Here is a 115,343-nt window from a genome sequence, read left to right on the forward strand (position 1 = left end):
CAAACACCGGCACCACCCGCACGCTGGACACCGCCACGCACACGAACACCCGGTCGGCCTGCGCGGAGTCATTCGGGAGATCTTCGTTCCGCACAGCCACGATGCCGCCGACAGCGTGGATGATGCGCTGGAGAGCAGCGCGATCGGTATCCGCACGGTCAAGATCAGCCTGGTCGTCCTCGGTATTACCGCGTTGCTCCAAGTGCTGGTCGTCGCCGCGTCCGGCTCGGTGGCGCTCGCGGCCGACACTATCCACAACTTCTCCGACGCGCTGACCGCGGTCCCGCTGTGGATCGCGTTCGCGCTCGGTCGCCGGGACGCGACCCGCCGCTACACCTACGGATTCGGCAGGGCCGAGGATCTGGCGGGGTTGTTCGTCGTCGCCACGATCGCCCTTTCCGCGCTGATCGCGGGGTATCAGGCGGTGCGCCGGCTGATCGATCCGGTACCCATCGACCATCTCGGCTGGGTAGCCGTCGCGGGTGCGATCGGGTTCCTCGGCAACGAGACCGTTGCGTTGTATCGGATTCGGGTCGGGCGGCGAATCGGCTCGGCCGCGCTGGTCGCCGACGGCTTGCATGCGCGGACCGACGGGTTCGCGTCGCTGGCCGTGCTGCTCGGCGCGGGGGGTGTGGCTCTCGGGTTCCCGCTGGCCGACCCGATCGTCGGCCTGCTGATCACTGTCGCGATTCTCGCAGTGCTGCGCACCGCGGCGCGAGATGTGCTGCGCAGACTGATGGACGCGGTCGAACCGGGGCTGGTCGCCACGGCCGAACGGGCACTGGCCGCCGAGCCTGGCGTGCAGGGCGTGCGCAGCCTGCGGATGCGCTGGATCGGACACCGTCTGCACGCCGATGTCGAACTCGATGTCGCGCCGACGATCACGCTCGCGGACGCGCACCGGGTCGCGCATGACGCCGAGCACACGCTCACCCATGTCGTGCCCAAATTGAACACCGCGGTAGTCCACGCCTATCCGGCGCACACCGGGTGAGCGCGGGGACCGAGTCGATCCCGAGGACTTCCGCCGTGGTGTGCGTGGTGTCCGCGCCCTGTCCCCGGCCGCCGACGTGTACGTCAGACCAGTGGATGTGCTGGAGCGATGAGATCGCCGAACGCGGCTCCGAAGCCCGGCCGATCGCGCTGAACTCGGCGCAACGGCTGTCGCGCCGATGCCCGATAGTGCCCCAGAGCAGAAACCGACTGTATGTGGGTGGCTACTGATTCGAATCGCTGGGCGGGCAGCTCGACTGGAATCGGTCATGATGGCCGGGCGGGCGATGATCGCCGATTGTGACGAGCCGATGGCTCAGTTGGTCACCGGTGTTCCGACATCGGCGACGTGTCGACCAGCGGAAAGTGAGGGCAACTGCCGTCTGATTCGATGTGCGAGGCGATTTCCGGTCAGCCCTGCCGTCGCGCCTACTGTTGGGTAGCATCGCCGCTGTGATGTGGCTCATGGTCGGTGCGTACTGAACCATGCTGGCGCGCGTCCCGAACTTCCCGAAGCTTTCCCCTCTGGTGCGACGAAGCCACATTCGCGAGGATCTGCACTCGGTCGCGGCCGTCGGCGCCGAGGTCGAACCGGCCGAGGCCGGCCTGCCGGGCATCGCCGCCGCCCGAGCTGTCGAAACGAATGACGCCTCGGCCCCTCTCGGTACCTCGATAGCGCTACCCCGGGGACTGTCGCGCTTGTACGCGCACACCGTCGCCGGGGTCGATCCTGTGCGGTCGCGGTCACACGCCCTGCTCACCGGCGGTGGACCGATTAGGTATGCCGGGGTGACCGCTGCGGCGGGGTGCGCTCCGGGACATGTCGGAGGCCTCGAAGCTGACCGATCCAGACTTGGCTTTCCGAGGGGAAGTCATTGAAGAAAAAGGAGTTCCGATGTTGAGCACAATGCAGGACGAGCCGTTGTCGTTGGCCACGTTGCTGCGCTACGCATCGACGTTCGTCGGTGATTCCACCGTCTCGACCTGGACCGGTTCCGGCGTGCGCACCATGACCTACCGTGAAGTCGGCGCCGAGTCGGCGCGGCTGGCGCACGCGTTGCGCGGGCTGGGGATCGGCGTCGGCGATCGGGTCGGCACATTCATGTGGAACAACAACGAGCACGTGGTCGCCTACATCGCGGTGCCCGCCATGGGTGCGGTACTGCATGCGCTGAATATCCGGCTGTTCCCGGACCAGGTCGTGTACGTAGCCAACCATGCCGAGGACCAGGTCGTGCTGGTGGACGGCACGCTGGTGCCGCTGTTCGCTCAGCTGCTGCCGAACATGAAGACGGTCCGCCACGTCATCGTGGTCAACGGCGACGCGTCGACACTGACCGCGCCGCAGGGCGTGCAGGTGCACTCCTACACCGAACTGCTTGCCGCGCAGCCGGATACCTACGACTTCCCGGTGATCGACGAGCGATCCGCCGCGGCGATGTGTTACACCTCGGGCACCACCGGCGACCCGAAAGGTGTGGTGTACTCGCACCGCTCCAACTGGCTGCACGCGATGCAGGTCGGGTCGCCCAGCGGCATGTGTCTGTTCGGTACCGACTCCATCCTGACCATCGTGCCGCTGTTCCACGCGAACGCGTGGGGCTTGCCGTACGCGGCGCTGATGTCGGGGGCGAACCTGCTCATGCCGGACCGCTTCTTGCAGCCGGGTCCGTTGCTCGAGTTCATGGCCGCGCAGAAGCCGTCCTTCGCCGCCGCTGTGCCCACCATCTGGGGCGGCGTGCTGGCGGGACTGGACGCCAATCCGCAGGACATCTCGCATCTGCGGTCGGTCGTCGTCGGTGGCTCGGCCGTTCCGCCGTCGATGATGCGCGCCTTCGACGACAAGCACAATGTACGGGTGCTGCACGCGTGGGGCATGACCGAGACCTCGCCGCTGGGCAGCGTCGCGCATCCACCAACGACCGCGCTCACCGAGGAAGACGTGTGGGCCTATCGAATGACCCAGGGCCGATTCCCGGCCGGGGTGCAGGCCCGCCTGGTCGCCGACGACGGCAGTGTGGTCCCCAACGACGGTGCGTCGCTCGGTGAGGTGGAAGTACGCGGTCCGTGGATCACCGGCTCCTACTACTCGCCCGATGGCGCTGCGGTCGACGCGGAGAAGTTCGACAACGGTTGGCTGCGCACCGGCGATGTCGGCAGGATCAGCCAGGACGGCTACCTCACCTTGGTGGACCGCTCCAAGGACGTGATCAAGTCCGGCGGTGAGTGGATTTCGTCGGTCGATCTGGAGAATGCCGTCATGGGGCACCCCGCAGTCGCCGAGGCGGTGGTGATCGGCGTGCCGGACGAGAAGTGGGACGAGCGGCCGCTCGCGGCGATCGTGCTCGTCGAGGGCGCCGAGGCGAAACCCGAAGAGCTGCGGGAGTTCCTGGCCGGCAAGTTCGCGAAATGGCAGCTACCGGAACGCTGGACGTTCATCGCGGAGGCCCCGAAGACCAGCGTCGGAAAGTTCGACAAGAAGCGACTGCGCACCCAGTACGCCGAAGGCGCCCTCGACGTCACCACGCTCGCCTGAGCGCCCTACCCCCACGTCACCACTTCAGCATCGGAAGCGGTGACGTGGGGTTGGTGCGCAGTCGCCGAGCGGTCAGTCGCACCAGGGTGCGGTGGAAGCCGTTGTCCGGATACCGTTTCGCCACGTGACGGTAGGTCGAGCGGGATACGCCGAACCGGCCGAGTAGGCCGAACTCGACGTCGATCGCATCGGCGCGGCGGAAGATCTCGACCGCGTCGTCCGGAGCACCCGCGGCGCGGATCTTGTGGTGCTCGTTGATCATCGGCACCACCATGTCGGTCAGGTCGCCGCGGTCGATGCTCGCCAGCCAGGCGCGTGCGTGGTCGCACGATGGCGCGAGGTAGTCGAAAGTGCCCGCCGACCAGATACCGATGTCGTGCAGGGTGGCCGCGGTCAGATACTCCTCCCGGTGGCTCGGCGGGGGTTGCTGGTCAGGTGCCAGAAGATCGCACAGGGTCAGCACGCGCAGTATGTGATTGGTGTAGGCGGCGCTGTCCCTGCCGAGTTTCTGCTGCCACGGACCAAGTCTGCTTTCGATCTCACTCCGAAGATCGTTGCTGGTCATGCCGGTGCACATTACGCGCTGAGTCGGGGAACGCGTGGTGGCGACGCGCGAAGCCGACGGCTGAAAGCCGAACACCCGGCCGTGGCCGAAAATCTCTGCCGCGCCGGGTGTCCGGTGTTATCGATCAGCAGTTGCGCAGTTCGGGATTCTGGTTGAGCAGTTGAGCACGGGTGCCGATGAACGTCGTGTAGGTTTCGCCGCCGACCGCGGAGAGGGGGAACGCGGCTACCCGATGGCAGTTCTGGAAAGCGAGTTTTACTCCGAAATGCCGTTCCAGCCCGCCCCGAATCGCATCCGAGGCCATGGCGCGCAGCAGCTGACCGCGGGCTACTTCGTCCGGCGGCGGAACCATGTTGTCGGCGAATTCGGCAGTGCCGGACTGGAGTTCGGTGGCGACCCGGCTGACGACTTCCCAGGCGTACGGCAGCGAATGACGGACGACCTCGACGAAATCGGCGTCGTCGACCTCGCCGCGCTCGGCGCGCTCGAGTAGTGCGGTGGGGACATCAAGGGACATAACGCTCTCCTCCAGGAATGGATGGTCGCTGCGATGCCACTCGAGTCTAAACGAAAGTCGTTGTCAACAATGCTGTATTCGGCGCGAAAGGGCCGACTCCAGTGCGGTTTTCGTGTCGACTGCCAGCGTGCGCACCAGGTCGCGCGCGGGTAGTTCGGGCGCCAGGGTATGGGTTTGTCCTGCCCACATGTTCACCTCGTCGGGGTTGCCCGCGGCGCGGGCAGCGGCGCGCAGCGGGGCCGTGGCGTAGTGGATCTCTGGGTACCCGGCGGGCGCGGTCGCGGTGTGTTCGTCGATGAACCGGTTGCGCAGCCCGCGTGCCCGGCGTCCGGTGAAGGCGCGGGTGAGCATCGTGGGGGTGTCCTCGGTGAGTGCCGCCCGGTGCACCTGGTTGGTGCCCGCTTCGGGGCAGCGCAGGAAGACGGTGCCCAGCTGCACGGCCGCGGCGCCCGCCGCGAGTGCCGCGGCGATCCCCGCGCCGGTGGCGATGCCACCAGCGGCGACCAGCGGCCGGTTGGTGGCGGCGGTCAGGATCTGCGTCAGAGCTAGCAACGTCAGCGGATCGGTCGCGTCGTCGGCCGGACGATCGGCGAAACTGCCGCGGTGTCCGCCGGCTTCCGCGCCCTGCGCTATCAGGACGTCGGCGCCCGCGTCGACCGCGATGGCGGCCTCGACTGCCGAGGTGACGGTCACCCATGCCTCGGAGCCGACCGCGTGCAACCGGGCGATCTCCTCGGCGGTCGGGCAGCCGAAGGTGAACGACACGACCGCGACCGGGTCGGCGACGAGCAGGTCGATTTTGGCGGCCCAGTCGTCGGTGTCGAATTTCGCATCGCCGAGTTCGTGATCGGCGCCGAGTTCGGCGAGATAGTCCGTGAGCTCGGCAGTGGGGGTCCTGGGGCCAGGCACGAAGAGGTTGACACCGAACGGTTTGTCGGTCAGGGCGCGGGTCGCCGCGATGCGCGCGGCGGTGTCGGTGGCGCTCAGGTAGCCGGCGGCGAGTTGGCCGAGACCGCCCGCTTCGGCGACCGCGACGGTCAGTTCGGCAGTGGAGGGTCCGCCCGCCATCGGAGCCAGCACGATCGGGACGTCCAGTTGGTCGAGGATCATGAGCCAAGTCTTGCTCATTCGGCGGGGCGACCAGCAGCTCAACAGCTAATTTTCCGCATAAGGTTGCGGAATGGTCACGACGAGGTAGAGTTCCCGTCACAACGGATGCCAAAACGTTATTTTGTTCGGCTTTATCGGATCGTTATCGGTCGGTGGTCGGGCGTCCGGGACCCTGTTCTCCGACCAAGGACGCAGCTTTGTCGCAGCACCGTGTAGGCCCCAGTTCCATTACCGTCACGAGCCTAGTAGGCGAGGGTGGTGCGGGCCGCCCGACGCGGCACCGCGCCGAACCGTCCACAACGCGTGTGCGGGTCGCCGCGAGCGTCGCGGTCGCCACCGGTGCGCTGATCGGCACGGCCGCCCAGATCGGCCCCTCTGTCGCCTCCCCGCAGTTGTTGGGTGCGCATGAAGAAGACCAGCTGGACACCCAGATCGCCGTCAAGGGGACGGGCGCTGCGCCGGTCGCCGAGGCGCGTTCCGCCCACGCGCAGGTCGCCGCGGCCGCGCCGCAGCCCGAGCCCGCGCCGGCCGCCACGCAGGTCGCCGAGCAGATCGCCGCGCCGGGCACCACTCCCTTCGGTATCCCCAACCTCCCGCCGGAAGTCGTCGGGCCGCTCTCCCGGGCCGAGGACGCCCTCAATGGCGTGCAGCAGCAGGTCGTTCCGGCGCCGTCCGCGGTGCGCCCGGTAGCCGGCGAGCTCAGCTCCGGCTTCGGCAGCCGCTGGGGTGCCATGCATTACGGCCTCGACTTCGCCGACGCGCTCGGCACACCGATTCACTCGGTCAGCAACGGCACTGTTATCGAGGCGGGCCCGGCCTCCGGGTTCGGCCTGTGGGTCCGGGTGTTGCAGGACGACGGCACCACCGCCGTGTACGGCCACGTCAACGAGATGTATGTCAGCGATGGGCAGCGGGTGAACGCGGGCGACGTGATCGCCACGGTCGGCAACCGTGGCAACTCCACCGGTCCGCATCTGCACCTGGAGATCTGGGACCAGGGCGGTGGCAAGATCGATCCCCTCCCGTATCTGGCCGCCAAGGGCGTGCCCATGCAGTGGGGCCCGACTGAGCACTGAGTATTGTTGCCGGGCTTGATATTCCGACGAGCGCGATGTGGTGCCGCCATGAGGTGTCCGTACCCCGGTGGCGCGATGAGTACTGTGCGCATCGGTCTGCCGGGGCTGCCCCAGCGGTATCGGTCGGTCGTTAGGCTCGCGCCGTGACAGAGCTGGGCGACATCTTCGAGCCCGGATCACCGCACGGGCGAGCCTACGCCGTGCTGGTGCACCATCCGCGATCGAGTCTCGCCGATATCGCGCAGTACCTGGGTGTTTCGGAAGATTTCGCCGCGGAATCGTTGGACCGGTTGTGCGAGGTGCGCGCCGCGGTTCGGCTCGAGTCGGCCGACGGTAGCGCGGTATGGGACGCACACGCACCAGAATCGTTGTCGGAAGCCGAAGCGCGGCGCAGGCAGCAGGAGATCAACCACATGCACGCCGCCGCCGCGCGGCTGAGCGAGACGTTCCGTTCGGTGCGCCGCTCGCCGCGAGGCAACGGCGCCGTGGTGCCGGTGTTCGAGCGACTGGAGATGCTCGCCGATTTCGAGGAGCTGCAAACCGGTGCGCGCACCGGCGTCAAACTCGTCGAGCGTGGGCCGTATCTCAGCGATGTGGACCGGGAACGTCGGTTGTTCCACCTCAAGCGGGCCAGGATCGGTGATGGCATCCGCTACCAGACCCTGTATCAGGACACCGTCTATCAGGACCCCGAGCGCCTACGGCACGCACTGTCCACCAATGCCAGTGGGGCGCAGGCCAGAACGCTGCCCGAGCCGCCGTTCAAGCTGATCATCAGCGATGACGAACGAGCGAGCCTGGTGCTGCACGGTGACGAACGCAGGCCCGACCCCATGGGCCTGCGGATCACCGGGTCGTCCACGCTGGAGTTGCTGATCAAAACCTTCGACGTGCTGTGGGCGATGGCCGCGCCGATCTCGGTCAATCCGAACGCGGAGGCGCTGGACGAGCGCGATCGGGCCATTCTGACCCTGATGGGTTTGGGCGCAACCGACGACACCATCGCGCGCAGGCTCGGGATGTCCCGGCGCACAGTCGTGCGCCGCACCGCCCGGCTATTGGAGCGACTCGGTGCGAGCACCCGGTTCCAGGCAGGCGTGCAGGCGACCCGGCGCGGGTGGTTGTGAACTAGTTCACCGATCCGGATTCATCTGCAACACGGCGGAGCCTGTGCCGATATAACGGCTGGCAGCAGGAAAGACACCGATTCCAGTGGGTCTAGCGGTATTCGACGAGACAATGACACAACCCCAAGGCAGGCGCGGACCGCAGGAGCGGCAATCCAATACGGCACGCGTGGCTACCGACCAGTCCCTTATATGATTGCCCGGTCCGCGCCGGCCCCAGAGCACGCCCTGATCTGGGTAGGCCCGGGTCCTGGCTCGATGCGAGAGGTGAATGCACTCGAATGGAAACCGCCCGTCGATCCGCTCGCGGTAACCGTCGCCGCAGGTCGGGCAGCCCGCTGTTCGGGCAGCTGCTCACCGCCGCGGTCGAGTCCGCTGCCACTGAGGTAGCGATCCGATTCAACCCGACGGGAGACCCCGCCGACGATCGCGAACTCACCTACGCGGAACTGGACGCGGCGTCCTCCCGGCTGGCCAGAGAGCTGATCGAGCGCGGTGTCGGGCCGGGCGACGTGGTCGCGATCGGTATCGCGCGCAGCGTCGAGTCGGTACTCGCCGTCTGGGCGATCGCGAAGACCGGCGCGGCTTACGTGCCGGTGGATCCGACGTATCCGACCGACCGCATCAACCACATCGTGTCCGACTCCGGTGCGACGTTCGGTCTCACCACTTCGGCACATCGTGCGGTGCTCGGCACCGGGGCCTATTGGATCGAACTGGACGACCCGGTGCAGTCCGCGCGGATCGCCGCGCGCCCCAATCACCCCATTTCCTACACCGACCGGGTCCGATCGCTGGACGAGCGGCACCCGGCCTACATCATCTACACCTCCGGCTCGACCGGAAAGCCCAAAGGTGTGGTGGTCACGCACAGCGGCCTGGCCGGCCTGGTCGCCGCGGAGCGCGAGCACTACGGGGTGACCGAGGAATCGCGGGTTCTGCACGTCTGCTCGCCGAACTTCGACGTCTCGGTACTCGAGTTGCTGTTGGCCTTCTCCTCCGGCGCTACCCTCGTGATCGCGCCGCCCTCGGTGTTCGGTGGCTTCGAGCTGTCGGACTTGCTCCGGCGCGAGCACGTCACGCACATGCTGATCACCCCGGGCGCACTGGAATCGGTGGACCCGGCGGGCTTGGACGACCTGCAGGCTGTCGTGGTGGCCGGTGACAAGTTCGGGCCGGAGTTGGTCGGCCGCTGGGCGGGCGAGCGCGAGTTCTACAACGGTTACGGGCCCACTGAAGCGACCATTCTCGCCACCAGCACCCTCCCGATGCGGCCCGGCGGTTCCCTCACGATCGGCTCGGCTGTTCCGGGAGTCGGCGTGTTCGTGCTGGATTCGCGGCTGCGCCCGGTGCCGACCGGGGTGGTCGGCGAGCTGTACCTATCGGGACTTGCGCTGGCACAGGGCTACCTCGGGCGACCGGGCCTGACTGCGGAGCGGTTCGTGGCCAGCCCCTTCGGCGCCGATACCGGCAATCCCGGCGCACGGCTCTACCGCACCGGAGACCTGGTGCGTCGCACCGAATCCGACGAGGTGGACGGCGGTGTCCTCGAGTATCTGGGACGCTCGGACTTCCAGGTGAAGATCCGCGGCTTCCGCATCGAACTCGGCGAGATAGATAATGCCCTGACCAGCCACCCGGACATCGTCTTCGCGGCAACCCTCGGCAAGACACTGCCTTCCGGCGCGACAGCCCTGGTCTCCTATGTGCTGCCGCGCGCGGGGGCCGACGTCGATACCGGCGTGCTCACCGAATTCCTCGCAGCGTTGTTGCCCGCATACATGATCCCAGCCGCCATCATGGTGCTGGACGAGATACCGCTGACCCCGGTCGGCAAGCTCGACCGTGCGGTGCTGCCCGAACCCATCTTCGCCGCACGTGCGTTCCGAGCGCCCTCGACGCCGGTCGAGGAGATCGTTGCCGAGGTGTTCGCCGCGTTGCTGGTGCCCGAAGAGGACGGCCGCGTCGGCGCGGACGACGACTTCTTCGAGCTCGGCGGCAACTCGCTGCTCGCCGCGCAGGCCGCCGCGCGAATCGGCTCCGCGCTGGATCTGCGGGTCCCGGTGCAACTGCTGTTCGAGGCGACCACCGTCGCCGCGCTCGCCCAACGGGTGGAACAGCACGCGGGTTCGGCCGCGGGTCAGGCGCTGCGCGCACGCCCGCGCCCGGAACGAGTGCCGCTGTCCTACGCCCAGCAGCGAATGTGGTTCCTGAACCGTTTCGATCCGGCCGGCGCGGTGCACAACATTCCCGCTGCCGTCCGCCTCTCGGGTCTGCTCGACGTCGACGCGCTGCGCGCTGCGGTGCGCGATCTCGCCGAGCGGCACGAGGTGCTGCGCACCGTCTATCCGGAGGTCGACGGCGAGGGTTACCAGTTGGTGCTGCCGACGGATGATCCGCGCGCCGAGCCGGAATTCGTGGTCGAGCAGGCGGATGAGAGTCAGGTGGCCGCGCTGGTCGCCGCCGTGGTGACCCAGGGCTTCGACGTGACCACCGCACCGCCGGTGCGGGTGCGGCTGCTCGCGCTGAGCGAGACCGAGCACGTGCTGATCTGCGTGGTGCACCACATCGCGGGCGACGGCTTCTCCATGGGACCGCTGACTCGCGACCTGATGGGCGCGTACGTGGACCGGATGCGCGATGATGCACCGGAATGGCCCGCGCTCGAGGTCCAGTACGCCGACTACGCGATCTGGCAGCGGGAGATCCTCGGCGCCGAGGACGACCCGGATTCGGTGCTGGCACAGCAGATCGCCTTCTGGCGTACCGAACTGGCCGCGCTACCCGACCAGGTGGAGCTGCCCGCGGACCGTGCGCGTCCGGCCATCGCCTCCCATCACGGTGCCACACTCGGCTTCGAGATCGACGCCGACGTGCACGCCGCGCTGAATCGCCTTGCGCACCGGCACAATTCGACGTTGTTCATGGTGATGCACGCCGCGCTGGCGGTGCTGCTCGCCCGCCTGTCCGGCACCAGGGACATCGCCGTGGGCACCCCGGTCGCCGGTCGCGGTGAGGCCGCACTGGACGACCTGATCGGTATGTTCGTCAACACGCTGGTGCTGCGCACCGAGGTCGACCCCGGTGTGCCATTCGACCAGCTGTTGTCCACGGTGCGCGGGGTCGACGTCGAGGCGTTCGGCCACGCCGACGTGCCGTTCGAACGGTTGGTGGAGCTGCTGGACCCGGCGCGCTCGGCGGGACGGCATCCGCTGTTTCAGGTGATGCTGACGTTCCAGAATCTGGCTCGCACCGAGCTGGAGCTGCCCGGACTTTCGGTGTCGGCGGTGGACCTGGCGGTGCCGCTGTCGAAGTTCGATCTACAGCTGGCGCTGGTGGAGAACATCGGCCGGCGCGGCGGCGCGCACGGCATCTCGGCGGCCTTCACCTACGCCACCGACCTGTTCGAAGAGACGACCGTGCAGGACTTCGCAGATCGCTTCGGCCGCATCTTGGCCGCGGTGGCGTCGGATTCCGCGGTGACCGTCGGCGACATCGACGTGCTCGCCCCCGGCGAACGCGACCTGGTGCTGCACGAGTGGAACAGTCCGGGCGCGACGGTGCCCGCGGTCACCCTGGTGGATCTGCTCGCCACGCAGGTGCGCCGGCGGCCGAACGCGGACGCGGTCCGTTTCGGCGACACCACACTGACTTTCGATACGTTGCAGCGGCGCGCGAATCAGGTGGCTCGCTCCTTGATCACCCAGGGCGTGGGTCCGGAAACGCTGGTGGCGGTGGCGGTCCCGCGGTCGCACGAGCTTCCGGTCGCGTTGCTGGCGGTGCTGTTGACCGGTGCCGCGTATCTGCCGATCGACACCAGCTATCCGGCGCAGCGGTTGCAGTTCATGCTCGCCGATGCCGCGCCGATCTGCGTCCTGACCACGGCGGACGAGCGTGACGCGGTCCCCGCGGGTGATATTCCGGTGGTTCTGCTGGAGGCGGCTACGGGCTTCGCCGACACCCGGATCCACGACGCCGACCGCCTCGCGCCGCTACGGCCGGACAACTTGGCGTATGTCATCTACACGTCGGGGTCGACGGGTGTGCCCAAGGGCGTCGGTGTCGCACACCGGAACGTGGTCGAGCTGTTCGCGAATACTCAGCTGCTGTTCGATTTCGACGAAACCGACGTGTGGACGCTGTTCCATTCGTTCGCGTTCGACTTCTCGGTGTGGGAGCTGTGGTGTGCGCTGGCCAACGGCGGCACCGTGGTGATCGTCGACTACGTGACGTCGCGATCACCGGAACAGTTCCGCGAGTTGCTGATTCGCGAACAGGTCACCGTGCTCAACCAGACCCCGTCGGCGTTCTACCAGCTCGCCGAGGCCGACCGAGCTGTGCACCCGACCGAACAGGGCAAGTTCGCGCTGCGCTATGTGGTCTTCGGTGGCGAGGCGCTGGATCTACGCCAACTGCAGCGCTGGTACGAGCGGCATGCCGTGGACGCGCCATGGCTGGTGAACATGTACGGCATCACCGAGACCACGGTGCACGTCTCGTTCCTCTCGCTCGACGAGCAGATGGTGGACAACGCGGCCAGCGTGATCGGTCGTGCGCTGCCCGGCCTGGACGCGTATGTGCTCGACGATCGGCTACACCCGGCACCGGTCGGCGTCGCGGGGGAGATCTACGTCACCGGTGGCCAACTCTCCCGCGGCTACCTCGGCCGACCTGGTCTGGCCGCCGCGCGATTCGTGGCGAATCCGTTCGGCGAGCCGGGTTCCCGGATTTATCGCACCGGCGACATCGGCCGCTGGGTCGGTCTCGGTGGGCAGGCCACGCTGGAGTACGCGGGCCGCGGTGACCAACAGGTGCAGCTGCGCGGGTTCCGAATCGAACTCGGCGAGATCGAGGCGGCGCTGCTGCGCTGCCCGGGTGTGAGCCAGGCCGTGGTGCTGGTTCGTGACGACGAGCACCTGGGTGACCGGCTCATCGGATACGTGGTGGCCGACACCGGTGCTGCGCTCGATTCGGTGGTGCTGCGCGCGCAGGTGGCCGAGTTCCTCACCGGCTATATGGTTCCCGACGCCATCGTCGTGCTGGGCCAGTTGCCGCTCACGCCGAACGGCAAACTCGACCGCAGGGCGCTGCCCGCGCCGGAATTCGTCGGCTCGGCGACCTTCCGCGCCCCGAGTTCGCCGGTCGAGCAGGCCGTCGCCGACGTGTTCGCCGGATTGCTCGGCGCGGGTGAGGTCGGTATGGACGACGATTTCTTCGCGCTCGGTGGTAATTCGCTACTGGCCACCAGGGTGGTCGCGCGGATCAACGAGGCGCTGGACGCCAGCCTCGCGGTGCGCGAGCTGTTCGAGGCGCCCACCGTCGCCGCGTTGGCCGCCCGGGTGACGCCCGGCACGGGCAGTGGCGCGGGAGCACGGCCGCAGCTGGTTCGCAGCGAGCGGGTCGAGCGGGTGCCGCTGTCGCTCGCTCAGCAGCGGATGTGGGTGCTCAACCAGTTCGACCCGGCCTCGCCCGCGTACAACATCCCGTTGGCGATCCGGCTGACCGGTGCGCTCGACGTCTCCGCGCTGCGTTACGCCATGGCGGATGTGCTGGAGCGGCACGAGTCGCTGCGTACGCGCTACCCGGCGAGTCGGGCGGGCGGGCTGCCGTACCAGCAGATCCTGTCGGTTGCCGAGGCACTGCCCGGTGGGCTGGAGGAGGTCGACGCCGCCGACGATCCGATCGGCCGAATCACGGAGCTGATGCACACCGGATTCGATGTGACCGAACAGGTCCCGGTGCGTGCCCTGCTGCTCGAGTCCGGACCGGACGAGCACCTGGTCGCCCTGGTCGCGCACCACATCGCCGCCGACGGCGCCTCGATGGCACCGCTGGCCCGTGACCTGATGACCGCCTATCTGGCCAGGATCGGCGGCTACTCGCCGCGTTGGTCGCCGTTGGAGGTGCAGTACGCCGACTTCGCGATCTGGCAGCGCAGCGTCATCGGCACCGACGACGACGAGAACTCGGTGGCCGCGCGCCAGCTGGCGTATTGGCGCGGCGCTCTCGACAACCTGACCGGAGAGCGCGATCTGCCCTTGGACCGGCCGCACCCGGCCGTGCCGAGCATGCGCGGAGCCTCGACCGGGTTCACGGTGTCCGCCGAGGTGCACGAGGAACTGGTTGGGATCGCGCGGGAACACAATTCGACGTTGTTCATGGTGATGCACGCCGCGCTGGCGGTACTGCTGGCCAGGTTGTCGGGTGGTTCCGATATCACCATCGGCACGCCGATCGCCGGGCGCGGTGAACGAGCGCTCGACGATCTGGTCGGCATGTTCGTCAATACCCTGGCGTTGCGCACCGGCGTCGATTCCACGATGACCTTCGCCGAACTGGTGGATGCGGCCCGCGAGACGGACCTGGCGGCCTTCGCCAACGCCGATATCCCGTTCGAACGGGTGGTGGAGGAGGTCGTCCCGGGACGGGCCACCACCTACAGCCCGTTGTTCCAGGTGATGCTCTCGTTCCAGAACACCGAGCAGCCGACCTTGACACTGCCCGGGCTGACGGCGACGGCGCTGGAGACAGGTACGGTCGCGGCGAAGTTCGATCTCCAAGTCACCGTCGAGCCGCGGCACCGCGCGGACGGGACGCCTGATGACCTGATCACCGTGTTCACCTATGCGACGGACGTTCTGGATGAGTCGACCGCGCAAGCGTTCGGACGCAGGCTCGAGCGCATCCTCGTCTCCGTGATCGCCGACCCCCAGGTATGCGTGGGCGATATCGACATCCTCGATGCCGACGAACGGAATCGAGTGCTCGCCACACCGGACCTGACGGCGGCGGCGCAGACCGACACCGCGGCATCGGCCACCGGAACCGCGCTGACTCGGCTGCTCGCCGTCGCGGTCGAGGACGATCCGGATGGACCGGCGGTGGTAGCGGGTGAGGACGCGGTGTCCTACCAGGACCTCCATGCCCGGTCGTCGCGGCTGGCGCGGGCACTGATCGGGCGCGGCTGTGGGCCCGGCACGGGGGTCGCGATCTGTATGGATCGCGGCGTCGATGCGGTGGTTGCTGTCTGGGCGGTGCTCGAAGCCGGCGCGGCCCTGGTTCCGGTGCCCTCGATCGACTCGGTTTCGACCAGCGAACTGGAGGTCAAGGTAGGCCTCACCGCCTCCTCCGAGGCCGTACGCCAGGCAGCGAGCGGCGCGTCGGCCTTCGTCGGTATCGATTGGCTGGCGTTCGATGATCCTGACGTGGTCGCCGAGATCGACGCGCAATCGCCGAGGCCGGTGACCTACGCGAATCGGACCCGAACGCTTCGTGGCGACGATGCTGCCGCCGTGCTGACCGCGGCGGATTCCGCGCAGCGCCCCGCCAGTGCCGACTACGACGGGACACTGTCCTATGACGCCCTGGCGGATGTGGCGTATCGATTGTCTGCTCGCACCGGGCTGACCTTCGAATCCCGCACCTTCCGACACGGGCGCCCGGCGTCGGTGGCCGCTGTGCTCGAGGTGGTGGCCGCGGGCAGCGCGGGTGCCACGATCGTGGTCCCGGCCGAGGCCGAAGCAGCGGAGACAGAGCTGTCGGTGCTGCTCGCGGAGGAGTGGGTGTCCCATCTGTTCACCGACGCCGCTGGTCTTGCCGCGATCGACCCGGCCGAGTTGGAAGATCTACAGGCCGTGCTGGTGGACGAGGATTCGGCGCCGGTGTCGACACCGGTCGCCGGGACCGCGGTGCAGGTTGTCGGACTCGCGGATCTCCTCGGGATCGAGGCGTCGAGCGATGTCGAGTGAATGCGCGCTGACCGAGGCGCGATCGAGCCCCCCGTCACGGTCGGTATGGTGTTCGACGAGATGATGCCGCGCGTGGTGGTGCGACGATGGCAGCGGGGTATGCCGAATTTTGCGAGGCCGATCGTGTGCGGCGGCGAATAGTGGTGCTGACGCCTGGGCAGAGAAACAGCTAAAGCAGATAGTTAGGGAATTTCATTGGTTCGGGTGGCCGACAAACTGTACATCGTGACCGGCGTCGGGGAACGTGCATGACACGCCCGGCACGTGTGCGGCCCACCCGGACTCGGCGGCCGCGGGTAACCACCTTGCCGCAGTTGCTGGCGATGGTGGTGGAGACGAATCCGGACGGCGTCGCGGTCGTGGAGCCTGCGCGGCGACCCGACAGCGCCGTCGAGGGTGGGTCGGCGGTGCGACTGAGCTATGCCGAACTGGATGCCCGCTCGACGAGGCTGGCCCGGGTGCTGATCGACCGCGGCATCGGCCCCGACGACTTGGTCGCGGTCGGTATGCCGCACTCGCTCGCGTCTGTGGTGGCGATGTGGGCGGTCGCCAAGACCGGTGCGGGGTTCGTGCCGGTTGATCCCGGTGATTCGCCGGACTTGGTCGCGCGGATCGTGTCCGATCCCGGCGTGGTGTCCGGGTTGACCGTCGCCGCGGTGCGCGATCAGGTGCCTGGACCGGTGGAGTGGCTGGTTGTCGACACGCCGGAGTTCGAGCGGGTGCTCGCGGAGCAACCGGCCGATGCGGTGACCCATATCGATCGGGTGCGCGCGTTGCAGCCCGAGCATCCGGCATATGTGATTTATCCGCGGAGTTCGATCGGACAGCGGCAGCGGACGGTGGTCGCGCAGGCCGGATTGGCCGGTTTCGGTGCGGAGCAACGGGAGCGTTATCAGCTGACCGCGCAAGCGCGCACCTTGCACTTCGTCGCACCGTCCTCCGATCAGTCGGTGCTCGAGTTGATGCTGGCCATCAGCAGCGCGGCGACGATTGTGTCGGCGACCGGGTTCGACGACGTGCGGTTGGCGCAATTGCTGCGCCAGGAGCATGTGACGCATGTATTCGCGGCCCCCGCGGCACTGGCTGCGCTGGATCCGGCCGGATTGAATGCGCTGCGCGTTGTTGTCGCGCTCGGTGAGACGAACCCGCCGGATTTGGCCCGGCGTTGGGTGCAACCGATCGCGGATGGTCTGACCCGTCAATTCTTCGGCGGGCCGGAGCCGGTCGAGACCGCTGCGGCTACGGTGGTCGACCTGTTCGACACCCAGGTGGCGGCGACCCCGGAGGCGATCGCGGTGGTCGACCGGTCGGTCGCCGGTGGGGAGTCTCTGAACTACGCCGAACTCGGCACCCGGGTGCATCGGCTCGCGCGGCGGCTGATCGCCGCGGGCGTCGGTCCGGAAACCCTTGTCGCGCTGGGTATCCGACGTTCGGTGGATTTGGTGGTCGCCGCATACGCGGTGCAGGCGGCGGGTGCCGGATATGTTCCGCTCGACCTCGATCAGCCGGTAGAGCGTATCCGGTATGTGCTCGAATCGGCGTCCCCGGTGTGTGTGCTGACCAGGTCTGGCGATGATTTCGATGGTGCGGGCGCGACCACGCTATCGCTGGACGAGCTGGAGTTGTCCGCGTATTCCGCCGAGCCGGTGGTCGATCGGGAGCGGATCGCTCCCCTGCGGCCGGCACATCCCGCGTATGTGATTTTCACTTCGGGTTCGACCGGTCGCCCGAAGGGCGTCGCGGTTACGCATGCCGCGGTGGTCAACCAGATTCGCTGGATCACCGCTGAGTACCGCATCGGTGCCGATGATGTGGTGTTGTTCAAGACGCCGGCGACCTTCGATGTGTCGGTGTGGGAGTTGTTCGCTCCGCTGACCGCCGGTGGTCGGATCGTGGTGGCCAGCCAGGACGGGCATCGCGATCCGCAGTATCTGGCCGAAGTGATCGCGTCCGAGCGCGTCACCATGACCTCGTTTGTGCCGTCGATGCTGACCGTTTTCGCGAACAGTGCCGATGCGGCGGAGGCCGAGGGGCTCGGCTCACTGCGGGTGCTGCTCGTCGCGGGCGAGGCGTTCACTTCCGATGCCGTCCAGGCGATCCGTCGGGTGAGTTCGGCCGCGCTGCACAACCTGTACGGGCCGACCGAATTCACCGTCCACGCCACACACGCACCGGTCGCCGCCGACGTCGCGGGTGCGGTTCCGATCGGCCTTCCGGTGCGTAATGCGCAGGCATATGTGCTCGATTCGCGCCTGCATCCGGTGCCTTCGGGTGTTGCGGGAGAGTTGTACCTGGCGGGGATGCAGTTGGCGCGCGGCTATCTCGGTCGCGCCGACTTGACCGCGGATCGGTTCGTCGCCAACCCGTTCGGTGCGCCGGGCAGCCGGATGTACCGCACCGGTGACCTGGTCTCCGGTGACGCTACCGGTTCGCTCACCTTTCTCGGCCGCACCGACTTCCAAGTCAAACTGCGCGGTCTGCGCATCGAGTTGGGTGAGATCGAATCGGCGTTGTCGGCGCACGATTCGGTAGCGCAGTCCGTGGCGATGATCAGGTCGGGCGGACACCTGGGTGATCAGCTGGTCGCTTACGTCGTCGCCGCGCGGCGACCGGAGGACGCCAGCGCCGAACAGTTGTCGGTAGCACAGTTGCGGGAGCACCTTGCGGCGCGATTGCCGGCGTATATGGTGCCCGCGGCGATCGTGGTGTTGTCGGCTTTGCCGTTGAACGCGAACGGCAAACTGGATCGCCGCGCGTTGCCCGAACCAGTTGTCCAGGAACGGGAATTCCGCGCACCGTCCACTTCGCTCGAGCAGCTCGTGGCGTCTACCTTCGCCGAAGTGCTCGGTCTGGGTGCGGACCGCTTGGTGGGCGCGGACGACGATTTCTTCGACCTGGGCGGCAATTCACTGGTCGCCACCCAGGTGATCGCTCGGCTCGGCTCGGCACTCGACACGCGAATGCCGGCTCGGGTGATCTTCGACGCGTCGACGGTCGCTGTGCTCGCGGCGCGGCTGGAATCGCTCCAGGGCCGGGGCGGGCGCCGCGCGCTGGTGCCGCGTTCGGAGCCAGGGAGTATGCCAGGCGGCGAGACGCCACCGCCGATTCCGTTGTCGTTGGCCCAGCAGCGGATGTGGTTTCTCAATCAGTTCGACCCGGTGTCGGCGGCGAACAATATCCCGTTCGCCGTCCGGCTGTCCGGGGCATTGGACGTAGCGGCCTTGCAGGCGGCGGTCGCCGATCTGATCGGTCGGCACGAGACGTTGCGCACGGTGTATCCCGCCTCGGACGGCGTCGGATATCAGGAAATCCTGTCTGCCGAGCAGGCGGTTCCCACACTGACGCCCCAGTCGGTGGTCGAGGCGGATCTCGCGGACTGGCTGCTCGACGCCGCGTCCGCCGGGTTCGACGTGGCCGCACAGGTCCCGCTACGGATTGTCCTCGGCGAAATCAGGCGGAGCGTGGAGTCCACGGATCATCCTGACCACACCGAGCATGTCCTTGTCGTCGTGATCCACCACATCGCCGCCGACGGCGCGTCCGTCGCGCCGATGATCCGGGATCTGATGACCGCGTATCTGGCCAGGGTCGACGGCGCCGCACCGAGTTGGGCGCCCTTGCCGGTGCAATACGCGGATTACACCGTGTGGCAGCGCGCGGTCCTCGGTGACGAGGCCGATCCCGAATCGCTTGCTGCCACCCAGATCGACTACTGGCGTACGGCGTTGGATGGTATCCCGGACCGGCTCGAGTTGCCCGCGGATCGGCCCCGACCGCCGGTCGCTTCCGGTCGGGGTGCGGCGTTCTCCTTCGAGATTCCGGCGCAGACGCATGCGGAACTGACCGAGCTGGCCCACCGCACAGGTGTTTCCTTGTTCATGGTGGTGCACGCCGCGTTCGCGGTACTGCTCGGCCGGTTGTCGAGTACCGACGACGTCGTCATCGGCACGCCGATCGCCGGCCGCGGCGAGCGTGAACTCGACGAGCTGATCGGTATGTTCGTCAACACGCTGGCCCTGCGGACTCGGATCGATCTCGGCGCCTCGTTCACCGAGTTGCTGGCGGCGACCAAGGAAACGGATCTGGCGGCGTTCTCGCACAACGAGTTGCCGTTCGAGCGACTGGTCGAGGTGCTCGACCCGATTCGGTCGCAAGCCCATCACCCGTTGTTCCAGGTCGCCCTGTTCTTCCAGAACCTGGACTCCCCGCAGTTGGAATTGCCCGGCCTTTCCCTGTCCACTCTCGAATTCGGTGGCGTGGTCGCCACATTCGATCTACAGCTGACCGTGGTTCCGCCCCGGGCCGACGATGTCGCCGCCGGATTGTCGGCGATGTTCACCTACGCCACCGACCTGTTCGATGAATCGTCGATCGCGCAGTTCGCCTGGCGGTTGGAACGGTTGCTCGCCGCGGTGGCGACAGATCCGGGACAGGTCGTCGGCGAGATAGACCTGTTGGCGACGGCTGAGCGCGATCGAATTCTGGCCGACTGGAACAACACCCGTCAACCGGTGGCGGCCGAGCTTTTGCTCGATGGTTATCGCCGGGCGGCGCTTGCGCATCCGGACGCGGTCGCGGTCGTTTACGAGGGTGTCGAACTTACTTATCGGGAGTTCGACGAGCGCGTCAATCGACTCGCGCGGCTGCTGATTTCGCAGGGTGTCGGGGCCGAGTCGTTGGTGGGGTTGGCGATTCGGCGTTCGGTCGATCTGGTTGTCGGCATGTACGCGATCGTGACGGCCGGTGGCGCGTATGTGCCGCTGGATCCGGATCATCCGGATGACCGGATCGCCCATATTCTCGATACGGCACAGCCTGCCTGTGTGGTGACCACGATCGCGGACACCGTGCCGGTCCCGTCCGGCACAACGCTGCTTCATCTCGACCTGCTGGCGCTGGATTCCTTCGATAGCGCACCGGTGCGCGCCGAGGAACTGGTACGCCCGGTCCTGCCGCAGCACCCGGCGTATGTCATCTTCACCTCGGGGTCGACCGGCCGGCCCAAGGGCGTGGCGGTTTCGCATGCGGCGATTCACAACCAGATCGAGTGGATGCTGGCCGAATATCCGTTGAGTCCGGACGACGTGTATTTGCAGAAGACCGCGACGACCTTCGATGTGTCGCTGTGGGGTTTCTTCATGCCGTTGCGAGTCGGGGCGACATTGGTGGTGGCGACACCGGATGGTCATCGCGATCCCGCCTATGTCGCGGACGTCATCGCCGCACAGCGGGTGACGGTGACCGATTTCGTGCCATCGATGGTGACGGTATTCGCCGCACATACCGCGGTGGGCGCGGTGGCGAGTCTGGCGCATATCTTCGTGATCGGTGAGGCGTTGCCGCCGGAGACGGTGGCTGCCATTCACGCGGTGTCGGATGCTCGAGTACATAACTTGTACGGACCGACCGAAGCCGCGGTATCGGTGACCTACTGGCCCGCTCGGGGTGCGGATCAGCGGTCGGTGCCAATCGGGCAGCCGCAGTGGAATACCCAGGTCTTCGTCCTGGACGCACGGCTGCGTCCGGTGCCCGCCGGGGTGGCGGGGGAGCTGTATCTGGCGGGCGATCAACTCGCCCGCGGGTACGTGCGGCGCCCGGATCTGACCGCGGATCGGTTTGTCGCCAACCCGTTCGAGCCCGGTCGGCGGATGTATCGGACCGGTGATCTGGTGATGTGGCGTGCGGCGACGGGAGACCTGCCACACCGGCTCGAATATCTCGGTCGCACCGATTTCCAGGTGAAATTTCGCGGACAGCGGATCGAACTGGGGGAGATCGAAACAGCGTTGCTGGCTCAGCCTTCGGTGAGTCAGGCGGTGGCGCTGGTCGCGCCGTCGACGCTGGGCGATCAGCTGGTCGCCTACGCGGTTGCTGCTCCGGGGCAGTCGATCGAGCCGGCGGAATTGCTGGCGAAGATCGGTGCGACTCTTCCGGCGTACATGGTTCCGGCCACGGTCGTCGCGCTGGAAGCTCTCCCGTTGAACTCGAGCGGAAAACTCGATCGTCGAGCACTGCCGGATCCGGCCTTCGTCAGCCGCGACTTCCGTGCCCCTGCGACGCCGGTGGAAGAGGTCGTAGCCGGAGTCTTCGGTGACGTGCTGGGACTGGTCCGCGTCGGCGCCGATGATGATTTCTTCGCCCTCGGCGGCAATTCCCTCGTCGCCACGCAGGTGGTCGCGCGCTTGGGCGCCGCGGTGGGCGCCCGGGTTCCGGTGCGGGCGTTGTTCGAGACGCCGACCGTGACGGATTTGGCGACGGCGATCGAGTCGCAGACGCATGGCCGTCGCGGTGTCGAACTGGGCAGTCTCGTTCGGCCGGAGCGGTTGCCGTTGTCCTTGGCACAACGGCGGATGTGGTTCCTCAACCGGTTCGACCAGGTCGAGGATGATGCTGCGGCGGCGTTGGGGTCGGCGGCGTATAACCTGCCGTTCGCGCTTCGGCTCACCGGCTCGCTCGATGTCGCGGCACTGGGTGCGGCGCTCGGCGATGTGGTGGCACGGCACGAGGTGCTGCGCACCGTGTACCCGGAAGGCACGGATGGCCCCATGCAGGTCGTCCTGTCGGCCGGACAGGTGGAACTGCATGTCACGCCGCAACGGGTGACCGAGTCCAAGATCGCCGCGGTGGTGTACGCGCTGGCGTCGACGCCGTTCGATGTGACCTCCGAGGTGCCGGTACGGGTCCGGGTGTGGCAGATCGCTGGCCCCGTCGACGCACCACCCGAGTACGTGCTCGCTGTCGTGGTCCATCACATCGCGGCCGACGCCTCGTCGATGGGGCCGCTGGTACGCGATGTGACCGTGGCCTATGCCGCGCGGACCGCGGGTCATGTCCCGGCGTGGACGCCACTGCCGGTGCAGTACGCCGACTATGCGCTCTGGCAGCGAGCCGTACTCGGCGCCGAATCCGATCCCGACTCCATTGCCGCGCAACAGATCGCGTACTGGCGCGAACACCTCGCCGAGTTGCCCGACCTGCTCGAACTGCCCGCCGACCGGCCCAGACCGGCGGTGGCATCGATGGCCGGTGCTCGGGTCGAAGTGTCGGTGGATGCCACCACGCATGCCGGCCTCGTGCGACTGGCACGCGCCAATGGGGCCACCCTGTTCATGGTCGTGCACACCGCGCTCGCGGTGCTGCTCGCGCGATTGTCCGGTACCGACGATATCGCTGTCGGTACACCGGTCGCGGGTCGAGGGGAGCGTGAACTCGATGACCTGATCGGGATGTTCGTCAATACCGTGGTGTTCCGCACGCGGTTGTCGGGTGGTGAGTCGTTCACCGATGTGTTGACGCGGCAACGGGAAACCGATTTGCAGGCGTTCGCGCATGCGGATATCCCGTTCGAGCGGCTGGTGGAGGTGCTCAATCCGCGGCGCTCCACCGCCCACCACCCGCTGTTCCAGGTGGGTCTGTCGTTCCAGAATGTGGCGCGGACCACGCTGGAGTTGCCCGACTTGGCGATTGCCGGGGTTGAGGCGGATCTGAATGTGTCGCAGTTCGATCTCCATCTGATCGTGACCGACACCTACGACGAGGCCGGTGCCGCGGCGGGGATCGGTGGCTACTTCACCTACGCCACGGACCTTTTCGACGCGGGCACGGTGCAGGGTTTCGCCGAGCAGCTCTCGCGCATTCTGGCCGCGGTGGTGGCGGATGCGGCAATACCGGTTGGGGACATCGAGATCCTCGATGCCGTGCAGCGGTTCGAAGTGGTGTCGCAATGGAACGCGACCGACCGCGTGATCGAGCCTGCCGCGCTGCTCGGCAGCGCCACGCTGGTGACATTGTTGGATGCCGCCGTCGCTGCGACACCGGACGCGATCGCGCTGGTGGCCGACCAGCCGAACACGGTCGACGGTCGTCGAGAACTGACCTACGCGCAGCTGGACGATCGGGTCAACCGGCTGGCCCGCTACCTGATCGCGGAAGGCGTCGGCCCGGAATCACGGGTGGCGCTGGCGTTGCGCCGGTCGGTAGACCTGGTCGTGGCCATGTACGCGGTGGCGCGGGCCGGTGGCGCCTATGTGCCGGTGGACCCGGATCAGCCCGCCGAGCGGACGGCCTACATCCTCGAGACAGCGGCACCGGTCTGTCTGCTGACCGACGCCCGGACGGACTTCGCATCCGTCGCGGCGCCGGTGCTGCGAGTGGACGGGTCCGAGGCCACCGAACATTCCGGTTCCGCGATCACCGATGCCGAGCGGTTGGCGCCGCTGCGGCCGGCGAACACGGCGTATGTGATCTTCACGTCGGGATCGACCGGTCGTCCCAAGGGCGTGTCGGTGTCCCATGGCGCGATTGTGAACCAGTTGCTGTGGAAGTCGTTCGAGTTCGGTCTCGAGGACGACGACGCGGTGCTGTTGAAGACGGCGGCGACGTTCGACCTGTCGGTGTGGGAATTCTGGTCGGCGGTGGTATGCCGGGGACGGCTGGTGATCGCGGCGCCCGACGGGCATCGTGATCCGGCGTACCTGAATGAGCTGATGGCCCGCGAATCGGTGACCACACTGCATGCGGTGCCGTCCATGCTCGAGGCGTTGATCGCCGGCGTGGACAATGACACCCCGCCCTCCGCGCTGCGGCGGGTGCTGGCGATCGGCGAGGCATTGCCCGCCGAGACGGCGAAGCGCTTCCAGATCGCGAATCCGAAGGCCGCGCTGTTCAATCTGTATGGGCCGACCGAGGCGGCGGTGTCCGTCACCAGTCATCCGGTGAGCGAGGCCGATCGGGCGTCGGTGCCGATCGGCGCTCCAGCATGGAACAGCCGGGTATACGTGCTGGACGCCCGGTTGCATCCGGTGCCCGTCGGCGTAGCCGGTGAACTGTATTTGGCCGGTACCCAGTTGGCGCGCGGCTATCTGAACCGTGCCGACTTGACGGCGGATCGGTTTGTTGCCGATCCGTTCGAGCCGGGTAGGCGCCTGTATCGGACTGGTGACCTCGTGGCATGGAATCGTCACGGTGAGTTGGAGTATCGGGGCCGTACCGACTTCCAGGTGAAGATTCGCGGCTTCCGGATCGAACTCGGCGAGGTCGAGGCGGCGCTGCGGACCCTGTCGGAGGTGGCTCAGACCGCGGTGCTCGTCAAGTCGAGTCCGCACACCGGTGATCGGTTGGTCGCCTACCTGGTGCCTGCCGACACAACGGTCGACGTCGCGCGAGTCAAATCGGCGCTCAGTACCGGTTTGCCGTCCTACATGGTGCCGGACGCCTTTGTGGTTCTGGATGCGTTGCCGCTCAATGCCAATGGCAAACTGGATCGAAAGGCGTTGCCGGATCCGGAGTTCGAGGCGAAGGTGTTCCGTGCGCCGTCGACGCCGATCGAGGAGATCGTCGCCGACGTCTTCGCGGAGGTGCTCGGCGCCGACCGCGTCGGCGCCGACGACGACTTCTTCGCGCTCGGTGGCAATTCGTTGCTGGCGACCCAGGTCGCGGCGCGCGTCGGTAGAGCGTTGGACGCGAAGGTGCCGGTGCGGACACTGTTCGAGGTGTCCACGGTCGCGGGGCTGGCGCAACGGGTGGAGCAGCACGCGGGAACGGGCGGACGCCGGGAGCTGGTGGCGGGTCCGCGCCCGGAGCGCATTCCGTTGTCTCTCGCGCAGCAGCGGATGTGGTTCCTCAACCGATTCGACACCCAGTCGGCGGCCTACAACGTGCCGATCGCGGTACGGCTGACCGGGGCACTCGACATCGCCGCGCTGCGGCAGGCCGTGTCGGATGTCGTGGTCCGGCACGAGATTCTGCGGACCGTCTACCCGCACACCGACGGTGGTCCGGTGCAGGTCGTCCTGCCGCCGGGGCAGGCGGCGCCGCGCTTGGACGTGCAGGTCGTGACGCCGGCGGATATCGAATCCGCCGTGGTGGCGTTGACGTCGACGATCTTCGATGTGACCAGCGAGGTGCCGGTACGGGCAGCCTTGTTCCGGATCGCCGACGGTACCGCGGCTTCCGGCGCGCCGGCGCGATCCGTGGAATCCGGGACCGAGCCGTCGACGCTGGTCGCGGACTCCGTCGGCGCCGCTGCGGCGGCCGAATACGTACTGGCGATGGTGGTGCATCACATTTCCTGTGATGCCTCGTCGGTCGGCCCTTTGACCCGGGATCTGATGGCGGCATATGCGGCTCGTTCGGCGGGCGATGCGCCGAATTGGGCGCCGTTGCCGGTGCAGTACGCGGATTACAGCATGTGGCAGCGTGAACTGCTGGGCAGCGAGGACGACCCGGAGTCGTTGGCCGCCAAGCAGATCGGATATTGGCGAACCGCATTGGCGGAGTTGCCGGATCAATTGGATCTGCCGTCGGATCGGGCGCGTCCCGCGGTGCAATCCTTCGCCGGCGGGAAGGTGGAGATGCGGATCGACGCGACCACCCATCGGGCGTTGCTCGAGGTGGCGCGCTCGGAGGGTGCGACGCTGTTCATGGTCGTGCACACCGCGCTCGCCGTGCTGTTGTCTCGGTTGTCCGGCGCCGACGACATCGCGATCGGGACACCGATGGCGGGTCGTGGTGAGGCGGTGTTGGACGACCTGATCGGCATGTTCGTCAACACGCTGGTGTTCCGGACGCGGGTGGACGGACACGTGGCGTTCACCGAGCTGCTTGCCCGGCAGCGCGAACGGGACGTGGCGGCCTTCGCGAATGCCGATGTGCCGTTCGAGCGGCTCGTGGAGGTACTCAACCCGGTGCGGTCTACGGCACGGCACCCCTTGTTCCAGGTCGGACTGTCCTTCCAGAACTTGGCACGGACGAGTTTGGCGTTGCCGGGCATCACGGTCGCCGGGTTCGATATCGATACCGCGCTGTCACAGTTCGACCTGCATCTGATCGCGACCGACCACTATGGTGATGCGGGCGAACCCCGCGGCATCAGTGGGATTTTCACCTACGCGACCGACCTGTTCGACCGGGGCACGGTAGCGAACTTCGTCGATCGGTTCGTTCGTTTGCTCGGGGCGATCGTTGCGACGCCGGATATCGCGGTGGGCGATATCGAATTGCTCGACGCCGTCGAGCGGGCGGAGTTGCTCGTCGGGCGTAATGCGACCGATGCCGCTGTGGAGTCGTCGGCGACATTGGTTTCGCTGCTGGATGCCACCGTCGCCGCGGACCCGAAGGCCGTCGCGCTGGTCTGGAACGATCCGACGGATGCCGGGCGGGTAGAGCTGACCTACGGCGCACTCGATGAGCGAGTGAATCGTCTCGCACGACATTTGATTTCGTTGGGCGTCGGTCCGGAGTCGCGGGTGGCGCTCGCGCTTCGCCGGTCGGTGGATCTGGTGGTCGCCATGTACGCGGTGGCGAAGTCCGGTGGTGCGTATGTTCCGATCGATCCGGATCAGGCTGCCGAGCGGACCGCTTACATTCTCGAGACCGCGGCGCCGGTGTGCGTGCTGACCAACACCGATGCCGGGTTCGGTACGGATGTCGCGCCGGTGGTGCGGATCGACGAGCTCGACTTGGCGGCGGTGGCTGCCACCGTGGTCACCGATGTCGATCGTGTGGCGCCGTTGCGGTCACAGAACACGGCGTACGTGATTTTCACGTCGGGTTCGACGGGTCGCCCGAAGGGTGTCGCGGTGTCGCATGGTGCGATCGCCAACCAATTGCGGTGGAAGCATGTCGAGTTCGGTCTCGATGCCGCGGATGCGGTGTTGTTGAAGACGGCCGCGACGTTCGATCTGTCGGTATGGGAGTTCTGGTCGGCGGCGGTGTGTGGTGGTCGCCTGGTGATTGCCGCACCGGACGGTCACCGGGATCCCGCCTACCTGAACGAATTGATGGCCCGTGAGTGGGTCACCACACTGCATGCGGTGCCGTCCATGGTGGACGCGCTATTGACCGCCGGAATGCCGGACTCGCTGTGGCGGGTGCTCGCGATCGGCGAGGCTTTGCCGGGCGGGCTGGCGCAACGGTTGCTGCGTGCGCACTCGCGCACCGAACTGTTCAACCTCTACGGCCCGACCGAGGCGGCGGTGTCGATTACCAGCCACCGTGTCACGCCGCGTGATGCGGCGTCGGTGTCGATCGGCGCGCCCGAATGGAACAGCCAGGTCTACGTCCTCGATGGACGGTTGCGGCCGGTGCCGGAGGGCGTTTCCGGTGAGCTGTACCTCGCGGGTGCGCAGTTGGCGCGCGGCTATGTCGGTCGTTCGGATCTGACCGCGGATCGTTTCGTGGCCAATCCATTCCAGTTCGGCACCCGGATGTATCGCACGGGTGACCTGGTGGCCTGGAATGGCGTTGGTGAACTCGAGTATCGAGGCCGCACGGACTTCCAGGTGAAGATTCGGGGTTTCCGTATCGAGTTGGGTGAGATCGAGGCCGCGTTGCTGGCGCTACCCGGGATCGCGCAGTCGGTGGTGGTGGCACAGTCGGATCCGAGGACCGGTGACCGGCTGGTCGCGTACCTGGTTGCTGCCGATGTCGACGCGGGTGTGGATGTGGGGGAGGTCAAGTCCGAGCTGGGCGCCGGGCTGCCGTCCTATATGGTGCCGTCGGCTTTCGTGGTTCTGGATGCGTTGCCGCTCAATGTCAACGGCAAGGTGGATCGGAAGGCGCTGCCGGAGCCGGAATTCGAGGTTCGGGCGTTCCGTGCCCTGTCGACACCGGTCGAGGAGATCGTCGCTGGTGTATTCGCCGAGGTACTCGGTGTCGAGCGGGTGGGCGCGGATGATGATTTCTTCGCGCTCGGCGGTAATTCGCTGTTGGCGACGCAGGTCGCGGCGCGGATCGGTGCTGCCTTGGACGCGCGTGTTCCGGTGCGGGTGTTGTTCGAGGCGTCGACGGTCGCGGGGCTTGCGGTCAAGGTGGAGCAGCATGCGGGGGCCGGTGGGCGTCGCGCCTTGGTGGCGGGTCCGCGTCCGGAGCGAATTCCGTTGTCGTTGGCGCAGCAGCGCATGTGGTTCCTCAACCAATTCGACACCGCCTCCGCCGTCAACAACATTCCCGTTGCGATTCGATTGACCGGTGAACTGGACGTCGCCGCGTTGCAGTCGGCTGTCACGGATATGGTCGCGCGGCACGAGATCCTGCGCACCATCTACCCGCAGACGCCCGATGGACCGGTGCAACGGATTCTGCAACCACGCGAGGTGCCGGTCGATCTGACACCTGTGTCGCTGGAGTTGGACCGCGTCGGCACGGAAGTGCAGCGGGCCGTCGCCGCCGGTTTCGACGTCACGGTGGAAGTTCCGTTCCGCACCGATCTGTTCCAACTCGGCGGATCGGAATACGTCTTGGTTTTCGTGGCTCACCACATCAGCGCGGACGGCTGGTCGATGCGGCCGCTCGTTCGTGATCTGATGCTGGCCTACGTCGCACGCAGCGGCGGTGCGGCGCCGGCGTGGGCGCCGTTGCCGGTGCAATACGCCGATTTCAGCGTCTGGCAGCGCGAGGTACTCGGCTCGGAGGCCGATCCGCGGAGCCTGATCACCGAGCAGGCGGACTACTGGCATGCCACGTTGGCCGGCCTCCCGGACGAACTCAACCTGCCCGCCGACCGGCCGCGCCCGGTGGCGCAGTCGTTCGCCGGCGGCAAGATCGATTTCGTGATCGACTCGCCGGTGCACGCGGGCTTGGTTCGACTGGCTCGCGAGCAGAACGCGACCATGTTCATGGTCGTGCACGCCGCGCTGGCGCTGTTTCTGGCCCGGATGTCCGGTACCGGCGATATTGCCATCGGGACGCCAGTCGCCGGTCGAGGTGAGGCCGAACTCGACGATGTCATCGGCATGTTCGTCAACACCCTGGTGTTGCGCACGCAGGTGCGGGGTGCGGATGACTTCAGTGCGTTGCTCGCGCGGACCAAGGACGCCGACCTGCGGGCTTTCGGGCACGCCGATATCCCGTTCGAGCGGCTGGTGGAAATCCTCAACCCGGAGCGATCGACCGCGCGGCATCCACTGTTCCAGGTGGCGCTGTCGTTCGAGAACCTCCCGCAGGCCGGCTTCGAGCTGCCCGGATTACGGGTCGAAGCGGTCGATTTCGATGTCGAGACCGCGAAGTTCGATCTGTTCTTGACCGTCCGGGAGGCGGGCGACAATGCCGGCGGTGCGGGCATGTTCGCCGAATTCTCTTTTGCCCGTGATCTTTTCGACGAAGCCACGGTGCGATTGCTGGCCGAGCGGTTCACCCGGCTCCTGGCTGCGATCGCCGCCGCACCGCACCGTCCGGTCGGTGATCTGCCGCTGTTGGCCGACGCCGAACATGCATCGTTGACCCGCGTACACAGTGACGAGGTGTTGTCGGCCGGACTGCTTCCGGATCTGCTGACCCGCGGTGCGCAGTCGAGTCCGGGGCACATCGCGGTGCGCGATCGAGGCCGATCGATCACCTACCGCAAGCTCGACGAGTACTCGTCGAGGTTGGCGCGGGTGCTGATCGACCGTGGCGTCGGCCCGGAAAAGCTGGTCGCGCTGTCCTTCTCGAGGTCGTATGAGATGGTTGCCGCGGTATGGGCGGTGGCCAAGGCCGGTGGTGCGTACGTCCCGATCGACCCGGCATATCCGGCGGATCGGTTGCGGCACATGGTGACCGACTCGAAGACGGTCATCGGGATCACCGGCGCCGAGTACGTCGACCAGTTGCCCGACGAGGTCGCGTGGCTGGTGCTCGACGATCCCGCCACCGAAGATTTGTTGGCCGACCAGGCCACCACGCCGGTCACCGACGCGGACCGGCGCAGGCCGCTGACGATGCGGCATCCGGCGTATGTGATCTATACGTCGGGATCGACGGGTATGCCGAAGGGCGTCACCGTCACCCACGCCGGGCTGGCCAGCTTGGTCGAGTACGCGACCGAGCTGTACGGCATCCAGGCACAACACCGGTTCCTGCATGTCTGCTCGCCGAGCTTCGACGTGTCGGTACTGGAATGGTTGTGCGCGTTCTATAACGGCGCGACGTTGGTGGTCGTGCCGCCGGCTGTGCTGGGCGGCTCGGATCTTGGCGAGCTGCTACAGGCCGAAGCGGTGACGCATGCGGTCATCACGCCGGCGATGCTCGGGACGGTCGCGCCGGACGGTCTGGACGATTTCGAAGTCGTGTCGGTCGCGGGCGATGCGACGACTCCCGAACTGCTGGCCAAATGGCAGCCAGGACGGCGATACGTCAACGGGTACGGACCGACCGAGGCGACGATCATCGCGTCGTACGCCTCCTTGACCGCGGGGCGGCACATCACCATCGGCAAGCCGGTGCACGGCATGTCGGCGCTGGTGCTGGATACCCGACTCAATCCGGTTCCGCCCGGCGTCGCGGGCGAACTGTATCTGGCCGGTGGCGCGCTTGCCCGCGGTTACCAGCATCGCATGGGTCTGACCGCCGAACGTTTCGTCGCGAACCCGTGGGGTGCGCCGGGAACTCGGATGTACCGGACCGGTGACGTGGTGCGGTGGCACGCCGAACCTGGCGACACGGTAAGCGATTCCGGCTCGGTGCTGGGGGATTGGGAACTGGACTACGTCGGCCGCTCCGACTTCCAAGTGAAGATCCGCGGATTCCGCATCGAACTGGGCGAGATCGACGCTGTGCTCGGCAGGCACGAGAACGTCGAGTTCGCGGTCACCCTCGGCCGCGACACGGCCGGTGGAAAAACGCTGGTGGCGTATGTGCTCGCCGCACAGGGCCGGTCCATCGATGCCGCAGAACTCACCGACCATGCCGCGCGGATCCTGCCGCCGCACATGGTGCCGGCCGCGATCGTGGTACTGGACGAGATTCCGCTGACCCCGGTCGGCAAGCTCGATCGAAAAGCCCTGCCCGAGCCGGTTTTCGAGAAAGCGGTCTTCCGGGCGCCCACCACGCCGATCGAACAGATCGTCGCCGACATCTTCGCCGAGGTGCTCGGGCTCGAGGATCGCAACGGCGCCCGCTACCTCGGCCGCGACGACGATTTCTTCGCGCTCGGCGGCAACTCGCTGCTGGCGACGCAGGTGGCGGCACGGTTGGGTGCGGCGCTGGACGCGCGGGTGCCGGTGCGGTTGTTGTTCGAGGCCGCCACGGTGGCCGGGCTGGCGGTGAAGGTCGAACAACAGGCAGGTGCCGGTGAGCAGCGCCGTGCGCTGGTGGCACGGCCCCGACCATCGGCGGCGCACCCCGATGCGGTGGTAGAACAGATCCCGCTGTCGCTCGCGCAGCAGCGCATGTGGTTCCTCAACCAATTCGACACCGAATCGGCGGCCTACAACGTGCCGGTCGCGGTCCGCCTGGCCGGTGACCTCGATGTGTCCGCACTGCGCGCCGCCATCGGTGACGTCGTCGGCAGGCACGAGATCCTGCGCACCGTCTATCCGCAGACCGACCATGGCCCGGCGCAGGTCATTCTGCCGCCGGCGCAGGCGATTCCGGACCTGGTTGTGCGGACGGTCGGCGCGGCCGAGATCGAGTCCGCCGTGGTCGAATTGGTCTCGACCATCTTCGACGTCACCACCGAGGTGCCGTTGCGCGTCGCGCTCTTCGAGATCGATGCCGCCGGAGCCGAACGCGCCTATGTGTTGGCCATGGCCGTACACCACATCAGTGCCGACGGATGGTCGGTCGGTCCGCTGACGCGTGATCTGATGACGGCCTACGCGGCGCGCTCGACCGGCGCCGCGCCGAACTGGGCGCCGTTGCCGGTGCAGTACGCCGATTTCAGTGTCTGGCAACGTGAACTGCTCGGCAGTGAGGATGACACGGGTTCGCTCGCGGCCGAGCAGGTCGCTTACTGGCGGGCGGCGTTGGCGGGGTTGCCGGATCAGCTGGAACTGCCGTCGGATCGACCGCGCCCGCCGGTCCAGTCGTTCGCCGGTGGCAAGGTCGACGTGCACATCGACGCGGACACCCACCGAGCGTTGATCGAGCTGGCGCGGGCCGAGGGCGCCACCTTGTTCATGGTGGTGCACACCGCGTTCGCTGTGCTGTTGTCCCGGCTGTCGGGCACCGAGGACATCGCGATCGGCACCCCGATCGCAGGGCGCGGCGAGGCCGTCCTGGACGAGCTGATCGGCATGTTCGTCAACACGCTGGTCTTGCGGAGTCGGGTCGATTCCATGCTGTCGTTCGCGGATCTGCTTGCCCGCCAGCGCGAGACGGACGTCCGGGCCTTCGCGAATGCCGACGTTCCGTTCGAACGACTCGTGGAGGTGCTGAACCCGGTTCGCTCGACCGCACGGCACCCGCTGTTCCAGGTGGGCCTGTCGTTCCAGAACTTGGCCAGAGCCACCCTGGAACTGTCGGGTCTTTCGGTCGAGTCGTTCGGCATCGACACGCAACTCTCGCAGTTCGACCTGCATCTGATTGTGGCCGACGGCTACGACGAGGATGGAAACCCTGCGGGCATAGGTGGTTTCATGACCTACGCCACGGACATGTTCGATCGGGAAACGGCACAGGACTTCATCGATCGACTGTCGCGGATCATCCGCGCCGTCGTGGCGGATTCCCTGGTGCCGGTCGGCGACCTGCCGTGGCTGGCCGAGACCGAACTGACCGCGTTGGTGTCGGCTCCCAACGCCACCGATCACCCCGTGCCGGAGTCGGCGACCTTGGTGACGCTACTCGAGGCATCGGTGGCGGCCACGCCGGATGCCATCGCGGTCGCCGCCGATGAGTCGGGGGGTGGCGTGGCCACGCTGACCCTGACCTACGCCGAACTCGACCGGCGGGTCAACCGTCTTGCCAGGTACCTGATTTCGCGAGGTATCGGCCCGGAATCGCGGGTCGCGCTGGCTATCGGCCGCTCGGTCGATCTTGTTGTCGCCATGTACGCGGTCGTCAAGGCCGGTGGCGCGTATGTGCCGATCGATCCGAATCATCCGATGGACCGCACCGAGTACATCCTCGCCGGTAGCGCCCCGGCTTGCGTGCTGACCACGAGCCGCGACGGATTCGACACCGCCGACGCCGACGCCGTGGTCGAGGGCGCGCACGCCGATGTCGTGGACGCGGCGCCTGTCATCCGGGATCGACGGGGTTCGGCGCCCGAGGTGGTATGTATCGACGACCTCGATCTGTCCGAGTACGGCGACGAGCCGATCGGCGCCACCGAACGTCGTGGCGAACTCACAGCGGCCAACACGGCGTACGTGATTTTCACCTCGGGCTCGACCGGCCGCCCGAAGGGTGTCGCCCTCTCGCACGGTGCGATCGTCAACCAGTTGCTGTGGAAGCGGGCCGAGTTCGGGTTGGGATCCGACGACGCGGTGTTGTTGAAGACGGCGGCGACGTTCGACCTGTCGGTGTGGGAGTTCTGGTCCGCCGCGGTATCCGGCGGACGACTGGTGATCGCGACGCCGGAGGGGCATCGTGATCCGTCGTACCTGAACAGCCTCCTCCGCAACACCGAGGTGACCACCCTGCACACAGTGCCCGCGATGCTCGACGCATTACTCATCGACTCGGACTCGCGCTTGCCAGCGTCCTTGCGGCAAGTGCTTGCCATCGGTGAGGCGTTGCCCGCCGCGACGGCACAGCGTTTCCGGTCCGCGAATCCGGAGGTGGCACTGTACAACCTGTACGGTCCCACCGAGGCCGCGGTGTCCATCACGAGTCATCGAGTGACCGGGACCGATGTGGTTTCGGTACCGATCGGTGCGCCGGAGTGGAACAGCCAGGTGTTCGTCTTGGACGCACGATTGCGGCCGGTGCCGGCCGGCGTCTCCGGCGAGTTGTATCTGGCCGGGGCCCAGTTGGCGCGCGGGTATTTCGGTCGGCCGGATCTGTCGGCGGATCGTTTCGTGGCCAACCCGTTCGGGCACGGCACCCGGATGTATCGAACCGGTGACCTGGTGGCGTGGCAGGTCGTTCGCGGCGCGCACACCCGTGTCACCGAACAACCCGAACACGGTGTTCTGGAATACCGAGGCCGCACGGACTTCCAGGTGAAGATTCGTGGATTCCGAATCGAACTCGGTGAGATCGAGGCCGCGCTACTGCGCCAAGACGAAGTCACAGCCGCCGTGGTTGTCGCCCATACGGATCCGAGCGCGGGGGATCGCCTCGTCGCCTACGTCGTCACGCACGGCGAAACCGATACCCAGCAGCTCGGCGCGGTGCTCGCGGCGCAGTTGCCGTCGTACATGGTGCCCGCCACGATCATCGAACTGAGTGCGCTTCCCTTGACGGCGAACGGCAAACTCGACCGCGCGTCGCTACCGAAGCCCGTGCTCGAGCAGGCACGGTTCCGGGCACCGGCCACCGCGCTGGAACAGCGTGTGGCCGGGGTATTCGGCGAGGTACTCGGCGTCGCGGAGGTAGGTCTTGACGACGACTTCTTCGGTCTCGGCGGTAATTCCCTCATCGCGACGCAGGCGGTCAGCCGATTGCGCCGCGTGACCGGCGCCGAGGTCCGAGTGCAGTGGTTCTTCACCGATTCCACCGTGGCGGGCCTGAGCCGACGGATCGAGACGGCGCTGGCGCAGGGCTACGATTTCGGCCCCGGTTCCGACGACGGGCTCGGGGTGCTGCTGCCGATCCGGGCCGAAGGGACAGCGGATCCGCTGTTCTGCTTGCATCCGATGTACGGATTGTCGTGGAGCTATGTGGGTCTGGCCCAGTTCCTGCCGCCCGAGCAGCCCATTCTCGGCATCCAGTCACCTGCCTTGTCGGAGGAAGGCTATTTGCCCGAATCGCTCACCGAGATGGCCCGTCGCTACGTCGCCGAGATTCGGGCGGTGCAGCCTGCCGGACCATACCGGTTGCTCGGCTGGTCGTTGGGCGGGGTCGTGGCCCATGCGGTGGCGACCGAGCTGCAAGCGGTCGGCGAACAGGTAGCGTTGCTGGCCATGTTGGACAGCTACCCGGATGTGGATGTCTCCGATTTCCGCGGGGCGATCCGCCAGGGTTTGGCCGAGATCGGGATCGGCGCGGACGCGATCTCCGAAGACGGTGACCTCCATGAACTCGGTGACGAGGCGCTGAACTCGTTGCACGCGTCGATTCCGCCCGAGTTGGCCGTGCTGACCAAGGAGCGACTGCGCGGGATCTATCGCAGTGCGGTGCGATCGGTCGAACTGATCGCCGAATACCGCCCCGAGGTGTACCACGGCACACTCGAGTACTTCAGCGCAGGCATCGGCGGCCCCGGGCAGACCGCAGCGGATCTCCGGGCGGCAGCGACCCGCTGGCGGCCTTACGTAGCGGGCGATATCGTCGATCGGCCGATCGAGGCGAACCATCAACAGATGGCTTCCCCCGAGGCTCTCGCCGAGATCGGTCCACAACTCGCGGGTCTGCTCGAACCGCCGCGGGAGGCGCCACCGGCGGTCTGAATGGTTCGGGCGACTTCCCGAGTCGATCGAGATGCCGCGCTCGCCGCGCGCCGCGCGCGGTAACTCACTGCGATCGGTCGGGGCGGACAACGGTGGTCCATCGATGCGCTCGGTTCGACGACTGCTGACGTCGCGACCCGAATCAGGCGTCGACAGGTCATAATCGTCCCCGGCACTCGTCACACACAGCCGTACTCGCCCGAAATCCGCGGGTCGGTCGTCTTCGGCGTGCGCGGCCGATTCGGTAACGATCGGCTGGTGCGCGTTCGATGATCATGGGCGGGGCGCAGTGTGATGTGCAGGTGACGACAACAGACAGGGCGAGGCATCTCGATGGTTCGGGCGGTCGGGCAGCGATGTGACGAGACTGCGAAAGCGGTGCGCACATGACCCGGTCGGCCCGCGTGCGCCCGACCCGGACCCGGCGCCCGCGTGTCACCACACTTCCGCAGTTGATGTCCACCGCCGTCGAGATCAACCCGAGTGGCACCGCCCTGGTATTCGCCGACGCGACCACCACATCCGCCAGGGTGAGCTATGCCGAGTTGGACGAGTGGTCCTCGCGCTTGGCCAGGCTGATGATCGGACGCGGAATCGGACCCGAGGACTTGGTCGCGGTCGCGATTCCGCGTTCGATCGACTCCGTGGTCGCGGTCTGGGCGGTGGCCAAGACCGGGGCCGCGTTCGTCCCGGTCGACCCGAACTACCCGGCCGATCGGGTCGAGCACATGATCGCCGACTCCGGCGCGGTCTTCGGGCTCGTCATCGACGAGGTCAGCGCGGATCTGCCGGATCGGGTCGAATGGCTCTCGATCGATACTGTCGAGTGTGCGCGGCTGCTGGAGGAATTCCCGGCCGACCCGGTCACCTACACCGACCGAGTGCGTCCGATCCGAGCCGAACATCCCGCGTACGTGCTCTACACCTCGGGCTCCACGGGCACGCCGAAGGGCGTGGTGGTGACCCAGTCCGGGTTGGCGAGCTTCTGCGCGGAACAGCACAACCGATACCGGGTGACCACGGCGTCACGCACACTGCACTTCGCGTCGCCGTCGTTCGACGCGTCGGTGCTGGAACTGCTGCTCGCGCTCGGCGGCGCGGCCACGATGGTGATCGCCTCCCCGACGGTGTTCGGCGGCGAGGAACTCGCTTCCCTGGTGCGACGGGAGGGTGTGACGCACGCGTTCGTCACGCCCGCCGCGCTGGCATCGGTGGATCCGGGGGGCCTCGACGATCTGCTTGTGGTTGTCGTCGGTGGTGAGGCGTGCCCGTCGGAGTTGGTGCGGCGCTGGGCAGTACCGGTCGCGGACGGGCGGACCCGCGAGTTCTTCAATGGTTATGGGCCGACCGAGACCACGATCATGACGAACATCAGCGCGCCGCTGTTGCCCGGCACCCCGGTGACCATCGGCGCCCCGATCCGCGCCATCACCGAGTACGTGCTGGACGAACGACTGGTGCCCGTGCCGATCGGCGTGGTCGGCGAGCTGTACCTTACCGGGGCGCAGCTGGCCCGTGGTTACCACGAACGGCGCGGGCTGACCGCCGCCCGCTTCGTGGCCAACCTGTTCGACGCGAACGGTTCGCGCCTCTACCGCACCGGCGACTTGGTGCGCTGGACCGCCGACGGCGAGTTGGAGTATGTGGGCCGTAACGACTTCCAAGTGAAGATCCGTGGCTTCCGAATCGAGCTGGGTGAGATCGACGCGGTACTCGCCGCGCACGAGAGTGTCGACTTCGCGGTCACCGTGGGACACCGCTTGGACAACGGCGCGACAATTTTGGTGACCTACGTACACGCCGCGCCCGGAATGGTCGCGGACGCAGCCGAACTGGCCGCGGTCGCCGAGCATGGCCTGCCCGCGCATATGGTGCCGACTGTCGTCATGGTGCTCGACACCATCCCGCTGACCGCGGTGGGCAAGCTGGACCGCGCGGCATTGCCCACACCGCGCTTGCAGACCAAAGCATTTCGGGCACCGGTCGGACCGTTGGAAGAGCTGGTCGGCGAGGTGTTCGCCGCGGTGTTGGGGCCGGGCGCGCCGGTCGGCGCGGACGACGACTTCTTCGAGCTCGGCGGCAACTCGCTGATCGCCACCCAGGTCGCGGCTCGGCTCGGCGCCGCCATCTCGGCGCGGGTGCCCGCTCGCCTGATTTTCGAGGACCCCACCGTCGCCCGGCTCGCCGAGCGGCTGGAACCGCTGCGGGGGGCGGGGGACCGCCGCGCGTTGGTGGCGGTGGAGCGGCCGGAGCAGGTGCCGTTGTCGTTGGCGCAGCAGCGGATGTGGTTCCTGAATCAGTTCGATCCCGGTTCCGCCGCCGGCAATATTCCCTTTGCCATTCGGTTGTCGGGTGCCTTGGATGTGGGGGCGCTGCAGGCGGCGGTCGGGGATGTGGTCGAGCGCCATGAGACGTTGCGCACGGTCTATCCGGCGGTGGACGGCACCGGGTACCAGGTGATTCTGCCGGCTGCCCAGGTGGTCCCGGATCTTGCGCCGAAGCCGATCGCCGAGCACGAATTCCTGGACTGGCTGCACGGATTCGCGCTGACCGGGTTCGATGTCGCGGCCGAGGTGCCGGTGCGTCTCGTGCTGGCCGAACTCGGCCCCGACGAACACGCGATCGTGCTGGTGGTGCACCATATCGCCGCTGATGGCGCCTCCGTCGCGCCGTTGCTTCGGGACCTGCTCACCGCGTTTCTGTCCCGGCGCAACGGGGCGCGGCCGTCATGGGCTGCGCTGCCGGTGCAGTACGCGGACTACACGCTGTGGCAGCGCGCGGTACTCGGCGACGAGAACGACCCGGACTCGGTGGCGGCGGCCCAGATCGCGTATTGGCGCCGTGCCCTGGCGGGCATCCCGGATCGGATCGACCTACCCGCGGACCGGCCGCGTCCCGCCGTCGCCTCCGGGCGCGGCGCGCACTACACCTTCGAAGTGGATGCCTCGGTGCATCGCGCACTTGCCGAACTCGCGCAGCACACCGGCGCGTCGGAGTTCATGGCGATGCACAGCGCGTTCGCGGCCCTGCTCGCCCGGCTCACCGGGACCGACGACATCATCATCGGCACCCCCGTCGCGGGTCGCGGCGAGCGGGAACTCGACGGGCTGATCGGCATGTTCGTCAACACGTTGGTGCTGCGCACTCGGATCGACCGAGGCGCGTCGTTCCGCGCGCTGCTCGCCGTGACGAAAGAAACCGATCTGGCTGCGTTTTCGCATGCCGAACTGCCGTTCGAACGATTGGTCGAAGCACTGGACCCGGTGCGTACCCAGGCGCACCATCCGCTGTTCCAAGTGGCGCTGTTCTTCCAGAACATGGCCACGCCGCAGGTGCGGCTGCCGGGGCTGTCGGCACAGGCGGTGGCGATGGACGGTGCACTCGCCGAGTTCGATCTGCAACTGACCGTGCTGCCCAACAGTGGTGACGTCGCCGCCGGCTTCTCGGCGATGTTCACCTATGCCACCGACCTGTTCGACGAGGCCACGATCGCCGAGTTCGCCTGGCGGCTACAGCGGTTGCTCGTCGGCGTCGTCGGGCAGCCGGATCGGGCCATCGGTGGGATCGATCTGTTGGATCCGGTCGAGCGAGAGCATCTTCTGCTCGGATGGAACAACACCCGGCAGGCGGTCGCCGCCGAGTTGTTGCTCGACGGCTATCGGGGTGCGGTGGAGGCGTTCCCGGACACGGTCGCGGTGGTGTTCGAGGGTGTCGAGCTGACCTACCGTGAGTTCGACGCGCGAGTGAATCAGCTTGCGCGACTGTTGATTTCGCAGGGAATCGGCGCCGAGTCGTTGGTGGGGCTCGCGGTTCGGCGTTCGCTGGACCTGGTGGTCGGCATGTACGCGATCGTGGCGGCGGGTGCGGCGTATGTGCCCTTGGATCCGGATCATCCCGCCGAGCACATCGCGCACATCCTGCGAACGGCTCAGCCCGCGTGTGTGCTCACCACGGCGGCCGACGCGGTCGAGGTGCCTCCGGACACCGCGGTGTTGCTGCTGGACGCGATCGACCTCGACACGGTCGACGACACTCCGGTACGAGCCGAGGAACTGTTGCGTCCGGTCCGGCCGCAGCATCCGGCGTACGTCCTGTTCACGTCGGGGTCGACCGGCCGGCCCAAGGGCGTGGCGATGTCGCATGCGGCGATTCACAACCAGATCACTTGGATGCTCGCGGCGTACCCGCTCGGTCCCGGCGATGTGTACCTGCAGAAGACCGCGACGACGTTCGACGTATCGTTGTGGGGCTATTTCCTGCCGCTTCGTACCGGTGCGCGGCTGGTCGTCGCGACCAACGACGGACATCGGGATCCGGCCTATCTCGCGGAAACCATCGCCACGCAGCAGGTGACGGTGACGGACTTCGTGCCGTCGATGCTGTCGATGTTCGCCGCGCACACCGCGCCCGGCTCGTGCCCGAGTCTGCAGGACATCTTCGTGATCGGTGAGGCGCTCGCGCCGGAAACCGTCGCGGCGCTGCGCGCGGTGTCGAACGCGAACGTGCACAACCTCTACGGTCCGACCGAGGCCGCGGTGTCGGTGACGTACTGGCCCGCGTCGGCCGCCGTCACGGAACGGTCTGTGCCGATCGGCCTGCCGCAGTGGAACACTCGGGTATATGTGCTGGACGCACGTCTGCTTCCGGTGCCGGTGGGTGTTGCTGGCGAGCTCTATCTCGCCGGTGATCAGCTGGCGCGGGGATATGTGCGACGACCGGATCTGACCGCGGATCGGTTCGTGGCGAATCCGTTCGGCTCGGGGGAGCGGATGTACCGCACCGGTGATGTGGTGGTGTGGCGCAGGTATGCCGACGAGGCGGTACTCGATTACCTGGGTCGGACCGATTTTCAGGTCAAGTTCCGTGGCCAGCGCATCGAGTTGGGGGAGATCGAGGCCGCGCTGGCGGCGCAGTCGGCGGTGAGTCAGGCGGTGGCGAGGGTGGCGCACTCGGCGCTGGGCGACCAGTTGGTCGCCTACGTCGTCCCCGCGCCCGGACAGCGGATCGAGCAGGGCGATGTGCTCGCGGCGCTCAGCGACAAGCTGCCCGCCTACATGGTTCCGGCCGCGATCGTGCTGCTGGACGCCTTCCCGTTGAATTCCAGCGGCAAACTGGACCGCAAGGCGCTGCCCGAGCCGACGTTCGCCACGCGGGAATTCCGTGCGCCCGCGACCTCGGTCGAACAGATCGTGGCCGACGTGTTCGGCGAGGCGCTCGGGTCGAGCCTGGTCGGCGCCGACGACGACTTCTTCGCACTCGGCGGTAACTCGCTGATCGCCACCCAGGTGGCGGCTCGGCTCGGCTCGGCCGTCGGCGCCTCGGTCCCGGTTCGCGCGCTGTTCGAGACGTCGACCGTGTGCGGACTCGCCGCCACGATCGAATCGCGGGCGCGGGGTCCGCGTGGTGTGGAACTGGGCAGTGTTGCTCGTCCGGAGCGGGTGCCGTTGTCGCTGGCGCAGCGGCGGATGTGGTTCCTGAACCGCTTCGATCATGCCGATGGTGCCGTCGCGGCGACCGGCTCGGCGGCCTACAACCTGCCCTTCGCGTTGCGGTTGACCGGTGCGCTCGATGTGTCCGCGCTCGCCGCGGCGCTGCATGACGTCGTGGCGCGGCACGAGGTGTTGCGCACCGTGTATCCGGAGTTCTGGGCGGGTTTGGGGGACTCGGACGCGAACGGTCCGGTACAGGTCGTGCTGCCTGCCGGGCAGGCAGCCTTGGATGTGGCCGTGCACCAGGTGGCTGCGGCCGAGATAGCGGACGAGGTGCGGACGCTCGCCTCGACACCGTTCGATGTCACGGTCGAGGTGCCCGTACGGGTGCGTCTGCTGCGGATCGCCGATGCCGCTACGGGATCGCCGCACGACTACGTGCTGGCGGTCGTGGTGCATCACATCGCCGCGGATGCGTCGTCGATGGGTCCGCTGGTGCGCGACGTGATGGTCGCCTACGCCGCGCGGACGGCGGGCGCGGCTCCGGCCTGGACACCGTTGCGCGTGCAGTACGCGGACTACGCGCAGTGGCAGCGCGTGCGGCTTGGCGCCGAGACCGATCCCGAATCTGTCGCGGCACAGCAGATCGACTTCTGGCGCAGGCAGTTGGCCGATCTCCCCGATGTGCTGACGTTGCCGACGGATCGGCCACGTCCGGTCGTGGCGTCGATGGCGGGCGCTCGAGTGAACGTGCGCGTCGACGCCTCGACCCATGCCGGTCTCGTCGACCTCGCGCGTGCGCACGGTGCGACGTTGTTCATGGTCGTGCACACCGCGTTCGCGGTATTGCTGGCTCGGCTGTCGGGTTCGGACGATATCGCGATCGGTACGCCCGTGTCGGGACGTGGCGAACCTGAGCTGGACGATCTGATCGGCATGTTCGTCAATACCGTGGTCTTCCGCGCCCGGTTCGCCGGCGGCGAATCGTTCTCCGATGTCCTTGCCCGGCAGCGCGAAACCGATCTGCGAGCCTTCGCGCACGCGGATATCCCGTTCGAGCGGTTGGTGGAAGTGCTCAACCCGCCGCGTTCGACAGCGCATCATCCCTTGTTCCAGGTGGGGTTGTCATTCCAGAACATGGCGCGCACCGCGCTAGAACTTCCCGGGCTCGCGGTGTCGGATGTCGAGGTCGATCTCGATGTTTCGCAATTCGATCTGCATTTGATCATCGGTGACGGCTATGACGAGTCCGGTGCTCCCGCCGGTATCGGCGGCTTCTTCACCTATGCCACCGACCTTTTCGACGCGGCGACAGTGCGGGGTCTCGCCGACCGGCTGGCGCGGATCTTGTCCGCCGTGGTCGTCGACGCCGCCGTCCCCGTCGGGGATATCGATGTGCTGACCGACTCCGAGCGCGCCGAGGTTCTCACGGTGTGGAACGACACCGCCCATCCGGTTGCCACCGCGGCGAAGTTGGGATCGTTGCTGCGGCGCTCGGTGATGACTGCGCCGGGATCGGTCGCGCTGGTCGCGGACCTGCCCGAGGGCGGGCGCAGCGAGCTGAGTTACTTCGAGCTGGCGATCCGGGTGAATCGGCTCGCCCGCTATCTGATTTCCCTTGGCGTCGGTCCGGAGTCGCGGGTCGGGCTGGCATTGCGCCGGTCGGTGAACCTGGTCGTGGCGATGTACGCGGTGGCAGAGGCCGGTGGCGCATACGTACCGGTGGATCCGGACCAGCCCGTCGAACGCACTGCCTACATCCTGGCCGCATCCGCACCGGTGTGTGTGCTGACCGACGCCGACACCAGGTTCGACACCGATGTCGCGCCAGTGGCGCGGCTCGACGAGATCGACCTCACTGCCATGGCGAGCGGGCTGATCACCGACGCCGAGCGGACCGCACCGCTGCGGTCGGGCAATACCGCGTACGTGATCTTCACGTCGGGCTCGACCGGCCGCCCGAAAGGCGTGGCCGTGCCGCACGCCGCCATCGTGAACCAATTGCTCTGGGAGGCCGCGGCCTTCGAGCTGATGGCGGATGACGCGGTGCTGCTCGACACCGCGGCGACGTTCGATTTGTCGGTGTGGCAGTTCTGGACGGCCGCCGTGTGTGGCGGCAGGGTAGTGATCGCGGCGCCGGATGGGCATCGGGATCCGGCGTACCTGACCGAACTGATGGCACGAGAGTCGGTCACGACGCTGCATGCGGTGCCGTCCAAGTTGGACGCGCTGCTGGCGCACCGGGGTTCCGCCGACGACGCTGCCGCCTGGGCGCCGCGGCGGGTGCTCGCCATCGGTGAGGCACTGCCCGCCGCGCTGGCCGAGCGCTTGCGGGCGACGTGTCCGCGGACCGACTTGTTCAATCTCTATGGTCCGACGGAGGCGGCGGTGTCGGTTACCTGTCATCGGGTGACCGCGGCGGATCAGTCCTCGGTGCCGATCGGTGTGCCGGAATGGAACAGCCGGGTCTATGTCCTCGATGGACGGTTGCGGCCGGTGCCGGTGGGTGTTTCGGGTGAGCTGTATTTGGCTGGCGCGCAGTTGGCGCGTGGTTATTTCGGTCAGGCAGATTTGACGGCGGATCGATTTGTGGCCGATCCGTTCCAGCCTGGTATGCGGATGTATCGCACGGGTGACTTGGTCGCTTGGAATCGTCTCGGGGAGTTGGAGTATCGGGGTCGTACGGATTTCCAGGTGAAGGTTCGCGGTTTCCGTATCGAGTTGGGGGAGATCGAGGCAGCGTTGCTCGCGTTGCCGCAGGTCGCGCAGGCGGCGGTGATCGCGACGTCGGATCCGAAGACCGGTGACCGGTTGGTCGGGTACTTGGTTGCCGCCGATGTCGCCGCAGGTGTCGATGTGGCGGGGGTGAAGTCGGAACTGGCTGCTGGGCTGCCGTCATACATGGTGCCGTCGGCGTTTGTGGTGCTGGATCGGTTGCCGTTGAGCGTGCACGGCAAACTCGACCGAAAGGCGTTGCCGCACCCGGAGTTCGAGGTTCAGGCGTTCCGGGCGGCGTCGACGCCGATCGAGAAGATCGTGGCGTCGGTGTTCGCCGAGGTATTGGGCGCCGATCGGGTCGGCGCGGATGACGATTTCTTCGCGCTCGGTGGAAATTCGTTGCTGGCGACGCAGGTCGTGGCGCGGATCGGTGCGGCGTGGGATGGGCGTGTTCCGGTGCGAGTGTTGTTCGAGGCGTCGACGGTCGCGGGGCTGGCGGTCAAGGTCGAGCAGAGCGCGGGCGAGCGCGAGCGCACCGCGCCGGTGGCCCGCACGCGCCCGGACCGTATCCCGCTGTCGTTCGCACAACAGCGCATGTGGTTGCTCAACCAGTTCGACACGTCGGCCTCGGTCTACCACATTCCGGCCGCGATCCGCCTCACGGGTGACCTCGATGTCGACGCCCTGCAGCAGGCCGTGGTCGACCTCCTCGCGCGCCACGAGATCCTGCGCACCGTCTACCCGCACACGCCCGACGGTCCGGTGCAGCAGGTACTTCCGCCGAACGCGGTGCCGGCGGATCTCACGCCCACGCTGATCGATGACGAGCATGTCGTGCACGAGGTGCGGCGCGTCATCGGCGCCGGATTCGACGTGACCAGCGAGGTACCGTTGCGCACCAGACTGTTCCAGCTTGCGGGCACGGAGCATGTCCTGGTCTTCGTGGCACACCACATCAGTGCCGACGGCTGGTCGATGGGTCCATTGACCAGGGACCTGATGCTGGCTTACGCGGCGCGTTGCAGCGGCGAAGCGCCGTCCTGGGCGCCACTACCCGTCCAGTACGCCGACTACGCGCTGTGGCAGCGCGAAGCACTCGGCGACGCCGACGACCCGGAATCACCGGCCGGTACGCAGCTGGCCTATTGGACCACCGAACTCGCCGATCTGCCCGACGCGCTCGACCTGCCGACGGACCGCCCGCGTCCGTCCACCCAGTCCTTCGCGGGTGGCACGGCGGGGTTCGTCGTCGACGCCGACGTGCACGCCGCCCTGGCCGGGCTCGCCCGGCAGCACAACGCGACATTGTTCATGGTCGTGCACACCGCGCTCGCGGTATTTCTCGCTCGTGTGTCCGGCGCTGAGGACATCGCTGTGGGCACCCCGATCGCGGGACGGGGTGACGCCGAATTCGATGATCTGATCGGCATGTTCGTGAACACCTTGGTGCTGCGCACCCGGGTCGCGCCCGGCGCGGGTTTCACCGAGTTGCTCGCCGCCAACCGAGAATCAGATCTGCGCGCCTTCGCCAATGCGGATATTCCGTTCGAGCGGCTGGTCGAAGCGCTCGACCCGGAGCGCTCGGCGGGTCGTCACCCGTTGTTCCAGGTGGCGTTGTCGTTCGAGAACCTCGCCGCGGCCAGCGTCGAACTGCCCGGCCTGCGCGTCGCCGCGATCGACCCGGCCGTCCACAACGCCAAGTTCGACTTGCTGCTGACCGTTCGTGAGCAGCGCACCGAGACCGACGACGAGGCCGGCCTGGCAGCCGAATTCACCTATGCCCGTGACTTGTTCGACGAGCAGACGGTGGTCGAGTTCGGCCGCGGGTTCCGCCGCCTGCTCGGCGCCATCGCGCAGAATCCGGCAACTGCCGTCGGGGATCTGACGATCCTGGACGACTCGGAGCACGCGGATCTGATCGCGCGCCGGGGTGGCGACGCGGTGCCGGCGCGCACGCTGCCGGAGCTGATGGCCGCCGCCGTCGCCGCGAATCCGACCGGGGTGGCCGTGGTCGCGGACGGTCGCACGTTCGGCTACACCGAACTCGACGCGGCCTCGGCTCAGCTGGCGCGCGCGCTGATCGACCGCGGCGCGGGTCCGGACGTGCTGGTGGCCATCGCGATCCGGCGTTCGGTCGAATCCGTGCTGGCACTGTGGGCGGTGGCCAAGACCGGTGCGGCGTTCGTTCCGATCGATCCGACCTATCCGGCCGACCGCATCGCGCACATGGTCGTCGATTCGGGGGTGACGCTGGGCGTGACGCTCACCGCCGAACTGGTCGGCTTGCCGGAACTGCCCGGCGCTGGCTGGGTCGCGTTGGACGATCACGATGTCACCGTCGACGTCGCGTCGCGGTCGGATCGCCCGTTGTCTCCCGGCGCGCTGCGCGGACCGCTACGCAGCGACAATGCCGCATATGTGATCTACACCTCGGGTTCGACCGGTCTGCCCAAGGGCGTCGTGGTCACCCAGGCCGGCCTGGCCAACTTCAGTGCCGAGCAGGTCGAGCGTTACCGGCTCGACCGGTCGACGCGCGCCCTCGCGTTCGCGTCGCCGTCCTTCGATGCGTCGATGCTGGAACTGTTGCTCGCGCTCGGCGCGGCCGGCGGGCTCGTGGTCGCGCCGCCGCTGACCTTCGGTGGCGAAGCGCTGGCCGACCTGATTCGCGTCGAGCGCGTCACACACGCCTTCCTCACCCCGTCCGTGCTCGCTTCGCTGGAGCCGGACGCGCTGTCGGGTATGCGGGTCATCGTGGCGGGTGGCGAAGCCGTGCCCGTCGACTTGGTCGCCAAGTGGGCGGGCGCACCCGGACGTGCCTTCCACAACGGGTACGGGCCCACCGAGACGACGATCATGACGAATATCAGCGACCCGCTCCGGTCCGGTGCACCGGTCACCATCGGCGGTCCGATCCGCGGCATGCGGTCGCTGGTGCTCGACAGCAGGCTGCGCCCGGTGCCCGAGGGTGTCGCCGGTGAACTGTATCTAGGCGGTATCCAGCTGGCGCGCGGCTACCACGCGCGGTCGGGACTCACGGCGGCGCGATTCGTCGCCGACCCGTACGGCACGCCCGGTGAACGTCTCTACCGTACCGGGGACGTGGTGCGCTGGAGCAGAGGCGCAGCTGTCCCGGTGCTGGAGTATCTGGGCCGCAACGACTTTCAGGTGAAGGTGCGTGGTTTCCGCATCGAACTCGGTGAGATCGACGCCGTGCTCGCGGCCCAATCGGGTGTCGAGTTCGCGGTCACGATCGGTCGCGAATCTGTCTCCGGCGCAACGATTCTGGTTTCCTATGTGTTGCCGGCCAAGGGAGTGACGCTGGAGTCCGCCGTACTGACCGAACGGATCGGGCAGACACTGCCGGATCACATGGTTCCGACGGCGATCGTCGTGCTCGACGAGATTCCGCTCACGCCGGTGGGCAAGTTGGACCGCAAGGCACTGCCGGAACCGGATGTGGCGGCCCACGCCTACCGTCCCCCGCGGACACGAGCCGAATCGGTGATCGCCGCGGTGATCGGCGAGGTGCTCGGCATCGACCGAGTCGGCCTCGATGACAATTTCTTCGCGCTCGGCGGCGACAGCATCGTCTCTCTTCAGGTGGTGTCGCGCTCGCGCGCCCACGGCGTCACCTTCGCCCCGCGTGAGGTCTTCGAGTCGCCTACCGTTGCCGCACTGGCCCACGTCGCGGTGGTCGAGGACGTGCCCGGCGAGAAAGCGGACGAGCTGCCGTTGACGCCGCACGCGGCACGGCTGCTCGACACAGGTGTCGAGGTGCGGGCTATCGCCATGGATGTCCCCGAGACCTGCTCGGTCGAGATGGTGCGGGCTGCGGTGGCCGCCGTGCTCGAACAGCACCCGATGCTGTGGGTTCGGTTGGAGTACGCCGTCGACGGCAGGCCGATGCTGCGCATCCCCGCTGTCGCCGAGCGCACCGGCGAGGCGTTTCGCCGACTCGATCCGCAGCGGGGCGAGACCTCGCTGCCGATCGATGACGTGGTGCAGGCGGCCGCGGCGGCACTCGATCCGGAGCAGGGGCGCAATATCCACTTCGTGCTCACCGGCGACCCGGGGTCCCGCTCGACCCTCATCGTGGTGGCGAGCAGTCTCGTGGTCGACGACATCTCCTGGCACGCCATAGTCGACCAGCTGACCGTTCGAGGGAATCGGGCCCGCCACGCCGCGCCCGCACAGCCCGCGTCCGGTCTCGGCACGCTCATCCGTGCGCTGTCGGCTCGGGCGCACGATCCGGCGACCGTCGATGAAATGAACTGGTGGCGGCGGACACTCGGTGCTGTGTCGGCGCCGGTGCTGGCCGAAGTACGGGATCTGGGTGCCCGCAGCCGGGTGTCGCTCACGATTACGGGCGAAGGCGCGGCTGCCGTCACCGCGGCGGCCGAGGCGTACCACGCCGGTATAGAAGACGTCCTGCTCACCGCGGTCGCTCTGGCTTTACGGACTTCGGCGCGCGAGACCGTCACACGCGCTGTCGGTTCGGTGATTCGGCTGGCCGCCGACGGCCGGATGGTGACGCACGCCGACGCCGACAATGTGGTGGGCGGTTTCCTCACCGAGTACCCGCTTCCGTTGCGGCTCACCAGGATCGACGTCGACGACGCGTTGGTCGGCGGGCCAGCGGCGGGTGCGGCGATCGCGCAGATCAAAGAGCTGCGCCGGTCGGTGCCGTCGCACGGCATCGGCTACGGCCTGTTGCGTTACCTCAACGCCGACACCGCGGCGGAACTGCGCGGGCTCGGGCACGGTCGGTTCGCCTTGCGCTATCGGGATGTGCGGCCGGCCCGGGTGCACACCGACTCCCCGTCCGACGACTTGCTGCTCGTGCTCACCGTCGACGCTACCGACGACGGCCTGCTCGCCCGGTTCGACTACGCCGCGGCCACGTTCACCGGCGACGACGCGAAGACGTTCGCCGAGCACTGGATCCGCGCGCTCGGCGGTCTCGCCGAGCACGGTTTGCGACCGGGCGCGGGCGGATTCACCCCGTCGGACTTCCCGCTGGTGCGGCTGAAGCAGCCCGACATCGACCGGTTCGCCCTCGCCTACCCCACCCTGTCGGACGCCTGGCCGGTCACGCCGCTGCAATCGGGCATGCTGTTCCACGCACTGCTCGCGGAGTCCTCGGTGGACGTCTACACCACGCAGTTCGTGCTCGACCTCGGCGGCGCCGTGGACGCCGACCGGCTGCACGCGGCCGCGCGGGCGCTGGTGGACCGGCACGACAACCTCCGGGTCGCTTTCGTCGCCGATGCCGACGGTAATCCCGTTCAGGTCGTGCAGGATTCGGTCGACGTGCCCTGGCAGGTGATCGATCTCCGTCGACTGGAGCCGGACGCCGCGGTCGCCGAACTGGCTGGGATCTCCGCCGCCGACCTGGCCGCCCGGTTCGACATGGGGACCGCGCCACTGCTGCGGTGCACGCTGGTCCGTGCCTCGTCCGACGCCTATCACCTGCTGGTGACCAGCCACCACATCCTGATCGACGGCTGGTCCATGCCGCTGCTGATGAAGGATCTGCTGACGCTCTACGCACTCGGCGGCGCCTCGCGGCACCTGCCGAAGGTGCCGCCCTATCGTGACTATCTGGCCTGGCTGGTGGCGCAGGACGCGGAGGCGGCCCGCGCAGCATGGCGCACCGCGCTAGCCGGAATCACCGAACCGACGCCGCTGCTGGCGGTCGATCGCGGCCGCGAAGTCACCGCGGGTATCGGCGAGGTCGGTTTCGAGCTGTCCCCGGCCGACACCACCGCGCTGAGCTCGCTCGCGTCCAGTCTCGGCGTGACGGTGAATACCGTGGTGCAAGCGGCCTGGGGTCTGTTGATCGGCCGCAGTGTCGATCGCGACGACGTGGTCTTCGGGGCCACCGTGTCCGGACGGCCGCCGCAACTCGACGGCGTCGAGACGATGGTCGGCCTGTTCCTCAACGCGATCCCGGTGCGGGTGCGTCTCGGCGCGACCGCCACCCTCGAGGGCCTGCTGCGCCGACTGCAAGCCGAACAGGCCGCGCTGATCGATCACCACTACCTCGGCTTGAGCGACATTCAAGAAACCATCGGTGTGGAAGGGTTGTTCGACACGCTCGTGGTGTTCGAATCGTTTCCGGTGGACCGCGAAGGGCTCGACCGGGCCGGTGCCATCGACGGCATGAATGTCACTGGTGTCGGCGCGGTCAACGGCACCCATTACCCGATCACCGTGATGGTGGTGTTGGACACCCAGCTGCGGGTCTCGCTGAAATACCTGCGCGACCTGTTCGACGAACCCGCGGCACAGACGCTCGCGCACCGGCTTTCGGCACTGATCGGCCGATTCGTCACCAACCCGGAGGCAAAGGTCGGCGAGATCGACGTGCTCTCGGCTGCCGAGCGCGCCGAATTGGCCGCGCACAATGCCACCGACCTTGCCGGCCTGCTCGACGATGCGACGCTGCTTTCGCTGTTCGACGCCCAAGTGGCACGCACACCAGACGCGCCTGCGGTCCGCTTCGGCGCGACCACCTTGACCTACTCCGAACTCGACATGCGCGCGAAGGCATTGGCCATCGAGCTGATGAACTGGGGCGTCGGTCCGGAGACACTGGTCGCGGTGGCCATGCGGCGTAGCCTCGACTTGGTCGTCGCGATATACGCGGTGTTGCGGGCCGGCGGTGGTTACGTCCCGATCGATCCGGACCACCCCGCCGAACGCAATGAGTACGTGTTGGACAGCGCGGCCCCGATCTGTGCGCTGACCACGACTGCCGACGGGTTCGACACCGCCACGGGGATTCCGGTGATCGCGGTGGACACGCTGTATCTGGCGCCGCAGGTAGTGGCCATGCCGGACAGCGATATCCACCCGGACAACGTCGCCTACGTGATCTACACTTCCGGCTCCACCGGCCGCCCGAAGGGTGTGCTGATCACGCACCGGCAGATGGCCAACCAATTCCGCTGGGCCCAGCTGAGCTATCCGCACAGCGTTGGCGACCTGGTGCTGCACAAGACCCCGATCACCTTCGACATCTCCACGTGGGAGCTGTTGTGGCCGCTACAGACCGGCGCGGCGATCCTGATCGCCGAGCCGGACGGCCACCGCGACCCGGCTTACCTGGCCGCGACCATCGTCGAGAACGCGGTGACCACCGTGCATTTCGTCCCTTCGATGTTGGATGCTTTCCTCGATCCGATCGCCGATCCGATCGGGGAATATCCCTCGCTGCGGCGAGTGTTCGCCGCGGGTGAGGCGTTGTCCGGCGAGACCGCGGCGCGGTTCGCCGCGGCCGTGCCGGGCGCCACGTTGATCAATTGGTACGGTCCCGCCGAGGCCACGGTGGTCACCGACCATCCGGTGCACGACACCGACCGCGTCGCGATCCCGATCGGCATCCCGGTGGCCAACACTCGCGTGCACGTGCTCGACCGGCAACTGTGCCCGGTGCCGCCGGGCGCCGCCGGCGAGCTGTATCTCGCCGGCGTGCAACTGGCCCGCGGTTACCTCGGTGCTCCGGCGCTCAGCGCCGAGCGTTTCGTCGCGCATGTCGGCGGCGAGCGCCTCTATCGCACCGGCGACATCGTGCGCTGGCGCGATGGAGCACTGGAATATCTGGGTCGCAGCGATTTCCAGGTGAAACTGCGCGGTCAGCGCGTCGAACTCGGCGAGATCGAGACCGTGCTGCTCGGCAACGCCGAGGTGCGTCATGTCGCGGTCACACTGGTGCGTGGCGCCACCGGGGACCGGCTGGTCGCCTACCTGGTTCCAGCGCCGGGGGAGTGTATCGACGAGTCCGCGCTGCTGTCACACGCGCGCGGCGCACTTCCGCCTTACATGGTGCCCTCGGCGATGATCGTGTTGGACGCGTTGCCGCTGAACGCCAGCGGCAAACTCGACCGTACGGCGCTGCCGGCGCCGCCACCGACCGGTCGGCCGTACCGCGCGCCGAGCACGCCGTTGGAGCGCACCGTGAGCGACGTCTTCGCCGACGTGCTCGATCTCGGCGACGGACACCGGGTCGGGATGGACGACGATTTCTTCGAACTGGGTGGCAATTCGCTGGTCGCGACCCGCGCGGTCAGCAGACTGCGTACCCGCACCGGCGTCGAAGTGCGGGTGCAGTGGTTCTTCACCGACTCGACCCCGGCGGCACTGGCCGCCCGGATCCTGGCGGTGCTGGCCGACGACCATGACTACGACCTGGACTCGAATGCCGCGCTCGGCGTGCTGCTACCGATCCGGACCATGGTGCCGCACGACACCGCGGCCGCCGAGCCGCTGTTCTGCCTCCATCCGATGTACGGATTGTCCTGGTGCTACGCGGGTCTCGCGCGCTACCTGCCCGCGAATACGCCCATCTTCGGTCTGCAGTCGCCGGCGCTGACCGAGGACCGCTTTCGGCCGGAGTCGCTGACCGAGATGGCACACCGCTATCTGGCGGAGATCCGTGCCGTGCAGCCGGCGGGGCCCTACCGGTTGCTCGGCTGGTCGCTCGGCGGTGTGCTCGCGCATGCGGTGGCGACCGAGTTGCAGGCCGCGGGTGAACAGATCGGTCTGTTGGCGATGCTGGACAGCCATCCGGACATCGACGTCACGGACTTCCGCGCGGCGATCCGCGAGGCGCTGGCCGAACTCGGCATCGGCGCGGACGCGCTGCTGCCCGGCGCGGGCGACATCCACGACTTGAGTGAGGACGCGCTCGCCGCGCTGCACGCCACCATCCCACCGGACATGGCGGTACTCACCCCGGAACGGGTGCGTCGGATCTATCGCAGCGCGGTGCGTTCGGCCGAGTTGATCGCCGAGCACCGGCCCGAGGTCTTCCGCGGCAGGCTGGACTACTTCAGCGCGGCGGGTCACGACCACGCGGCGGCGGGTTGGCGCCCGTATGTGGAGGGCTGGGTCGACGACCATCGGGTCGGCGTGGCGCACGATCAGATGACCGCACCGGAAGCGCTGGCGCAGATCGGTCCTCGGTTGTCCGAGCTACTCGATTCGCCGGTACCGGAAACGAGCCGGAATGTGGGGCAGCCATGATCGGGTCGGGATCGTTCGGGCATGATAGTGCAACGCTGTGGTAACGAAGCCCGCTGTCGTCACGATTACACAGGCCGTATGGTCGGGCGTGATGTCCAGGGCATCGACCCCGGTGCGTGGGGAATGCAGAATCTCGAGACGAAGCGAAGGTGCGAAATTGATACGTCGACAGACCCGGCGTGGCGGTCTACGTGCCGCGGCCGCGATCGCGGCAACGGCGGTGCTCGCGGGAGTCATGACCGGTCTCGGCGCGTCCAGCGCGACAGCTGACCCGATCATCGATTCCAAGACCCTGCTCGGCAACCCGACCGCCCCGGACGGTTCGCGTATCGCGAAGGCCGAATACAAGGACGCGCGCAACATCCGGTTGTACGTGTACTCAGCGGCGATGGACGAGAAGGTGATCATCGACGTCCAGCGCCCGGCCGACGCGTCGGTGCCGCGCCCGACGTTGTACCTGCTCAACGGCGCCGGCGGCGGTGAGGACGACGCGTCGTGGCAGGCGAAGTCGGACGCGCTGCAGTTCTTGTCGGACAAGAACGTCAACGTGATCCAGCCGATCGGCGGCAAGTGGAGTTACTACACCGACTGGATCAAAGACGACCCGGTACTCGGCCGCAACAAGTGGAAGACGTTCTTCACCGAGGAACTGCCGCCGCTGGTCGACGGCGCGCTCGGCACCAACGGCGTGAACGCCATTGCGGGCCTGTCCACCTCGGGCACCACCGTGCTCGCGTTGCCGATCGCCAAGCAGGGTCTGTACAAGGCGGTCGCGGCCTACAGCGGCTGCGCGCAGACCAGCGATCCGATCGGCTCGGAGTTCGTGAAGCTCACTGTTGAGACCTGGGGTGGCGGTGACACCAACAACATGTGGGGCCCGCAGGGGTCGGCGGAGTGGGTGGCCAACGACCCGTACGTGAATGCCGAGGGGCTGCGTGGGCTCGATCTGTACATCTCCACCGGCAACGGCCTTCCCGGGCAGTACGACACGCTCAACGGCCAGTACGCGCTGCCGGGCGCTTACGGCCTGGCCAACCAGATCGTCATCGGCGGCGTGATCGAGGCCGGGACCAACTACTGCACGCACAACCTGCAGAACAAGCTGAACGAGCTGGGCATCCCGGCGACCTGGAACTTCCGGGATTCGGGCACGCACTCGTGGGGATACTGGCGCGACGAGTTCCTGCGTTCGTGGCCGGTCCTGGCGAAGGGTCTCGGCATCTGAGCCGGTGAGCCGAGTCGAATATCCCGGCTGAACACAAACCCGACCGCCTGGTCGCGCCCACTGCGCGGCCGGGCGGTCGCTTTTTTGCGGGTTCAGCTAACCAAAAAGTTTGGTAACCCGTAAAATAGTGTTGTGAGTATCGCCTTGGTCGAGTCCGCCCGATCCGCCACACAGCGGGCGCGCGCGACAACCGTTCTGCTCGGGCCCGCGTTCGTCGCCGCCATCGCCTATGTCGATCCCGGCAACGTCGCGTCCAACATCAGCGCGGGCGCGCAGTTCGGTTACCTTCTGGTCTGGGTCATCGTGATGGCGAACGTCATGGCCGGTCTGGTCCAGTTCCTCTCCGCCAAGCTGGGACTGGTGACCGGTCTGTCGCTGCCGGAGGCGGTGCGGGAAAAGGCGACCCGCCCGGTCCGATTGGCGTACTGGGGTCAGGCCGAGACGGTTGCCATGGCCACCGACCTCGCCGAGGTGGTCGGCGGCGCGATCGCGCTGAACCTGCTGTTCGGGCTGCCGCTGCTGGTCGGCGGCGTGATCACCGGCGCGGTATCGATGGCGCTGCTGCTGGTCCAGGACCGGCGCGGGCAGCGGCCGTTCGAGCGGGTGATCACCGGGCTGCTGGCGATCGTCGCGATCGGCTTCCTGGCCAGCGTGGTGATCTCGCCGCCATCGGTCGCCGACACCGTCGGCGGCCTGCTTCCGCGCTTTCAGGGCGCCGAGAGCGTGCTGCTCGCCGCGGCCATGATCGGCGCGACGGTTATGCCGCACGCGGTGTACCTGCACTCCGGACTGGCCCGCGACCGGCACGGGCACCCGCAGCCCGGTCCGCCGCGCGTCAGGTTACTGCGGATGACCAAGGTCGATGTCGGCCTCGCCATGATCCTGGCGGGCACGGTGAACCTGGCCATGCTCCTGATGGCGGCGAACACTCTGCGCGGGCGCGAGGTCACGACCATCGAGGATGCGCACGCCGCCGTCGGCGACGCGCTCGGTCCGGTCGCCGCGCTGCTGCTCGCGATCGGTCTGCTCGCCTCCGGTCTGGCCTCCACCTCGGTCGGCGCCTACGCGGGCGCGATGATCATGCAGGGTTTGCTGCGCAAGCGCATTCCGCTCCTGTGGCGCCGCCTGGTCACCTTGTTCCCGGCCATAGTGATCCTGGCGGCCGGCATCGATCCCACGCGCGCGCTGATCGTTTCGCAGGTGGCGCTCTCGTTCGGCATTCCGTTCGCGCTGATCCCCTTGGTGCGCTTCACGAGCGACCGCACCCTGATGGGTGACGACACCAACCATCGCGTGACCACGATGTTGGCCTGGCTGGTCGCCGCCATCATCTCGATGCTCAACATCGCCCTGATCTACCTCACCGTCACCGGTAGCTAGGCGGCTGCCCTGCCTTCGCTCGCCCCGGCGCGGGCGGCGAGCTGCGCCGGTCATGCGGTTACCTCGCCGGGCGTGAGCTACCCATCGGCTCGCTGCGGCTACGCCCGACGCACAGCGGCTCAGACCCAGTTCTCGATCCAGTACTTCCAGATCAGCGGGGCGTAACCGGCTAGGGGCGGGACCTTGATGTCGGTGCCCGCGAGGGCCGCGGTGGCGTGTCGGCAGTCGAACCAGCAGGTGAATTCACTGTGCTCCAGCACATCCAGCGGAACGCCGACGCGGGGGAGCAGTGCGTTCGCACCGGGGACGCGCAGCAGCATGTCGAGGGTGCGCTTGGGCATCACCTCGACCAGGTGCGGCGCGCCCGCCTCGTCGGCGAACAGGTTCAGCGCCTCGACGGCGCCCTGCCTGCGCGGATCGGCCAAATGGTAGGTGGTCTTGTCCGAGCAGGGCCGGTGGGCGATGTGGTCCAGGGCGCGGGCGACGAAATCGACCGGAACCATGTTGGTTTCGCCGAGTCTCGGCACCAGCACCGGCAGCAGCCTCGGTAATTGCGCGCCCATGCGCAGCAGGCGGAAGAAATAGTAGGGGCCGTCGATCCGATCGATCTCGCCGGTCCTGGAATGACCGATCACGATCGAGGGTCGGTAGATGCGCCACCGGAGGGGAGATTCCCGCACGATCCGTTCGGCCTCGAACTTGGCGCGCTGCATCGGCGTGGCCAGCGCCTGACCGTGGTCGAACATGTCCTCGGTGAACAGGCCCTCGCTGGACCCGGCCACTTCCACCGTCGACATGTGGTGGAACAGGCCGGCTTCGAGGTCTTCGGCGACATCGACCACATGCCTGGTCCCCGCCCCGCGCTCGGTCAGGTCGTAGCTGGCAGCCAGATGGAAGACGTGCTCGATCGTGCCGCGGTGCTCGTCCAGCCAGGCCGGGTCGACGCCGAGCCCCGGCGCGCCGAGATCGCCGCGCACCGGACGGACGCGGTCGCCGCCCGCCCACTCCCGCGCGCAACAGGCGAACCGGTCGGCCGACGCGTCGCCCGGCCGTACCAGCACATGGATGTCACCCTCGCGTTCGAGCAGCTCGGGGATGAGGAACCGACCGATGAACCCAGTTGCCCCGGTAACCAGGTAAGTCATAGCCGATGAACATAGTCTGCGGTTGGCCGGTCCGTTACGGCGGGCTGATCAGTCCGCGAAGACGGCCTTGCGCCTGGTGAGCATCGCTGTGGCGCCCTTGACGAAATCCGCGGACCGCGGCAATTCGGACTGCCCGGCCTTCTCGGTGGCCAGGGCCGTGTCCAGCGAGGTCAGTGTCGCCTGGTTGAGCGCCTTCTTGGTGAGTTCGAGCGCACCGCGCGGGCCTGCGGCGATCTTCGCGGCCGCGGCCCGCACCGTCGCGTCGAGTTCCTCGTCGGGTACGACCGATCAGTCCTGTCGCTCGAGCGGCGGTGGCGGGCAGCCGAGCCCGCGGAATCAGTGTCGCTCCTTTTTGCTCCTACCCGGGGTGGGACCCGAATACGCCAGAAAGGGGCCGCGCTGATGTATCGGCGCTGTTCAAGCCTATCGGTGGAGGCTTATAGCGCCGACAGCTATGGTGTGTGGGTTGTTTCGTGATTCTGGTGGGGTGTCGGGTTGGCGTCGATCGATCGCACCGCCTACCCGCGGTTCAAGCGTGCGGTGTCGGGGCGGGAGCTGGCCGAGTCGTTCACGCCGACGTCCGAAGAGGTGGTGTGGGCGCGGGGTAAGACGCAGACCGAGTTGCATCTGCTGGCGTTGCTGGTGCGGTTGAAGTGTTATCAGCGGCTGGGCTACTTCGCCAAGCTCGACGATGTCCCGGGTGTCGTGGTCGATCATGTGCGCACCGCGATCGGGTTGGCTGACGAGGTGGCCGCGCAGACCGATGCTGATCGAACAGTCAAGCGGCACAGGCAGTTCGCGCGTGACCACTTGGGTGTGAAGTACGAGGCCGGCCGGGTGCGGGAGGTCGCCGAGCAGGCGATCCGGGCTGCGGCGCAGACGAAGGACAACCCGGCCGATCTGATCAACGTGGCATTGGAGGAGCTGGTCCGGCAGCGGTGCGAACTGCCGGGCTACACCACCCTGGACGCGATGGCCGCCAGCATCCGGACCGAGGTGAACGGTGAGTTCTTCGCGATGGTGTCGGCGCGGCCCGACCGGGCGCAGACGGCGAGGCTGGCGTTGATGCTGGTTGTGGATCCGGCCACGCGCCGAAGCGAATTCGACCGGATCAAGGCACCGGCGCAGGCGCCGTCCCTGGCGAAGTTCAAGGTTCGCCTGGAGCCTTTGCGGGCAATGGACGCCATCGGACCGACGGAGCGTTGGCTCGACGGGGTGCCGCCCGGCAAAGTCGCCCATTTCGCAGGCGAGGCCCGCGTCGCCGATGTTGACGACATGCGCAAAACCGGTGACGCCAAACAGATCACGCTGCTGATCAGCCTGCTGCACCAGCAGCAGATCGAGGCCCGCGACGAGGTCGTCACCATGTTCTGCAAGCGCATCGCCGCCCTGCACAAGAAAGGCCGCGAACGCCTGGAGGAACTGCGCGAAGCCCACCGCGCCGAATCCGAACGCCTGATCGGAATCTTCGGTGATGTCCTCGCGGCCGCGCGGGAAGCGACTGGTCCCGCCGAGGATGACGGGTCGGCAACGGCCGGTGCGGTCGCCGAGCGTGCCGGACGCATGGTGTTGAAGACGCTGGACGCCGCCGGCGGTGTGGAGCAACTGTCGGCGGTGCACGAGGCGGTGTCGGCGTATCACGGCAACAACTATCAGGCGCTGTTGGAGAGCTTCTACCGGTCGCACCGGTCCGCGTTGTTCACGCTGGTCGATTCTCTCGATCTGACATCGACAACCGCCGACTGCGGCGTGTTGGACGCGGTCGAATTCATCTGTGCGGCCAGGGAGAAGCGAAGCGAATGGATCGGTGAGGCGATCGTGCACACCCGCGACGGTGAGCAGTTCACCGTCCGGGTCGATGTGGACGCGTTCGCGTCGGTGGCTTGGCGGAAGATATTGAGGCACAAGGACCATCCCGGGATGCTGGCCCGTAGGCATCTGGAGGTGTGCGTGTTCTCGTATCTGGCCGCCGAACTCCGATCCGGCGACATCGCTGTGACAGGATCGGATTCCTACGCCGACCTGAACGCTCAGCTGATGTCGTGGGACGAGTGTGCGCCGCTGGCTGCCCAGTTCTGCGATCAGGCCGGCATCCCCGTCGAAGCTGGAGAGTTGGTGGCGTTCTACCGCCACCAGCTGGCCACAACCGCTGCAACAGTGGACGCGGGATATCCCGCTAACACCGACCTGGTCCTCGAAGACGGCCGACCGATGCTCAAACGGTGCAAGGGTGCCGACCGGCGCCCGTCGGCGCTGGCGCTGGAAGCAGCGCTCCACCAGCGGCTTCCCGAACGCAGTCTGCTCGACATCTTGACCCGGACGGCGTATCTGACCGGCTGGCATCGCCATCTGGGTCCGGCGTCGGGGTCGGATCCGAAGATCCGCGGGGACGTACTGGGCCGGTACGTGCTCACCGCCTACGCTTACGGCGCCAATCTGGGGGCTGCCGAGGTCGCCCGGCACATGCGGGGCGAGGTATCGGCGCACGAGCTGTACACGGCGGGCAACAAGCACACCACCGCCGACCGGGTCCACCGGTGCTCGGCGGACGTTATCAACGAGTTCACGCGGCTCGATGTGGCGGGGGTGTGGGGCGACGGGCAGATCGTCGCCGTGGACGGTTCGCAGGTCGACACGTGGGAGAACAACCTGCTCGCCGAATCCCATGTCCGCTACGGCGGATATGGTGGGCTGGCGATGCGGTTCGTCTCCGACTCCTACATCGCCCTGTTCTCCCATTTCGTGCCCTGCGGGGCGTGGGAGGCCGTCTACATCATCGACGGCCTGCTGAAGAACAGCTCCGACGTGCAGCCGGACACGGTGCATGCCGATACCCAAGGCCAGTCGCTGCCGGTGTTCGGAGTGGCCGCGTTGCTGGGATTCGAACTGCTGCCCCGGATCCGCAACTGGCACGACCTGATCTTCTACCGCCCCGACATGAGCACTCGCTACCAGCACATCGACAGCCTGTTCGATGAGAACGCCATCGACTGGGCGCTCATTGAACGCCACTGGACGGACTTGCTCCGCACGTCGATCTCGATCCGGGAAGGCCGGGTGTCGTCGGTGACGTTGTTGCGGCGGCTGGGCAACCATTCCCACAAGAACCGTCTCTACCGGGCGTTCCGTGAGCTGGGACGGGTGATCCGCACGATCACGCTGCTGCGGTACCTGTCCGAACCCACGCTGCGGGAGCAGATCACTGCGGTCACCAACAAGGCCGAGGCGTTCCATGGCTTCGCCGACTGGCTGATGATCGGCGGCCGGCTCATCGGCCACAACGACCCCGACCATCAGGAACGGGTGGTGAAATTCAACGAACTGGTCGCCAACTGCGCGATCTACTCCACCGCCCTGGATATTACTGACGCTGCCAACCGGCTCGCCGCCGAGGGCTACCCGATCGATCGCGACGATCTGGCCACGATCACCCCCTACATCCAGCACACCATCCGCCGAATGGGCGACCTCGTACTCAACCTGACCCCACCGAACAGGCGCCGGCCACCCGGCTCGACCTGGAACCACGAGTGCTGTTCGCACCGGTCGGTTCTCACTGAATCCGGACTGCCGAGCCGAACGCGTGGCGACGGGGCGCCGGCAAGGATCGACATCACCGGCCGCAATTAGGTGGTGCTCTGCCGTCTCGGGGGTACGGATCGGGTATGCTCGCCTCCCGTCCGAAGCCGTGCATCGTGATTCGCGCAGGGCGTCACTTCACTCCAGGCCGACAAGTCAGCCTCCCCTTGCATCAGTCATCGGGGGCGGCCTCGCATTGGTGTCATTCCTTACTCCCGTTGCGGGGCTGTGGCGACGTGGTCGATCAGCTGGTCTGCGCGCCATCGGTAGTGGTGCGCGCAGACCGCGGCGGCGGCGTCGGCGGCATCACGAATCTGCTCGAGGGCGGCGGCGTCCCGCAGATCGGGTGGACGCTTGTTGCTTTCCGCTTCGAGTGCTCGTTCGGCTGCCTGCCGGAGCGGCCCCAACATGGTCTTGAACGACGCGTCGGCTGCGGCCCGAACGGTCTCGCTCGCATAATGTGCCGACTGGGCGAAGGCTTCGGTTTCGATGTAGGCGGTCTGGTAAGCCTCCGCGTCTACCTCCGGCATCGTTGCCGCGGACCGTATTGCCGCAATCTGCACCTGCATCGGGACGAGGTCGTGGGCGAAGGCGACTGCAGCCAGGTTTGCGGTGCGCGCGGCGCATGCTGGGGGACCTGCCTGCTCGCTGGCATCAGCAAGTGCAGCAGCCTGGGCTGCGGCTTGTGCCGCGGTCGCCCACTCCGCGGGCGCGGGGTCGTCACCGGCGAGTGCCCGTCGATACAGGTCGATCACACGGTTCACCGCGCGGTGTTGGATGGAACCGTCCGGGGTGTGTCGCAGCACCCCTTCTCGCGGGTCGGCCAGCAACTTGAGCATCCATTGCGCACCAACCGAATCCAGGTCCGCACCTACCGGGATGGCCTCGATCGCGGCGACGGCGAACCTCCCGGCCTCGCGTGCCGGAAGACGCTCGAAGCAGCGATCCATCAAACCGCCGACCACCCGTGGAATACCCCACAGACGAGCGCTCTCGTCCAGCCAAAATATCGTCGCTCTCGCTGCCAGCACCACCGATACCGATACACCCCGCTCCTCGACCAGCCGCTGTGCGCACAAGCAGACATGTAGCCCCCCGCCGATCCGACCGTCCTGGAGTACCTGCCCCCCTTGCCGGAACCCGGCGTAGGCGGCGATACGCTGCATCTGCTCCACCGCCATGGCTTTCAGTTGCGGCTGGTTGTGCCATGCCATGAGCGTCCTCGACGTCACCGTTTCACCCTCCTACTGCTATCAGCCGACCACACGTCCCGCATCCTTAGGCATATACGGCGGCCGTCACTGGCACGCATGCCCACAGGCATGTATCCCACCATCCGCGCGGCTACCAGGGCCCCCGCCCGAAGAAGATCTCCCTCGGTGTCCTGGAGGGTGGGTTGACGAAGGGTTCCAGCTCATTGATGCTGGTGATCTGGACTGCATCCGTCGTCATCGGGTCCCAAGCCCCGGTGACCGGGTCCACCGTGAATTCGTGTTTCGGAGCCGGCCAGAACGAGTACACCTCGGGAGATCCGTCCAGGGCTGTACGCCCAGTGGCCACCGTCACGTGAGCAGCATGCCCCCACATGACCACATCGCCGCGCTGCGGCTGCAGGCCGGCAGGGTCACCGGGGGTGTAGCGCGACACCCCGTGTGGACAGAGCTCCCGCTGCATCGGCATGTTAATTGGCCCCTCACCAGTCCGTCTGAACTCGGCGAGGGGCGCATACATCCTGCGAAGCTCGGCGTGGGTGATCACATTCTTTCGGGCTCCGGCCCACAGCGGCATTTCCCAACAATTCAAACCAGAGTCCGGGCCTAGCTCTGGGAGAGGTCCTTCGGTCGGTGAGCGCATCCAAGCCTCGAATTCCCGGCGCGGCGACTCCGCAGTCTGAGGAGTCTCCCATCTTGCTTGGACACCCGACGAGTGGAGTCTCTCGAGTTCGTCCGCAACGATCAGTGGGGCGTCCCGCTGATCCTGGGGGTGTGCTTCGTGGCCAGGGAGATGCCCAGGGGTTGTGGGCTGTTCTCCTCCACCGTGACCGGCCCGGTCTGCGCCATCCATGGCGTGTTTCAGCTGTTCGGCACCCGACACGTCGGCGTCACCCGCCCCGCGGTTGACAGCCCTAAGACCATCCGCACCTATCGGGCCTCTGTAGGTCTCGGAGAACTGCTCAGCGATGCGTGGAATCTGGCGGCTGCGCAATCCATCGGCTATGGCCTGGACCAGCCGTACCAGCCGATTCTCCGACAACCGCCCTCGCGCCTTGCTACCTCGTGCACGGCCGGTGCTGACACTGCGTGCCTGGTTTGGGGACCAGCCCTCCACTCCTCGAAAGGATTCAACGGTATTTCTCCGCCTTCGCGCTGGGCTGCGTGCAGGTTCCCAGCCCTGGTGAGTGTGAGCGTGGCCAGCTGTCCCCGGGGGAGCGGCAACGCTCGGGCCCAACGCAAACGGTCGTCTGCGATAGACCACCGCCCAGCCTCACGCCGACTGATGTTTCCCCAGGACAGAACCCACCAGAACCCACCACACAATCAACCCCGCGAAACCCTGCCCTGTCGGCGGTTCCGATAGGTTCCGGCGGCAGGGGACACAAGATCGGCTACGCGCGGGTCTCCACCGCAGACCAGAACCCTCAGGCACAGCTGGACGCCCTGGCCGCCGAGGGCTGCCTGAAGGTCTATGTCGACCACGCCTCCGGCACCAAAGCCGACCGGCCGAAATGGCAGGCGTGTCTGGACGACCTGCGCCCCGGGGACACCCTGATCGTCTGGAAGATCGACCGCCTCGGCCGCAACCTGCGCGACCTCATCGACATCGTCACCACCCTCCAACAGCGCAAGGTCGGGGTGCGCTCGCTGACCAACGGCATCGTGGACAACACCACCGCCCACGGCAAGCTCGTGTTCGGCATGTTCGCTCTGATGGCCGAATACGAAGCCGCCCTCGTCCAAGAGCGCACCCGGGCCAGGCTTGCGGCCCGCCAGGGCAAGGGGGCGTACAGGCGGGCCGCAAACCCAAGATGACCCCAACGCTGATCGACAAAGCCCAGCGCATGTACGACTCCAAGTCCTTCACCATGGCCGAGATCGCTCAATCCTGCGGCGTCACACCCATGACCATCTACCGCAACATCCACGTCGATACCCCCACCAGCCACTGACCAGGGTGCAGAAGACTCCGACCAATTCGCACACACGGAAACCGGCGCTATGGTTACGCGCACCCGCGGCCCCTTTCTGGCGTATTCGGTTCCCACCCCTACCCAGGTCATTCGACGGATGTCGGGCTGTGAATAGTGGTTAACTATGCGAATTGTGGTTAACTTAGGTTTCATGTCGGGCACTGTCAACCACCAGTGTCGCCGGAGAACGGAGAGGTGCATGGTCGCCGAACGCAGCGAGATCGATCTCGCTCCCGCGCGGCCCGACCGGGGGAGTAGGGCAGGCGCCACAGCGGCCTCGTCGGCGCGACGTCGTCCGAAGGATCGCAAGGTGCAGATCATCAGGGCGGCCGCGCGAGCGTTCAGCGAACGCGGGTACTACCCGGTCGGTGTGGACGAGATCGCCGCCGAGGTGGGCATTTCCGGTCCGGCGCTGTATCGGCATTTCACCAACAAGTACGCGCTGTTGGTCGCGGCGGCCGAGGAGGGCGCTCGCCATCTGCTGAATGTCGCGGTAGCCGCCGATGACGAGCGGCTCGACCCGAAAGGCCGCTTGGACCGGTTGATCCGCGCCATCGGCGAACACACCATCGAGATCCGCCGTGAGGCCGGCCTCTATCGCTGGGAACGCCGCTATCTCGAGCCTGCCGACCGGACCCGGATCAAGAAGATCTACGACGATCTGAACAACACCCTCGCGACGCCGATCGCGCAATTACGGCCGGCCGCGCCACCCGCCGACGTGGCCATGCTCGCCGCAGGCGTGCTCAGCGCGATCGCCAGCATCTCCGCGCATCGCACCGCGCTGTCGAGCACCAAGTTGCTTCCGCTGCAACATGATATGACCTGGGCCATTCTGCGCGCCGAGCTGCCCGCCGCGCCTGCGGAACCGGACACCGAGCCGTCCGTACGGGGCATCCCGGTGACCTCGAAGCGCGAGCAGCTGCTCACCGAGGCGATCCGGATCTTCGGCAGGCAGGGCTACCACGAGGCGAGTATCGAGGAGATCGGCGCGGCCGTCGGCATCAACGCCTCCAGCGTGTACCGATACTTCGCGAGCAAAGCCGACCTGCTTGCCGCCGCCTTCTACCGCACCGGTGACCGGCTGGCCATCGCGATCACCGAGGCGTTGGCCGAGGCGACCAGCAAGCAGGACGCGGCGCGGCGCATTGCCGACCGTTACGCCAAGCTCAGCTTCGCCATGCCGGAGATCATGCCGGTCTACTACGCCGAATTCAGCAACCTGCCGCAGGCCGAGCAGCACAAACTGCGTGCCATCCAGCGGCAGAACGTGCTGGAGTGGGCCAACCTGCTCGACGGCGATCCGGTCGAGGCGCGCTTTCGGGTGCACGCCGCCATCGGCCAGGTGATCGACGTCGGCAGGCTGATCCGATTCGATTCCCGTCCCGCGCACGTGGCGCGGGTCACGGCACTGATGGACGCGGTACTGCTGGGCTGAGTCGGCGCCGTTTCTGGCATGAGCGGGGGCCCTGCGTGGTTACGCTTGCGCTCCCGCCTCCGGGCCCTGACCGCTCATGCCGGTGCAGCCCTCAGGCGCGGCGCCCGTGCCGGACCTGGAAGATCGTCCTGGCCAGCCGCAGATGCCGCGGGTGGCGGTCGAATGTGGACAGGCTCACGGGGGCTCGGTAACGCTTCCGTGCGATGGCGAGAGTCCGGCTGAACTCGCGTAGCCCCTGGTCGCCGTGGCTGTGGCCGTGCCCGTACTCGCCGACGCCACCGAAAGGCAGTGCGGGGATACCCGCGTGGGCCGTGGCGGAGTTGATGGTCACCACCCCGACCCGCAGTTGTTCGGCGAATGCCTCGATGTCGTGCACATCCCTGGTGAACACCGACACCGCGACATCGGAGCCGACCGCGTTGATCCGCTCGGCGGCGTCGTCCATACTCGCCACCTTGTTCACGATGAGCACCGGGCCGATCCCCTCGCCGGTGACCGCGATACTCGCCTCGGGCACCTCGGCGAGCACGATCGGCGCGATATAGGGCTCACGGATGGAATCCAGCCCGCCGACCACCGTGCGCCCGCCGCTGGCCACCGCGTCGCGTACTTGCCTGCGCACCAGGTCGATCTGGGACTCCATGGTCATCGGACCGTACGAAGCCTTCCGGTCCGCGCCCGGCCGCAGCTTGCGGGTCTGGTCCACCACCAGTTTCAGGAACCGGTCGTAGACCGACTCGGCGACGTAGGCGCGGTGAATGCCGGTGGCATTCTGGCCGGAGTTGGCCATCGCGCCGAACACCGCGGCCGCCGCGGCGTCGTCGAGTTTCGCGTCCACGTGCACGACCAAGCAACCCTTGCCGCCGCGCTCCACGACAACCGGCGTCATGGTCTGCGCGCACAAGGCGATCACCTCGCGCGCACCCGCTTCCGATCCCGCGTAGGCGATCTTGTCGACCTTGGCGCGACACAGCGCTGCGCCGGTCGCGGTGTCACCGGTCACCGCCTGCAGCACCGGCTGATTCGGCGCGAGTCCGGCCCAACTGTCGGCCAGCCACACCCCGACGCCGGTGGTCAACTCATGCGGTTTGAACACCACGGCGTTGCCCGCCGCCATCGCGTAGGCGATCGAGCCCATCGGGGTGAATACCGGGTTGTTCCACGGTCCGAGCACGCCGACGACGCCGAGCGGCAGATAGCCGACCGAAGCCAACTGGTTGCGGGACAGCCAGGTCGAGCCGAGTCGTCGCCGGCCGAGCGCGCGGTTCGCATTGCGCGCGGCCCAGTCCAGATTTTCCACCGCGAGCATCACCTCGATCGCGGCGTCCGCTTCCGGTTTACCGGTCTCCGCGGACACGATGTCGATCAACTCGCCCGAGCGTCGGACGATGTCGCGCTTCCAGTCCAGCAGCCAGCGCTTGCGGGTGCTGAATCCCAGTTCCGCCCACCACTTCTCGGCGGCGCGCGCGGCGCGCACGGCGCGGGTCAGTTCACCGGAATGCATCACGGCATAGCTGCCGACCGCCTCGCCGGTGCGCGGGTCATAGGACGTCAGCACGGTCGATCGGCCCGTCCCTCCCGGCTGCGCCGCCAATCGTGGCTGCGCGGAATCGGCCATGGTCACCTCTCGCAGTGTCGACAACAGCGTGTGGACCGGTCAGCGGGGGGCACCGTCGTGGACGAGTGGGAATAGTCCCCCGCAAGCAGACTATGGGCTGCCGATACGGGCCGACAAGGCCTGGTCGCCGACCTCGTGCCGCCCCTGTGATCGCCCTCACCAGCGTCGACCCTCTGCATGCCGACCGAAAGCGGCAAATGTGAGTAAGCGCACATTTGGCGCGCCATCGGGTGGGTATAGCGCGCGACGAGATGGCCGCGGCGGCCGGGCCGGTAACATCACGCCGAGCGCGACGGATCACCAAGCGGGGCGCAGCCTGCGCTCGGGCGACCTCGTCGCCGCACCGGCCGATAGTGGAGAGTTGATGCCGAGTTCCAACCAAGCAGATTCGCATGCGAGTGAGCCAGCGGTCCGGGTAGCGGACGTCCGCAAGTCATTCGGCGATGTGCATGCACTGCAAGGCGTCAGCTTCGTCGCCGCCCGCGCGTCCGTCCTCGGTGTCCTCGGCCCGAACGGCGCGGGCAAGACGACGATGGTGAAGGTCCTGTCCACCCTGCTTCGCCCCGATTCCGGCACCGCGGTCGTCGCCGGGCACGACGTCGTGCAGGATCCGGCGGGCGTCCGCCGCTCGATCATGATGACCGGGCAATACGCGGCGCTGGACGAGAACCTCTCCGGCCGGGAGAACCTGGAGCTGTTCGGCAGGCTGATGGGCCTCGCCAAGTCCGCGGCCCGTAAGCGCGCCGACACCCTGCTCGAGGAGTTCGACCTGGTGAGCGCGGGCCGCCGCGCGGTGCGGCACTACTCGGGCGGCATGCGCCGTCGCGTCGACATCGCCTGTGGGCTCGTGGTCCGCCCGGAGGTGGTGTTTCTGGACGAACCGACCACCGGCCTCGATCCGCGCAGCCGCCAGGGCGTGTGGGACCTGGTGACCGCGCTCAAGTCGCAGGGCATCACGGTGCTGCTGACCACGCAGTACCTCGAGGAAGCCGACGTGCTCAGCGACAACATCATCGTGATCGACAAGGGCACCGTGATCGCGGAGGGAACCGCCGACGAACTCAAGGAGAAGACCGGCGGGAGCTACTGCGAGGTCGTCCCGTTGGATCCGACCACACTGCGCACCGCCGCCTACGCGCTCGGCGACCTGGTGCCGCCAGCGGTGCTCGCCGACCTCGACGGCGCCGACCGGCTCTCCATTCCGGCGCCCGAGGGCGCGGTCACGCTGACCGAAGCGCTGCGCAGGCTCGACAGCGCGGGCGTGGATCTGGCCGACATCGCCCTGCGTCGCCCCTCCCTGGACGACGTGTTCCTGTCCATCACCGGACACACCGGCGGTCGCGCGTGACCGCTGCGACCGCCTCGGCGAGCACACCGGCCGTGGCGACCCTGTTCGCCGAGCTGCCCGCCGCGCGGCTCTCGTCGTTCGCGCAGTGGCGCGCGTTGACCGGTCGAATCGTCCGAACCATGGTGACCAAAGGCGAGTTGGTCGTCGCGATGGTTACGCCGCTGGTGTTCACGCTCGGCTTCTACCTGCCGCTGCGCTACGTGATGAAGTTCCAGGGCATCGATTACGCCCAATTCGTCATGCCGATCATCGTGTTGCAGACCATGGCCTTCACGATGATGTCCAACGCGCAGGTGGCCGCGTTCGAGGCGATGACCGGGTTGAGCACCCGCATGCAGACCATGCCGATCGGTACGCTCGTCCCGTTCACCTCCCGGATCGCGGCCGGGCTGGTCCGGTCGGTCACCTCGTTGACCGCCGCGCTCGCCTTCGGCCACGTCATCGGATTCCGCTTCGTCGCGGGTCTCGGACAGGCGGTGCTGTTCTGTGGCTTCGCGCTCGCCATCGGTACGGTGCTCGCGATCGGCGCCGACGCGCTCGGCAGTCTGACCAAGAGCCCGGAGTCGCTGAGTCAGGCGCTGACCCTACCGACGTTGATCTTCGGCATGCTTTCCTGCGGGTTCGTGCCCGAACGGAGCTTTCCGATGTGGATTCGGCCGTTTGTCCGTAACCAGCCGATCTCGCAGTTCTCCTTCGCTCTGCGCGATATGGCGGCGGATGGAGTGTCCTGGCAGGTGTTGTGGGTGCCGTTGGCGTGGGTGACCGGACTCGCGGTGGTATTCATCCCGTTGGCGATCTGGGCGAGTGTGAGGCGGTCATGAGTTCTGTGGAGACGACCGTGGCACCCGCCGACAACGTCATCGCGCACCTAGGCCGGTCGTCGCTGCCCGAGGTGGCTGCCCGCGCGGAGAATTCGGTGCGTACCTGGGCCGCGCACAGCCTGATCCAGTGCAGGCGACTGTTGCTGGCGTGGGCGCGCGATCCCGCGACGACGATCCAGACCCTGCTCTATCCGGCGCTTACCCTGCTGATGTTCCGCATCGTGCTCGGCGACTCGATCACGCTGGCGACCGGCAAACCGAGCGTCTACGGAACTGTTCCGCTGATCACTCTGGTCGCGGCGATGTCGGGCGCCGTGGTGAGCGCGCTCGGCTTCAAGGTCGAGAAGATGACCGGGCTGCTCGGCCGGTTCTGGACCATGCCCATCCATCGTGCGGCCGGTGTGACCGGGCGACTGCTCGCCGAGGCGATCCGGGTGCTGACCACCACGTTGTTCGTGCTGTTGGTCGGATTCACCATCGGCTTCCGTTTCGACCAGGGACCGGCGGCGGCGCTGGCCCTGATCGGCATTCCGGTCCTGTTCGGGGTCGCTTTCGCCGTACTGGTCACCGCGCTGGCGACGGTGTCCGAGGGCGTGATGTTGGTGAACATCATCGGGATCGTCAATACGCTGCTGATGTTCTTCAACTCCGGATTCGTCCCGACTTTCGTCTATCCGAGTTGGCTGCAGGGTGTGGTCGGCAACCAGCCGATGAGCTGTGCCATCGACGCCATGCGCGGACTGTCCTACGGCGGTCCGGTGGCGCAGCCGCTGCTGAAGACCCTGGCCTGGACGATCGGGATGATCGTGGTCTTCGCCTACCCCGCGATCCGCGGCTATCGCCGTGCGGCCGAGACCGGCGCCTGACCGAAGTCGTAGTCCTGCCAGCGGCTCCGGTTGGTCCAGCCGACCAGGTCGTAGCGCCAGCGGAATGGCCAGGTGTGTGCGACGGTGTCGAACAGCACGGCGCCGAGCGTGGTGTAGTCGTCGCGCGCGGACAGCAGGGCGTGCCGGCCGCGCGGGGAGGCGGTGAAGAACGCCTCGAACATGGCGACGGATTGTTCGGTGGTGAGTCTGCCCAGCCCGTAGAGGCCGCGCATGCGCATCCAGTACACCAGTCGTGCGCGCCACGGCCACAATTCGGCGATCAGGTCGCGGCCCTGCCGTAGCGCGGTGACCGCGGTGTCGGCCAGGGTGAGGGAGGTGGCGACGCTATAGCCGGTGCACGGGTGCATCATGCCGCCGCGGGAACCGAACGGTATCGCCCTCGCCTCGCGCCTGCGCGGCGGCGGCTGGTCGAGCGGGTAATGCGCGGCCTCACTCGGTTCGGCGCCGGTGAGCTGGATACCGTGCGCGGCGAGGCGGTTGAGCATGCGTCTGCGCAGTTCGTGCTGCGGCATACCGCCGCGCAGACCGAGGCTGGTCTCCTCGAAGATCACTGTGCCGTCGCCGAGCGGTACGGCGTAGAGAAACGATGGCGGCGCGTCCTTGCCAGCGCCGTTCTCCGGCCGCCAGTCCAGGAGCAGGCCCTCGCCCTCGGTGACCATTGGCGCGGCGGTCTCGGCGTCGACGAAGACGCCGTGCGCGCTGGCGGCTCTGCGGCGTCCGAGCGCGGGCAGTCCGCGAGTGTCGACGACCGTGGCCGCGGTATGACCCGTGCCATCGGCCAGTTCTACCTCGTGCGTGTCCACCCGCGTCGCCCGGCCCGCCACGATGGTGGCGTCGTCGAGCGGGAGCGCTTCGCGCAGATTGGGTTTGGACAACACGCAGTAGGGGCGGTCGATGTGGTGCTCGGTGGTCGTCCAGACGGTGGGCGCCACGATCGTGGTCGCGATGACGTCGGAGGGCAGCCAATCCGGCAACTCGTCGGCCCAGCAGGAATAGGTGGGCGACCACAGCCGGTCGGGGCGTGGATCGATCGCGGTCACCGACAGCCCGGCCCGCAGTGCGCGATGGGCCAACGCCCTTCCGGTAGGACCGAGCCCGACCACGCAGATATCGACCTCCCGGACCGTACTGGCACCCATGAGGGCATTCAATCGGCTCGGCCGATGCGAGCGCAACTACCGAGACCGGGCGAGCCCGAATAATTGGGGTCTCGCGCTTCGAGCGCAAGCCGGACAGTCGGCGAAATCCCCTTTCGGCATGCCCCCATAATTGGTGGCCCCGCAACTTCAGTCGTGAGATTGCTTGGGGCGCTCCATATTCTGAGCTCGGAACGTGCTGCGTTCCGTTCTCGAGAAGGGGCATCATGAGGGAAAATAGTCTCCGCCGGCTGGTGCTGTTCGCGGCCACAGTCGGCGCGGTCGCATCTGTGGTCGTTCCGGCGCGGGCACCTGCGGCGCCCGTGGAGACATCTATTGTTTCCGTGCAAGAGCACACCGCGCGGATTCATACTGTAACGGTGCATTCAGCCGCCATGGATCTTGATATTCCAGTGGAGGTGCAACGTGCCGCCGACGTCGGTGCGCCGCGTCCGGTGCTGTATATGCTGCTCGGCGCGGGCGGCGGTGTCGACGGGTCGACCTGGGCCACGAAAACCGATGCGATGAGCTTTCTCGCGGACAAGAACGTGCACGTCATCACGCCGATCGGCGGGATGTTCAGCTACTACGCGGACTGGCAGAAGGACGACGCCAGGCTCGGGCGTCAGAAATGGAAGACCTTCCTGAGCAAGGAACTGCCGCCGCTGATCGACAATTATCTCGGAACCAATGGACGCCACGCGCTCGCGGGATATTCGATGTCGGCGACCACAACGCTTGCGCTGGCCGCGACCACGGGCGATCTCTTTTCCGGCGTCGCAGCCTACAGTGGTTGCGCGCAGACGAGTGATCCGATCGGTCGCGAATTCGTTCGGCTCACCGTCGAGGAATGGGGTCTGGCCGAGCTGGACAATATGTGGGGACCCGAGGGTGACCCGGAGTGGATGGCCAACGATCCCTACGTGCATGCGGAGGGTTTACGCGGAAAAGCGATTTATATTTCCAGTGGTAATGGCATCCCCGGCGTCTACGACCAATATGGCGGGAAATTTTCACTGCCCGGTCCATGGGGCTTCTCTAATCAGCTGGTACTCGGTGGATTGATCGAGGCCGCCACGAATTATTGCGCACACAATATGCGAGCCCGACTCGACAGCCTCGGCATCCCCGCGCACTACAACTTCCGACCGGAGGGCACCCATTCCTGGGGCTACTGGGAGGACGCGCTGAAGGATTCGTGGCCGGTTCTGGCCGCTGCGTTGGGAATATGACATGGGTATTCGCGCATGGTCGGCGCGAATCTGCGGCCTGGTGGTGGCTCTCGCCTGCGCGGCGCTGCTGCCCGTGCCGAGCGCCGTTGCCGTGGTGCAGATTCCGGCAGTGGATGGCGCCAACGAGTGGACCTGTCGTCCTACGGCGGAACGACCGGAGCCGGTGGTACTCGTGCACGGGTCGGGGACCGATGCCACCCGCAGTTTCGCGGTGCTGGCGCCCGCGTTGCGCGCCGAGGGGCACTGCGTGTTCGCCGCGAATCTCGGTGCGGCGCCTGGCGTTGTCGACATGATGACCGGACGGGCCGGTTCCAGTTCGACCGGTGTCGGACCGATCGGCGCTGCGTTGCTCGGGCAAGCCCTCTTCGGCGTGGCCGATATCGACCGGATGGCAGGCGAACTCGCCGATGTCGTGCGGTTGGTGCGAAATGTGACCGGCGCGAGCCGGGTTGCGCTGGTCGGGCACTCCACCGGTGGCACCGTGATTCGTCAGTATCTGGGGACACGAGGCGCGGACGCGACAGCGCAAGTGGTGACGCTCGGGACGCCGTATCGCGGTTCTACCTGGGCCGGGTTGCGCGCCGATTACCCGGACCTGGCTGCGCTCGGCCTGAACGACGATCAGATAGCCGCCCAGGTCTACGGAACTGCGGGACAGCAGCAGATGGTGGGGTCACCACTGCTGAACCGGCTGAACACGGGCGGCGAGACAACGCCCGGTATCCGGTACACGGCCATCGCCTCGCGCGCCGACGACGTGATCACCCCGCAGGACACGGCGTTGCTCGCGGTCCCATCCGACGGCGATCGCAATGTGTGGCTGCAAGACGGCTGTCCCGCCGACGTCGCCGATCACGGCGGCTTGCTCACCGACCCGCGTGCCGCGGCGGCCGTACTCGCGGCGCTCGTCGACGACACCCGACCCCTTCCGTGCTGACCTGCCCGTCCCGGACGGCTCCGAGCGGGACGGGACATGGCCGCCGCGGTGGGACCGGCCTGTCGAGTCGAACGCCGGTCACCGACCGGTCCGCGGCCGCAACCGCGACTACGCGGGTGTCACCCAGGTGGTGATATCGGCGTGCACGACCTCCAGGCCGTGCTTGTCGTAGATCGACACCGGCACAATCAGTTCGTGGCCTTCGGTGATGGTCGCGAAGTCGGGGACCTCGGGCAGTTTCGCCACCGCGCGTAGTCCGGTCTCGGCCTTGGCCAGGTACTGCACCTGCATAGCTTTCGGGATCCACCGATGTGTCGCGGGAACGGTCGCTTCGCTGAGCATGCCCATCGCCACCTCGGCCAGGTTGCATGCCGCTATCGCGTGGAAGGTGTGCAGATGGTTGTAGATGCCGAACCACTTCGGCGAGGTCACCTCACACAGGCCCGGTTCGAGTCGGATCACGTTCGGCAGCACCGTGCCGAAATACGGCACCCTGGCCACCATCCCCAGCGAGAACAGGAGGTGGCCCAGCCGATTGTCCGGCAGCTTCTTCCAGCTGCGATACGTGGCGGTCTCCGTCGTCATGACCGCTATATTACTTGTAAGTAAGTTGCAGTCGAGAACTCGCGCGCGGTCCGGTTCCGTCGCATGTTGCCGCAGGCCGCGGCGCTGCCGAACCGAACGCAGCACCTGATTTGAAGTGTAGGAGTGCGTCGGGCATACTGTTCGGGTTGCCTTGAACCGGGCCGTGCTTGTTTCGTGTGAAACGGGTTGTGGTCGGGCTAGGCGAGCAGTTTCCAATCGTGTACCTCACCGGGTTTCCGGTGTGGGTACGTCCGGGACAGTGTTCCAGGCCTGATGGTGAAATCTATCCATGGCCGAGGAATGAGCGGACGGGCGACACGCCCGACCGCGTGGACCGGAGAACCATGACAGATGAACAGCGGCGAGGATCGGGCGTGCCCGGTCGCGTTCTCGACTGTGTTGGATAGTGCCCGATCGGGGCTCTGCGGGTTACGCAGGCTGCCGCCTCCGGGCCCTGACCTCTCGGGCAGAGACGTCTTCGTGTGTTCGGGCTGTGCAAATTGAGGGTGGTCCAGAAAGTTGGCGCAGCCAGCTTCCGGGCCACGAAGGAAAGCGGAGAAAAGGACACTTAGCGTGGCGGGACAAAAGATCCGCATCAGGCTCAAGGCCTATGACCACGAGGCGATCGACGCATCTGCGCGCAAGATCGTGGAGACGGTGACCCGCACCGGGGCACGCGTCGTGGGCCCGGTGCCGTTGCCGACCGAGAAGAACGTGTACTGCGTCATCCGTTCGCCGCACAAGTACAAGGACTCGCGCGAGCACTTCGAGATGCGTACGCACAAGCGGCTTATCGACATCCTCGACCCGACGCCGAAGACGGTGGATGCGCTCATGCGTATCGACCTGCCGGCCAGCGTCGACGTCAACATTCAGTGACGGGGACTCGAGACATGACTGACAACAAGAACAGGCCGGCGGCCGGCATCCTGGGCACCAAGCTCGGCATGACCCAGGTCTTCGACGACAAGAACCGCGTCGTTCCCGTGACCGTCATCAAGGCTGGACCGAACGTCGTTACCCAGATCCGCACCGTGGAGCGCGACGGCTACAGCGCCGTCCAGGTCGCTTTCGGCGCCGTCGACCCGCGCAAGGTGAACAAGCCGGTTTCCGGCCAGTTCGCCAAGGCCGGTGTCACCCCGCGTCGCCACGTCGTCGAGATCCGCGTCGCGGACGCCTCTACCTTCGAGGTCGGCCAGGAGATCAACGCCGACGTGTTCGAAGAGGGCGCCTACGTCGACGTCACCGGCACCAGCAAGGGCAAGGGCTTCGCCGGCACCATGAAGCGCCACGGCTTCCGCGGCCAGGGTGCTTCGCACGGTGCGCAGGCGGTGCACCGTCGTCCGGGTTCCATCGGTGGTTGCGCCACCCCCGGCCGTGTGTTCAAGGGCATGCGCATGTCGGGCCGGATGGGTAACGACCGAGTCACCACGCAGAACCTGTCGGTGCACAAGGTGGACGCCGAGAACGGCCTGCTGCTGATCAAGGGAGCGATCCCGGGTCGCAAGGGCGGCGTCGTGATCGTCAAGAGCGCCGTGAAGGGTGGTGCGCACGCATGAGCAGCTCCGCAGTGAACACGGAGAAGAAGGCCGCAAGCCTCACGCTGCCGGTGAAAGAGATCGGTGGCAAGACCAACGGCACCGTCGAGCTCCCCGCGGAGATCTTCGACGTGACCGCCAATATCGCGTTGATGCATCAGGTCGTCGTCGCGCAACTGGCCGCGGCCCGTCAGGGCACGCACTCGACCAAGACGCGTGGCGAGGTCTCCGGTGGTGGCCGCAAGCCGTACCGGCAGAAGGGCACCGGCCGCGCCCGCCAGGGTTCGACCCGCGCGCCGCAGTTCGCCGGTGGTGGCATCGTGCACGGCCCGCAGCCGCGCGACTACAGCCAGCGCACCCCGAAGAAGATGAAGGCCGCCGCCCTGCGTGGCGCCCTGTCGGACCGGGCCCGCAACGAGCGCATCCACGTGATCACCGAGTTGGTCGCCGGGCAGGCCCCGTCGACCAAGACCGCCAAGACCTTCCTGGCCGAGTTGTCGGATCGCAAGAAGTTCCTGGTCGTCGTCGGACGCGAGGACGTCGCCGCGTGGAAGAGCGTGGCGAACCTGCAGAACGTGCAGCCGATCGCCCCGGATCAGCTCAACACCTACGACGTGCTGAACAGCGACGAAGTGGTGTTCAGCGTGGAGGCTTTGAACACCTTCGTTCACGGTCCAGCCGAGGCGGCACAGGAGGAGAGCAAGTGACCACCATCGCCGACCCCCGCGACATCCTGCTGGCGCCGGTCATCTCGGAGAAGTCCTACGGATTGATCGAGGAAGGCACCTACACCTTCCTGGTGCGCCCGGACTCGAACAAGACGCAGATCAAGATCGCCGTCGAGAAGGTCTTCGGTGTGAAGGTCACCAGCGTCAACACCGCCAACCGTCAGGGCAAGCGCAAGCGGACCCGCTTCGGTTACGGCAAGCGCAAGGACACCAAGCGTGCGCTCGTGACCATCTCGGCCGACAGCAAGCCCATCGAGATCTTCGGAGGCCCGGTCGCGTAAGCGTCTGGGAATCCAGAAAGTAGAGAAGAACTCATGGCAATTCGTAAGTACAAGCCGACAACGCCGGGCCGTCGTGGCGCCAGCGTCTCGGACTTCGCCGAGATCACCCGGTCGACACCGGAGAAGTCGCTGCTGCGTCCGCTGTCCAAGAGCGGTGGTCGTAACGCGCACGGCCGCATCACCACCCGGCATCGCGGTGGCGGGCACAAGCGGGCCTACCGTGTCATCGACTTCCGTCGCCTGGACAAGGACGGCATCCCGGCCAAGGTCGCGCACATCGAGTACGACCCGAACCGGACCGCGAACATCGCGCTGCTGCACTACAAGGACGGCGAGAAGCGCTACATCATCGCGCCGAAGGGCATCCGGCAGGGCACCCCGATCGAGTCCGGCCCCACGGCCGACATCAAGCCGGGCAACAACCTGCCGCTGCGCAACATCCCGACCGGTACCACCATCCACAATGTGGAGTTGCGTCCGGGCGGCGGCGCCAAGCTGGCCCGCTCCGCTGGGATGAGCATTCAGCTGCTCGGTAAGGAAGGCCCGTACGCCACGCTGCGTATGCCCTCCGGTGAAATCCGCCGCGTCGACGTGCGTTGCCGCGCCACCGTCGGCGAGGTCGGCAATGCCGAACAGTCGAACATCAACTGGGGTAAGGCCGGCCGCATGCGCTGGAAGGGTCGTCGCCCCACGGTCCGTGGTGTCGTCATGAACCCGGTCGACCACCCGCATGGTGGTGGTGAAGGCAAGACCTCCGGTGGTCGCCACCCGGTCTCGCCGTGGGGTCAGCCGGAAGGCCGTACCCGCAAGCCCAACCGTCCGAGCGACAAGCTCATCGTCCGCCGCCGCAAGACCGGCAAGAAGCGCTGAAGGAGGAGGTAAGAAATGCCACGCAGCCTCAAGAAAGGCCCGTTTGTCGACGACCACCTCCTCGCGAAGGTGGACGTCCAGAACGAGAAGGGCACCAAGCAGGTCATCAAGACCTGGTCGCGTCGTTCGACCATCATCCCCGATTTCATCGGACACACCTTCGCGGTCCACGATGGCCGCAAGCACGTGCCGGTGTTCGTCTCGGACAACATGGTCGGGCACAAGCTCGGTGAGTTCGCGCCGACCAGGACGTTCAGGAGCCACGTCAAGGAAGACCGGAAGAGCAAGCGGCGATGAGCGAAGCGAAGAGCAATCAGGCACTGGTGGCGACTCCGTCGAACCAGACCGCGCGCGCGACGGCTAAGCACGTTCGCGTGACCCCCATGAAGGCTCGTCGTGTCGTGGACCTGGTCCGCGGCAAGCGGGTCGAGGACGCCCTTGCCCTACTGAAGTTCGCGCCGCAGGCCGCGAGCGAGCCGGTCGCCAAGGTCGTCGCCAGCGCAGCGGCCAACGCCGAGAACAACCTCGGCCTCGACCCGGCGACGCTGGTCATCTCGACGGCCTATGTCGACGAAGGCGCGACCATGAAGCGGTTCCAGCCGCGTGCCCAGGGCCGTGCGTTCCGAATCCGCAAGCGCACCAGCCACATCACCATCGAGGTCGAGAGCATCCCCACCGCCGGTGGATCCACTCGTAGCCGCCGGAAGGGAGGGGCAAAGTAAATGGGACAGAAAATCAACCCCCATGGCTTCCGCCTTGGTATCACCACCGACTGGAAGTCGCGTTGGTACGCGGACAAGCAGTACGCGGACTATGTGAAGGAAGATGTCGCGATCCGCAAGCTCCTCGCCACCGGCATGGAGCGGGCGGGCATCTCCAAGGTCGAGATCGAGCGCACCCGGGACCGCGTGCGGGTGGATATCCACACCGCGCGTCCCGGCATCGTGATCGGTCGCCGTGGCGCGGAGGCCGACCGCATCCGTGCCGAGCTGGAGAAGCTCACCGGCAAGCAGGTTCAGCTGAACATCCTCGAGGTCAAGAACCCCGAGTCGGATGCGCAGTTGGTCGCTCAGGCCGTCGCGGAGCAGCTGTCCAACCGTGTGGCGTTCCGTCGCGCGATGCGCAAGGCCATCCAGTCGGCCATGCGGGCGCAGAACGTCAAGGGCATCCGTGTGCAGTGCTCGGGCCGCCTCGGTGGCGCCGAGATGTCGCGCTCGGAGTTCTACCGCGAGGGTCGGGTGCCGCTGCACACGTTGCGGGCCGACATCGATTACGGCCTGTACGAGGCCAAGACCACCTTCGGTCGCATCGGTGTGAAGGTCTGGATCTACAAGGGCGACATCGTCGGTGGCAAGCGTGAGCTGGCTGCCGCTACCGCCGCGCCCGAGCGTCCGCGCCGGGAGCGGCCGAGCCGCCCGCGTCGGTCCGGTTCCGCCGGTACTACGGCGACCAGCACTGAGGCCGGGCGCGCCGCCACCGTTGTGGCCGACGCTCCGGCAGAGAAACAGGAGGGCTGACGCATGCTGATGCCTCGTAAGGTGAAGCACCGCAAGCAGCATCACCCGGGCCGTTCCGGCATGGCCAAGGGCGGCACCTCGGTGGCGTTCGGCGAGTTCGGCATCCAGGCGCTGGAGCCTGCTTACGTCACCAACCGACAGATCGAGTCGGCGCGTATCGCGATGACTCGCCACATCAAACGTGGCGGCAAGATCTGGATCAACATCTACCCGGATCGCCCGCTGACCAAGAAGCCCGCCGAGACCCGCATGGGTTCCGGTAAGGGTTCGCCGGAGTGGTGGATTGCGAACGTCAAGCCAGGGCGCGTGATGTTCGAGATGAGCTACCCGAACGAGGAGACCGCTCGTGAGGCCCTGCGCCGCGCGATGCACAAGCTCCCGATGAAGTGCCGGATCGTGACCAGGGAGGAGCAGTTCTGATGGCTACCGAAACACCGGCCGCAGAGCTCCGCGAGCTCACCGAAGAGGATTTGGTGGCCAAGCTGCGCGAATCCAAGGAAGAGCTGTTCAACCTGCGCTTCCAGATGGCGACGGGTCAGCTGGACAACAACCGCCGTCTGCGCGTCGTCCGTCATGAGATCGCGCGCATCTACACGGTCATGCGTGAGCGTGAACTCGGTCTGGCCACCGGACCTGCTGGCAAGGGAGATGCGGCATGAGCGACAAGGTAGAAGGGCAGCGCGGCAGCCGCAAGGTGCGTGTCGGCTACGTTGTCTCCGACAAGATGAACAAGACGATCGTCGTCGAGCTGGAAGACCGTCACCGGCACCCGCTCTACGGCAAGATCATCCGCACCACCTCGAAGGTGAAGGCGCACGACGAGAACGAGGTCGCCGGCATCGGCGACCGCGTTCAGCTGATGGAGACCCGTCCGCTGTCGGCGACCAAGCGCTGGCGGTTGGTCGAGGTCCTGGAGAAGGCCAAGTAGGCCTCCTGCACGGCTGACAAGTCGAACAACGAAGGCCCGTCCTCCCTATTCGGGAGGGCGGGCCTTCGTCGTGCCCGGATGTGAACAGATCCGAAAGGAGCACGGGTAGCGGACACCTGTCCTGTGTGCGCCTGTGCATGAATCGCCTATTCCGACGCCGATGTGCTCGCGGCCCTACCCATGCGCCGGCATCTCGGGAGCCGTCTCGTCCTCGGCTGGCGTTTCGGTGTTCTGCGATCAGACCTTGCTCTATACGTATACATCTACTTATAGTGAGATGGCGGTCCGAACTTTCTGACACCATCGAATCCGCACCTACACAGCCGGTTCCGGACCGGGCCGGCTGACGGTAGGCGCACGCTCGGGTGTGCATTCATCCACGAACGGGGAATTGTCATGACCACCGATCCGAAACCTCTGGTCGACATCGCGGCCGCCGACGAGCGGGTCGGCAGCGCCACCGGTGTGCCGGAGCCGCACGAGCGGAGCGCACCGCACGACGTCGATGAGATCGTGTTGCGCGTGGGTCCGGGCGGCGGGCGCAGGCAGCGGTTCTTCGGCAGGCTCCTTGGTCGATCCCGGCAGTACAGCAAGGTCGGGATCACCGTGGTGCGGGTCTATGTGAGTCGGAAAGGCAAGTTCGTGGTGCACCGGCAGGAGTCGACCTGGCGCGCAATGTCCGTCGCGATCGACTGGACACATTGGCGCGAACTGCTCGTCGCCTTCGGTGGCGACGAGGGTGCGTGGGGTGACTACGCAGTCGAGATCGTGGACTCGCCCGCCGAGTTGCGGGGCCGGATTCCGGAGCACATCTATCGGACGGTCGTCGACGTGGCCGAGAATCCGGGCTCGCGGAATGCTCGAACCTGAGATAGCAGCGGTTTTTCCACATCCGGAAAGGAATTCACTGTAGATGTTCGCACGACTGGGGGCCGTAGTCGTCCACAATCCTTGGAAGGTGATCGGCCTGTGGGTGCTGCTCGCCATCGCGGTGGTGGCTACGGCGCCGGAACTGAAATCAACGACCGACCAATCTGCCTTTCTCCCTTCGCATTACGAGTCGATTCAGGCATTGCAATTGCAGCAGGAGGCATTTCCGGAAAGCTCCGCCCCCGCGGCGATCATCGTGTTCGCCCGGAAGGACAGCGCGGCGCTGACCGATGCGGACACCGCTTCGATCGTCTCGGTCGCCGATGAGCTACGCGGCGCGCAGATAGACGATGTCACAGCCGTTCAACCGACACCACCCTCGCAGAATCGGCTGATCCAGATCATCGCGGTGCAGATGACCAAGGTGACGAATCCGAACGACACCAGCCAAGGCGACGCGGTCAAGGCGCTGCGTGCGGAACTGAAGCAGCGCATCGCGGATACCGAACTGAAGGCCGGCATCACCGGCCAGGCGGCGCAGGTGCTGGACCAGCTGGAATCCGGCGAGAAGGGAATGGCCATCATCGGCGTCGCCACGATCGTACTGATCTTGGTGCTATTGCTGGTCATCTTCCGCAGTCCGGTGATCGCCGTGCTTCCGGTCGTGGTGATCGGCGCGATCTCCAGCATGGTCGGCGGTTTGATCGCGGTGGTGGCCAAAGCATTCGACCTCCAGATCGACGCGTCGATCAACGCCATCCTGGTAGTTGTGCTGTTCGGGGTCGGCACCGACTACATCCTCTTCTTGATGTTCCGCTACCGGGAGCGGCTGCGCGCGGGCGAGGACTCCAAGACCGCGATGGTCAATGCGGTCAGCCGGGTCGGTGAGGCGATCACGTCCGCGGCGGGCGCGGTGATCATCGCGTTCCTGGCGCTCGTGCTGTCCACCCTCGGCATGTTTCGGGCGCTGGGGCCCGCGCTGGCTATCGCTGTCGCTGTCGCGCTGGTGGCCGGGTTGACTCTGGTGCCGGCCGTGGTTTCGCTGATCGGCACCAAGGTGTTCTGGCCGTCCACCGCGTGGCGGACCGAGCCGAAGGGCGCGAGGTTCACCGCGGTCGGCAACGCGCTCGGCCGGCGACCGGGCGCCTTCGCCGTGGTGTCCGGTGGTGTGCTGGTTGTGTTCGGCGTGTTCGCGCTCGGGTTCCACCCGACCTTCGACCTCAGCTCCGGATCGACGTCGGAGGCGTCCGAATCCGTGGTCTACAGCAAGGAACTGGTCAAGGGTATGCCCGCCGGGACGACCCAGCCTTCGGACGTGCTGTTGCGGTCCGAGGCCGGTGAACTGACTGTCGATCAGCTCACCGCCTACCGTGGTGCGCTGGCCGCGGTGCCTGGAGTCGGACAGGTGGCCGAACCAAAGCTGTCCGCGGACAGGACGATCGCCGATTTCACGGTGACGCTCACCGACATTCCGGAATCGGATGCCGCGCTCGACACGGTGCAGGGTCCGTTGCGGGAGGTCGCGCATGCGGCGGCGCCGGCCGGGGCGACGGCTGCGGTAGGTGGTTTGACCTCGATCTTCGTCGACTTCCAGGACGCGATGGCGCGCGACTACTCGATCGTGTTCCCGGTGGCTGCCCTGCTCATCATGATCGTGCTGGGATTGCTGCTGCGCAGTCTGGTGGCGCCGTGGTACCTCATGGCGTCGGTGTTTCTCGGTTTTGCGGCCACGCTCGGTGCGGCGGTGCTGGTGTTCCAGCACTTCCGGGGCGAGCCCGGCCTGATCTTCACGCTGCCGGTGATCATGTATCTGTTCGTGGTCGCGTTGGGTACCGACTACAACATCTTGATGGTCGCCCGGTTGCGTGAGGAGGCGCGCGAGGGCAACGAGCCGAAACAGGCCGCGGCGCTGGCTCTGCGGCACACGGGACCGACCATCGCGGCGGCCGGGGTGATCCTGGCGGGAACGTTCGCGTCGATGATGTTGGCGGGCAACAACGTCCTGGCGCAGATGGGCTTCGCCATCTCGGCGGGCATCGCGATCGCGGCTTTCGTCATGGCGATGTTCTTCACTCCCGCGCTCACCGCGATTGTCGGGCACACGGCGTGGTGGCCAGGGCACGGAGACCGCAAGACGGATGATTCGGGCCCGGACGAGCAGCGGCGAGGGACTGAGACGATTCCGCCTACCACCGGTGAAGCGCAGACCGCTGTCGCGGAACGCTGATCTGATGGCTCGGGTCCGAGACGGTGGTCGATACGGCTGAATTCACGGAATAGGGCTGTGCACCCGGAACTCACCGGATGCACAGCCCTTTGCGGAGGAAAATGCTATATGGCGGCCGCTCGATGGATAGCGTTCTTTCATGGGGTTTTGGTTTTTCGTGGTGGTCGTCGTAATCGTGCTCACCGTTGTCGTGGGCATCGCCAACCGCCGCTCCGGCAGCGCGCAGCGAAGGCGTCGGCGCGGCTGGGGCGCAGGTGACGGAGGTGGGAGTTCGAGTGGTGACTCCGGTTGTGGCGGTGGAAGTGGTTGTGGCGGTGGAAGTGGTTGTGGTGGCGGGAGCAGTTGCGGTGGGGGAAGCAGCTGTGGTGGGGGAAGCAACTGACCGTACTGCGAACCGCCGAAACCGGGTGTGACCTGTGGAAGGCAGTCAGCCGGTAATCGCGTAAGGGCGGTGGACTTTGATCGCCGAGTCCAAAACGCGGGTGACGGCCGCGCGGGACACACCGAGTTCGTTGGCGATCGCCGGGGTCGACCCGCCGTGGTCCGCGAGGGTCAGAATCTCCCTGACCTCCTCGATCGGCAGGGTGGACAGGAGGCGGCCGGTGATGGCCCGTGCGATGGCCGAGATCTCGTCGTCGTCGGTGTCGGCTTCGTCGGGCTCGGTGGGGGAGTCGTCCTCGTCATCCGCATCGAGAATCGGCATCCGCTCAGCGACCGGACGCGGGGGCTCCGGAGTGTCCTCGAGCGCGAACTGTTCGCTCTCCGCGTCGGCGGAGCGGTCGCCCTGCTCGCCAGCCAGTGAATTCTCACGTTTCGGTGTACGCGGGGCAGTGGCGTTCGGGTGCACCTGCGCGGCGGTATCGGTGGGCCGCAGAGGTGGCGTGCGCACGGGGTCGGTGCTGTCGGGACTCGGGCGGCGGCCGGTATCCGAACCGCGGTATGCGCGATCAAGCGAATGTTCGGCGCGGTCGCGAGAAAAAAGCGGCTGTGTGGCAGAAACGTTCACACCGTTGGCCGTATCGGTGGAGCGGTTGTCGAATTCGAATCCGTCGTGCAGTTCGGCAAGCGAGATTTGTTGCGCCGCAGTTGTCTTCGCGGGTTCGGGCGGTGGCTCACCGGAGTTTGTCGCGATATTCACGGAGATTTCCACCTTGTCGGCGGGACTGACGAATTGCGCCGCGCCCGCCGGTCGCGCTGTCCGGGCGCTGGCTGAGAATTGCGCCGAGTCCGCCGCGGGGATGTGCTCGTCGCTGGAGAGATCGAATACGTAATCGGCGACCGAGGATTCAGCAGGCGTGGACGAAATTCGCGGACCTGCTACCGCGGATTCATCTGTGCCTTGGGAGACAGGCATACCCGCGTGGCCGCCGGCCGCCGCGGCATCGCCGTCTCTTGCGGCACGTGCGGTATGCGCGTTGTCGCGAGTGCCGTTCGTGTCCGGCAGAACCGCTGATCCTTTGACGTTGGAGTTGTGCGTCTTGCCGTTGATCGTGTCGTCGACGGGGTGGCCATTGGCGGCCGACGCGGTGTGCTCGCCGGCCTCGGGGTTGTGCGCGTTGCGATCGGTGGTGCCGCGCGCGGTGTGGCCGTTGACGTGGTGGTTGTGTGTGCGGCCGGTGGTGTTTTCGGCGGTGTGGCCGTTCGGCGGAACGTCGTGCGGGTAGCCGTTGACGGAGGGCCTGTCCGGTCGACTCGCCGGTGCGATTCTAGAGCGGGGCCCACCGTCCGCCTGGTTCATCGGCAGCGAGTGGTGATCGGCTGCGGCGTGATCGACGGAATGACCGTTGGTCAGTTCGTGCATGACATGGCCATTGGTCGACGAATCGACGATATGGCCATTGGCCGGTGACCGGTCGGGGTGGGCGACGGGCGTCTTCGCCGTCGCCGCGAGGGACTCGTCGCGCCTGCCGTCAAGGGGAGAACCCGTGGTGCGCCGCGGAGGCGAGTACCCCTCGAGGGATTCGTACCCGGCGTGAGGGATGCCGCAGACATCCGGATATTCGATCCGCCCTACCGAGTCCGCATCGTATTCGCCACTCGTCTGCGGTGCGCCGGGGCGTCCGTCCCGACGAAATCGGCCCCCGTCGGTCGACGAGTCCTCGTCCGAGGGATAACGGCCGCCCTCTCGGTGCGCGCGCTCCGCGTCGATTCGGACCAGCGGGTCGCGATCGACCACCGGCGCGCCGTCGATCAGCACCGCGTAGCGCGCGGACACCCAGGCGTGCAGCCAGATGACGACACCGACCATCACCGGAGCGATCGCGTACTCGGCGGCCCGGCCGAACTCGCGCGCGGCGAGATGGGGCCCGGTATTGAGCGCGACGGTCGTGCCGAGCAGGGCGGCCTCGAAGAAGAGCACTTTGCCCCGTGCCAGCTCCCGGCCCCAGCGCGCGGCCGTCGTCGCCGCGACCATGATGGTGATGATCGGGATCGAGATCATCGCCTCGATGCCGTAGCTGAGCCAGTACAGCGGATCGGTCATGTCGCCGCTGGGCACCAGATTGTGCTGCACATTGACCCCGGCCCACACCATGCCGAGCACGACGACGGCGATCAAGGCGCGCGAGGACCATTCGGCCCGCCGGTAGAGTTGCGCCAGACGCGCATCCTCGCTGGACACCCGCCGCCGCGCGGCCAGCGCGCGGCGGTGCCAGCGAGCGTCCGCCTGGTCCGACCGGCGCACCGCGGCCGCCGATTTGCGATCGCGCCGCTCGGCGGCCAGCTCTTCTACGATTTCCGTGCGCCGTTGCTGGCGGCGTTGCGCCCGAATCCATTCCGCGAGTTCGCGCTCCGCGGCGATCTCGCGTTCGGACAGCACCCGCAGTAGCGCCGGGTCGAGTTGCAGAGGCAATTTGCCACGTGCGGTCTCGACTTGTTGTGCCAGCGCGGCAATCTCGGAACTACCATTCGACAGTTCGTCGGGCATCGCGAGCCTTCCCAAACACAGGTGTCATGTCCGTGACGTAGACATGAGTGCTCGAACATATGTGTGATCGGAGTGAGACTAAACCGACCTCTGCCCGTGGTCAATGTGGCGGTCTTGTGGCTGCGAGCGACACGCCGCGCTACTGAAATCCACGGTACGCATCGAATATCCGGATGAGCGGCGCTTTCATCGACGTTCCCCGCGTGTCGAAACTCGGTTCTCATTCACTCGTCACACTGGGCAGGATTCTGCCGCCGCGGTACCCGATAGACGCGATCGGGCTGTTGATCGCGAATCTCGGGTGATGAATTCCGGTCTATGTCACGGCGCCGACCGAAGACCCGTTACCGGTCGGACATCGCGGCGTCGCCGGATCAGGTGAGGGTCGTGTGCCAGACTATGGCGGCCGCCAGTGCGCCCGCGCCATTGACCGACCAGTGCAGCGCGATCGGCGCGAGCAGACTTCCGCTACGGTGGCGCAGCCACGTGAACACCACGCCCGCCGCGGCTGTCGCCACGACGGCGAGCGCGACGCCGATGACCTGCCCGGCGAGGCCGTCCCCGATGATGTCGGTCAGGCCGCGATTGCCCGTGGTGAGGCCGAAGGAAGACGCGATATGCCAGAGGCCGAACAACACGGAACCCGCCGCGAAGACGCCGCGCGCACCGTATGCGCGGTGCAGGGTGCCGTGCAGCACGCCGCGGAAGGCCAGCTCCTCAGGGATCACGGTCTGCAGCGGGATGACGATCATCGAGGCGATCAACGCGCCGGAGATCGTCGCGTAGCGGTCGGCCAAGAAGAACGGGCGGGTCAGCGGAAGCACCGCCCCGATCGCGACGACCGAGACGACCAGCGCCACCGCGCCGAGCGCGTAGAGCGAACCACGTCGCCAGTGCCGGGGTGACAGGCCGAGTTCCGACCAGCCGAGGCCGCGTCCGCGTACCAGCGCGAGCAGTACCAGTGCCGCGACCGGCACCGTCAAGATGCTCGCCCATTCGGTGGTGAAGTGCGCGATCAGATTGGTGCCCGCCAGCACGACCGCGACGATGGCGACGTCGATGTAGGCGTGCACTTTGTGGCGGGGGTGGGTCGGTGCTGCTTGGTCCGGCTCTGACATCCCGGACCAGTGTACGGATCTATCACCGGTTCGCGGTGGGCCATGGTTCCACTGATGGTGAGGTCACTTCGGTGCGCCCTGCGGGTCTGCGGAGGTCCGGGCCGTGGCAGCGGACCACCGTCAGCCGGCCCACCCGTGCGGATCGGTCCAGGCTTGCAGGGTGCGCGTGCTCTCGAAACGGCGCGCCTCCCGGGTGATCGGATCGGTGAACTCGAGCGCGGTGGCGAGCAACTGAAGTGGCCTGGTGAAGTCGTCGACGGGCTTATCGGTCAGTGCGGGATAGAAATCGTCGCCGAGAATCGGTATCCCGAGACTGTTCATGTGCAGGCGCAACTGGTGGGTCCGGCCGGTATGCGGGCGGAGCCGGTAACGACCGAGCCCGTCGCGGTGCTCGAGCAGTTCGATCTCGGTTTCCGCGTTGGGCTCGCCGGGCACCTCCTGCGCCGCCAGCACCTGTTTCTCCTTGATGATCCGGCTGCGCGCTACCCGAGGGAGGGTGAGTTCGGGATCGAACCCGGCGATCGCCTCGTACTCTTTGCGCACGGTGCGCTGGTGGAACATGGTCTGATACGCGCCGCGTCGAACCGGATTGATCACGAACAGCACCAGGCCGGCTGTGACACGGTCGAGTCGATGGGCCGGGACCAGGTCCGGGAGGTCCAGTTCCCGACGCAGTCGCACCAGCGCGGTCTGCAGAATGTGCTGACCGCGCGGGATCGTGGCCAGGAAGTGCGGCTTGTCGACCACCAGCAGGTCGTCGTCGCGATGCACGACGGGGATCTCGAACGGGACCACCGTCTCCTCGGGCAGATCGCGATGGAACCAGACCGCGCCGCCCGGCACGTACGCGGCGTCGGGGGCGATCGGCCCGTTTAGGTCGACGATGCCGCCCGCGTGCAGCAGTTCATCGATTCGTGTCGCGGGTACCCGGGGCAGCCGCTGCACCAGATGGTCGCGGATCGTCGCCCAGTCGCCCTGCTCCGGTAGCCGCAGCCGGGCCGGGTCCAAGCCGTGCCGCTTCGGCAACGGCGGTTGTTGCCGCCTTCTCATCAGTGTCGACCCTAGTCGCAGGCCGGATCCGCGATACCCGAGGCCGTCGTTGCCGCGGCGCGGGCGGTGAACGATCGCGGCGTTGCGCTGCCGCCGAGCGGTGGACGGCAGTGCTGGGCATGCTGTCGGGATCAGAACCCGCGCAGCCGATCCGGCGTGACCCGCACGACCGCGGAGTATTCGGTGTAGAACTGCTCGTCGGTCATCGGAATGGAGCGCAGGCCATCGACGTATTTCGCTGTGAAGGAAACGATTTCGTCTTCGGTCGGCCGCTGGTCGACGACGCGCGCGGTGCCGGTGAGCACGACGACGTCGCCGCCGGTCGCTGTACTGTTCAGGTTCAGCGCGACGCGGGGATTGCGCTGGATATTGCGCACCTTCGGGGTGCCGGGCTGGCTGAAGATCAAGAATTCGCCATCGCGCCACTGAAACCAGACGGGGTTCGGCTGTGGTGTCCCGGTGGGGCCGACAGTGGTCAACCAGAGGACGGACTCGTGAGTGAGTCGTTCGGCGACCTTCGCGCCGAATTCGGTCTCGGTGTCGACGAGGGGAGCGGTGGATCGATCAGATGCCGTGGTGGTCATGGCAGAGGGAACGTTGTGGCGGCCGTAGGGATTCCGCTCGATGGTCGAATCCGCTGCCGGTGCGGGGAACTCGAAGCAGCCGAATCGGCGACCGCGGGCACGGCCGGGGTGGGTCGTTCGACAGACCGAACCGCTACATGCCATGCGCATTCGATTTGCCATGCGTCCGATAGCTTCGTTGTCTCCAGGTCAGCGATGTATACGGGATATCGGATCGGATGTGGTGGCGCGGTCACGGAGGATGTGCCCGGCCCGCTGAGAGTTCGAAAACATCGGGTTCGGAACGGTTTTCGCGTATGGCGAAATGCGTCAGCCAGGTAGGTCGGCGGAGCGCTCGATTCGCGGGTATGCGGCCGCTGCGGACATCTCGGCCGGACCGTGGCTCGTCGAGCAGGCGGCGCGCCTCTCAATTCGTCGAGTTCGATCCCCGGAGTGGACGATGACCCGACAGCGCAAGATAACTTAGGCTAACCTTTCTTCCTGGACGCCTCTGTGTGAGGATGGGGCGGTTCCGGGACGGATGCCGCCAGAGCGAGAGATGGGGTCAGATGACGGTAGAGGTCGCGCCGCTGCCGGCGACGCAGACGGGGAATCGGCCGCCGAAGGCAGTGCTGAAAGAACGCAAGCAGCAAGAGGCGCGGGCACGGAAGGAGATTCTCGCGCCCGTGCGTGGCGCGTTGACCGTCGCGAGCATCATCATGGCCGTCGCGTCGGCCTGCGCGGTCGTGCCATTCGTGCTGATCGTGCAGGCGTGCCGCGAATTGCTCGATCAGTCGGTCAGCACCGATCGGGTATGGCGTCTGCTGACGATCGCGGTGCTGGTGTTGGTGGCCCGCGCCCTGCTCCAAGCCGGAGCGCTGACCTGGACGCATCTGGTCGACAGCGGATATCAGCTCGCCGTGCGCCGCGCGCTCGCGACCAAGCTGTCCCGGGTGCCGCTGGGTTGGTTCGGCGAGCGGACCTCCGGGGAGGTGAAAAAATATCTCCAGGACGACGTGGAGGCATTGCACTATTTGGTGGCGCACGCTCGACTGGAGTTCGTCGGTGCGCTGACCGTTCCGCTGATCACCTTCGGATATCTGATCACCGTGGATTGGCGGCTTGCCGCGGTACTGCTGGTGCCGGTGCTGGCGTACGCCGTGCTGTACCGCCGGATGATGGACCAGGACGGCCGGGACCGCTTCGTGGTCTATACGCGCTCCGAGCAGGCCACCAAGCAGGCGGCCATCGAATTCGTCGACGGCATCCAGGTGGTGCGTGCGTTCGGCCAGGCGGGCAAGGCGCACTCTGTCTTCCAGGACGCCGTCGAGCACCAGGCCCGCAGTGTCGATCGGTTGAAGACGCCGATCATCAAAGTGCAGGCGGCCTCCGACATTGTCGTCACCCCGGTCTTCGTGATGCTGGTCGTGGTCTTCGCGGGGCTGGCGGCAGTTGGCCTGGACTGGGTCCAGCCACTGGATGTACTGCCGTTTCTGCTGGTCGGCCTCGGCCTGGGGAGCTCGTTGCTCGGCCTCGGCTACGGCGCGCAGGCACTGCGGGCGGCCGCGGTGGCCGCGCAGCGGCTGCACGAACTGCAGCAGACTCCCGAACTGTGCACCGGTGCGCCGACGTCCGCCGATCCGGAGTCCGCGCCCGCCGGTCTGGTCCGGTTCGAAGGGGTCGGTTTCGGCTATCGGTCCGGTCAGGACGTGCTGCACGACATCGACCTCGAACTCACTCCCGGCACCATCACCGCTCTGGTCGGCCCGAGCGGATCGGGCAAGTCGACCCTGGCCAAACTGCTTCCGCGCTTCTACGACGTGGGATCGGGCCGAATCACCATCGGCGGGCGCGACATTCGTGACTTCCCGAGCGACGAGCTCTACCGCACGGTCGGATTCGTCTTCCAGGACGTCCGGTTGATTCGCGGCAGCATCTGGGAGAATCTGCGCCTCGCGCGGCCCGACGCCGACGACGCGGCAGTGCAGCGGGCAGCCCGCGCCGCGCAGATCCACGATCGCATCGTGGCGTTGCCGCGCGGCTATGACTCCGAGATCGGCGTCGACGCGACCTTGTCCGGTGGCGAAGCGCAACGGCTTTCGATCGCACGTGCCCTGCTCGCGGACACCCCCGTCCTCGTACTCGACGAAGCGACCGCCTTCGCGGACCCGGAATCCGAAGCGGCTGTGCAGGATGCGCTGGCCGTGCTGGTCGCGGCTCGCACGGTCTTGGTCATCGCACACCGGTTGCACACCATCACCGCGGTGGACCGCATTCTGGTGCTCGAACACGGGCGACTGGTCGAGCAGGGCGAGCACGCGAATCTGGTCGCCGCGGGTGGCACGTATCAGCGGCTGTGGGAAAGCAACGAGGCGGCACTGGGCGAGATCGCTCTGGTCGACAGTGTGGAGGGCGTTCGATGATTCGCAAGGTGTTCGGCCTGGTTCCGAGCGAATTCGCCCACCTCACACCGAAACTGTTCGCCGTCATCGTGGCGCAGGCGCTGAGCCAGGCTGTGGCGTATCTGCTGCTGGTCCCGGTGCTTACGGCGGTGTTCGCGGACGACCTCGGCCGCGCCTGGTTCTGGGCGCTGGGCATGCTCGCGGCGGTCGCGGGCGTGGTGGTGTTCGGTTACCAGCAGGCGGCGATCGGTCTGCGCGTAGGCATCGGCATGCAGCGCGGACTACAGACCCGGCTCGGCGACCACCTGAACGCGCTGCCGCTCGGCTGGTTCGAGACGCATGATGCCGGGCCACTGGGGCGCTTGATGGTCGACAACGTGCGTGAACTGCAAGGCTTGGTCGCCTACCTGCTGGCCAGGATTCTCACTGGTGTCATCGTCCCGCTCGCGGTCGCGGTAGGCATGCTGCTGGTCGACTGGCGCATCGGGGTGGCCATGTTGCTCGCCGCGCCGGTGCTCTACCTGGTGAACGGACTGGCCAATCGTGCATACACCGGTGCGGACCGGCGTATGCACGCGGCGGCGTCCGAAGCCGATTCGCGCATTATCGAATTCGCTCAGGCCCAGCCGGTGCTGCGCGCGTTCGGCGCGGTGGGAGTGGGAAACCGAGGACTCGACGCCGCGCTGGCCGGGCAGCGATCGGCGGGGGCGCGCATGGTCTTCGCCAGTGTGCCGGGCCTGATTCTGTTCGCGCTCTTCGTGCAGGCCGTGTTCTTGGTGCTGGTGTATGTCGCGATCGCGCGGGTGACCGACGGCGACCTCTCGGCTGCCGTCGCCATCGCGCTCATCGCGGTGAGCGCGCGGTTCATCGAACCGCTCAATCAAGCCGCACAGCTGGGCGCCGCACTGCGCTCGGCCGGGACGGCGGCGGACCGGATCACCGAGTTGCTCACCGAATCGGTGCTACCGGAGGCGGACACATCGGTCACGCCGGGGGTGCCGTCGGTGGTCTTCGACAACGTGAGTTTCGGATATCGTCCCGACGAGCCGGTGCTGTCGGGAGTGACCTTCAGCGTGCCGGCCGGCACCACTACGGCCATTGTCGGGCCGAGTGGCGCGGGCAAGACGACCTTGCTGCGACTGGCCGCCCGGTTCTACGACGTGAATTCGGGCCGAGTGTCGGTCGGCGAGCACGACGTGCGCGATCAGCCGTCGGCGACGCTGCTCGGGCAGCTGTCGCTGGTCTTCCAGAACGTCTACCTGTTCGATCAGTCCGTCGCGGACAACATCAGGATCGGTCGGCCGCAAGCCGGTGACGAGGAAGTGCGTCACGCGGCCGCCGCGGCGCGGGTCGACGAGATCGTCGAGCGACTCCCCGACGGTTTCGACACTCGCGTGGGTGAGGGCGGCGCGGCGTTGTCCGGCGGTGAGCGCCAGCGTGTCTCGATCGCGCGGGCGCTGCTGAAGGATGCGCCGATCGTGCTGCTGGACGAGGTGACCAGTGCACTGGATCCGCACAGCGAGGCGCTCGTGGTGCGCGGGATGCACGAAATCACCAGGGATAAGACGGTGATCGTCGTCGCGCACCGGCTGGCCACCATCGCACACGCGGACCAGATCCTGTTCGTGGACGACGGTCGCATCGTGGAGCGCGGTACGCACGCCGAACTGCTCGCGCTCGAGGGCCGATATGCCGGGTTCTGGAACGAGCGAACCCGCGCGGCGGGCTGGCATCTGGAAGCGGTCGCCACCTAGCACGTCGCTGGTCGAGCCGGTCGGCGGACGAGATCACTGTGGGTGCCGGAACATCCGGTGGCCGCGGTGGGCGCGTCCCCGGCCGGCTCGTCTTGTGCTCGGAGCAGGCGAGCCGAAGCCGGTGGTCGCACACGGCGTCTTCCGGTTCACGCGCTGCCGCCGACGAATCGGCTAGGTGTCGCCGTTTCGATCTGGGCCAAACCGCACAGCGAGAACGCCGCACCGCGGGGGCGGTGCGGCGTGGGAAGAGATCTTTACTTCCAATAGGCCTGGGATTTGATCGCGGTCTTGGGCAGATTGTGCGTTGTCTTGAGGCTTTTCACGATCGAGCGGGTGGTGTGCCCGTCGCAGGCGATCCAGGCGAAGGCGTCAGCCGGGCAGGTGAGTTCGTGCGCGGCTTCCCGGAGCAATCGGCCGTCATCGATCCGCTGTAGCCACGTCACCTGGTGGTGCGGTTTGTTGCGCAGCGGGATCGTGGTGTCGGATTCGTGCTGCCACTCCAGCCAGACCCGCGCCGGGGTATCGCCGATGGCGTCCAGCAGTGAGTTGATCGCCGGCACGGAGGCGGTGTCGCCGAAGATGAGGTATTCGCCGGGAGTGGACTCTGGCAGTTGGAAGTTCGAGCCGAGCACCGACGCGTCGAGTTCGTCACCCACCGCGGCGTTTCGCGCCCAGCGGGCGGCCAGTCCATCGTGCAGTGCGAACTCGAGCGAGAAGCGGTTACCGTCCGGGTCGGGGTCGACCAGGGTGTAGCCGCGCTGTTGCAGTTTGTCACCGGCGTTGTCCGGGAACCAGCAGCGAATCCACTGCGTGGGGTGCACCGGGTGCTCGGCGAGGATCCCGCCTGCGGTGAAGCCGAGTCGCACGTATCTGTCGGTGACGTATTCGGTCGAGGTGACCGTGAGCCGGTAGTCGTTGCCGCCCCACGCCTTGACGATCAGACCATTCAAGCCTTTGCCCATGGCGATAAGGTTAGCCTAACGAAAGTTGAATGTCGCGCGGTTGCTGTCCCAATCGCGCGACAAGCGCCCGGCGAAGGGTGAAGGCGTCGAGTCAGCAGGACAGCGCGAGCGCCGAGGCGAGGCTGCACTCGGCCGCGCGCGTCAGCTTCCAGGTGCCATCGATCTGCTTCCATGAGACGTCGTAGGTGAAGTTCGGGTAACCCTCGGTGGTGACCAGCAGTTGCGCGTCGATCCGGTCGCCGGAGGTGGACGGGTTGATCACGCTGTAGCGCAGGCTCGGCGGGGCGGCCGCGAGCAGGCCTGCGATCTTGTCCATCGTCGCGACGCCGGCATCACCCGATTCCAGTTCTGCCGCACGCGTTCCGCGCGCCGCGCCGGTGTTGATCGCCACGCGCAGTTTGGCGGTGAGCTCACCGGCGCCGGGAGCCTGGGCGTGCAGGGGTGCGACCAAGGGCGCTGCGACCGCGGGCGCGACGGCACCGGCCGTGCCGACGAGTGCGGCGGCGAGCGCGACCGCCGTCGCGGCGAGCCGGGTCAGCGCTGTGTTCGAAGTCCTGATCATGTGTTCGTCCAATCGTTCGCGGGGTGTATCGCCACCGCTCTGGTCCGGTATGAGTGTGCAATATAAGGTAAGCCTATGCAAACATGATCCGGACGGGTTCTGGTTGTCAGTGCGGGAGCGGACCCGTGCACCCGGCGAGCAGCCGGCGGGAGGTCGGAGAGAGTGGAGAACCGATGCAAACGCTTCTGGTGATCGGGGCCGGCCCGAAAGCCCTTGCGGTGGCGGCGAAAGCGCACGTTCTGCGGGAATTAGGTCTACCGGCGCCGCGCGTCATTGTCGTCGAAGCGCAGGCCGTGGGCGGTAATTGGCTGCCAAGCGGTGGCTGGACCGATGGGCAGCACCGGCTCGGCACCAGCCCGGAGAAGGATATCGGCTTCCCGTATCACTCCACGTCGGCGCGCGGCCGCAATCGGGCGATCAATCAGGCCATGATGGCCTATAGCTGGACCTCGTTCCTGGTCGACCAGGGCACCTACGCCGAGTGGATCGATCGCGGCAGGCCGAGTCCACAGCATCATGTCTGGGCGAAGTACCTGCAGTGGGTCGCCCGTGCGATCGATCTCGAACTCGTCTACGGCACGGTGCAGTCCATCGCGGCCTCGCCCGCCGGATGGCGGGTCACCGCGGTCGACGGTGACGGGCGGCCGACCGGGATCGAGGCCGACGGCCTCATGATCACCGGGCCGGGTCGCAGCGAGAAGGTGCTGGCCAAACATCCCAAGGTGCTCAGCATCGCGGAATTCTGGGATCTGGCGGGTAAGCGCAGTCTTCCCGTCTCCTCCCGGGTTGCCGTCATCGGCGGCGGCGAGACCGCCGGGTCGGCGCTGGACGAACTGATCCGCCACGGCATGCTGTCGATTTCGGTGATCTCGCCGATGGCGACGATCTATACCCGCGGTGAAAGCTATTTCGAGAACTCGCTGTTCAGCGATCCGATCAAATGGGGGTCACTGAGTATCGACGAGCGCAGGGATGTCATCAGGCGTACCGATCGCGGCGTGTTCTCGGTTCGCGTGCAAGAGAGTCTGATCGCCGACAATCGCGTTCATCACATGCAGGGCCGGGTGGTCCGGGTGGCGGATCAGGACGGCGTGGTCACCCTGACGCTGCGCAACGAGATGCGCCCGGATCAGATGCACGCTGTCGACCTCGTGATCGACGCGACCGGCGGCCGGCCGCTGTGGTTCCTCGAGCTGTTCGACGCGAATGCCGCGGATCTGCTCGAACTCGCGGTCGGTGGCGAGCTGACGCAGGCGCGGATCGAGGCCGCTATCGGCTACGACCTCGCGGTATCGGGTCTGGACAGCAAGCTGTACCTGCCGAATCTGGCGGCTCTCACTCAGGGGCCAGGATTCCCGAACCTCAGTTGCCTGGGCGCACTGTCGGATCGGGTGCTGCAAGCGGTGCCGGTCGGCACGGCCGCCATGCGCCATCGGAATCCGGCCTTGTCGGTCGATTGATCAGGTCGGCGCACGAACCGAATCGAAGTAGGCTAGGCTAACCTCTGTTTCGAGGGAAGGTTTTCGGTTTATGCGTATCGTGTCGTTCGGTTTCCAGACCTGGGGACGCAAAACTCTGCAAGCCCTGATCGACTCGGAACACGAGGTGGTCCTCGCGGTCACCCATCCAGCGAGTGAACATTCGTACAAGGCGATTTTCTCGGATTCGGTCGAGGAACTGGCCCGCGAACACGGGATTCCGGTACACCTCACCGAACGGGCGGACACCGAGACCATCGATCTGGTCAAGCGGGTCGAACCGGACGTCATCGTGGTGAACAGCTGGTACACCTGGATGCCCGCGGAGCTGTACGCTTTGCCGCCGTACGGCACCCTGAACCTGCACGATTCACTGCTGCCGAAGTTCACCGGTTTCTCGCCGGTTCTGTGGGCGTTGATCAGCGGCGCCGCCGAAACCGGCCTGACCGTGCACCGCATGGATGAGGGACTCGATACCGGCGACATCCTCGTGCAGCGTTCGATTCCCATCGGGCCCAACGACACCGGCACCGACCTGGTGCTGCGCGGCATGGAACTGATCCCCGATGCGATCAACGAGGCGCTGGCCGCGTTGGATTCCGGCACCGCGGTGTGGCGGCCACAGAACAAGGCCGAGCGCACCTATTTCCACAAGCGCTCCGAGCGTGACAGCCGGATCGATTGGAGTTGGCCGGCTCCGGATCTCGAGCGTTTCGTACGCGCGTTGTCCGCGCCCTACCCCCGCGCGTTCACCCACTACCGCGGCGAGCGCATCGAGGTGCTGGCCGCCCGGGTCTCCGAAGCGCGCTATGGCGGAACTCCGGGCCGCGTCATCGTGCAGGAAGGCGGTGGCGCGGTGGTGACGGGCAGCGACGCCCACCGGGGTGATAACCACGCGCTGGTGCTGACCCGGGTACGCACCTCGGCGGGCGTCGAATACGACGGAGCCGAATTCTTCGCGCGCGGTGGCTATCTCACCGATCAGTGAGCTGATCGCACGACCACCGGTCGTTCGGCGTGTCCGGACATCGAGCCCGACAGATGATTCAAAGGATAGACATGGCAGACGACATTCTCGAGCGCCGCAAGCAGTTATTACACCGACGTCTGCGAGAACAGGGTGTGCCGGCGCAAGCGCGGCCGGCGTCCGCGCGGCGGGCGGGCGAGCCGAGCGCGCTATCGGCGGCCCAGCAGCGGATGTGGTTCGTCCAGCAGATGGACCCGAGCGACACCACACTGAACATCTGCGTGGCCTACCGGCTCGATGGACTCGATGATCCACAGCGGTTGCAGGCCGCGTTCGCGACCGTGGTCGCCAGGCACGAGGTGCTACGGACCACCTACCACGTCGGCAACGACGGTGCACCGTATCAGGTCTCGTGCGACGATGTCGAGATCACTTGGCAGCGGCACGATCTCACCGATCTGCCGGAGGCGGTCGCGCCTCGACGGATCGAAGTCCTCGCGCGCCGGGAATTCGCGCGGCCGTTCGACTTGTCCACCGATCTGCCGCTGCGGCCCACGCTGATCCGACTGGGTGAGCGGTCGTACGTGCTCGTCCTCGTTGTGCACCACATCGGCTGGGACGACGACTCGTGGCCGGTGTTCTTCACCGAACTCAACGCCGCCTACCGTGGTACGGAGGCCTTGCCGGACATCAGTGCGCAGTACATCGATGTCGAGGTGCTCGGTCGGCCCGCGGCCGACGAGAGCGCCGGCCTCGAATTCTGGCGCGCTGCGCTGACCCCGCTGCCGGAGCGGCTGGAACTGCCGAACCGGCGTGCGGGCGGCGTGCGTTCCAAGAATGCCGAGCGCGTGGTGCTCGCGCTACCGCCGGAACTGATGGAACTGGTCGCATCGACCGCCCGCGCGCACGCGGCAACTCCGTACATGGTGCTGCTCACAGGTTTTCAGGCGCTGGTCCATCGCTACACCGCCGCAACCGATTTCCTGGTCTCCGTGCCGGTGACCAACCGTCCCGGAGGGTCCGCGGCGGAGCTGATCGGCTACTTCGGCAACGCGTTGCTGATCCGCGCGACGCCACAGGGCCGGGAATCGTTCGCCGCACTGCTGGACCGGACGCAGCAGGCCGTGGCCGCGGCCTTCACCCACCAGGACATCGGCGTCGATCGCGTGATCCAGGTGGTCAGTCCGGATCGGGTGGCCGGCAGTGACGCGATGGAGCAACTGGTTCAGCTCAGTTTCAGCGTGCGCGGCCAGGCCAACGGATTCGACCTCCCCGGAGTCGACGCGAGCGAACTCGCGCTGGGCAGCGCGGTTGCTCAGGAACCGCTCGGCCTGATGGTCGTCGAGGACGGCACCGGCGCCCGGGTGGAGGCCACCTACCAGGTTGACGAACTCGAACGCTCGCTCGTCACGCGACTGCTCGACCACTATGCGTACCTGCTCGACAGCGCGCTGCGTGATCCCGCGCAGTCGCTGCGCGATCTCGATCTGCTCGGCGAGGTCGACCGGAGAAAACTGCTCGCGATCTCGCACGGCACCCTGGTCGACGAGCCGCCGGCCACCATGATCGGGATGTTCGAGCGGCAGGTCGGCGTGACGCCCGAGTGCATCGCGCTGGTCTCCGACGAGGTCGAACTCTCCTATCGTGCGCTCAACGAGCGCGCGAACCGGTTGGCGCACTGGCTGATTCGCGCGGGGGTCGGCCCCGAGGACCTCGTCGCGCTGCGCCTGGCCACCTCGGTCGAGTTCGTCGTCGCGATCTTGGCGGTGCAGAAGGCGGGCGCCGCGTACCTGCCCATCGACCCCGCTTACCCGGCCGAGCGCACCGAGTATCTGCTCGATGATGCCCGTCCCGCCCTGAGTTTCGATCTGGCGGCAGTGCTGGCGGCCGAACGGGACGCGGCGGAACTGCCCGACCGCGATCCGGTCGACGCCGACCGCACGGCGGCGCTGCATCCGTCGAACATCGCCTACGTCATCTACACCTCCGGCTCCACCGGGAAACCGAAAGGTGTTCCGGTGCCGCACGATGCCATCGCCGAGCACTTGGCGGGTTTCAACGCGGAATGGGATCTCACCCCGGAGGATCGGGTCCTGCAGTCGACCTCGGTGAGTTTCGACGCGTCCCTGCTGGATATCTTCGTCACGTTGACCGCCGGTGCGCGCGTGGTGATTCCGAAGCCGCACGCCTACCGTGACATCCCCTACGTCGCGGATCTGGTCACGCGGCACGGAGTCACGGTTCTGCACATGGTGCCGTCCATGTTGGCCACCTTCCTGGTGCTGCCCGAGGTGAACGACTGGCGCACGTTGCGCCGCGTTCCGGTCGGCGGCGAGGCGCTGCCCGGTGAGGTGGCCGACCGATTCGCCGACCGGTTCGACGCCGACCTGCGCAATCACTACGGCCCTACCGAGGCGGTGGTGTGTTCGGCGCACCGGGATGTCGAAGGCCCACAGGGCACCGGGATCGTGTCGATCGGCCTACCGAATCGCAACGTCTACCTGTATCTGCTCGACGACGCCTTGCAGCTGGTGCCGTCGGGCGTGGTGGGGGAGATCTACCTCGGCGGAGCGCAGCTGGCCCGCGGATATCTGAACCGGCCCGGCCTGACCGCGGAGCGTTTCGTCGCCGATCCGTTCCTCGCGGGCGGTCGGCTCTACCGCACCGGTGATCTGGCCCGTCGCAACGACGAGGGGGACATCGAATTCATCGGTCGCGCCGACGAGCAGGTCAAGGTGCGCGGACACCGGATCGAACTCGGTGAGGTCGAGGCCACGGTCACCGACCACGCCGCCGCCGCGCACTGCGTGGTGATCGTCGCAGACCACGAGCTGCTCGGCCCGGTGCTCGCCGCCTACGTCGTTCCCACGCCGGGTGCCGAGGTCGATCTCGACGAGATCCGCGCGCACGTCGCGGCGCGGTTGCCGGAATACATGGTCCCCTCGGCATTCGCCGTGATCGACGAGGTGCCGCTCACCGCCCACGGCAAACTGGACCGGCGGGCGCTGCCCGCGCCCGCGTTCGCCGAGCGCGCGTACCGGAAACCGCAGACGCCGGCCGAGGTTCGGCTCGCCGGATTGTTCGCCACCCTGTTCCACCGCGACCGGGTCGGCGCCGACGATTCGTTCTTCGAACTGGGCGGTCATTCGTTGCTCGCGGCGCGGTTGATCATCATGATCCGTACCGAATTCGGCATCGATCTCGGCATTCGCGCACCGTTCGATCACCCGACCGTGGCGGGGCTTGCCGCATATCTGGTCGGCGAACTCGGTGACGAATCCGCTGCCGGTCGTGCCACGGCGCGCACCGCCGACGGTACGGATACGCGGCCCGAGCAGGTGACGCGGGCGCCCGCACTGGTGAAACAGCCGCGACCGGAACGTGTCCCGCTGTCCTATCCGCAGCGGTTTCTGTGGTTCCAGGAGCGTATGGAGGGTCTGGGCGATATCGGCAACATCACGTTCGTTGTCCGGTTCGACGGCCCACTCGATCACAAGGTGCTGACGGCGGCGCTCGGTGACGTCATCGCGCGGCACGAGGCGTTGCGCACCACTTTTCCCGAGCAAGACGGTCTGGCGTACCAGCTGGTCGCACCGCCGGTCGAGATCGATCTGCCGGTCACCGCGACCACTGCCGAGCGTCTGTCCGACGAGTTGGCCGAAGCGGTGCGGTACCGCTTCACCCTGGATGGCGAACCGCTGCTGCGGCCCCGGTTGTTCGCCTTGGACGAGCGGTCCCATGTGCTGTTGCTGCTCGCTCATCATCTTGTCGCCGACCATGCCTCGCTGCGGGTATTGCTGAACGACCTTGTCTCGGCATATAGATGTCGTTCGACCCTCGGTGCCGCACCTACCTGGGCCCCGCTGCCGATCGAGTACGCCGATTTCGCACTGTGGCAACGGGAGGTCTTCGATCCCGCGCTCGACGGCGGGCAGCCGTATGTTCGCGAGCTCGTCGAGCACTGGCGGCAGAGGTTGGACGGTCTACCGGACGAGATAGTCGTCGCGCGGGACCGGAACCGTCCGCCGGTAGCGAGCAAACGCGGCGAGCTCGGCGTGTTCACGTTGTCGGCAGCACAGCGTGCTGCGCTGAAAGCGATCGCCGACGGCTGTGCGGCCAGTGAATTCATGCTGTACCAGGCGGCCGTGGCCACCACACTGCATTCTCTCGGTGGCGGCACCGACATCGCGCTCGGCACACCGGTCGAAGGCCGCAGCGCGGCAACCGCCGATCTGGTCGGAATGTTCGCGAACGTGACGGTGATCCGGGTAGATCTGGCGGCCGATCCGACGTTACGCACGGTGGTAGCGCGTGCTCGCGACAATGCGCTGGATGCCTACGCGCATCAGGACCTCCCGATCGAGCGCCTGGTCGATACGTTGCGGCCGTCGCGGATCCGCGCCCGCAGTCCGCTGTATCAGACCTTGCTGCACTTCCGCGGCGAGGACTGGACACCTGAACCGCTCGACCTGCTCGGCACCGGTGCGACCACGGTGACCGCGTTGCCAACCGATTTCACCTTCTCGGTACTCGATCTGAACCTGATCTTCGCGGTGCGCGCGGATGCCGGGCTGGACGTCCGGGTCGTTGTCAGTTCGGACCTCTACGACCCCGCGACCGCTCAGCTCATCACCGACGCGACCGCCGCGGTGCTGGCTGCTTTCGCGTCGACTCCCGATGCCAGGGTCTCCGAGCTCGAGGTGTTGAACGCGGATCAGCGCGCGGCGCTGGCGAATCAGTCGCCGGGCACTACCGCGGCGTCGGTGGTCGCGGCGGCGTCGGACGGTCCGATCACCGAGACGATGCGGACGTTGATCACGATTCTCGAGGAGTTGCTCGAGATCACCGACGTCGAACCAGACGACGGTTTCTTCGCCTTGGGCGGAGACAGCGTCATCTCGATTCAGTGGGCCGCGCGGGCCAATGCCGTCGGCGTACCGCTGACGCCCCAGCTCGTTTTCGAGCATTTCACCATCGCGGAGCTAGCCGCCGCCGTCGATGACACATCCAATGATGGTGTCGCACACGATAATTCGCCGCCATCCGGGCCCGAGGAGCAAACCTACGCGCCGATGAGCGCATCCGGGCTCGACGTCGCCGCGCTGGATGCGCTGACCGCGTCCTGGCAGGGACCGGCATGAGCGGTCAGGGCCCGGAGGAGGCAGCGGAGCATAACCACGCAGGGCCCCGCTCAGGCCGCAACGGGGACGGCATGAGCGGTCAGGGCCCGGAGGAGGCAGCGGAGCATAACCACGCAGGGCCCCGCTCAGGCCGCAACGGGGACAGCATGAGCGGTCAGACCTCGCAGATCGAGGATGTGCTCGCACTGAGTCCACTGCAGGAGGGCTTGTTCTCGCTGTCGCGGCTCACCGGCGAGGGACCCGATGTCTACACGATTCCGTTCGTTGTCGACATCGAAGGTTCGCTGGATGTGCCTCGGCTGCGGCACAGTTTTGCGGCACTGCTCGAGCGGCATCCGAATCTGCGGGTCTCGTTTTGGGACAAAGATATTCCGCGGCCGGTGCAGATCGTTCCGCGGCAGGTCGAACTGCCGTGGACCGAATGCGCCGCGGCGCTCACCGATCGTGACGCGCGTACCGAGGCGGAACTGCGTCGGTCGTTCGACTTGAGCAAGGGGCCCGCTCTGCGGGCGATGCTGATGAGTCTGCCGCCCGACGACGACGGGTGCGAGCGGTGGCGGTTGGTCGTCACCATCCACCACATCCTGGTGGACGGGTGGTCGCTGGGGCTGCTGTTCGGCGAACTGCGCGCGCTGTACGACGCCGAAGGACGCGCGGACGCGCTGCCACCGGTGCGACCCTATCGCGATTACATCGGCTGGCTCGGTACCAGGGATGTCTCGGCGGAGCGGCAGTGGTGGACCACACGACTCGCCGGGCTGAGCGGGCCGCTGATGATCGCGGATGGCAGCACGACTATGAGCGGCGCCGGATCCACGGCCGAGGTGACGCGATTCGCGCTCACCGCCGCGGAGACCGCGTCGCTGCACAATTGGGCACGCGAGCACGGGCTGACGCTGAACTCGGCGGTGCAGTTCGGCTGGACGCTGCTGCTGTCGCGGCTGACCGACCGCCGCGATGTCGTGTACGGCACGATCGTCACCGGGCGTCCGGAACAGATCGCGGGCGTGGAACGAATGATCGGCTTGTTCCTGAACACCATCCCCGTGGTGTTCCACCTCGACCACGAGGCCACGGTCGCCGCCGAATGCGCTCGCTTGCAACGTGAATCGGCGGCGATGCGCGACGCGGGGTATCTGAGCTTGTCGACGGTGCAGCGCGCCGCCGGATACGGCTCGCTGTTCGACACGTTGTTCGTCTTCCAGAACGCCCCCATGGAGGACGCGGTCGGGTCGAGTTCGGTCGGTGACGTCACCTTCCGGCCGGTGCTGAGCAACAACCTGACGCACTATCCGCTCACCGTGGTCGCCCACGTCTACGACGACGAACTGATCGTCGCGGTGGAGGCGGTCCGCGCGACTATTCCGTATCAGCCGCACGATATCGGTGCGGCGATGCTGGCTGTCTTGCGGCGGCTGCCCGAGTCGGCGGATCTGCGTAGCGACGACTTGGACGTGCTGCCCGATTCCGCGCGTGCCCAGGCACGCGCGGTCGAATCCACGCCGGCAGTGTCCGATCCGGATCGACAGGAAACGATTTTCGAGCTGTTCGAGCGCCAGGTGCGGGCGACCCCCGACGCGGTCGCGCTCAGCACGGACGGTTCCGCGCTCACCTATCGCCAATTGTCCGAGCGAGCGCAGGGACTGGCCGCCGTGCTGCTGGATCGCGGTATCGGGCGGGAAGATGTGGTGGCGGTCCAGCTCCCACGCGGTGAACGCGCGATCGTCGCGATCCTGGCCATTCTCGCGGCGGGCGCGGCCTACGTGCCCATCGACGTCGCGCTTCCCGCGGTTCGCGTCGAATCCATCCTGCGGCAAGCGCGTCCGAAGCTGGTGCTGGTGTCTGGCGGCTACGGCGCCGATCTCGATCCCGCGATCGTGCTCGACATCGACGATCCCGCACTCGCCGAGCGACCTGCCGCCGCCTTGCCTGTCGTGGCACGGAATCCGGCGGACAGCGCCTACATCATCTTCACCTCGGGTTCGACCGGCGAACCCAAAGGCGTGGTCGGTACCCATGCCGCTGTGGTCTCGTACTTCGCCGACCACCGCGAACGGGTGTACCGGCCCGCGGTGGAAAGGCTGGGGCGTCCGCTGCGGATCGCGCACGCCTGGTCGCTGAGCTTCGACGCCTCGTGGCAGCCGATGGTCGGATTGCTCGACGGCCACGGCATCCACCTGTTCGACGACGCTGCCATGCGTGATGCGCAGCGCCTGGTGGACGGGATGCGCAGGCACGGAATCGACATGATCGACACCACGCCGTCGATGTTCCGGCAATTGGTCGCGGCCGGACTGCTCGATCGACCGCCCGCCGTTCTCGCGCTCGGCGGCGAGGCCATCGATACGCAACTGTGGGATCGCCTGCGAACTCTGCCCGACGTCGCCGTGCACAATTGCTACGGGCCCACCGAGACGACTGTCGAAGCGGTCGTCGCCGATGTCGCCGGGCCGGGGACCGCTGGTTCGACGGCGCCGACGATCGGCCGGCCGACTGCGGGAACGTCGGCGTACGTCTTGGATTCCAGACTCCGTCCGGTGGCGTTCGGTGTGGTGGGAGAGCTGTATATCGCCGGGCCGCAGTTGGCTCGCGGCTATGTCGGCCGCTCCGCTGGCACAGCAGGTCGTTTCGTCGCAGACCCTGTCGTCGCCGGCCGGCGGATGTATCGCACCGGTGATCTGGTGCGCCGACTGCCCGGCGGCAACCTCGCCTACCTGGGGCGTGCCGATGATCAAGTGAAGATCCGTGGGTATCGCATCGAGATCGGTGAGGTCGAAACGGCCCTGCGCACCTTGCCCGGCATCGCCGCCGCCGCCGCGACCGTGGTGCGCCGCGGGGACGCGGTGAGTTTGGTGGGGTTCGTGGTGTGCGAACCCGGCCGCGCCGCCGATCCGATCGCCCTGCGGTCGAGGCTCGCCGAGCGGCTGCCCGCGTACATGATTCCCGCCCGGCTGGTCGTGCTGCCGCGGCTTCCGGTGAACGCCAACGGCAAACTCGACGTGCGCGAACTGGCCGTACTGGCCGAGCGTTCGCTTGTCGGTTCCAGCGCCGGGGCGGCCGACGAGCCGGAGACGGAGTCGGAACGGGCCCTTGCCGCGGTGCTCGCCGAGGTGTTCGACGGCCGCACGCCCGGCGTGGCGGACGATTTCTTCGCGCTCGGGATGGACAGCATCGTCGCGATCTCGTTGGTGAACAAGGCCCGCAGGCACGGCATCGCGATCGACGTGCGCATGGTGCTCGCGGCGCCGACCATTCGCGATCTCGCCGCCGCGATCGACAGCAGGGCGAACGAGGTGTCGCCACGCGTGGCGAGCCGGGACGACTACGGGCCGGTCTTGCCGCTGCCCATCGTCTCGTGGATGCACCGGCAACCTCGATTCCGGCGTTTGGCCCAGCACGTCCTGTTCGCCCTGCCCGAGGGCATATCCGGCGCGGATCTGGAAGCCGTGCTGCAAGCCGTGCTCGACGGACACGACACGCTGCGCTCCCGACTCGACGACACCGCGGACGGCCCGCGTCTCGTCACCCGTGAACCTGGATGCCTCGCCGCGTCGGATCTGCTTTCGCGTCATGAATTCGCCGGTTCCGCGGAAGACTTCCGCGAGCTACTTGCCGTAGTCAGCCGCCGCGCACTCGACGCGCTCGACCCGGTCGCCGGAGTGATGGTGCGCGCGGTGTGGTTCCAGGGCGCGCCCGGTGGCGACATTCTTTTCCTCGCCATTCACCACCTCGCGGTAGACGTGGTGTCCTGGGGAATTCTGCTGGCCGATCTGGCCGCCGCGTGGGATCAGGTCGTGTCCGGCGCGGTGCCCAAAGTGGTCGCCGAGCCCACCTCCTACCGGCGCTGGTGCCAACTGATGTGGCAGCGGGCCGAAGCGGCCGACGTGCTCGCCCAGCGCGAGTACTGGGTGGAGCAGGTCCGTGGTCCCGATCCCGCGGTCGGTCTGCGCAAGCCGGCCCGGACCGATACCTGGTCGTCGCTGCGACTCACGCCGTCGACCGTTCCCGCGTCGACAACCGCTCGCATTCTCGGCGCACTGAACAGGGCAGATGGCGTCAGGGAAGTTCTGTTGTCGGCGTTGACGATGACGTTGGTGTCCTGGCGGCGCGAGCGTGGCCAGGACTTCGACGGCGGCGTGCTCATCGGGTTGGAAAGCCACGGCCGGGCCGACGCTATCGTCGGGGCCGATACCTCTGGCACCGTCGGCTGGTTCTCGGCCACCTATCCCGCTCGGCTCGGCACGGGCGCCGATGCGATCGACGTGCACCGGGCGCAGGAGGATCCGGCGTCGGCGCGCAGGTTGCTGAATTCCGTCGTCGCGCATATCGCCTCGGTACCCGAACAGGGACTCGATTTCGGACTGCTGCAATCGGTGCTCGCGATTCCCGAACTGTCCGGGACGGCCGAACCCCAGGTGGAGTTCAACTATCTGGGCCGAGTGGACCTCGGCGGACCAGCAGATCGAGCGTGGTCGATGATCACCGATCCGGCGCTGACCGGCGCTGTGCCGTTCGCGCCGGAACCCGAACTGTCGCTGCGCTATTCCCTGGGCCTCATCGCAGCGGTCCAGACTACCGAGCGCGGCCCGGAACTGATGATCACGTGGCGCTGGAGTAGCGCGTTGTTCGCGCAATCGGATATCGACCGCTTGGCCGCACTCTGGGATCGCAGTCTGGCGGCACTGGTGGCAGTGCTCGATCAATGACCTAATAGTTATGGTAGCCTTACCTAATGTAGATGCTGATATCTGCTGCGGTGCACCACGTATCGAAGGGTCGCGATGCGCTCCGCTGTTGGTTGTCGGCGGGATTCTCGAAAGTGAGTAGCATCGATGCAGCACAAATTGGGCTGGATAAGGAAGTTTCACAAGCCGGATTCGCCCGGGCGGCTGCCGCTCCTGATCTTTCCGCACGCCGGCGCCGGAGCGTCCGCGTACCGCACACTCTCCAAAGCGTTGAGCGAGCACTACGACGTCATCGTATTTCAATATCCCGGACGTCAAGACCGCGCAAAGGAATCGGCGCTGACCTCGCTGCAAGACATTGCTTCGGGTGCGTTCGCTGAATTCCACACGTCCGAATACAATCGGGACGCGCCGATTGTCGTATTTGGGCACAGTATGGGCGCACTCGTTTCCTTCGAATTCGTCGGGCTCGCCCTCGCGGCTGGCATCGATGTCCGTCAGCTGACGGTTTCGGCGGCGGTGGCGCCGTCGCGCGGCGAATATCGCAAGCCGACACCGGAAGACGACGACGAGCTGCTCGACCACCTCATCATGCTCGAGGGCATCAATTCTGATGTGCTCGCCAGCCGGGAGATCATGCGGCTGTCGCTGCCTGCCATCAAAGCCGACCACAAGGCCTCCGAGGCATACCGGTGCGCGCCGACCGCGCGAGTCGCCACCAGGATTCACGCGATCGGCGGCGATCGGGACCCCATCGTCTCGATGGCGGATCTGCATGGCTGGCATCAGCACGGCGACGACGTCGAAGTCACGCTGTTCGAGGGCGGACATTTCTATCTGCACCAGCACGTCGGAGCCATCGCGGAATTGCTTGCCGAACAGGCGCAACCCGCACCGGCGGCATGAAATAAAGGATCAGCGGTGACATCAGCAACGGCGCAGGACGTCGATCATATCGTCATTTCCGGAATGGCCGTCGAGGCGCCGGGTGGAATCGACAGTCCCGGATCGTTCTGGTCGGCGCTCGAGGCGGCGCGGGAGTTGATCGGATCTTTTCCGCGCGACCGCGGCTGGCCGATCGACGATCTGCTGTCCGTCTCTGACATCGAAGGCTGGAGCAAGGTATGCGATGCGGGTGGATTCCTCGATGACGCGGCCGAATTCGACCCGGCATTCTTCGGAATAGGTCAGCGCGACGCGCTCGTGACGGATCCACAGCAGCGGGTCGCACTGCGCGTCGCCTGGCGGGCACTCGAGAACGCGGGATTGAATCCAGGTGCGCTCGCGGGCGAGGACGCCGGCTGTTTCATCGGGTGTTCGCCGATGGAGTACGGCCCGGCGGGGGCGGAAGTGAACGAATACAGCGGGTTTCGGACAATCGGTAAGGGATTGCTGAGCGCCGCGGCCCGAGTGTCGCACTGCCTCGGTCTGATCGGCCCGTCGATGGCCGTCGATGCCGCCTGCGCCTCCTCCGTGACCTCGGTTCATCTCGCCGCCGCCGCCGTGCGCGACGGGGATTGCGAATGGGCGCTCGCCGGTGCGGTCTGCGTCATGGGATCGCCCGGGGCGTTCTTCGAATTCTCCAAACTCAACGCGCTGTCGACCGACGGTCATTGCCGCTCCTACGCCGACGACGCCACCGGCACGCTGTGGGGTGAGGGCGCGGGCATCGTCATCGTCGAGCGTGAGTCGCGCGCCCGGCGACTCGGGCACCGGATCTACGGCCGACTGCTCGGCTCCAATCACAACCACAACGGCAAGGGCAAACCGATCCTGGTGCCGCGCACCGATGCTCAGGAACGGCTGATCCGCAAGACCATCGCGAAGGCCGGTATCGATCCGGGGGACGTTGGCATGATCGAAGGCCACGGCACCGCCACCCGCGCGGGCGATCCGGTCGAACTGATCGCACTGCAGAACACCTACGGCGCCGCGGGTTCGGGCGCCCTGCTCGGCTCGGTGAAATCCAACGCCGGTCACGCGCAGGCCGCCGCGGGAATGCTCGGCCTGATCAAGCTGCTCCTCGCGGGCAGGTACGGACAGATTCCCCCGACCTTGTTCTCCGACAAGCCCACTACCCGCGTGGATTGGGATCGGTCGAGTCTGCGGCTGGCCACGGAACTACAGCCTTGGGAACCGAAGGACGGCGTCCGTTACGGCGCGGTGTCCTCGTTCGGTGCGGGGGGATCCAACGCGCACGCGATCATCGCGATGCCCGTTCGTGAGGAGGACGACGATTTCTAGCTATCGACTGCCCGACGGATCGATTCCGGTTCTCCTGTCGGCGGATAACCCCGTAACGCTGCGTGCTGAGGCAGCATCGATCCTCTCTTACGTCAAGGACCGCCCCGCCGTCCCCGCGGACCGGGTCGCGGAGATGCTGTTTCGCACGCGGGTCGCTCGGCGGCATCGCGCCCTGCTGAGGGTGACCGGCCGTGACGATCTCGACGCGGCACTGACTGCGGTACGCGACGGTTCCGACCACCCGGCGGTGATCCGCACCGGCGAGCCCGCCGCGGCGCGTCGGCTCGCCTACGTGTTGCCCGGCCAGGGCAGTCAGCGCCCCGGCATGGGAAAGCTTTTCTATGATCAGGTGCCGGCGTTCCACACCGAGGTCGATCGCTGCGACACGATCTTCCGTGACCTGTTCGGCGAATCCCCGCTGTCCTATCTGCTCGATGGTGAGGCGGCGGCGGACGACGAGGCCAGGATCGTCCAGCCCGCGCTGTTCACGCAGATGGTCGGACTCGGCGCGATGTGGCGTTCGGTCGGGATCGAGGCCGCTGCGACCATCGGCCACAGCCAGGGCGAGATCGCCGCGGCCTACCTGTCCGGCGCGATGACCCTCACCGATGCGATCGTCGTAGTGGGCACCCGAGCGCGCGCGGTCGACAAGATCGCCTCCGATCGATACGCCATGGCCGTCGTCGCCGCGGACCGGGACGAGTGTGAAGAATTGCTGGCGCGCCAGTCCGGCTGGGCTCAGGTGTCGGTGGTGAATTCGCCGCGCATGGTGGGGATCTCGGGCGAGCGGGACACGGTGGCCGCGGTCGTGGATGCGCTCGCCGCGCGTGGGCGGTTCGCGCGCGTTATCCGGGTCCGCTATCCGGCGCACACCAGTCTGCTCAACGAGTTCCGCGACGTGATTCGCGACGCCGTGCACGACAGGTTGGACAACGCCCACTTCCTCGACTCCGAGATCGAGTGCATCGGAGCTACCCTCGGCGAAGCGATCACCCCGGATCTCCCGGTCGACGAGTACTGGTTCTGGAATCTGCGTAACCCCGTGCGATTCGACCGTGCGATCGCCACCGCCCTCGCCCGCGAGGTCGACACCTTCGTCGAACTCGCCGAACATCCGACGGTGCAGTTGGCCGTCGAGGAGAGTTTGGCCGAGTTCGCGGCCGATCGCGCCACCACGGTGCGTGGTACGTCGAGCCGGACGGCGACCGACCTGTCCGAATTCACCAGGAATCTGGCGGTCCTCGCGGTCAACGACCTGAATTACCGGTGGGAGAGCCTACTGGTCGATTCCGATGCGCCCGTTCGGCTGCCGCTGTTGGACTTCCCGAACGTGCGGATGAACGAGATGGCGCTGTGGCTTCCGTATGACGTCACGATCGGGTCTGCCAGGCCCGGCGCCCCGGCCGCGATACGTCCGCGGGCTACCCGTGCGCGGACTGAGCCCGCAGCGATTGCCGCGCCCACTGCGAAACCACAACTGCTCGTGGAAGAGTGGGTGCGCCTCGTTCGGCGTTCGATGACCGCCCCGCGCGCGCTCGGCATCATCGATCACACCGGCCAGAGCGCCGAACTCGCGGCCGCACTGGTCGATTACGCGGCGAATCAGGGACTGGTCGGGCGACCGCTCGACATCGAAGCGGGCAAGACCGATGGTGATGTCGACACCCTCGTGGTGTTGCTGCCCGCCCTACCCGATCTGGACGGAGCCGCCGCTGTCGCGCAGGTCGCGGAGTTCCTCGGCGCGCGGCGCTGGTGGTCCAAGCCTGATGCGGGAGTGACCGAATACTGGCTGATCACCATCGGCGGCGAAGCGGTCGTCGCCGGAGATGCGCCACCACATCCGGTACCCGCCGCCGCCAGCGCCGGATTCCGTTCGGCCGGTGCCGAGTATCCGGGTGTCGCGTTCCGACATCTGGATCTCGCGCCCGATCAGGCGACCGCGTCGGCCGTCGCCTCGATCGTCACCGCGCTGCATACCGCCGAGGAGACCGAACTCGCGCTGCGCGGGGGCAATCTGTACGCCAAACGACTTGTCGAAGCGGACCGATCAGCGCTGCTGAGAGGAGCATCGACGCCGGAGAACGTCGTCATCACCGGTGGGACCGGCAGTCTGGGACTCGAGTTCTGCGAGCATGTCGTGCGCGAAGGGGCTCGGCGGGTCACCCTCGTGAGTAGGTCGGGGGAGAGCGCGGCGGTTACCCAACGACTGCGCGCTGTTCGCGCACTCGGGTCGGCCGAGATCACGGTCGTATCCTGCGACATCGGTGACAGTGCGGCGGTCGCGCAGTTGGCCGACCGGCTTCGGGACACGCCCACGGATCTCGTCGTCCATGCGGCGGCGGACAATTGGGTCATCGGCGAACTCACCGAGGTCACCCACGCTCAGGTCGAACAGGCGCTGTCCGGGAAGGTGGTCGGTATCGGCAATATCCTCGATGCGCTCACCACGTCCGATGACGGCGAAATCGTGCTGTGTTCCTCGCTCGCCGGCACCCTCGGCGGCCGTGGCACCGTCGTCTACGCGGCGGCGAACCGGATGGTCGACGCGATCGCACGGCGCCGTCTCGCCGACGGTCCGCGGTGTGTCTCGGTGCAGTGGGGCCAATGGGCCGTATTCGAAGGCAGAGGCGCCTCCGACCTCGCGAATCTGGCCGAGGTCGGCTATCTTCCGATGGCGTCGCGGGACGCGATCGCGCTTGGCCTCGGCGGTCTGCGCGGCAATGCGGTGGTCGCCGCTTTCGACTGGGATCGTGGGCGCAGCGTGCTCGGCGCGTTCGGCTATGGTCCGGTCCTGTCCGAACTGACAACACCGGTGGCCGTTCCCGCACCGCTCGTGGGTGCGGACTCTGTCGTCGATGGTGCGGAGGTGGCTCGGGCGGCGGTGGCAGTCGCTGATCTGCCGGTTCGCATGGTGCGGCTGCTCGCCGAGATCATCGGCGCGGACGATGTCGACACGATCGACCGCACCAGGCCGCTGGTCGCCCTCGGACTCGATTCGCTACAGGCCCTGGAACTACGCCGGCGCGTCCAGAGCGAATTCCGCGCCGACGTGCCGGTGGCCGATCTCATCGGCGGCGCCTCGCTCGACGACGTCATCAGGCTTGCCGAGGCCGCGTCAGGCGATACGGCGGCGCGGTCCGCCGTCACCGAGGTGGCGCGACCGACGCGGTCGGCGCCGGCGGTGTACAGTCTGCCCACGGGAGTGGTTGCGACCGTCACGCAGCGGGTCACCAGGGCGAAAGAGGCTGCTCAGCACGCCATCCCGAGTGACTTCGACGCCGACCGATTCCGTTCCGCGCGCGCCGATGTAGACCTTTTCGGACTGCGCGCCATGCTGGCCGCGCTGCAACCGGCATTGTCCGACACCGAGGTTCGCGGCGTGGACGATATCGCGACACGCCTGCGATTCGCCCCGCGGCATCGGTGGTTGCTGCGGCAATGGTTGCAGGCACTCGCCGCGAGCGGTTGCATCGACGGCGAGGTGGATCGCGGCTATCGGTACGTGCGCCCGGTCCCGGCCCCGACCAAGCCGAACTTGGTCGACGTTTGTGCGGATCTGGGCTATTCGCGTCCGCTCGCGACCTTCCTGCAAGCCTGCGGCGACCGCCTGACCGAACTCGCCCAGGACCGCATCCGCGTGCAGGAGTTGCTGTTCCCCAATGGGGATATGGCCACGGCCGAGGCCGCGTATCGGGACAATCTGAGCAGCCGCTATCTCAATCTTGCGGCGGGCAGAGCGGTCGCCGATTTGGTCGATGGCCTGCGCGGTGACCGACCGCCGGTGCGTGTGCTGGAACTGGGTGCGGGAATCGGCGGCACCACCGATGATGTCACGGCCGCGTTGGCCGGACTGCCGGTGGAATATCACTTCACCGACGTGTCCACCTTCTTCCTCGACGCCGCGAAGCGGCGGTTCGCCGACTATCCGTGGATGCGGTACGAAATCGTCGATATGAACGCGGATCTGGAGAATCAACCGCGCTACGACATCGTCATCGCCGCCAATGTGCTGCACAACGCCTATGACATCGCGGTGACCCTTCGGCAGTTGCGTGCTCTGCTGAATCCCGGTGGGGCGGTGGTGATCATCGAGACTTGCCACGCGCACTGCGCGCAACTGACCTCCGTGCACTTCCTGATGTCGCCGCGCGAGGATCAGCCGCACGCCGGTCTGACCGATGTGCGGGCGGGCACCGACCGGATCTTCCTGACCGAGAACGAATGGCGGGATCAACTGCTCGCGGCGGGTCTGACACCCGAACTGGTCCTACCCGCGGGCGATCATCAGGTCGCCGCGCTCGACCAGCGAGTTTTCATCGCCGTGCGCGGCCAGGAGTAACGGACCGATCATGTCGGAGCAGGCAAGGAGTGACAGCGCAATGGCGTCGGCACAGCAGCCGGGTGACGGCCGGGTCGGCATCACCCGAGAAGAGATCAGGACGGCGGTGGCCGGCCAACTCGGTATCGCCGCCGGGGAGGTCACCGACAGCGACGATCTGATTCAGTTGGGGCTCGACTCGATCCGCACGATGAAGCTGGCTGGTGGCTGGCGCAAACGCGGCGTCGATATCAACTTCGCCCAGCTCGCCGCCGCCCCGACGGTGGAATCGTGGCATGGCCTGCTCGGCGCGGAGGAAGCCGACCCGCGGGCGGAACCGGTCGGCGAACCGGTAGACGCCGAGCCTAATGCCGACGACGCGCCGTTTCCACTCGCCACTATGCAGCACGCCTACTGGATCGGCCGCTCCGACGAGCAGGAACTCGGCGGCGTCGCCGCCCACCTCTACGTCGAATTCGATGGTGGCCGGATCGAACCCGGGCGACTCGAACGTGCGGTGACCCAACTGGTGGCAGCCCATCCGATGCTGCGCACTCGATTCCTGCCCGACGGCACCCAGCAGACCATGCCCGACCCCGGCCGGCCGGTCTTCGCCGTGATCGATCTACGGTCGCACGAGCCGGCGGCCGCCGATGCCGCGCTGGCCGAACTGCGCGATCAGAAGACCCATCAGCGCCTGGCCATCGAAGCGGGGCAGGTCATCGACATCACGCTCACGCTGCGCGACGAGAACAGCACCCGCTTACATCTCGACGTCGACATGCTGGCCGGTGACGCGATGAGCTATCGGGTGCTGATCGCCGAACTCGCCGAGCTCTACCACGGGGCGACCGTGTCCGCCCCCGGCTACACCTATCGGCAATACCGCACCGAACGTCGAGAAGCCACCGCTGCCCGCGAGCGCGACCAGCGGTGGTGGCAGCAGCGATTGCCAGAACTGCCTGGTGCACCGGAACTTCCGACTGTGCCGGTCGGTGAGCGCACCGGACCGCACCGCACCGTGCGCTACGACCACTGGCTGGGCCCGGAGGCCAAGCAGCGGCTGCTCGCCGCGGCCCATCAGCGCGCAATCACGCCGGCTATGGCGTTGGCGGCGGTATTCGCCGAAACCATCGGTGGCTGGTCGGCGCAGAGCCGTTTCCTGCTGAACGTCCCGCTGTTCCATCGTGAAGCGGTCCATCCCGACATCGATCGGGTGATCGGCGATTTCACCTCCTCGATCATGCTCGAGGTGGACGTTACCGAGAACATGACGGTGGCCGACCGGGCCCGCGCTCTACAACGCGGCATGCACGAAAGTGGCGCGCACACCGCCTATTCCGGACTCGAGGTGCTGCGCGACCTTGGCCGGCACCGTGGTGAGCCGGTGCTGGCCCCGGTGGTCTACACCAGTGCGCTGAACTTGGGTGAACTGTTCGCCGACCGGGTCACCGAAACCTTCGGCGAGCCGGTGTGGATCATCTCCCAGGGCCCGCAGGTGCTGCTGGACGCGCAGGTCACCGAGGTGCGCGGCGGACTGCTGCTCAACTGGGACGTCCGTGCATCGGCTTTTCCCGCGGGCATGATCGACGCCATGTTCGCCCACTACACCCGGGCGATCGGTCGGCTCGGCGACGGCGACGCCGGCTGGAATGCCGAGGCGGCCGTGCGATTGCCGGCCGTTCAGGCCGAGGTGCGCGCGGCGGTCAACGCCACCGAAGGACCGGTCAGCGGTCGCTGCCTGCACCAGGGGTTTTTCGATCACGCCGCCGCGAATCCCACCGCGCCCGCGGTGGTGTGGGGGCTCGACACGGCGGCCGGGGTATGGAGTTACGGTGAGCTCGCGGCGCGCGTGCTCGCCGTCGCCGGTGCGCTGCGGTATGAGGGGGTGCGTCCGGGTGACGCCGTCGCGGTCCAGTTGCCCAAGGGGCCGGAGCAGATCCTCGCCGCACTCGGTGTGCTCGCCGCGGGCGCGACCTACGTGCCCATCGGATTCGATCAGCCGGTCGGGAGGCGAGCCGAGATCCTGCGCACCGGCGCGATAGTGGCGGCGTTGACCGTTCCCGACGCAGATATGGGTGTGCCGATTCCGTGCGTGTCCATCGCCGCGGCAAGTGCGCATCCGCATCCGCTTGCCGCGCCGACCTTCCCCGATACCGGTGCCATCGCGTACGTGATCTTCACGTCCGGTTCGACGGGTGTGCCCAAGGGCGTCGATGTGCCGCACCGAGGCGCGATGAACACCATCGATGCGGTGAACCAGTGGTTCGGGGTCGGCAGCGCCGATCGGGTACTGGCGTTGTCCGCCCTGGAGTTCGACGCGTCGGTGTACGACATCTTCGGTATGTTCTCCGTCGGTGGCTCGGTGGTCGCCCTCGATTCCGAGCAGCGCGCCGAAGCCACGACTTGGGTAGAACTGCTTCGCCACCATCGAGTGTCGATCCTGAACTGCGTGCCGAGCATGCTGGACATGATTCTGCAGATCGGCGGGGACCGGCTGGGCGATTCGTTGCGTGCGGTCACGCTCGGCGGCGACTGGGTCGGCGCGGATCTGGCGCGCAGGTTGGCGGCGCAGGTGCCAGGTTGCCGTTTCGCCGG

The 115,343-nt window shown here is 67.0% G+C and carries 58 protein-coding genes and 1 pseudogene (2 of these 59 running past the window's edge); 42 read left to right on the plus strand and 17 right to left on the minus strand.

The window, feature by feature from the left end; genetic code table 11:
* On the minus strand, positions 1-100 hold the 5' portion of the coding sequence (locus AB0C34_RS13515; protein ID WP_357071394.1) for a hypothetical protein. Its footprint begins 56 nt before the window's first position; only the first 100 of its 156 coding nucleotides appear in the window; it begins with the start codon at positions 98-100; its stop codon lies off the left edge, out of view.
* Here AB0C34_RS13515 and AB0C34_RS13520 point away from each other — a divergent pair.
* Positions 59-994 carry a cation diffusion facilitator family transporter gene (locus tag AB0C34_RS13520; RefSeq protein ID WP_357071373.1) on the plus strand — a complete coding sequence of 312 codons (936 nt, stop codon included), beginning with the start codon at positions 59-61 and terminating at the stop codon, positions 992-994. The two genes, AB0C34_RS13515 and AB0C34_RS13520, sit on opposite strands and share 42 nt — an antisense overlap.
* Positions 995-1,888: 894 nt before the next feature.
* Complete coding sequence (locus AB0C34_RS13525; protein WP_357071020.1) at positions 1,889-3,529, plus strand: long-chain fatty acid--CoA ligase; 1,641 nt, start codon at positions 1,889-1,891, stop codon at positions 3,527-3,529.
* Between the two features lie 16 nt (positions 3,530-3,545).
* On the opposite strand, the gene AB0C34_RS13530 is transcribed toward AB0C34_RS13525, so the two are convergent.
* From AB0C34_RS13530 to AB0C34_RS13540, 3 genes are all read right to left on the minus strand, one after another.
* Entirely contained in the window at positions 3,546-4,094 is a 549-nt protein-coding gene (locus AB0C34_RS13530) for an HD domain-containing protein (protein ID WP_357071023.1), read from the minus strand.
* A gap of 124 nt (positions 4,095-4,218) precedes the next feature.
* Positions 4,219-4,611, minus strand: coding sequence for an SCO5389 family protein (locus AB0C34_RS13535; protein ID WP_357071026.1), 393 nt, complete (start codon positions 4,609-4,611; stop codon positions 4,219-4,221).
* Positions 4,612-4,674: 63 nt separating this feature from the next.
* Positions 4,675-5,721, minus strand: coding sequence for a nitronate monooxygenase (locus AB0C34_RS13540; RefSeq protein ID WP_357071029.1), 1,047 nt, complete (start codon positions 5,719-5,721; stop codon positions 4,675-4,677).
* A gap of 197 nt (positions 5,722-5,918) precedes the next feature.
* Between AB0C34_RS13540 and AB0C34_RS13545 the strand changes: the two genes are divergently transcribed.
* The 7 genes from AB0C34_RS13545 to AB0C34_RS13575 all read left to right on the plus strand — a co-directional run bounded on the left by AB0C34_RS13545 (position 5,919) and on the right by AB0C34_RS13575 (position 55,703).
* The gene (locus AB0C34_RS13545; protein ID WP_357071032.1) at positions 5,919-6,797 is read left to right on the plus strand and encodes a M23 family metallopeptidase; all 879 of its coding nucleotides are present in this window, start codon (positions 5,919-5,921) and stop codon (positions 6,795-6,797) included.
* 143 nt (positions 6,798-6,940) lie between these two features.
* On the plus strand, positions 6,941-7,924 hold the full coding sequence (locus tag AB0C34_RS13550; RefSeq protein ID WP_357071035.1) for a LuxR C-terminal-related transcriptional regulator: 984 nt from the start codon (positions 6,941-6,943) through the stop codon (positions 7,922-7,924).
* 281 nt (positions 7,925-8,205) lie between these two features.
* Positions 8,206-15,672, plus strand: a complete 7,467-nt coding sequence (locus tag AB0C34_RS13555; RefSeq protein WP_357071038.1) for an amino acid adenylation domain-containing protein — start codon at positions 8,206-8,208, stop codon at positions 15,670-15,672.
* 248 nt (positions 15,673-15,920) lie between these two features.
* Positions 15,921-35,924 carry a non-ribosomal peptide synthase/polyketide synthase gene (locus AB0C34_RS13560; RefSeq protein ID WP_357071040.1) on the plus strand — a complete coding sequence of 6,668 codons (20,004 nt, stop codon included), beginning with the start codon at positions 15,921-15,923 and terminating at the stop codon, positions 35,922-35,924.
* A 386-nt stretch (positions 35,925-36,310) separates the two neighbouring features.
* Positions 36,311-53,098, plus strand: a complete 16,788-nt coding sequence (locus AB0C34_RS13565; protein ID WP_357071043.1) for an amino acid adenylation domain-containing protein — start codon at positions 36,311-36,313, stop codon at positions 53,096-53,098.
* A gap of 235 nt (positions 53,099-53,333) precedes the next feature.
* A complete protein-coding gene (locus tag AB0C34_RS13570; protein ID WP_357071376.1) occupies positions 53,334-54,323 on the plus strand; it encodes an alpha/beta hydrolase family protein in 990 nt (329 codons plus the stop codon).
* Positions 54,324-54,461: 138 nt separating this feature from the next.
* Positions 54,462-55,703 carry an Nramp family divalent metal transporter gene (locus AB0C34_RS13575; protein WP_357071379.1) on the plus strand — a complete coding sequence of 414 codons (1,242 nt, stop codon included), beginning with the start codon at positions 54,462-54,464 and terminating at the stop codon, positions 55,701-55,703.
* 119 nt (positions 55,704-55,822) lie between these two features.
* Here AB0C34_RS13575 and AB0C34_RS13580 read toward each other — a convergent pair whose 3' ends face one another.
* Positions 55,823-56,848, minus strand: a complete 1,026-nt coding sequence (locus AB0C34_RS13580) for an SDR family oxidoreductase (RefSeq protein ID WP_357071046.1) — start codon at positions 56,846-56,848, stop codon at positions 55,823-55,825.
* Between the two features lie 48 nt (positions 56,849-56,896).
* Complete coding sequence (locus AB0C34_RS13585) at positions 56,897-57,103, minus strand: hypothetical protein (RefSeq protein ID WP_357071048.1); 207 nt, start codon at positions 57,101-57,103, stop codon at positions 56,897-56,899.
* Between the two features lie 240 nt (positions 57,104-57,343).
* On the opposite strand from AB0C34_RS13585, the gene AB0C34_RS13590 reads away from it, so the two are divergent.
* Positions 57,344-60,478 (plus strand): Tn3 family transposase, encoded by a 3,135-nt coding sequence (locus tag AB0C34_RS13590; protein WP_357071051.1) that lies wholly within the window; start codon positions 57,344-57,346, stop codon positions 60,476-60,478.
* Positions 60,479-60,636: 158 nt separating this feature from the next.
* Here the strand turns inward: AB0C34_RS13590 and AB0C34_RS13595 are convergent, their stop codons facing one another.
* Positions 60,637-61,659 carry a hypothetical protein gene (locus tag AB0C34_RS13595; protein ID WP_357071054.1) on the minus strand — a complete coding sequence of 341 codons (1,023 nt, stop codon included), beginning with the start codon at positions 61,657-61,659 and terminating at the stop codon, positions 60,637-60,639.
* 112 nt (positions 61,660-61,771) lie between these two features.
* Positions 61,772-62,101 (minus strand): hypothetical protein, encoded by a 330-nt coding sequence (locus AB0C34_RS13600; protein ID WP_357071057.1) that lies wholly within the window; start codon positions 62,099-62,101, stop codon positions 61,772-61,774.
* Positions 62,102-62,802: 701 nt separating this feature from the next.
* On the opposite strand from AB0C34_RS13600, the gene AB0C34_RS13605 reads away from it, so the two are divergent.
* The 3 genes from AB0C34_RS13605 to AB0C34_RS13615 all read left to right on the plus strand — a co-directional run bounded on the left by AB0C34_RS13605 (position 62,803) and on the right by AB0C34_RS13615 (position 65,052).
* Positions 62,803-63,456: a recombinase family protein gene (locus tag AB0C34_RS13605; RefSeq protein ID WP_357071060.1), complete on the plus strand. Its 654-nt coding sequence runs from the start codon at positions 62,803-62,805 to the stop codon at positions 63,454-63,456.
* Complete coding sequence (locus AB0C34_RS13610; protein ID WP_357071063.1) at positions 63,453-63,593, plus strand: hypothetical protein; 141 nt, start codon at positions 63,453-63,455, stop codon at positions 63,591-63,593. Before AB0C34_RS13605 ends, AB0C34_RS13610 begins: the two co-directional genes overlap by 4 nt.
* A 220-nt stretch (positions 63,594-63,813) precedes the next feature.
* The gene (locus AB0C34_RS13615; RefSeq protein WP_357071066.1) at positions 63,814-65,052 is read left to right on the plus strand and encodes a helix-turn-helix domain-containing protein; all 1,239 of its coding nucleotides are present in this window, start codon (positions 63,814-63,816) and stop codon (positions 65,050-65,052) included.
* Between the two features lie 91 nt (positions 65,053-65,143).
* On the opposite strand, the gene AB0C34_RS13620 is transcribed toward AB0C34_RS13615, so the two are convergent.
* The gene (locus AB0C34_RS13620) at positions 65,144-66,670 is read right to left on the minus strand and encodes an aldehyde dehydrogenase family protein (RefSeq protein ID WP_357071382.1); all 1,527 of its coding nucleotides are present in this window, start codon (positions 66,668-66,670) and stop codon (positions 65,144-65,146) included.
* 364 nt (positions 66,671-67,034) lie between these two features.
* Between AB0C34_RS13620 and AB0C34_RS13625 the strand changes: the two genes are divergently transcribed.
* Genes AB0C34_RS13625 through AB0C34_RS13635 form a run of 3 tightly spaced genes read left to right on the plus strand, consistent with a single transcriptional unit; the run spans position 67,035 to position 69,705 of the window.
* Positions 67,035-68,018, plus strand: coding sequence for an ATP-binding cassette domain-containing protein (locus AB0C34_RS13625; RefSeq protein WP_357071068.1), 984 nt, complete (start codon positions 67,035-67,037; stop codon positions 68,016-68,018).
* A gap of 32 nt (positions 68,019-68,050) precedes the next feature.
* Positions 68,051-68,839 (plus strand): ABC transporter permease, encoded by a 789-nt coding sequence (locus AB0C34_RS13630; protein ID WP_357071385.1) that lies wholly within the window; start codon positions 68,051-68,053, stop codon positions 68,837-68,839.
* Positions 68,836-69,705, plus strand: coding sequence for an ABC transporter permease (locus tag AB0C34_RS13635; RefSeq protein WP_357071071.1), 870 nt, complete (start codon positions 68,836-68,838; stop codon positions 69,703-69,705). Before AB0C34_RS13630 ends, AB0C34_RS13635 begins: the two co-directional genes overlap by 4 nt.
* Here AB0C34_RS13635 and AB0C34_RS13640 read toward each other — a convergent pair.
* Positions 69,675-70,865: a lycopene cyclase family protein gene (locus AB0C34_RS13640; RefSeq protein WP_357071074.1), complete on the minus strand. Its 1,191-nt coding sequence runs from the start codon at positions 70,863-70,865 to the stop codon at positions 69,675-69,677. The two genes, AB0C34_RS13635 and AB0C34_RS13640, sit on opposite strands and share 31 nt — an antisense overlap.
* A 392-nt stretch (positions 70,866-71,257) precedes the next feature.
* Between AB0C34_RS13640 and AB0C34_RS13645 the strand changes: the two genes are divergently transcribed.
* Positions 71,258-72,094 (plus strand): alpha/beta hydrolase family protein, encoded by an 837-nt coding sequence (locus AB0C34_RS13645; RefSeq protein WP_357071077.1) that lies wholly within the window; start codon positions 71,258-71,260, stop codon positions 72,092-72,094.
* A gap of 1 nt (position 72,095) precedes the next feature.
* Positions 72,096-73,031, plus strand: coding sequence for an alpha/beta fold hydrolase (locus tag AB0C34_RS13650; protein WP_357071080.1), 936 nt, complete (start codon positions 72,096-72,098; stop codon positions 73,029-73,031).
* A 108-nt stretch (positions 73,032-73,139) separates the two neighbouring features.
* On the opposite strand, the gene AB0C34_RS13655 is transcribed toward AB0C34_RS13650, so the two are convergent.
* Positions 73,140-73,616: a hotdog fold domain-containing protein gene (locus AB0C34_RS13655; RefSeq protein ID WP_357071083.1), complete on the minus strand. Its 477-nt coding sequence runs from the start codon at positions 73,614-73,616 to the stop codon at positions 73,140-73,142.
* 573 nt (positions 73,617-74,189) lie between these two features.
* On the opposite strand from AB0C34_RS13655, the gene rpsJ reads away from it, so the two are divergent.
* The 13 genes from rpsJ to AB0C34_RS13720 all read left to right on the plus strand — a co-directional run bounded on the left by rpsJ (position 74,190) and on the right by AB0C34_RS13720 (position 82,575).
* The gene (rpsJ, locus tag AB0C34_RS13660) at positions 74,190-74,495 is read left to right on the plus strand and encodes a 30S ribosomal protein S10 (protein ID WP_003938093.1); all 306 of its coding nucleotides are present in this window, start codon (positions 74,190-74,192) and stop codon (positions 74,493-74,495) included.
* Positions 74,496-74,509: 14 nt separating this feature from the next.
* Positions 74,510-75,175 (plus strand): 50S ribosomal protein L3, encoded by a 666-nt coding sequence (rplC, locus tag AB0C34_RS13665; RefSeq protein ID WP_357071086.1) that lies wholly within the window; start codon positions 74,510-74,512, stop codon positions 75,173-75,175.
* Entirely contained in the window at positions 75,172-75,861 is a 690-nt protein-coding gene (gene rplD / locus AB0C34_RS13670; RefSeq protein ID WP_357071089.1) for a 50S ribosomal protein L4, read from the plus strand. Before rplC ends, rplD begins: the two co-directional genes overlap by 4 nt.
* A complete protein-coding gene (gene rplW, locus AB0C34_RS13675; RefSeq protein ID WP_357071093.1) occupies positions 75,858-76,163 on the plus strand; it encodes a 50S ribosomal protein L23 in 306 nt (101 codons plus the stop codon). Before rplD ends, rplW begins: the two co-directional genes overlap by 4 nt.
* A 33-nt stretch (positions 76,164-76,196) precedes the next feature.
* Entirely contained in the window at positions 76,197-77,033 is an 837-nt protein-coding gene (rplB, locus tag AB0C34_RS13680) for a 50S ribosomal protein L2 (protein ID WP_357071096.1), read from the plus strand.
* A 15-nt stretch (positions 77,034-77,048) separates the two neighbouring features.
* The gene (gene rpsS / locus AB0C34_RS13685; protein ID WP_327112477.1) at positions 77,049-77,330 is read left to right on the plus strand and encodes a 30S ribosomal protein S19; all 282 of its coding nucleotides are present in this window, start codon (positions 77,049-77,051) and stop codon (positions 77,328-77,330) included.
* On the plus strand, positions 77,327-77,755 hold the full coding sequence (gene rplV, locus AB0C34_RS13690; protein ID WP_357071101.1) for a 50S ribosomal protein L22: 429 nt from the start codon (positions 77,327-77,329) through the stop codon (positions 77,753-77,755). Before rpsS ends, rplV begins: the two co-directional genes overlap by 4 nt.
* Entirely contained in the window at positions 77,756-78,550 is a 795-nt protein-coding gene (rpsC, locus tag AB0C34_RS13695) for a 30S ribosomal protein S3 (RefSeq protein WP_357071104.1), read from the plus strand.
* 3 nt (positions 78,551-78,553) lie between these two features.
* Positions 78,554-78,970, plus strand: coding sequence for a 50S ribosomal protein L16 (gene rplP / locus AB0C34_RS13700; RefSeq protein ID WP_327112480.1), 417 nt, complete (start codon positions 78,554-78,556; stop codon positions 78,968-78,970).
* On the plus strand, positions 78,970-79,209 hold the full coding sequence (gene rpmC / locus AB0C34_RS13705; protein ID WP_357071108.1) for a 50S ribosomal protein L29: 240 nt from the start codon (positions 78,970-78,972) through the stop codon (positions 79,207-79,209). Before rplP ends, rpmC begins: the two co-directional genes overlap by 1 nt.
* Positions 79,206-79,478, plus strand: coding sequence for a 30S ribosomal protein S17 (gene rpsQ, locus AB0C34_RS13710; protein WP_357071111.1), 273 nt, complete (start codon positions 79,206-79,208; stop codon positions 79,476-79,478). Before rpmC ends, rpsQ begins: the two co-directional genes overlap by 4 nt.
* Before the next feature lie 396 nt (positions 79,479-79,874).
* Positions 79,875-80,348: an EXLDI protein gene (locus tag AB0C34_RS13715; protein ID WP_357071114.1), complete on the plus strand. Its 474-nt coding sequence runs from the start codon at positions 79,875-79,877 to the stop codon at positions 80,346-80,348.
* Positions 80,349-80,391: 43 nt separating this feature from the next.
* The gene (locus AB0C34_RS13720; RefSeq protein ID WP_357071117.1) at positions 80,392-82,575 is read left to right on the plus strand and encodes an MMPL family transporter; all 2,184 of its coding nucleotides are present in this window, start codon (positions 80,392-80,394) and stop codon (positions 82,573-82,575) included.
* A gap of 427 nt (positions 82,576-83,002) precedes the next feature.
* Here AB0C34_RS13720 and AB0C34_RS13725 read toward each other — a convergent pair whose 3' ends face one another.
* The 4 genes from AB0C34_RS13725 to AB0C34_RS13740 all read right to left on the minus strand — a co-directional run bounded on the left by AB0C34_RS13725 (position 83,003) and on the right by AB0C34_RS13740 (position 88,253).
* On the minus strand, positions 83,003-85,501 hold the full coding sequence (locus AB0C34_RS13725; protein ID WP_357071120.1) for a hypothetical protein: 2,499 nt from the start codon (positions 85,499-85,501) through the stop codon (positions 83,003-83,005).
* 374 nt (positions 85,502-85,875) lie between these two features.
* Complete coding sequence (locus AB0C34_RS13730; RefSeq protein WP_357071123.1) at positions 85,876-86,619, minus strand: CPBP family intramembrane glutamic endopeptidase; 744 nt, start codon at positions 86,617-86,619, stop codon at positions 85,876-85,878.
* Positions 86,620-86,739: 120 nt separating this feature from the next.
* Positions 86,740-87,669 carry an RluA family pseudouridine synthase gene (locus AB0C34_RS13735; RefSeq protein WP_357071126.1) on the minus strand — a complete coding sequence of 310 codons (930 nt, stop codon included), beginning with the start codon at positions 87,667-87,669 and terminating at the stop codon, positions 86,740-86,742.
* Between the two features lie 131 nt (positions 87,670-87,800).
* Positions 87,801-88,253: a TIGR03667 family PPOX class F420-dependent oxidoreductase gene (locus tag AB0C34_RS13740; protein ID WP_357071129.1), complete on the minus strand. Its 453-nt coding sequence runs from the start codon at positions 88,251-88,253 to the stop codon at positions 87,801-87,803.
* A gap of 548 nt (positions 88,254-88,801) precedes the next feature.
* Here AB0C34_RS13740 and AB0C34_RS13745 point away from each other — a divergent pair.
* Entirely contained in the window at positions 88,802-90,655 is a 1,854-nt protein-coding gene (locus AB0C34_RS13745) for an ABC transporter ATP-binding protein (protein ID WP_357071132.1), read from the plus strand.
* Complete coding sequence (locus AB0C34_RS13750; protein ID WP_357071134.1) at positions 90,652-92,388, plus strand: ABC transporter ATP-binding protein; 1,737 nt, start codon at positions 90,652-90,654, stop codon at positions 92,386-92,388. The genes AB0C34_RS13745 and AB0C34_RS13750 overlap by 4 nt, the downstream gene beginning before the upstream one ends.
* 254 nt (positions 92,389-92,642) lie before the next feature.
* Here AB0C34_RS13750 and AB0C34_RS13755 read toward each other — a convergent pair whose 3' ends face one another.
* Both AB0C34_RS13755 and AB0C34_RS13760 read right to left on the minus strand, forming a co-directional pair.
* Entirely contained in the window at positions 92,643-93,350 is a 708-nt protein-coding gene (locus tag AB0C34_RS13755; protein ID WP_357071137.1) for a siderophore-interacting protein, read from the minus strand.
* A gap of 91 nt (positions 93,351-93,441) precedes the next feature.
* Positions 93,442-93,912 carry a hypothetical protein gene (locus AB0C34_RS13760; protein WP_357071140.1) on the minus strand — a complete coding sequence of 157 codons (471 nt, stop codon included), beginning with the start codon at positions 93,910-93,912 and terminating at the stop codon, positions 93,442-93,444.
* Between the two features lie 173 nt (positions 93,913-94,085).
* Between AB0C34_RS13760 and AB0C34_RS13765 the strand changes: the two genes are divergently transcribed.
* The 9 genes and pseudogenes from AB0C34_RS13765 to AB0C34_RS13805 all read left to right on the plus strand — a co-directional run.
* Positions 94,086-95,372 (plus strand): SidA/IucD/PvdA family monooxygenase, encoded by a 1,287-nt coding sequence (locus tag AB0C34_RS13765; protein WP_357071143.1) that lies wholly within the window; start codon positions 94,086-94,088, stop codon positions 95,370-95,372.
* A 70-nt stretch (positions 95,373-95,442) separates the two neighbouring features.
* The gene (locus AB0C34_RS13770) at positions 95,443-96,378 is read left to right on the plus strand and encodes a methionyl-tRNA formyltransferase (RefSeq protein ID WP_357071146.1); all 936 of its coding nucleotides are present in this window, start codon (positions 95,443-95,445) and stop codon (positions 96,376-96,378) included.
* 71 nt (positions 96,379-96,449) lie between these two features.
* Entirely contained in the window at positions 96,450-101,498 is a 5,049-nt protein-coding gene (locus AB0C34_RS13775) for an amino acid adenylation domain-containing protein (RefSeq protein ID WP_357071149.1), read from the plus strand.
* 146 nt (positions 101,499-101,644) lie between these two features.
* A complete protein-coding gene (locus AB0C34_RS13780) occupies positions 101,645-106,204 on the plus strand; it encodes an amino acid adenylation domain-containing protein (RefSeq protein ID WP_357071152.1) in 4,560 nt (1,519 codons plus the stop codon).
* 126 nt (positions 106,205-106,330) lie between these two features.
* Positions 106,331-107,089 carry an alpha/beta fold hydrolase gene (locus AB0C34_RS13785; protein WP_357071155.1) on the plus strand — a complete coding sequence of 253 codons (759 nt, stop codon included), beginning with the start codon at positions 106,331-106,333 and terminating at the stop codon, positions 107,087-107,089.
* A gap of 15 nt (positions 107,090-107,104) precedes the next feature.
* Positions 107,105-108,427, plus strand: coding sequence for a polyketide synthase (locus tag AB0C34_RS13790; RefSeq protein ID WP_357071158.1), 1,323 nt, complete (start codon positions 107,105-107,107; stop codon positions 108,425-108,427).
* A gap of 34 nt (positions 108,428-108,461) precedes the next feature.
* A pseudogene (nbtC, locus tag AB0C34_RS13795) lies at positions 108,462-111,524 on the plus strand (nocobactin polyketide synthase NbtC); the annotation flags it as partial.
* Between the two features lie 570 nt (positions 111,525-112,094).
* Entirely contained in the window at positions 112,095-112,766 is a 672-nt protein-coding gene (locus tag AB0C34_RS13800) for a class I SAM-dependent methyltransferase (RefSeq protein ID WP_357071388.1), read from the plus strand.
* 40 nt (positions 112,767-112,806) lie between these two features.
* On the plus strand, positions 112,807-115,343 hold the 5' portion of the coding sequence (locus AB0C34_RS13805; RefSeq protein WP_357071161.1) for an amino acid adenylation domain-containing protein. Its footprint extends 964 nt past the window's final position; only the first 2,537 of its 3,501 coding nucleotides appear in the window; its start codon is at positions 112,807-112,809; its stop codon lies beyond the right edge, outside the window.

The organism is Nocardia sp. NPDC049220 (assembly GCF_040647855.1).
In the GTDB taxonomy this organism is placed as follows: Bacteria; Actinomycetota; Actinomycetes; order Mycobacteriales; family Mycobacteriaceae; genus Nocardia.

Coding starts and splice junctions, on each gene's coding strand:
- rplP (WP_327112480.1), top strand. CDS start 78,554: ATGCTGATGCCTCGTAAGGTGAAGCACCGCAAGCAGCATCACCCGGGC.
- AB0C34_RS13565 (WP_357071043.1), top strand. CDS start 36,311: ATGACCCGGTCGGCCCGCGTGCGCCCGACCCGGACCCGGCGCCCGCGT.
- AB0C34_RS13535 (WP_357071026.1), bottom strand. CDS start 4,611: ATGTCCCTTGATGTCCCCACCGCACTACTCGAGCGCGCCGAGCGCGGC.
- AB0C34_RS13640 (WP_357071074.1), bottom strand. CDS start 70,865: ATGGGTGCCAGTACGGTCCGGGAGGTCGATATCTGCGTGGTCGGGCTC.
- AB0C34_RS13750 (WP_357071134.1), top strand. CDS start 90,652: ATGATTCGCAAGGTGTTCGGCCTGGTTCCGAGCGAATTCGCCCACCTC.
- rplV (WP_357071101.1), top strand. CDS start 77,327: ATGAGCGAAGCGAAGAGCAATCAGGCACTGGTGGCGACTCCGTCGAAC.
- AB0C34_RS13730 (WP_357071123.1), bottom strand. CDS start 86,619: ATGTCAGAGCCGGACCAAGCAGCACCGACCCACCCCCGCCACAAAGTG.
- AB0C34_RS13525 (WP_357071020.1), top strand. CDS start 1,889: ATGTTGAGCACAATGCAGGACGAGCCGTTGTCGTTGGCCACGTTGCTG.
- AB0C34_RS13580 (WP_357071046.1), bottom strand. CDS start 56,848: ATGACTTACCTGGTTACCGGGGCAACTGGGTTCATCGGTCGGTTCCTC.
- AB0C34_RS13735 (WP_357071126.1), bottom strand. CDS start 87,669: ATGAGAAGGCGGCAACAACCGCCGTTGCCGAAGCGGCACGGCTTGGAC.
- AB0C34_RS13745 (WP_357071132.1), top strand. CDS start 88,802: ATGACGGTAGAGGTCGCGCCGCTGCCGGCGACGCAGACGGGGAATCGG.
- AB0C34_RS13770 (WP_357071146.1), top strand. CDS start 95,443: ATGCGTATCGTGTCGTTCGGTTTCCAGACCTGGGGACGCAAAACTCTG.
- AB0C34_RS13650 (WP_357071080.1), top strand. CDS start 72,096: ATGGGTATTCGCGCATGGTCGGCGCGAATCTGCGGCCTGGTGGTGGCT.
- rpsQ (WP_357071111.1), top strand. CDS start 79,206: ATGAGCGACAAGGTAGAAGGGCAGCGCGGCAGCCGCAAGGTGCGTGTC.
- AB0C34_RS13800 (WP_357071388.1), top strand. CDS start 112,095: ATGGCCACGGCCGAGGCCGCGTATCGGGACAATCTGAGCAGCCGCTAT.
- rplB (WP_357071096.1), top strand. CDS start 76,197: ATGGCAATTCGTAAGTACAAGCCGACAACGCCGGGCCGTCGTGGCGCC.
- AB0C34_RS13715 (WP_357071114.1), top strand. CDS start 79,875: ATGACCACCGATCCGAAACCTCTGGTCGACATCGCGGCCGCCGACGAG.
- AB0C34_RS13610 (WP_357071063.1), top strand. CDS start 63,453: ATGACCCCAACGCTGATCGACAAAGCCCAGCGCATGTACGACTCCAAG.
- AB0C34_RS13645 (WP_357071077.1), top strand. CDS start 71,258: ATGGATCTTGATATTCCAGTGGAGGTGCAACGTGCCGCCGACGTCGGT.
- rpsS (WP_327112477.1), top strand. CDS start 77,049: ATGCCACGCAGCCTCAAGAAAGGCCCGTTTGTCGACGACCACCTCCTC.
- AB0C34_RS13620 (WP_357071382.1), bottom strand. CDS start 66,670: ATGGCCGATTCCGCGCAGCCACGATTGGCGGCGCAGCCGGGAGGGACG.
- AB0C34_RS13785 (WP_357071155.1), top strand. CDS start 106,331: ATGCAGCACAAATTGGGCTGGATAAGGAAGTTTCACAAGCCGGATTCG.
- AB0C34_RS13615 (WP_357071066.1), top strand. CDS start 63,814: ATGGTCGCCGAACGCAGCGAGATCGATCTCGCTCCCGCGCGGCCCGAC.
- AB0C34_RS13755 (WP_357071137.1), bottom strand. CDS start 93,350: ATGGGCAAAGGCTTGAATGGTCTGATCGTCAAGGCGTGGGGCGGCAAC.
- AB0C34_RS13625 (WP_357071068.1), top strand. CDS start 67,035: ATGCCGAGTTCCAACCAAGCAGATTCGCATGCGAGTGAGCCAGCGGTC.
- rplD (WP_357071089.1), top strand. CDS start 75,172: ATGAGCAGCTCCGCAGTGAACACGGAGAAGAAGGCCGCAAGCCTCACG.
- AB0C34_RS13720 (WP_357071117.1), top strand. CDS start 80,392: ATGTTCGCACGACTGGGGGCCGTAGTCGTCCACAATCCTTGGAAGGTG.
- AB0C34_RS13555 (WP_357071038.1), top strand. CDS start 8,206: ATGGAAACCGCCCGTCGATCCGCTCGCGGTAACCGTCGCCGCAGGTCG.
- AB0C34_RS13600 (WP_357071057.1), bottom strand. CDS start 62,101: ATGCAGCGGGAGCTCTGTCCACACGGGGTGTCGCGCTACACCCCCGGT.
- AB0C34_RS13775 (WP_357071149.1), top strand. CDS start 96,450: ATGGCAGACGACATTCTCGAGCGCCGCAAGCAGTTATTACACCGACGT.
- AB0C34_RS13725 (WP_357071120.1), bottom strand. CDS start 85,501: ATGCCCGACGAACTGTCGAATGGTAGTTCCGAGATTGCCGCGCTGGCA.
- rpsC (WP_357071104.1), top strand. CDS start 77,756: ATGGGACAGAAAATCAACCCCCATGGCTTCCGCCTTGGTATCACCACC.
- AB0C34_RS13760 (WP_357071140.1), bottom strand. CDS start 93,912: ATGATCAGGACTTCGAACACAGCGCTGACCCGGCTCGCCGCGACGGCG.
- AB0C34_RS13740 (WP_357071129.1), bottom strand. CDS start 88,253: ATGACCACCACGGCATCTGATCGATCCACCGCTCCCCTCGTCGACACC.
- AB0C34_RS13530 (WP_357071023.1), bottom strand. CDS start 4,094: ATGACCAGCAACGATCTTCGGAGTGAGATCGAAAGCAGACTTGGTCCG.
- AB0C34_RS13570 (WP_357071376.1), top strand. CDS start 53,334: ATGACCGGTCTCGGCGCGTCCAGCGCGACAGCTGACCCGATCATCGAT.
- rpmC (WP_357071108.1), top strand. CDS start 78,970: ATGGCTACCGAAACACCGGCCGCAGAGCTCCGCGAGCTCACCGAAGAG.
- AB0C34_RS13765 (WP_357071143.1), top strand. CDS start 94,086: ATGCAAACGCTTCTGGTGATCGGGGCCGGCCCGAAAGCCCTTGCGGTG.
- AB0C34_RS13560 (WP_357071040.1), top strand. CDS start 15,921: ATGACACGCCCGGCACGTGTGCGGCCCACCCGGACTCGGCGGCCGCGG.
- rplC (WP_357071086.1), top strand. CDS start 74,510: ATGACTGACAACAAGAACAGGCCGGCGGCCGGCATCCTGGGCACCAAG.
- AB0C34_RS13635 (WP_357071071.1), top strand. CDS start 68,836: ATGAGTTCTGTGGAGACGACCGTGGCACCCGCCGACAACGTCATCGCG.
- AB0C34_RS13780 (WP_357071152.1), top strand. CDS start 101,645: ATGAGCGGTCAGACCTCGCAGATCGAGGATGTGCTCGCACTGAGTCCA.
- AB0C34_RS13655 (WP_357071083.1), bottom strand. CDS start 73,616: ATGACGACGGAGACCGCCACGTATCGCAGCTGGAAGAAGCTGCCGGAC.
- AB0C34_RS13540 (WP_357071029.1), bottom strand. CDS start 5,721: ATGATCCTCGACCAACTGGACGTCCCGATCGTGCTGGCTCCGATGGCG.